Annotated in this window: 113 protein-coding genes (2 of these 113 only partly in view); 61 read left to right on the top strand and 52 right to left on the bottom strand. The window is 64.6% G+C overall.

From position 1 onward, the window contains the following. From NDO48_RS06365 to NDO48_RS06335, 7 genes are all read left to right on the top strand, one after another. Positions 1-206, top strand: the 3' portion of a protein-coding gene (locus NDO48_RS06365; RefSeq protein ID WP_267321139.1) for an amino acid ABC transporter permease. 718 nt of this gene lie to the left of the window's left edge; the window shows 206 of its 924 coding nt (coding positions 719-924); its start codon lies off the left edge, out of view; it ends in the stop codon at positions 204-206. Beyond that, positions 203-1006, top strand: coding sequence for an amino acid ABC transporter ATP-binding protein (locus tag NDO48_RS06360; protein WP_026227398.1), 804 nt, complete (start codon positions 203-205; stop codon positions 1004-1006). The genes NDO48_RS06365 and NDO48_RS06360 overlap by 4 nt, the downstream gene beginning before the upstream one ends. Positions 1007-1063: 57 nt before the next feature. Continuing rightward, positions 1064-2305, top strand: a complete 1242-nt coding sequence (locus NDO48_RS06355; protein ID WP_267321138.1) for a MalY/PatB family protein — start codon at positions 1064-1066, stop codon at positions 2303-2305. Beyond that, the gene (locus NDO48_RS06350; protein WP_026227397.1) at positions 2305-2772 is read left to right on the top strand and encodes a RidA family protein; all 468 of its coding nucleotides are present in this window, start codon (positions 2305-2307) and stop codon (positions 2770-2772) included. The genes NDO48_RS06355 and NDO48_RS06350 overlap by 1 nt, the downstream gene beginning before the upstream one ends. A gap of 489 nt (positions 2773-3261) precedes the next feature. Further along, positions 3262-3867, top strand: a complete 606-nt coding sequence (locus NDO48_RS06345) for a TetR family transcriptional regulator (RefSeq protein WP_018428979.1) — start codon at positions 3262-3264, stop codon at positions 3865-3867. A gap of 56 nt (positions 3868-3923) precedes the next feature. Then, on the top strand, positions 3924-5051 hold the full coding sequence (locus NDO48_RS06340) for an efflux RND transporter periplasmic adaptor subunit (RefSeq protein ID WP_267321137.1): 1128 nt from the start codon (positions 3924-3926) through the stop codon (positions 5049-5051). Positions 5052-5168: 117 nt separating this feature from the next. After that, positions 5169-8312 (top strand): efflux RND transporter permease subunit, encoded by a 3144-nt coding sequence (locus NDO48_RS06335; protein WP_267321136.1) that lies wholly within the window; start codon positions 5169-5171, stop codon positions 8310-8312. Positions 8313-8384: 72 nt separating this feature from the next. Here the strand turns inward: NDO48_RS06335 and NDO48_RS06330 are convergent, their stop codons facing one another. Together NDO48_RS06330 and NDO48_RS06325 are read right to left on the bottom strand one after the other, a co-directional pair. Further along, entirely contained in the window at positions 8385-9716 is a 1332-nt protein-coding gene (locus NDO48_RS06330) for a serine hydrolase (protein WP_267321135.1), read from the bottom strand. 151 nt (positions 9717-9867) lie between these two features. Then, a complete protein-coding gene (locus NDO48_RS06325; RefSeq protein ID WP_267321134.1) occupies positions 9868-11076 on the bottom strand; it encodes a diaminopropionate ammonia-lyase in 1209 nt (402 codons plus the stop codon). Between the two features lie 102 nt (positions 11077-11178). On the opposite strand from NDO48_RS06325, the gene NDO48_RS06320 reads away from it, so the two are divergent. Together NDO48_RS06320 and zigA are read left to right on the top strand one after the other, a co-directional pair. Beyond that, entirely contained in the window at positions 11179-11658 is a 480-nt protein-coding gene (locus NDO48_RS06320) for an Lrp/AsnC family transcriptional regulator (protein WP_416377184.1), read from the top strand. A 111-nt stretch (positions 11659-11769) separates the two neighbouring features. Then, positions 11770-12981 carry a zinc metallochaperone GTPase ZigA gene (zigA, locus tag NDO48_RS06315; protein WP_267321191.1) on the top strand — a complete coding sequence of 404 codons (1212 nt, stop codon included), beginning with the start codon at positions 11770-11772 and terminating at the stop codon, positions 12979-12981. 129 nt (positions 12982-13110) lie between these two features. Here the strand turns inward: zigA and NDO48_RS06310 are convergent, their stop codons facing one another. The 3 genes from NDO48_RS06310 to NDO48_RS06300 form a co-directional block, all read right to left on the bottom strand. Next, positions 13111-13359, bottom strand: coding sequence for a hypothetical protein (locus NDO48_RS06310; RefSeq protein ID WP_018428972.1), 249 nt, complete (start codon positions 13357-13359; stop codon positions 13111-13113). 119 nt (positions 13360-13478) lie between these two features. Beyond that, positions 13479-14435 carry a 4-hydroxy-tetrahydrodipicolinate synthase gene (gene dapA, locus NDO48_RS06305; RefSeq protein WP_018428971.1) on the bottom strand — a complete coding sequence of 319 codons (957 nt, stop codon included), beginning with the start codon at positions 14433-14435 and terminating at the stop codon, positions 13479-13481. Continuing rightward, complete coding sequence (locus NDO48_RS06300) at positions 14425-14856, bottom strand: hypothetical protein (protein ID WP_157632775.1); 432 nt, start codon at positions 14854-14856, stop codon at positions 14425-14427. Before NDO48_RS06300 ends, dapA begins: the two co-directional genes overlap by 11 nt. Before the next feature lie 188 nt (positions 14857-15044). Between NDO48_RS06300 and NDO48_RS06295 the strand changes: the two genes are divergently transcribed. After that, on the top strand, positions 15045-15662 hold the full coding sequence (locus NDO48_RS06295) for a glutathione S-transferase family protein (RefSeq protein WP_018428969.1): 618 nt from the start codon (positions 15045-15047) through the stop codon (positions 15660-15662). A gap of 40 nt (positions 15663-15702) precedes the next feature. Here NDO48_RS06295 and NDO48_RS06290 read toward each other — a convergent pair whose 3' ends face one another. After that, positions 15703-16131, bottom strand: coding sequence for a VOC family protein (locus NDO48_RS06290; protein ID WP_018428968.1), 429 nt, complete (start codon positions 16129-16131; stop codon positions 15703-15705). A gap of 198 nt (positions 16132-16329) precedes the next feature. Then, a complete protein-coding gene (locus NDO48_RS06285; protein WP_267321133.1) occupies positions 16330-17202 on the bottom strand; it encodes a LysR family transcriptional regulator in 873 nt (290 codons plus the stop codon). Positions 17203-17290: 88 nt separating this feature from the next. Here NDO48_RS06285 and NDO48_RS06280 point away from each other — a divergent pair, with 88 nt between their 5' ends. After that, complete coding sequence (locus NDO48_RS06280) at positions 17291-17521, top strand: DUF1127 domain-containing protein (protein WP_018428966.1); 231 nt, start codon at positions 17291-17293, stop codon at positions 17519-17521. Between the two features lie 37 nt (positions 17522-17558). Here the strand turns inward: NDO48_RS06280 and uvrB are convergent, their stop codons facing one another. Further along, complete coding sequence (gene uvrB / locus NDO48_RS06275) at positions 17559-20606, bottom strand: excinuclease ABC subunit UvrB (protein WP_018428965.1); 3048 nt, start codon at positions 20604-20606, stop codon at positions 17559-17561. Between the two features lie 109 nt (positions 20607-20715). Then, positions 20716-21150 carry an SH3 domain-containing protein gene (locus NDO48_RS06270; RefSeq protein WP_018428964.1) on the bottom strand — a complete coding sequence of 145 codons (435 nt, stop codon included), beginning with the start codon at positions 21148-21150 and terminating at the stop codon, positions 20716-20718. Positions 21151-21401: 251 nt separating this feature from the next. Here NDO48_RS06270 and NDO48_RS06265 point away from each other — a divergent pair, with 251 nt between their 5' ends. From NDO48_RS06265 to NDO48_RS06255, 3 genes are all read left to right on the top strand, one after another. Further along, a complete protein-coding gene (locus tag NDO48_RS06265; protein ID WP_018428963.1) occupies positions 21402-22499 on the top strand; it encodes a glycosyltransferase family 4 protein in 1098 nt (365 codons plus the stop codon). A 68-nt stretch (positions 22500-22567) separates the two neighbouring features. After that, entirely contained in the window at positions 22568-23611 is a 1044-nt protein-coding gene (locus tag NDO48_RS06260) for a CapA family protein (RefSeq protein ID WP_018428962.1), read from the top strand. 263 nt (positions 23612-23874) lie between these two features. Beyond that, positions 23875-24828: a DUF3137 domain-containing protein gene (locus NDO48_RS06255; RefSeq protein WP_018428961.1), complete on the top strand. Its 954-nt coding sequence runs from the start codon at positions 23875-23877 to the stop codon at positions 24826-24828. A 55-nt stretch (positions 24829-24883) separates the two neighbouring features. Here NDO48_RS06255 and NDO48_RS06250 read toward each other — a convergent pair whose 3' ends face one another. Further along, the gene (locus NDO48_RS06250; protein ID WP_040456868.1) at positions 24884-25141 is read right to left on the bottom strand and encodes a SemiSWEET transporter; all 258 of its coding nucleotides are present in this window, start codon (positions 25139-25141) and stop codon (positions 24884-24886) included. 455 nt (positions 25142-25596) lie between these two features. Here NDO48_RS06250 and NDO48_RS06245 point away from each other — a divergent pair, with 455 nt between their 5' ends. Beyond that, positions 25597-25839, top strand: coding sequence for a DUF1344 domain-containing protein (locus NDO48_RS06245; protein ID WP_018428959.1), 243 nt, complete (start codon positions 25597-25599; stop codon positions 25837-25839). A gap of 125 nt (positions 25840-25964) precedes the next feature. Here NDO48_RS06245 and NDO48_RS06240 read toward each other — a convergent pair whose 3' ends face one another. Further along, a complete protein-coding gene (locus NDO48_RS06240) occupies positions 25965-26384 on the bottom strand; it encodes a hypothetical protein (protein WP_018428958.1) in 420 nt (139 codons plus the stop codon). A 252-nt stretch (positions 26385-26636) separates the two neighbouring features. Between NDO48_RS06240 and NDO48_RS06235 the strand changes: the two genes are divergently transcribed. Beyond that, a complete protein-coding gene (locus tag NDO48_RS06235) occupies positions 26637-27575 on the top strand; it encodes a diacylglycerol/lipid kinase family protein (RefSeq protein WP_026227395.1) in 939 nt (312 codons plus the stop codon). A 190-nt stretch (positions 27576-27765) separates the two neighbouring features. On the opposite strand, the gene NDO48_RS06230 is transcribed toward NDO48_RS06235, so the two are convergent. The 4 genes from NDO48_RS06230 to NDO48_RS06215 form a co-directional block, all read right to left on the bottom strand. Further along, on the bottom strand, positions 27766-27987 hold the full coding sequence (locus tag NDO48_RS06230; RefSeq protein ID WP_018428956.1) for a DUF6500 family protein: 222 nt from the start codon (positions 27985-27987) through the stop codon (positions 27766-27768). Positions 27988-28063: 76 nt separating this feature from the next. Then, the gene (locus NDO48_RS06225; protein WP_267321132.1) at positions 28064-28981 is read right to left on the bottom strand and encodes an NAD(P)-dependent oxidoreductase; all 918 of its coding nucleotides are present in this window, start codon (positions 28979-28981) and stop codon (positions 28064-28066) included. Between the two features lie 7 nt (positions 28982-28988). Then, positions 28989-30200 carry a mandelate racemase/muconate lactonizing enzyme family protein gene (locus NDO48_RS06220; protein WP_267321131.1) on the bottom strand — a complete coding sequence of 404 codons (1212 nt, stop codon included), beginning with the start codon at positions 30198-30200 and terminating at the stop codon, positions 28989-28991. Positions 30201-30281: 81 nt separating this feature from the next. Further along, positions 30282-31898, bottom strand: a complete 1617-nt coding sequence (locus NDO48_RS06215) for a GMC family oxidoreductase (RefSeq protein WP_267321130.1) — start codon at positions 31896-31898, stop codon at positions 30282-30284. 181 nt (positions 31899-32079) lie between these two features. Between NDO48_RS06215 and NDO48_RS06210 the strand changes: the two genes are divergently transcribed. Beyond that, complete coding sequence (locus tag NDO48_RS06210; RefSeq protein ID WP_018428952.1) at positions 32080-32472, top strand: acyl-CoA thioesterase; 393 nt, start codon at positions 32080-32082, stop codon at positions 32470-32472. Between the two features lie 3 nt (positions 32473-32475). Here the strand turns inward: NDO48_RS06210 and NDO48_RS06205 are convergent, their stop codons facing one another. Next, entirely contained in the window at positions 32476-32790 is a 315-nt protein-coding gene (locus tag NDO48_RS06205) for a hypothetical protein (protein WP_157632774.1), read from the bottom strand. A 44-nt stretch (positions 32791-32834) separates the two neighbouring features. Further along, positions 32835-33203, bottom strand: coding sequence for a winged helix-turn-helix transcriptional regulator (locus tag NDO48_RS06200; protein WP_267321129.1), 369 nt, complete (start codon positions 33201-33203; stop codon positions 32835-32837). Positions 33204-33311: 108 nt separating this feature from the next. Here NDO48_RS06200 and NDO48_RS06195 point away from each other — a divergent pair, with 108 nt between their 5' ends. Continuing rightward, positions 33312-33917: an NADPH-dependent FMN reductase gene (locus NDO48_RS06195; protein ID WP_018428949.1), complete on the top strand. Its 606-nt coding sequence runs from the start codon at positions 33312-33314 to the stop codon at positions 33915-33917. Between the two features lie 138 nt (positions 33918-34055). Here NDO48_RS06195 and NDO48_RS06190 read toward each other — a convergent pair whose 3' ends face one another. The 5 genes from NDO48_RS06190 to NDO48_RS06170 form a co-directional block, all read right to left on the bottom strand. Beyond that, entirely contained in the window at positions 34056-35366 is a 1311-nt protein-coding gene (locus NDO48_RS06190; protein ID WP_018428948.1) for a hemolysin family protein, read from the bottom strand. An 82-nt stretch (positions 35367-35448) separates the two neighbouring features. Continuing rightward, complete coding sequence (locus NDO48_RS06185) at positions 35449-36147, bottom strand: LssY C-terminal domain-containing protein (protein WP_267321128.1); 699 nt, start codon at positions 36145-36147, stop codon at positions 35449-35451. A 109-nt stretch (positions 36148-36256) separates the two neighbouring features. After that, positions 36257-37264 carry an extensin family protein gene (locus NDO48_RS06180; RefSeq protein ID WP_267321127.1) on the bottom strand — a complete coding sequence of 336 codons (1008 nt, stop codon included), beginning with the start codon at positions 37262-37264 and terminating at the stop codon, positions 36257-36259. A 102-nt stretch (positions 37265-37366) separates the two neighbouring features. Further along, positions 37367-38218 (bottom strand): extensin family protein, encoded by an 852-nt coding sequence (locus tag NDO48_RS06175; protein WP_267321126.1) that lies wholly within the window; start codon positions 38216-38218, stop codon positions 37367-37369. Positions 38219-38319: 101 nt separating this feature from the next. After that, positions 38320-38745 carry a DUF3775 domain-containing protein gene (locus NDO48_RS06170; protein WP_267321190.1) on the bottom strand — a complete coding sequence of 142 codons (426 nt, stop codon included), beginning with the start codon at positions 38743-38745 and terminating at the stop codon, positions 38320-38322. A 269-nt stretch (positions 38746-39014) separates the two neighbouring features. On the opposite strand from NDO48_RS06170, the gene NDO48_RS06165 reads away from it, so the two are divergent. From NDO48_RS06165 to msrA, 4 genes are all read left to right on the top strand, one after another. After that, positions 39015-39365, top strand: coding sequence for a DMT family protein (locus tag NDO48_RS06165; RefSeq protein WP_018428943.1), 351 nt, complete (start codon positions 39015-39017; stop codon positions 39363-39365). A gap of 67 nt (positions 39366-39432) precedes the next feature. After that, positions 39433-40062, top strand: coding sequence for a tetratricopeptide repeat protein (locus NDO48_RS06160; RefSeq protein ID WP_267321125.1), 630 nt, complete (start codon positions 39433-39435; stop codon positions 40060-40062). 132 nt (positions 40063-40194) lie between these two features. Further along, positions 40195-40728, top strand: coding sequence for a tetratricopeptide repeat protein (locus tag NDO48_RS06155; protein ID WP_267321124.1), 534 nt, complete (start codon positions 40195-40197; stop codon positions 40726-40728). Positions 40729-40869: 141 nt separating this feature from the next. Further along, complete coding sequence (gene msrA, locus NDO48_RS06150) at positions 40870-41379, top strand: peptide-methionine (S)-S-oxide reductase MsrA (RefSeq protein WP_267321123.1); 510 nt, start codon at positions 40870-40872, stop codon at positions 41377-41379. A 112-nt stretch (positions 41380-41491) separates the two neighbouring features. Here msrA and NDO48_RS06145 read toward each other — a convergent pair whose 3' ends face one another. Next, complete coding sequence (locus NDO48_RS06145) at positions 41492-42625, bottom strand: PQQ-dependent sugar dehydrogenase (protein ID WP_267321122.1); 1134 nt, start codon at positions 42623-42625, stop codon at positions 41492-41494. A gap of 275 nt (positions 42626-42900) precedes the next feature. Here NDO48_RS06145 and greA point away from each other — a divergent pair, with 275 nt between their 5' ends. From greA to NDO48_RS06100, 9 genes are all read left to right on the top strand, one after another. After that, positions 42901-43374 carry a transcription elongation factor GreA gene (greA, locus tag NDO48_RS06140; RefSeq protein WP_018428938.1) on the top strand — a complete coding sequence of 158 codons (474 nt, stop codon included), beginning with the start codon at positions 42901-42903 and terminating at the stop codon, positions 43372-43374. Between the two features lie 43 nt (positions 43375-43417). Next, positions 43418-44503 (top strand): glycosyltransferase family 4 protein, encoded by a 1086-nt coding sequence (locus tag NDO48_RS06135; RefSeq protein ID WP_267321121.1) that lies wholly within the window; start codon positions 43418-43420, stop codon positions 44501-44503. Between the two features lie 394 nt (positions 44504-44897). Then, positions 44898-46007, top strand: a complete 1110-nt coding sequence (locus NDO48_RS06130) for a glycosyltransferase (protein ID WP_267321120.1) — start codon at positions 44898-44900, stop codon at positions 46005-46007. Between the two features lie 27 nt (positions 46008-46034). Beyond that, positions 46035-46799 (top strand): glycosyltransferase family 2 protein, encoded by a 765-nt coding sequence (locus NDO48_RS06125; protein WP_267321119.1) that lies wholly within the window; start codon positions 46035-46037, stop codon positions 46797-46799. Continuing rightward, positions 46796-47620 carry a glycosyltransferase family 2 protein gene (locus NDO48_RS06120; RefSeq protein ID WP_267321118.1) on the top strand — a complete coding sequence of 275 codons (825 nt, stop codon included), beginning with the start codon at positions 46796-46798 and terminating at the stop codon, positions 47618-47620. Before NDO48_RS06125 ends, NDO48_RS06120 begins: the two co-directional genes overlap by 4 nt. Beyond that, a complete protein-coding gene (locus tag NDO48_RS06115; RefSeq protein WP_267321117.1) occupies positions 47617-48465 on the top strand; it encodes a glycosyltransferase family 25 protein in 849 nt (282 codons plus the stop codon). Before NDO48_RS06120 ends, NDO48_RS06115 begins: the two co-directional genes overlap by 4 nt. Next, positions 48465-49235 (top strand): glycosyltransferase family 25 protein, encoded by a 771-nt coding sequence (locus NDO48_RS06110; RefSeq protein ID WP_157632773.1) that lies wholly within the window; start codon positions 48465-48467, stop codon positions 49233-49235. The genes NDO48_RS06115 and NDO48_RS06110 overlap by 1 nt, the downstream gene beginning before the upstream one ends. Beyond that, the gene (locus tag NDO48_RS06105) at positions 49232-49975 is read left to right on the top strand and encodes a hypothetical protein (protein WP_267321116.1); all 744 of its coding nucleotides are present in this window, start codon (positions 49232-49234) and stop codon (positions 49973-49975) included. The genes NDO48_RS06110 and NDO48_RS06105 overlap by 4 nt, the downstream gene beginning before the upstream one ends. 54 nt (positions 49976-50029) lie before the next feature. Beyond that, positions 50030-50878, top strand: coding sequence for a glycosyltransferase family 25 protein (locus NDO48_RS06100; RefSeq protein ID WP_267321115.1), 849 nt, complete (start codon positions 50030-50032; stop codon positions 50876-50878). 42 nt (positions 50879-50920) lie between these two features. On the opposite strand, the gene NDO48_RS06095 is transcribed toward NDO48_RS06100, so the two are convergent. The 4 genes from NDO48_RS06095 to NDO48_RS06080 form a co-directional block, all read right to left on the bottom strand. Next, a complete protein-coding gene (locus tag NDO48_RS06095; RefSeq protein WP_267321114.1) occupies positions 50921-51760 on the bottom strand; it encodes a polysaccharide pyruvyl transferase family protein in 840 nt (279 codons plus the stop codon). 9 nt (positions 51761-51769) lie between these two features. Beyond that, complete coding sequence (locus NDO48_RS06090) at positions 51770-52480, bottom strand: TylF/MycF/NovP-related O-methyltransferase (protein ID WP_267321113.1); 711 nt, start codon at positions 52478-52480, stop codon at positions 51770-51772. A gap of 281 nt (positions 52481-52761) precedes the next feature. Next, positions 52762-54348, bottom strand: coding sequence for a sulfatase-like hydrolase/transferase (locus NDO48_RS06085; protein WP_018428927.1), 1587 nt, complete (start codon positions 54346-54348; stop codon positions 52762-52764). A gap of 91 nt (positions 54349-54439) precedes the next feature. After that, entirely contained in the window at positions 54440-54910 is a 471-nt protein-coding gene (locus tag NDO48_RS06080) for an Lrp/AsnC family transcriptional regulator (RefSeq protein ID WP_018428926.1), read from the bottom strand. Between the two features lie 286 nt (positions 54911-55196). Here NDO48_RS06080 and trxB point away from each other — a divergent pair, with 286 nt between their 5' ends. Both trxB and NDO48_RS06070 read left to right on the top strand, forming a co-directional pair. After that, entirely contained in the window at positions 55197-56171 is a 975-nt protein-coding gene (gene trxB / locus NDO48_RS06075) for a thioredoxin-disulfide reductase (RefSeq protein ID WP_018428925.1), read from the top strand. A 33-nt stretch (positions 56172-56204) separates the two neighbouring features. Continuing rightward, positions 56205-57101: a LysR family transcriptional regulator gene (locus tag NDO48_RS06070; RefSeq protein WP_026227390.1), complete on the top strand. Its 897-nt coding sequence runs from the start codon at positions 56205-56207 to the stop codon at positions 57099-57101. 9 nt (positions 57102-57110) lie between these two features. Here NDO48_RS06070 and NDO48_RS06065 read toward each other — a convergent pair whose 3' ends face one another. The 3 genes from NDO48_RS06065 to NDO48_RS06055 all read right to left on the bottom strand — a co-directional run bounded on the left by NDO48_RS06065 (position 57111) and on the right by NDO48_RS06055 (position 62188). Beyond that, positions 57111-57608: a methyltransferase family protein gene (locus NDO48_RS06065; protein WP_026227389.1), complete on the bottom strand. Its 498-nt coding sequence runs from the start codon at positions 57606-57608 to the stop codon at positions 57111-57113. A gap of 1183 nt (positions 57609-58791) precedes the next feature. Then, positions 58792-59751 (bottom strand): protein-methionine-sulfoxide reductase catalytic subunit MsrP, encoded by a 960-nt coding sequence (gene msrP, locus NDO48_RS06060; protein WP_018428921.1) that lies wholly within the window; start codon positions 59749-59751, stop codon positions 58792-58794. Positions 59752-60139: 388 nt separating this feature from the next. Continuing rightward, entirely contained in the window at positions 60140-62188 is a 2049-nt protein-coding gene (locus tag NDO48_RS06055) for an elongation factor G (RefSeq protein ID WP_267321112.1), read from the bottom strand. Positions 62189-62580: 392 nt separating this feature from the next. On the opposite strand from NDO48_RS06055, the gene NDO48_RS06050 reads away from it, so the two are divergent. Then, the gene (locus NDO48_RS06050) at positions 62581-64170 is read left to right on the top strand and encodes an ABC transporter substrate-binding protein (RefSeq protein WP_018428919.1); all 1590 of its coding nucleotides are present in this window, start codon (positions 62581-62583) and stop codon (positions 64168-64170) included. A gap of 53 nt (positions 64171-64223) precedes the next feature. Here the strand turns inward: NDO48_RS06050 and NDO48_RS06045 are convergent, their stop codons facing one another. From NDO48_RS06045 to NDO48_RS06035, 3 genes are all read right to left on the bottom strand, one after another. Continuing rightward, the gene (locus tag NDO48_RS06045) at positions 64224-65138 is read right to left on the bottom strand and encodes a pyridoxal-phosphate dependent enzyme (protein WP_018428918.1); all 915 of its coding nucleotides are present in this window, start codon (positions 65136-65138) and stop codon (positions 64224-64226) included. Positions 65139-65258: 120 nt separating this feature from the next. Next, a complete protein-coding gene (locus NDO48_RS06040; protein WP_018428917.1) occupies positions 65259-65630 on the bottom strand; it encodes a DUF4180 domain-containing protein in 372 nt (123 codons plus the stop codon). Positions 65631-65678: 48 nt separating this feature from the next. Then, complete coding sequence (locus NDO48_RS06035) at positions 65679-67100, bottom strand: MFS transporter (RefSeq protein ID WP_026227388.1); 1422 nt, start codon at positions 67098-67100, stop codon at positions 65679-65681. 135 nt (positions 67101-67235) lie between these two features. Between NDO48_RS06035 and NDO48_RS06030 the strand changes: the two genes are divergently transcribed. Beyond that, positions 67236-68132, top strand: coding sequence for a LysR family transcriptional regulator (locus NDO48_RS06030; RefSeq protein ID WP_026227387.1), 897 nt, complete (start codon positions 67236-67238; stop codon positions 68130-68132). On the opposite strand, the gene NDO48_RS06025 is transcribed toward NDO48_RS06030, so the two are convergent. After that, positions 68129-68575 carry an Rrf2 family transcriptional regulator gene (locus tag NDO48_RS06025; RefSeq protein ID WP_267321111.1) on the bottom strand — a complete coding sequence of 149 codons (447 nt, stop codon included), beginning with the start codon at positions 68573-68575 and terminating at the stop codon, positions 68129-68131. The two genes, NDO48_RS06030 and NDO48_RS06025, sit on opposite strands and share 4 nt — an antisense overlap. Positions 68576-68776: 201 nt before the next feature. On the opposite strand from NDO48_RS06025, the gene NDO48_RS06020 reads away from it, so the two are divergent. Then, positions 68777-69670, top strand: coding sequence for an NAD(P)/FAD-dependent oxidoreductase (locus tag NDO48_RS06020; protein WP_018428913.1), 894 nt, complete (start codon positions 68777-68779; stop codon positions 69668-69670). A 70-nt stretch (positions 69671-69740) separates the two neighbouring features. On the opposite strand, the gene NDO48_RS06015 is transcribed toward NDO48_RS06020, so the two are convergent. The 4 genes from NDO48_RS06015 to NDO48_RS06000 form a co-directional block, all read right to left on the bottom strand. Next, positions 69741-71630: an MFS transporter gene (locus NDO48_RS06015; protein ID WP_026227385.1), complete on the bottom strand. Its 1890-nt coding sequence runs from the start codon at positions 71628-71630 to the stop codon at positions 69741-69743. A 298-nt stretch (positions 71631-71928) separates the two neighbouring features. Further along, complete coding sequence (locus NDO48_RS06010) at positions 71929-72099, bottom strand: hypothetical protein (protein ID WP_018428911.1); 171 nt, start codon at positions 72097-72099, stop codon at positions 71929-71931. 139 nt (positions 72100-72238) lie between these two features. Continuing rightward, positions 72239-72583, bottom strand: coding sequence for a hypothetical protein (locus NDO48_RS06005; protein WP_267321110.1), 345 nt, complete (start codon positions 72581-72583; stop codon positions 72239-72241). A 252-nt stretch (positions 72584-72835) separates the two neighbouring features. Next, a complete protein-coding gene (locus NDO48_RS06000) occupies positions 72836-74038 on the bottom strand; it encodes a pyridoxal phosphate-dependent aminotransferase (protein ID WP_267321109.1) in 1203 nt (400 codons plus the stop codon). Positions 74039-74325: 287 nt separating this feature from the next. Here NDO48_RS06000 and NDO48_RS05995 point away from each other — a divergent pair, with 287 nt between their 5' ends. Both NDO48_RS05995 and NDO48_RS05990 read left to right on the top strand, forming a co-directional pair. After that, complete coding sequence (locus NDO48_RS05995) at positions 74326-75225, top strand: EAL domain-containing protein (protein ID WP_018428908.1); 900 nt, start codon at positions 74326-74328, stop codon at positions 75223-75225. Next, entirely contained in the window at positions 75222-76061 is an 840-nt protein-coding gene (locus tag NDO48_RS05990) for an EAL domain-containing protein (protein WP_267321108.1), read from the top strand. The genes NDO48_RS05995 and NDO48_RS05990 overlap by 4 nt, the downstream gene beginning before the upstream one ends. A 615-nt stretch (positions 76062-76676) precedes the next feature. On the opposite strand, the gene NDO48_RS05985 is transcribed toward NDO48_RS05990, so the two are convergent. Next, positions 76677-76886, bottom strand: a complete 210-nt coding sequence (locus NDO48_RS05985) for a cold-shock protein (protein ID WP_018428906.1) — start codon at positions 76884-76886, stop codon at positions 76677-76679. Between the two features lie 285 nt (positions 76887-77171). Here NDO48_RS05985 and NDO48_RS05980 point away from each other — a divergent pair, with 285 nt between their 5' ends. Continuing rightward, positions 77172-77501: a hypothetical protein gene (locus tag NDO48_RS05980; protein WP_018428905.1), complete on the top strand. Its 330-nt coding sequence runs from the start codon at positions 77172-77174 to the stop codon at positions 77499-77501. A gap of 149 nt (positions 77502-77650) precedes the next feature. Here the strand turns inward: NDO48_RS05980 and NDO48_RS05975 are convergent, their stop codons facing one another. Further along, the gene (locus tag NDO48_RS05975) at positions 77651-78232 is read right to left on the bottom strand and encodes a methylated-DNA--[protein]-cysteine S-methyltransferase (RefSeq protein ID WP_267321107.1); all 582 of its coding nucleotides are present in this window, start codon (positions 78230-78232) and stop codon (positions 77651-77653) included. Between the two features lie 174 nt (positions 78233-78406). On the opposite strand from NDO48_RS05975, the gene NDO48_RS05970 reads away from it, so the two are divergent. Both NDO48_RS05970 and NDO48_RS05965 read left to right on the top strand, forming a co-directional pair. Then, positions 78407-79468, top strand: a complete 1062-nt coding sequence (locus NDO48_RS05970) for a lytic transglycosylase domain-containing protein (RefSeq protein WP_267321106.1) — start codon at positions 78407-78409, stop codon at positions 79466-79468. Positions 79469-79470: 2 nt separating this feature from the next. Further along, positions 79471-79959, top strand: coding sequence for a GNAT family N-acetyltransferase (locus NDO48_RS05965; RefSeq protein WP_416377183.1), 489 nt, complete (start codon positions 79471-79473; stop codon positions 79957-79959). 223 nt (positions 79960-80182) lie between these two features. Here the strand turns inward: NDO48_RS05965 and NDO48_RS05960 are convergent, their stop codons facing one another. The 6 genes from NDO48_RS05960 to NDO48_RS05935 form a co-directional block, all read right to left on the bottom strand. Beyond that, a complete protein-coding gene (locus NDO48_RS05960) occupies positions 80183-80548 on the bottom strand; it encodes a hypothetical protein (protein WP_267321104.1) in 366 nt (121 codons plus the stop codon). A gap of 354 nt (positions 80549-80902) precedes the next feature. After that, the gene (locus tag NDO48_RS05955) at positions 80903-81274 is read right to left on the bottom strand and encodes an endonuclease domain-containing protein (protein ID WP_267321103.1); all 372 of its coding nucleotides are present in this window, start codon (positions 81272-81274) and stop codon (positions 80903-80905) included. 351 nt (positions 81275-81625) lie between these two features. After that, on the bottom strand, positions 81626-82000 hold the full coding sequence (locus tag NDO48_RS05950) for a hypothetical protein (protein WP_018428899.1): 375 nt from the start codon (positions 81998-82000) through the stop codon (positions 81626-81628). A gap of 332 nt (positions 82001-82332) precedes the next feature. Continuing rightward, positions 82333-85827, bottom strand: a complete 3495-nt coding sequence (gene carB, locus NDO48_RS05945; protein ID WP_267321102.1) for a carbamoyl-phosphate synthase large subunit — start codon at positions 85825-85827, stop codon at positions 82333-82335. Between the two features lie 245 nt (positions 85828-86072). After that, a complete protein-coding gene (locus tag NDO48_RS05940; protein ID WP_267321101.1) occupies positions 86073-87074 on the bottom strand; it encodes an NAD(P)-dependent oxidoreductase in 1002 nt (333 codons plus the stop codon). A gap of 102 nt (positions 87075-87176) precedes the next feature. Next, positions 87177-88181 carry an NADP-dependent oxidoreductase gene (locus NDO48_RS05935; RefSeq protein ID WP_267321100.1) on the bottom strand — a complete coding sequence of 335 codons (1005 nt, stop codon included), beginning with the start codon at positions 88179-88181 and terminating at the stop codon, positions 87177-87179. A 130-nt stretch (positions 88182-88311) separates the two neighbouring features. Between NDO48_RS05935 and NDO48_RS05930 the strand changes: the two genes are divergently transcribed. Further along, the gene (locus tag NDO48_RS05930) at positions 88312-88908 is read left to right on the top strand and encodes a TetR/AcrR family transcriptional regulator (protein ID WP_018428895.1); all 597 of its coding nucleotides are present in this window, start codon (positions 88312-88314) and stop codon (positions 88906-88908) included. A 12-nt stretch (positions 88909-88920) separates the two neighbouring features. Here the strand turns inward: NDO48_RS05930 and NDO48_RS05925 are convergent, their stop codons facing one another. After that, the gene (locus tag NDO48_RS05925) at positions 88921-90072 is read right to left on the bottom strand and encodes an alpha-hydroxy acid oxidase (protein ID WP_267321099.1); all 1152 of its coding nucleotides are present in this window, start codon (positions 90070-90072) and stop codon (positions 88921-88923) included. 172 nt (positions 90073-90244) lie between these two features. On the opposite strand from NDO48_RS05925, the gene NDO48_RS05920 reads away from it, so the two are divergent. Beyond that, a complete protein-coding gene (locus NDO48_RS05920; protein WP_267321189.1) occupies positions 90245-90913 on the top strand; it encodes a TetR/AcrR family transcriptional regulator in 669 nt (222 codons plus the stop codon). Between the two features lie 264 nt (positions 90914-91177). Here the strand turns inward: NDO48_RS05920 and NDO48_RS05915 are convergent, their stop codons facing one another. After that, positions 91178-91519 (bottom strand): ArsR/SmtB family transcription factor, encoded by a 342-nt coding sequence (locus NDO48_RS05915; RefSeq protein WP_018428893.1) that lies wholly within the window; start codon positions 91517-91519, stop codon positions 91178-91180. Positions 91520-91659: 140 nt separating this feature from the next. Here NDO48_RS05915 and NDO48_RS05910 point away from each other — a divergent pair, with 140 nt between their 5' ends. Beyond that, positions 91660-92832 carry an MFS transporter gene (locus NDO48_RS05910; RefSeq protein ID WP_018428892.1) on the top strand — a complete coding sequence of 391 codons (1173 nt, stop codon included), beginning with the start codon at positions 91660-91662 and terminating at the stop codon, positions 92830-92832. Between the two features lie 75 nt (positions 92833-92907). Then, a complete protein-coding gene (locus NDO48_RS05905; protein WP_267321098.1) occupies positions 92908-93624 on the top strand; it encodes a class I SAM-dependent methyltransferase in 717 nt (238 codons plus the stop codon). Positions 93625-93633: 9 nt separating this feature from the next. Here NDO48_RS05905 and NDO48_RS05900 read toward each other — a convergent pair whose 3' ends face one another. Continuing rightward, positions 93634-94980: an Nramp family divalent metal transporter gene (locus NDO48_RS05900; protein ID WP_018428890.1), complete on the bottom strand. Its 1347-nt coding sequence runs from the start codon at positions 94978-94980 to the stop codon at positions 93634-93636. A 177-nt stretch (positions 94981-95157) separates the two neighbouring features. Here NDO48_RS05900 and NDO48_RS05895 point away from each other — a divergent pair, with 177 nt between their 5' ends. The 5 genes from NDO48_RS05895 (at position 95158) to gcvA (ending at position 100589) form a co-directional block, all read left to right on the top strand. Then, the gene (locus NDO48_RS05895; protein ID WP_267321097.1) at positions 95158-95757 is read left to right on the top strand and encodes a TetR/AcrR family transcriptional regulator; all 600 of its coding nucleotides are present in this window, start codon (positions 95158-95160) and stop codon (positions 95755-95757) included. Positions 95758-95828: 71 nt separating this feature from the next. Continuing rightward, entirely contained in the window at positions 95829-97031 is a 1203-nt protein-coding gene (locus tag NDO48_RS05890; RefSeq protein ID WP_267321096.1) for a DUF418 domain-containing protein, read from the top strand. A 116-nt stretch (positions 97032-97147) separates the two neighbouring features. Further along, positions 97148-98059 carry a neutral zinc metallopeptidase gene (locus tag NDO48_RS05885; RefSeq protein ID WP_018428886.1) on the top strand — a complete coding sequence of 304 codons (912 nt, stop codon included), beginning with the start codon at positions 97148-97150 and terminating at the stop codon, positions 98057-98059. Between the two features lie 126 nt (positions 98060-98185). Next, positions 98186-99103 (top strand): aldo/keto reductase, encoded by a 918-nt coding sequence (locus NDO48_RS05880; RefSeq protein ID WP_267321095.1) that lies wholly within the window; start codon positions 98186-98188, stop codon positions 99101-99103. Between the two features lie 481 nt (positions 99104-99584). Continuing rightward, on the top strand, positions 99585-100589 hold the full coding sequence (gcvA, locus tag NDO48_RS05875; protein WP_157632771.1) for a transcriptional regulator GcvA: 1005 nt from the start codon (positions 99585-99587) through the stop codon (positions 100587-100589). 206 nt (positions 100590-100795) lie between these two features. Here the strand turns inward: gcvA and NDO48_RS05870 are convergent, their stop codons facing one another. From NDO48_RS05870 to NDO48_RS05860, 3 genes are read right to left on the bottom strand one after another with little or no spacing between them, the layout of a single operon-like run. Beyond that, positions 100796-101650, bottom strand: coding sequence for an NADPH-dependent oxidoreductase (locus NDO48_RS05870; protein WP_267321094.1), 855 nt, complete (start codon positions 101648-101650; stop codon positions 100796-100798). 36 nt (positions 101651-101686) lie between these two features. Continuing rightward, on the bottom strand, positions 101687-102271 hold the full coding sequence (locus tag NDO48_RS05865) for an SCO family protein (RefSeq protein WP_267321093.1): 585 nt from the start codon (positions 102269-102271) through the stop codon (positions 101687-101689). Between the two features lie 14 nt (positions 102272-102285). Further along, positions 102286-103164 carry a transporter substrate-binding domain-containing protein gene (locus tag NDO48_RS05860; protein WP_267321092.1) on the bottom strand — a complete coding sequence of 293 codons (879 nt, stop codon included), beginning with the start codon at positions 103162-103164 and terminating at the stop codon, positions 102286-102288. Positions 103165-103510: 346 nt separating this feature from the next. Here NDO48_RS05860 and NDO48_RS05855 point away from each other — a divergent pair, with 346 nt between their 5' ends. The 11 genes from NDO48_RS05855 to NDO48_RS05805 form a co-directional block, all read left to right on the top strand. Beyond that, positions 103511-104593, top strand: a complete 1083-nt coding sequence (locus NDO48_RS05855) for an ABC transporter substrate-binding protein (protein ID WP_267321091.1) — start codon at positions 103511-103513, stop codon at positions 104591-104593. A 62-nt stretch (positions 104594-104655) separates the two neighbouring features. Next, positions 104656-105501, top strand: coding sequence for an ABC transporter permease (locus NDO48_RS05850; protein WP_018428878.1), 846 nt, complete (start codon positions 104656-104658; stop codon positions 105499-105501). A 48-nt stretch (positions 105502-105549) separates the two neighbouring features. Then, entirely contained in the window at positions 105550-106638 is a 1089-nt protein-coding gene (locus NDO48_RS05845) for an ABC transporter substrate-binding protein (protein ID WP_267321090.1), read from the top strand. 30 nt (positions 106639-106668) lie between these two features. Then, positions 106669-107736 carry an ABC transporter substrate-binding protein gene (locus NDO48_RS05840; RefSeq protein WP_018428876.1) on the top strand — a complete coding sequence of 356 codons (1068 nt, stop codon included), beginning with the start codon at positions 106669-106671 and terminating at the stop codon, positions 107734-107736. A gap of 80 nt (positions 107737-107816) precedes the next feature. Further along, on the top strand, positions 107817-108590 hold the full coding sequence (locus NDO48_RS05835; protein WP_267321089.1) for an ABC transporter ATP-binding protein: 774 nt from the start codon (positions 107817-107819) through the stop codon (positions 108588-108590). Further along, positions 108587-109063 (top strand): tetratricopeptide repeat protein, encoded by a 477-nt coding sequence (locus NDO48_RS05830; protein WP_267321088.1) that lies wholly within the window; start codon positions 108587-108589, stop codon positions 109061-109063. Before NDO48_RS05835 ends, NDO48_RS05830 begins: the two co-directional genes overlap by 4 nt. 22 nt (positions 109064-109085) lie before the next feature. Next, on the top strand, positions 109086-110024 hold the full coding sequence (locus NDO48_RS05825) for an amidohydrolase family protein (RefSeq protein ID WP_267321087.1): 939 nt from the start codon (positions 109086-109088) through the stop codon (positions 110022-110024). Positions 110025-110076: 52 nt separating this feature from the next. Continuing rightward, positions 110077-110298: a hypothetical protein gene (locus NDO48_RS05820; RefSeq protein ID WP_267321086.1), complete on the top strand. Its 222-nt coding sequence runs from the start codon at positions 110077-110079 to the stop codon at positions 110296-110298. 11 nt (positions 110299-110309) lie between these two features. Beyond that, positions 110310-110654: an ArsR/SmtB family transcription factor gene (locus tag NDO48_RS05815; RefSeq protein WP_018428871.1), complete on the top strand. Its 345-nt coding sequence runs from the start codon at positions 110310-110312 to the stop codon at positions 110652-110654. 27 nt (positions 110655-110681) lie between these two features. Continuing rightward, positions 110682-111167: an SRPBCC family protein gene (locus NDO48_RS05810; protein ID WP_267321085.1), complete on the top strand. Its 486-nt coding sequence runs from the start codon at positions 110682-110684 to the stop codon at positions 111165-111167. 113 nt (positions 111168-111280) lie between these two features. Beyond that, positions 111281-111866 carry the 5' portion of an alpha/beta fold hydrolase gene (locus NDO48_RS05805; protein WP_018428869.1) on the top strand. 269 nt of this gene lie beyond the right edge of the window, so 586 of the gene's 855 nt are visible here — the first part of the coding sequence; the start codon lies at positions 111281-111283; the stop codon falls past the right edge of the window.

Genomic DNA, 111866 nt, shown 5'->3' with positions numbered 1-111866 from the left:
AATCCATCTACGCCCGTACGTTCGAGACCATACCGCTGTTGCTGGTTGTAACCTTTTGGTACCTCGTAGTCGTGGCGATCATGTCGATCGGCCAGTTTTACCTGGAACGCCATTTCTCTCGGGACAAGGCCACACGGCAAGGCAAGGGCACGCTGAAAGCAACATTCAGCAATGCCTTCTCCGTTCGCAGGAGGGTCACACAATGACTGTTTCAAGAACACATCACGGCCGCTTTGGTATCGACCAGAATGTCATGGTCTATGCCGAAGGCGTCCGAAAATCCTTCGGTTCCCTCGAAGTGCTTAAAGACGTCAGCCTGAGCGTCCCGACAGGCAGCGTCGCCTGCATCATCGGGCCTTCGGGTTCGGGCAAGAGCACGTTCTTGCGATGCATCAACCATCTGGAGAAGATCGATGGCGGCCTGCTCCTCGTGGACGGGGACTTCATAGGGTATGAGCTTAGGCAAGACCGGCTCCATGAACTGCCAGACAGCGCAATCTGCCGCCGTCGTGCCGAGGTCGGTATGGTGTTCCAGCAGTTCAACCTTTTCGGCCATCTGACCGTCCTGCAGAACGTCATCGAGGCACCAGTCCATGTCCGGGGTGAATCGGTCAAATCTGCCACGGAGCGGGCGCTCCATCTGCTTGGCAAGGTTGGTCTGGCCGAGAAGTGCCACGCTTATCCGCGACAGCTCTCTGGCGGGCAGCAACAACGCGTGGCGATAGCTCGGGCGCTTGCCATGCGGCCCAAGGTCATTCTCTTCGACGAGCCTACTTCGGCGCTCGATCCCGAACTCGTTGGCGAGGTTCTTGCCGTCATGAAGGATTTGGCGCGGGACGGCATGACCATGGTGGTGGTTACACACGAAATCGGGTTCGCGTCAGAAGTCGCCGACCAACTCGTTTTCATGGACGGTGGCGTCGTTGTCGAGCGTGGCGTTCCAAAGGAAATGATTGCAAATCCGCAATCACAACGCCTCCGCGAGTTCCTGGCGCGCGTCAAGTAGCCCGATCCCACAAACAATCAGATGTCGACCTCGTGAATCCGCGGGGAAGGAGATCCCATGCCCACAAACACCGCTCGTTCTGTATCCCATCAGTCGCTCCATGACTTTAGCCAGGCAATAGATCGGACAGCTCTCAGCACCCTCAAATGGGAGATGGAAATCGACCGGCTGGGCGACCCGGACCTTCTCTCGTTTGGAACCGCTGATCTGGATTTCCGGTCGCCACCGGCCGTCGTTGAAGCGTTGCATCGTGCGGTCGATGCCGGCCATTTTGGTTATCCTCTGAGACGACCCGGCTACTACGACGCGGTCACGGGCTATCTGAGCAGACGTTTCGGATGGCAGGTGGAGAAAACGTGGATCGATTCCTGTGTCGCGATTTATCCATCGATGCACTCGATCATCATGGAACTGACCCAGGCCGGCGACGAGATCATCTACCAGCCACCCGTCCACCACGTTTTTGCGGAGATCGTGAAGGCCAACGACCGCGTGCCCGTCGCCAATCAACTGATCAATCGCGGCGGCACATACGAGATGGATTTTGCCGGGCTTGAGGCCTGCATTACTGACCGAACGAAGTTGTTGTTGCTCTGCAGCCCGCACAATCCGGTTGGCCGGGTCTGGACTCGCGACGAGCTGAAGGAACTGGCACGCATATGCTCCGAACGCGGAGTCATCGTGGTTTCCGACGAGGTCTACAGCGGGATGCTGTATGAGGGAACGGAATTCACACCCTTTGCGGCGGTTTCAGAATGGGCTGCGATGAATTCCTATTGCTTGCTCTCACCAAGCAAGCCCTTCAATCTTACCGGACTGAAGCATTCCATCGTTGTCACTCCGAGCCCGGTCCTGCGGGATGCCTTCCGGCGCGGCTTGCTGCGCGCCAATCTACAGTATGGTGGCAGCGTACTTGGATACGCTGCTGCCGAGGTGGCGTTCCGGGATTGTGACGATTGGAGCCACGCGCTGATGCGCCATGTTGCCGGCAATCACGCATATGTCACGGATTTGATCCGGTCATTCCTGCCCGAGGTCAGGGTTCCGGTAGCCGAAGCAGCATACTTCGCCTGGCTGGATCTCTCTGGGCTCAACACGCCGAAGGCTGTCTATGAGCCGCTGATTGAAAGGCAGGCGAAGCTCATCGTGACTTATGGCGAGCCGATGGGGCCTGGTGGAGAGAACCACATCCGCATCAACCTCGGCACTTCGAGATCGATCTTGGAGGCGGGCATGCGACGGCTGCTCTCGGTACTCGTTCCACTTACCGGACGTTCCTTTGATGAAAGCGCTCGCTGATGGCAAGCACAGCAGAGACGCGTCTCGCAGCCCTGGGCATTGAGTTGCCGGAACCTCCGACCGCAGTGGCGAATTACGTGGCGACGATGCGATCGTCGAATTTGCTTTTCGTGTCCGGGCAGCTTTGCCTTGACAGAGACGCCCTCGTTGCCAGCGGCAGTGTCGGCGGAAGCGTAACGGTGGCAGATGCCACCGTTGCGGCAAGAGCTTGCGCTATCAACATTCTTGCACAGTGCCGCAGCGCGTTGGGCGGCCTGGATCGTGTGCGCCAGGTCGTGCGGCTTGGTGGCTTCATCGCCAGCACCCCGGATTTCGAGGATCAGGCGAAAGTCATGAATGGCGCATCTGATCTAATGGTCGAAGTCTTCGGCGATGCCGGCAGGCATACGCGGTCCACCGTTGGCGTGATGTCGCTGCCAAAGGGCGCGGCGGTCGAAATCGAAGCCATATTCGAGGTCGAGCCTTGATATTGGCGGTGGAGCCTAATTGCACGGCAGGATTCGGTTCGCGACGGAATTAACTCGGACGGCTTCAAAGGGGTCGGCAGCCGAACGGCGGCTTTCTCACAGAGCTGTTCCGTCCAAGGTCCACCGTAAGCATCAGGTCTGGGTGAGCTGTGCAAATCCGCGGTCGGGGCCCATCAGCACCATCACTGCAACAAGCATGCATTTCACAGTTGGCGTTGGGCATGGTCACATTCGTGGCCTGTAGGCAGTGCGTCCGGCGGCGCAGGCGGGACCTTCCGGATTGATTCAGCGCGGGCGACCAAGTCCGTGTGACACAATGGTTTTCGTGCCTGAGGGCATTGCGACGCCTGGCTGCTCCACGCCAGCGTGGCCGTCGCCATGTGTCAGCATACAGGTGTTTTTTGCACTGCAGCGGATTGACGGTCGGCCAATTACGGATTACGAATGACGAAATATGAAAATCGTCAGTCGTAAAAAGAGCGACCCGAAATGAGCGAAGCAGCCGAAAGCACGGTGGATCTGGCCCGACAGGAAACGGTCGGGCGCATTCTCGATTCCGCCGACCGGCTGTTCCGGCACTATGGCTATGCCAAGACCAATGTCGCCGACATTGCCCGCGATCTCGGCATGTCGCCGGCCAACATCTACCGCTTCTTCGCCTCCAAGGTGGAAATCCACCAGGCGATCTGCGGCCGCATGCTGGCGGCGGTCTACCAGATGGCCTGCCAGATCCTCCGTGCGGAGGGCAGCGCCACCGAGCGGCTGCGCCGCTTCATCCATGCCCAGCATCGGCTGACCGTCGAGACCATGCTCGACCAGGAGAAGGTGCACGAGATGGTCATCGTCGCGCTGGAGCGCGACTGGCATGTCATCGAAAAGCATATCGACCGGCTGCATGACCTGATGGCGGAAGTCATCGCCGAGGGCATCGCATCGGGTGAGTTCGCCAAGCAGGATCCCCAGATTGCCGCGCGCTGTTTCGGTGCCGCGACTGCCACCCTTTGCCACCCGCAGATGGTGTCGCAATGCGTCAACAAGCCGAACCGTGCGACCTTCGAGGAACTTACGGAATACGCGCTGAAGGCGCTGAAGTAATCGGGCGGCCTCCGGGCCGCCATCCAGGATCAGTCAGACAACCAGGAGTGCGAACGATGTCTTCGTTCCAGACCTTCGCTGCGAAGGTGCGTCCTTTTGCGCGCGTCGTTTCCGTCGTCATGATCGGTGGGGCCATCGCGGCCTGCTCCGAGGCCAAGACCGAGACCGTGGAGGCGGTCAGGCCGGTCAAGGTGGTGGAGATCGCCAATACCAGCACGACGCGCGAACTCGACTATTCGGGCGCGGTGAGGGCGCGGACGGAGATGAATCTCGGCTTCCGCGTTGCCGGCAAGATCACCGAGCGCGTCGTCAATATCGGCGACAAGGTGAAGCCCGGCGACCTTCTGGCGCGTATCGATCCGACCGACTTCCAGTTGGCGGTGACGACGGCCGAGGCCAATCTCGCGGCGGCCGAAAAGCAGGTCGAGACCGCCAGGCTGGCCGACCAGCGCTCGGAACAGCTCTTCGCCAAGAAGTTTGCCTCCGAGGCCCAGCGCGAGCAGGCGGCCCTGGCCTACAGGCAGGCATCGTCACAGCGCGATGCCGCGGCATCCGCGCTCAGCCAGGCCAGGAACCAGGTCGGTTATGCCGAGCTGCGTTCGGACCAGAGCGGCATCGTCACCGCCATCAGCGCCGACACCGGCCAGGTGGTGGGCGCCGGGACGCCGGTGGCGTCGGTTGCCGTGGATGGCGAAAAGGAAGTGCAGATCGCGGTGCCGGAACTGGAGATCACCCAGTTCGCTCCCGGCCAGCCGGTGAAGGTGACCTTCTGGTCGTATGAGCAGATCCTGCTCGACGGCACGGTGCGCGAGGTGGCCGGCAGCGCCGACCAGCAGTCGCGGACGTTTTCGGTGCGCATCACCTTGCCAGACGACAAGCGCGTGCTGCTCGGCATGACGGCGCGGGTCGCGGCCAGTGTCGAAAGCGGGCAGAAGCTGGTGTCGATCCCGCTCAGCGCGCTCGCCAAGCAGGACGGCAAGAACATCGTCTGGGTGGTGAAGGACGGTACCGACACCGTGCATGCGCGCGGCATCAAGGTCGCCGACTTCGTCGCCGACGGGGTGCAGGTGGCCGAGGGGCTGCAGCCCGGCGACCTGGTGGTCGCGGCCGGCACCCAGTTCATGACCGAGAACCTGAAGGTCAAGCTGCCTGAGCAGCGCGCCGCCGACAACGCCACGAACTAGCCGACCCTTTCCATCGACCTGCCAGGCGGCCGAACCGGCCGTGTGGCGGCCAGGACATTGACCCTGCGCAGCGCCGCCGCGGAAGACGGCCGGCCTGCGCCATCCGGAACCACTGTTATGGACAGCTCCAGCCAGGACAAGCAGCCCTTCAACCTGTCGCGCTGGGCGATAGGCCATCCCAGCATCGCGCGCTTCCTGTTTGCGCTCATCATCATCACCGGCGCGCTCGGGCTGATGCGCATGGGCCAGAGCGAGGATCCCGATTTCACCTTCCGCGTCATGGTGGTGCAGGCGATCTGGCCGGGCGCCTCGATCGAGGAAATGCAGGATCAGGTCGTCAACAAGATCGAGCGCAAGCTGCAGGAGACACCGCATCTCGACTGGGTGAAGTCCTATACGCGCGCCGGCAGCGCCATCATCACGGTCCAGGTGAAGGGCAACACCAACCAGGCCGATGTGAAGGAGGCGTTCTACCAGGTGCGCAAGAAGGTCGGCGACATCGCCTCCGAGCTGCCGCAGGGCCTGATCGGACCGTTCTTCAACGACGAGTTCGGCGACACCTTCATCACGCTGCATTCGATATCGGGCAACGGCTACAGCTATCCCGAGCTGAAGGCGTTCGCGGTCAAGGCGCGCGACATGCTGCTGACGACGCCGGGCGTCGAAAAGGCCGTCATCCTGGGCGACCAGCCACAGCGCATCTATATCGACGTGGCGTCGAACGTGCTCGCCGGGCGCGGGCTGACCCTCAACGACCTGCGCAACGCCATTGCCGGGCAGAACAATGTCGATCCGGCCGGCACGGTCGACACCGGCACGCATTCGGTGCGCATCTCCGTCGAAGGCGACGTCAGCAAGGTCGAGGATATCAGGGAGCTGCGGCTGCGCGCCGGCACCCAGGTCACCCGTCTCGGCGACATCGCCACCGTCAGCAGCGGCCTCGAAGACCCCTATCAGCGCAAGTTCCGCTTCAATGGCCAGGACAGCGTCCAGCTCGGCGTGGTGATGGCCAAGGGTTTCAAGGTCACCGATGTCGGCAAGGCAGTCGAGGAGACCTACAAGCGCTTCGAGGAATCGTTGCCTTACGGGGTTTCGGTCGACCAGATCTCCAACCAGCCCGAGGTGGTGACGGAGGCCATCGGCGAGTTCATGAAGGCGCTGATCGAGGCGTTGCTGATCGTGCTGGTGGTGTCGTTCCTGTCGATCGGCTGGCGCTCGGGCCTGGTCATCGCCATCACCATTCCGCTGGTGCTGGCTGCGACCTTCGCCATCATGTACGAACTCGGCATCGATCTGCAGCGCATCTCGCTCGGCGCGCTCATCATCGCGCTCGGCCTGCTCGTCGACGACGCCATGATCGTGGTCGAGCTGATGGAGCGGAAGCTCGAGGAGGGACTGGTCAAGATCGAGGCGGCGTCCTTCGCCTATTCGTCGACGGCGTTCCCGATGCTGACCGGCACGCTGATCACCACGGCCGGCTTCATTCCCGTCGGCTTCGCCGAATCCACGGCCGGCGAATATGTGCGCTCGCTGTTCTTCGTCGTCGGCATCGCGCTGGTGACGTCGTGGTTCGTGGCTGTCTATTTCACGCCATGGCTGGGCTACATGATCCTCAAGCAGCGTAAGCATGCCGGCAGCCATCACGACGTGTTCGACACCAGCTTCTATCGCCGCCTGCGCTCGACCGTGACCTGGGCGGTGAGGCATCGCATCATCGTGCTTGCCATGACGCTGATGGCCTTCTTCGGCTCGCTGTTTGCCTTCCAGTTCATCCCGCAGAATTTCTTCCCGCAGTCGTCGCGACCGGAAATCCTCGTCGATCTCTGGCTGCCCGAGGGCACCAGCATCAAGGAAGTGGAGAAGCAGGCCGAGGCGCTGGAAGCCCGGATGATGGACGATCCGGACAAGAAGTTCATCGCCACCTTCATCGGCGAGGGCGCGCCGCGCTTCTTCCTGCCGCTAGACCAGCAGCTGCGCAACCCGAACTACGCCCAGCTGCTTGTCATGGCCAATGACGAGCCGGCGCGCGAGCGGCTGATCGTCAAGCTGCGCACCATCCTGGCCGAAGACTTCCCCTCGATCCGCGGCAAGGTCGACCGCCTGTTCCTCGGACCGCCCACGGGCTGGCCGGTGCAGATGCGTGTCATGGGCCCCGACCGCACGGAGGTGCGCCGCATCGCCGACCAGGTGAAGGCCAAGTTCGCCGAGAACCCCGAGCTCAGCGCCATTCATGACGACTGGCTGGAGCAGGTGCCGGCGATGAAGCTGGTGGTGGACCAGGACAGGGCGAGGGCGCTCGGCGTTTCCTCGCAGCGCATCCGCCAGATGCTGCAGGCAACCATGTCGGGCGCGCCGCTGGACAATTTCCGCGACGGCGAGGAGACGGTGTCGATCGTCGCCCGCGAGCCGGAGGCCAACAGGCAGCTGCTGTCGGCGGTCAACTCGGTCTACATTCCGACCGACTTCGGCAGTTTCGTGCCGTTGTCGCAGGTGGCCAAGGTCGTGCCCGTGATGGAGCAGGGCATCGAATGGCGTCGCGACCGCCTGCCGACGATCACGGTGCGTGCGACGCTGCCCGACGGCGTTCAGCCCAACGACGTTGCCATGAAGCTGTACAGCGACCTGAAGCCGCTGCGCGACGGCCTCGCGCCCGGCTACAAGGTCGAGATCCAGGGCGGCGCCGAGGATGCGGCCGAGAGCCAGATGTCGATTGCCGCCAAGGCGCCGATCATGCTTTTGGTCATCGTGCTGCTGCTGATGGTGCAGCTGCAGCATTTCGGCAAGGCGATGCTGGTGCTGGCGACCGGTCCGCTCGGCATCATCGGTGCCGCCGCGGCACTGCTGATATCGGGCGCGCCCTTCGGCTTCGTCGCCATCCTCGGCGTGATCGCGCTGCTCGGCATCATCATCCGCAACTCGATCATCCTCGTCGACCAGATCGACCAGGACATCGCCGCGGGCATGGAGCGCTCCGAAGCAATCGTCGGGGCCGCGGTGCGCCGCTTCCGCCCGATCACGCTGACGGCGATGACGGCGGTGCTGGCGCTGATCCCGATCTCGCGCGGCGTGTTCTGGGGGCCGCTCGCCTATGCGATGATGGGCGGCATCCTGGTGGCGACGGTGCTGACCATCCTGGTGCTGCCGGCGGGTTATGCCCTGTTCTTCGGGCGCGAGCCCAAGAAGAAGCAGGTCGAGCCGGAAGCGGAAGATCATGGCAATGTCGCCGACATCCCCCATGTTCCGGCACTGGCGGCCGAATAGGCCTGCCGTTGGCCCCAAAAGAAAAGCCGCCCTTCGGGGCGGCTTTTTCGTTCGTGCGCGGAACTGAAGCTCCTACACTCGCGGCCCCAGCGTGTTGCGGCCGTTCTGGTGGAGGGTCAGGGCGGTGGCGCGGCCGTCGGGCCCGATGTCGAAGCTGATCTGGGCGTCGACGATCTTGAGAAAGAACTGCCTGTCGTTCTCCGGAAAAATCTCGTGGCGGCCCTGGCCGGTCGCCTGGGCGAAGAGGCCTTCGGCATCGCGGGTGATTGCGATCTCGAAGCTCGGGGCGAGCCTGTAGATGCCGACATAGCGGTCATGGAGGTTCGGATCGATCCTGGCGACGACGCGTTTGCGCGGCGCCGGCAAAAGCGGGTTGTCGCGATCGAGGATGTGGGCGCAGATGTCGTTGACGCCGATTTCGGTCGCCGTGTTGGACAGGCCGACGACGCCGATGCGCTTCGCCGGCATGATGGCGAGGAAGGAGCGGTAGCCGCCGGTGCCGCCGTCATGCAGGATCGCCTGGTTGTCGCCGTCGCCGGAGACGAGCCAGCCAAGTGCGGTCTCTGGGCCGGAATCGTCGGTCGGGCGGCGGATCGACAGTGTGGTCTCGAGCGCCCTGGCAAGCTGCGATGGGCGGCCTTCCAGCACCATCTCGATCAGCTTGAACAGGTCGTCGACCGTCGATTTCAGTGCGCCGGCGCCGGCCAGCGTCGGCAGGTCCCAATTGGCGACAGGCATCAGGTCGGCGTCGTGGCCCAGCGCCAGACGCGCCTGCATCTCGGGCGTGGCGTCGATTGCCGTCGAGGTCATGCGCAGCGGCGCCAGAACGCGCTGGTGCAGCAGGGTGGCGAACTCCATGCCGGCGGCGCGGGCGAGCGCGTGGCCGAGCAGGCCCATGCCGAGGTTGGAATATTCATAGTGGTCGCCGATGTCGCGCGGCAATTGGTAGGCCGACAGGAAATCGTACATCTGCTCGACCGTGTAGTCGGCATAGGGATTCTCGTCGTCATCAGGGGCGAAATTGTCGGGCAGGCGCGGCAGGCCGGAGGTGTGGGTGGCCAGGTCGGTCAGCGTGATCTGGCGGCCGGCGCGCGTCGGTACCGTCACCGATGCGGGCAGGTATCTTGCCAGGGGATCGTCAAGCGCCACTTCGCCGCGGCCGACCATCTCGCCGAGCAGCAGCGTGGTGAAGACCTTGGTGATCGAGCCGATCTCGAACACGGTGTCGCCATCGACAGGCCGCGTGTGGAATGCGCCGAAGCGCCCATGGGCGACGACCTGCCGGCCGGCTGGACCGAACGTGCCTATGACCATGCCGACGCCCTGTTGCTGCCGGTCGATGCGCTCGACCAGGATCTGGCTGATCTCGGCTTCGGACGGGAAAAGCGAGGCGTGTGCGGTCATGGCAAGGTTCATCGGCGACGGCTCTCTATTGCGGATGGAGAAAAGAGCTAGCCGGCGCAGATTACAACAGCATGGCGGGAAGGGCAGGCGTTTCGAATGGGGTTCAAACGCCTGATCCCTTCCCTCCCCACAAGGGGGATTCTGCTACGGCTTATTTCGCCGCGACTGCCTGGCCGGCGGCAAGATCGGCCGGTGTCAGCCCGACCAGCTCGCGGTAGCGGTCGGGATCGGTGGCGCCCTCGGTGACGATGAGCAGCACGCGCGAATGGGCATCGACGCCGATGGACTTGCGCATCTCGGGGTCGCGGGCGGCGCGGAACAGCCCGGCCATGCCGGCAGCGCCGCTTTCGCCGGCAACGACGACAGGATCGTGGCCGAGCGGACGCGCCAGCCGGTTCATCGCCTCGACCGCATCCTCGTCCTCGACGGTCATGAAGGCGTCGGCCTTGCGGGCCAGGATGCGCCAGGCGAGCAGCGAGGGTTCGTAGCATTCGAGCATCGCCATGACAGTCGGCTCGCCATGATTGAGCTTGACCGGCTTGCCGGCGCGCGCCGTCTCGAAGATGCAGGCGGCGCGGGCCGGGTCGACCACGATGAAGGTCGGGCGTTCGTCGCCGAGGCGGGCGTCGAGATAGGCGGCCATGGCGGCGGCGATGCCGCCGACGCCTGCCTGGACGAAGACATGGGTCGGCGGCTGCGGCAGCTTTGCCAGCGCCTCGCGCATGATCGCCGTGTAACCCTGCATGACCAGGCCCGGGATGCGCTCGTAGCCGGGCCATGACGTATCGGAGACGACGGTCCAGCCCTTGGCTTCGCAGACCCGTGCGGCTTCGGCGACCGAGTCGTCATAGGTGCCGGCGACGCGCACCATCTCGGCGCCGTAGCGGGCAATGGCCTCGACCCTGTTGTCGCTGACGCCGCCATGGACGAAGATCACCGAACGTGCGCCGACAAGCTGGGCGCCTTGCGCGACCGAGCGGCCATGGTTGCCATCGGTGGCGCAGCCGAAGGTCATGGACGCGGCGATCCTGGCGACGTCAGGGGAGAGCAGCTCGTCGATGCCGACCGGCCGGCCGAGCCTGGCCTCGGCCGTTTCGAGCACCAGGCGGATGACTGCATAGGCGCCGCCGAGCGCCTTGAAGCTGCCGAGGCCCAGCCGATAACCCTCGTCCTTGAGGTGGATCGCGCCGACGCCGAGATCGTGGGCGAGGGCGGGCAAAGCACGCAGCGGGGTGGCGCGGTGATTGGGCCGATGCTCGAGGAAGCGCGCGACGGCTTCACCCGCCTCGACACCGAGGGTTTCGGCATCCCCAGATGCAAGCGGCTTGCGATAATCAGGGTGCTGGTTGCGGATGAGCATGCGTTTGAATCTCCTGCCTCGATGCATTGATATTGCAAGCGGAGTGAGAAAGGCGCTCTAATGTGGCCTGATTTGTGCAAGTTTGTTTCGTTAGGGTGTCTCTTGATCCGATCCGCTTTGCCCGAACTTGACGAGTTCGACCTCAAGATCCTCGACATCCTGCAGCGCGACAACGCGACGCCGCAACGCGAGATCGGCGAGGCGGTGAACCTGTCTGCGCCGGCCGTGCAGCGCCGTATCAAGCGCCTGGAGGAAACAGGCGTGATCTCGGCCAATGTCGCCGTCATCGACCCCGGCAAGGTCGGCCGGCCGATCACCATCGTCGTCGAGATCGCAGTCGAGAGCGAGAAGATAGACCTGCTCGACGCCGTCAAGGCGAGCTTTGCCGCCGCACCCGAAGTGCAGCAATGCTACTATGTCACCGGCGAGGCCGACTTCGTGCTGATCGTGACGGTGACGTCGATGGCTGAATATGAGGCGCTGACCCGGCGGCTGTTCTTCGCCAATCCCAACATCAAGCGCTTCCGCACGCTGGTCGCGATGGACCGGGTCAAGGCCGGCCTGACCGTGCCGCTCGGCTAACGGGCGGAGTTGCTCAGCCGGGCTTTCTTCGCACCAAAGATCGCTTGACGTCTGTAATGGTATAACATTATTGATACCGCATCGAAATGCAGCAAGGAGAGCATCGTGCCGGTGCGAACAGCAAGACGCCTGCCCGTGACGGTCCTGTCGGGCTTCCTGGGGGCGGGGAAGACGACGCTTCTCAACCACGTTCTCAACAACAGGGATGGCCGCAAGGTCGCGGTCATCGTCAACGACATGAGCGAGGTCAACATCGATGCGGCGCTGCTGCGCGATGGCGGCGCCAACCTGTCGCGGACCGAGGAAAAGCTGGTCGAGCTCAGCAATGGCTGCATCTGCTGCACGCTGCGCGACGACCTGCTCAAGAGCGTCAGGGAACTGGCCGAACAGGGGCGCTTCGACTACCTGCTGATCGAATCGAGCGGCATTTCCGAGCCGCTGCCTGTGGCCTCGACCTTCGAGTTCCGTGACGAGCATGGCGAAAGCCTGTCCGACGTGGCGCGGCTCGACACGATGGTGACGGTGGTCGACGCGGCGAACCTGCTTAAGGACTATGCCTCGTCGGAGTTCCTGCGCGACAGGGGCCAGTCGCTCGGCGCGGGTGACGAACGCACTTTGGTCGACCTGCTGGTCGAGCAGATCGAGTTTGCCGACGTGGTGGTGCTCAACAAGGTGTCGGCGGCAAGTCGTGACGACATCGAGGCGGCGCGCAGGATCATCCGGGCGCTGAACCCCGATGCCCATGTGGTCGAGGTCGATTTTGGCGCGGTGCCGCTGGCGGAGGTGCTCGACACCGGCCGCTTCGACTTCGACCGGGCCGAGCAGCATCCGCTGTGGTTCAAGGAGTTGCACGGTTTCGCAGATCATGTGCCGGAGACGCAGGAATATGGCATCAGCTCCTTCGTCTACCGCGCCCGTCGACCGTTCGACCCGGTAAAACTCAAGGCATTCATATCGCGGGAATGGCCAGGCGTGATCCGCGCCAAAGGCTTCTTCTGGCTGGCGACGCGGCCGCACCATGTCGGCGAACTCAGCCAGGCCGGCGCCCTGGTGCGCACCGCCAGGCGGGGCCTGTGGTGGGCCGCGGTGCCGAGGTCGCGCTGGCCCGACCATGCCGAATGGCAGGCGGCGATGCAGCCTTATCTCGATCCCGTCTGGGGCGATCGGCGGCAGGAGATCGTCTTTATCGGCTGCCACCCGATGAACGAGGTGCGCATCCGCGCCGAACTCGACAGCTGCCTTGTCGACGCGGAAGGTTTTGCCCCCGAACTCTGGCGCAATCTCGCCGATCCGTTTCCGGACTGGGAGAAGGCAGCGGCATGACGCTTGCCAGGACGCTGCTCACGCTGTGGCGGGGCTCGCATACGGATTGCGCGTGTCATCCTCCCAGGACCAGCGCCTTCCGTGCCGAGGAGGTGCCTCGGGCCGATAAGCCCGAGGCACGCCAGCGCGTCAGTTGCGACGAGGCTCCGGAAAGACCGGATCGAGGCTCAGGGTGATTTCGGCGGGGGCGCAGAACACCGCGCCGGGCACATGATCGCTTTCGGCCAGCGCAAACCGCACCGCCGATTCCCTGTCGGCGAAGATGCCGCCGACCATGGCCTTTTCGTCGCTGACCACCCAGTGGCCGGAGGCGTCGCGGCCGACCATGAAGCGATGGCTGTGGAGTGCCGGATGGATGTCGTGAGCAGCGCTGCCCATGATTTTTGCCTTTCCTGAAGTTCTTTCAAAGCGATGCGGTCGAACCGCGTCTGCACTGATGATGCGAGGCCTTCGCCATAGGGTTTCGATTGAGGGCGAAGGACAAGGACATCGGGATTTCACAGGTGCCGCCTGATGAAGCCGGGCCCCGGGCGTGCGGGGCGGGCGGCGCGCAGGCGCGGCTGCGGTTCGAAAGCGGTCAAGGCAGTGCGGATCGCTGCCGCCGTCTCCGGCTCGGCCTCGAGCAAAGGCAGGCGCATATCGGGCTGGATCCTGCCCATGGCGTGCAGCGCATATTTCACCGGCACCGGATTGGTCTCGCGTTCGAGCGCCGCAATCAGCGGGCGCAGGCGCTGCTGAATGGCGCGGGCGGTGTGGGTGTCGCCCCGCCGGCAGGCGTCGTGCATGTCGACGCACAGGCGCGGGACGACATTGGCGACGACCGAGATGGTACCGCTGCCGCCCATGGTGTTGAAGCCGAAGGCAGTGGCGTCATGCCCCGACAGGGCGACGAAGCGGCTGCCGAAACGCTGGGACTGGGCCATCTGGCGCGACAGGTCGCCGGTGGCGTCCTTGAAGCCGACGATCGAAGGGATGTCGGCGAGCCGCGCCATGGTTTCGGGCGCAAGGTCGACGCCGGTGCGGGAAGGCACGTTGTAGACGATGATGGGGATGTCGACCTTTGCCGCGACCGTCTCGAAATGCCTGACGATGCCGCTCTGCGTCGGCCTGTTGTAATAGGGCGTGACGATTAGGACCGCATCGGCGCCGAAGTCGCGCGAGGCCGCCGTGAAGGCCACGGTCGCATCGGTGCTGTTGCTGCCGGTTCCGGCAATGACAGGCACGCGCCCGGCAGAGACCGCGACGCAGGTGCGGATGACGGCGATGCGCTCGTGCCAGGCAAGCGTCGGCGCTTCCCCTGTCGTGCCGCAGGGCACCAGGCCGTTGATGCCTTCGCTGATCTGCCATTCCGTCAGCGCGGCAAGTGCGGCGAGGTCGACCTCGCCACCCCGGAAGGGGGTGACGAGCGCCGACATGGCGCCGAACAGGCGCCGGCGAAGCTGGTCAGTGGTCATGGAAAAAACTCCTGTTGGGCTGGAGAGGGGACGCCGGCCTTGGGCCGCGTCGGGATCGCTGCGGAAAGGTCCTGAGCAGAGCCATCAGCACGGCTGCGGCGAGATCGGCATGTTCGGCCTTGCGCAGCCGTGCCGACGATCCGGCGCGCATGGCGCACTGCCAGCGGCCGTCGTGCAGGGTAAGCGTTTCGATGGCGCGCGGCGGCTCGGCGCTTTGGGCAAGCAGCGTCACGGCGTCGAGCAGCGCATCGGCTGCCATCAGCGACTGGAAGCGCCGGCGTGTGGTCAACGCACGATCCTCGATCGCCGCGAAGCTCGCTGCCACCGCCCAGACATGATGCTCGCGCAGGATTCTTGCAGCGGCGATGCGGTCGGCCAATGTCGGGTCGGGCTTCATGGTGGAACAGAGATAGGGCTGCACCGCGTGAAGGTTCGAGACGCAGCGGCAGGGAGATTTATAGGGAAAGCATAAAGATCGGCGGGGCCGCTCGCGGCGGGGCGGTCCGGCGAAACAAACTTGCAGCGCGGCGGCCGCAACAGAGCGCAATTCTCGCCCGCCTTGCCCTATGAATTGCCGCTTACGACAACGGCCAGACGGTGCGACAGCAGATGATCCTCTATTACCAGACCCATTCGCCCTTTGCCCGCAAGGCGCTGGTGTTCGCCCACGAGGCGGGCCTCGCCGACCGGCTCGAGGTCATCCACCAGGAAACCAGCCCGACGCTGCGCAATGATCGCGTCTATGCCGAAAACCCGCTGGGGAAAGTGCCTGTCCTGATGCAGGCGGACGGCGAGCCGATCCTCGATTCCGATGTCATCTGCGCCTATCTCGACACGCTGCATGACGGGCGGAAGCTGATCCCTGGAGAAGGCGAGGTCCGTTGGCAGGCGCTGCGGCTGCAGGCGGTGGCGCAAGGGCTGGCGCAGACCGGCATCGGCTTGCGCTGGGAAACCGAAAGGCGGCCCGAGCAACTGCGCTACGAGGCGCTTGCCGAGGGTTACCGGGACAAGATCGAGGCGACCTATGACTGGCTCGAAGCCGCCGTGGATGCCGACGCGCCCCTGCATGTCGGGCATATCGCGCTGGCGACCGCGCTGTCGTGGATGGCGTTTCGCGACCTGCCGTCGTTTCGCGGGCGGCAGCGGCTGACGCGCTGGTTCGACGCATTCGAGCAACGGCCGTCGATGCTGGCGACGCCGCTGTCGGGCGAGACGCACGACCGCTGAGGTGCTGCGCGCCTTCAGGCGCGCAGCGGCTAGCCTTGGATCAGGCCGGCTTGACCGGCGCGTTCATCGCCCAGGCGACGCCGAAGGGATCGCGGAGCCGGCCCCAGCGGTCGCCCCAGAACATGACGTCGAGCGGCACCTCAACCTCGCAGCCGGCATCCACAGCGCGCTTCCACCAGGCGTCGATGTCGTCGCCGAGGATGAGCTGCATGGTATAGCCCTGCGCCTTTTCGTGCGCATGGCCGTGCTCGGGAAAGGCATCGCTCAGCATCATCGACGAGCCGTTGACGTAGAGATGGACATGCATGGTCCGTCCCTTTTCGTCCGCCGGGACCGCAAAAATGGTCTCGGCGCCGAAGGCACGCTTGTAGAACTCGGCCGCCTTCAGGGCGCCGTCGACCTGCAGATAGGCGACCAGGCCGCCAAGAACCTTCGGTGCGGGGTAGTCGATCTTCTGTGCTTCAGACATTTCAGTCTCCGTTCCTCGTTACGAGCCAATCACCGCCTTTTGCGGCGTCTGTTGCAGGCATCGTTGGCCGCCTTCGGCCGATGCCTCGCCACTAGGACGAACGAAGTCCGCCCAGGTCGACATGGCCGACGACATTTTTTCCACCGCAGCCGAGGCGGGCCGAAGGCGCGCGGTTCTGTGCTGAAACAGCGAGCTGGATCAGGCAAGAACTTGCGAACGGGCGCCGACCACGTCGCGTATGTGCAATGCCAGTTCCTGGGAAAGGCGCGTCGGGCCTGCATGCGGCTGATAGAGATTGATCCAGAAGCTCGGCAAGGACGGCAGCCCATGCCGCTCGCCCAGGATTTCAAAGCCCGGCGGTACGGTCGAAGCGAGCAGCGGCGCCACCGCAATATCGGCGTCGAGTGTCGCCAGGATGGGATCGAAATTGCTGTCTTCGCAGACCCAGCGCCAGACCCGTCCCTGGTCTGCCAGTGCCTTGAGCGCAAAGGGTCGCAGCATGCAGGTTTCGTCATCAGTCGATATGGGCAGCGGATCGCGCTCATAGGCCTGGCCACCCTTGGCGCCGACCCAGACCAACGGGTCGGACAGCAGCGTCTCGCCATTGTGGCCGCATTTTTTCTCCACCGCGAAGGTCAGGTCGACCTCGCCGCCATCGAGCTTTTCAAGCAGGCGCTGGGTTGTGTCGCAAATGAGTGACACGCGCACGCGCGGCCAGGCCTGGTCGAATTGCTTGAGGATGGGAGCGCCGAAGCAACGGACGAAATCGGAAGGAATGCCGAGGCGGATTTCTCCCTCGAATTCGGCTTCGTTCATCGCCGACCAGACCTCGTCATTGTTGCGGACGAGGCGGCGCGCCTGGACGACAAGGCGCTCGCCCGTTGGCGTCAGTTTCAGGCCCTTGCGGTCGCGCTCGAAGAGGGCGCAGCCGAAACTGTCCTCGAGCCGCTTGACCTGCTGGCTGACGGCCGCCTGTGTGAGGTTGAGCACTTTGGCCGAACTGGTCATCCCGCCGGTGTCGACCACGGCCAGGAATGCCCTCAGCAACGCGATATCGATGTTGTATGGCATAAGGACCTCTTATCGAGGTCATAATATACATTCGTTTCCATTATGCCAGTCGGGTCGTTAGCCTGTTCCCATTCCCTGGAGACCGGCCATGACGACCATGATCGAAAATCAAGGCAGGACCGCACGTCGCGGCAGGCTCGCCCGCGCCATGCTTGTAACAGTCGGTTCGGCGGCGTCGGCCATTCGCCAATGGGGTGCCGCACGGAGACTGTCGCGCCTGGACGATGCCGCATTGAAGGATCTCTGCATCTCGCGCGGCAACATCGAGTGGGCGGTGCGGCAGACGCAAGGGTCGCAGGACAATCAAGGGCCGTGCTAGCGATCGCTCCTTGCCGCTCTCAGTGAAGCTGCTTTGCTTATTTCCCCGGCCGTCCTGATTTGCCCGGCCGCCGCTTTTCGCGCGCGGCTTCGGCCGGGTCCTCGTAGGAGCCGGCGCCGATCTTGGCGCGCTTGATCGGCTTGACGCCTTCGACCGGCTTTTCGGTGCGGCGGACGGTCATCTCGTCGAGGTTGTTCTTCTTGAACAGCGACTTGCCGTCGTCGGGAACGCCATAGTCGGAGCCGTGGGCTTCTGCCGCCGATTGTTTCTTGAACAGCGAGCGCGACACGGCGCCGGCTGGCGTCGTCATGTCGGTGCCCGGGCCCATGTCGTCGATATGAGGCTTGGCAAACAGCGACTTGCCCGACGGCCTTGTGCCGTCGGCGCCCATTTCATCGAGTTCGGGCTTGCGGAACATGTTGGGGCGCGCGGCCTTGGCGGCCTCCTCGGCGGCGCGCGCCTCGTCGAGCTTGCGGAAACGCTCCTGCTCCTCGGCGGTGCGGTGCTTGGCGACGCCCTTGTTGTGCTTGCCCTTCTCGCGGCCCGAGGACGGGCTCTGACCCTCGACCTCGCGGGCCAGCGGATCGTCGGAGATGGCGAGCTCCATCTCGCGCAGGCGCTTGATCTCGTCGCGGATGCGGGCCGCTTTCTCGAAGTCGAGGTCGGTGGCGGCGTTGCGCATCTGCTTGTCGAGGGCTTCGAGATGGGCCTTGAGGTTGTTGCCCATCATCGAACCGGCATCGTCGGTGAACTGCGAGATGTCGGCGCGGACGTGGTCCTTCTCGTAGACCGAATCGAGGATGTCGGAGATGCGCGACTTGACGCTCTCCGGCGTGATGCCGTTGGCCTCGTTCCACACCATCTGCTTTTCGCGGCGGCGCGTGGTCTCGGCCATCGCGCGCTCCATCGAGCCGGTGATCTGGTCGGCGTAGAGGATGACCTTGCCGTCGACGTTACGCGCCGCGCGGCCGATGGTCTGGATCAGCGAGGTTTCGGAACGCAGGAAGCCTTCCTTGTCGGCGTCGAGGATGGCGACGAAACCGCATTCGGGAATGTCGAGGCCTTCGCGCAGCAGGTTGATGCCGACCAGCACGTCGAAGGCGCCGAGGCGCAGGTCGCGCAGAATCTCGATGCGCTCCAGCGTGTCGATGTCGGAGTGCATGTAGCGGACGCGGACGCCGTTTTCGTGCAGGTATTCGGTCAGGTCCTCGGCCATGCGCTTGGTCAGCACCGTCACCAGCGTGCGGTAGCCGGCCCTGGTCGTCTCCCGGATTTCGCCGACGACATCGTCGACCTGGTTCTTGGCGGGGCGCACCTCGACCGGCGGGTCGATCAGACCGGTCGGGCGGATGACCTGCTCGGCGAACACGCCGCCGGCCTCTTCCATTTCCCACTGTCCCGGCGTGGCCGAGACGCCGATGGTGAGCGGGCGCATGGCGTCCCATTCCTCGAAGCGCAGCGGACGGTTGTCCATGCAGGACGGCAGGCGGAAGCCGTATTCGGCCAGCGTCGCCTTACGACGGAAGTCGCCCCTGTACATGCCGCCGATCTGGGGCACGGTGACGTGGCTTTCGTCGATGAAGACGAGCGCGTTGTCGGGGATGTATTCGAACAGGGTCGGCGGCGGATCGCCGGGGCGGCGGCCGGTGAGATAGCGCGAATAGTTTTCGATGCCGGCGCAGGAGCCGGTGGCCTCGAGCATCTCGAGGTCGAAGCGGGTGCGCTGTTCCAGACGCTGGGCCTCGAGCAGGCGGCCAGCCTTTTCAAGCTCTTGCAGGCGGTGCTGCAGCTCTTCCTTGATCGACTTGATGGCCTGATTCAAGGTCGGGCGCGGCGTCACATAGTGCGAGTTGGCGTAGATCTTGACCGACTTGAGGTCGCCGGTCTTCTGCCCGGTGAGCGGGTCGAACTCGGTGATCTGCTCGATTTCGTCGCCGAACAGCGAGATGCGCCAGGCCGAGTCTTCAAGGTGGGCGGGGAAGATCTCGATGGTGTCGCCGCGCACGCGGAACGAGCCGCGCACGAAGTTGATGTCCTGGCGCTTGTATTGCTGGGCGACGAGGTCGGCGAGCAGCTGGCGCTGGTCGAGCCGGTCGCCGACCTGCATCTGGAAGGTCATCGCCGTATAGGTTTCGACCGAGCCGATACCGTAGATGCAGGACACCGAGGCGACGATGATGACGTCGTCGCGTTCGAGCAGCGATCGCGTCGCCGAGTGGCGCATGCGGTCGATCTGCTCGTTGATGGTCGATTCCTTCTCGATATAGGTGTCGGTGCGCGGGACGTAGGCCTCGGGCTGGTAGTAGTCGTAATAGGAGACGAAATACTCGACCGCGTTGTCGGGGAAGAACTTCTTGAACTCGGCATAGAGCTGGGCGGCCAGCGTCTTGTTGGGCGCGAGGATCAGCGCCGGGCGCTGCGTCTGCTCGATCACCTTGGCCATGGTGAAGGTCTTGCCCGAGCCGGTGACGCCGAGCAGCACCTGGGTACGGTCGGCATTGCCGACGCCCTCGACGAGGTCCTTGATGGCGGTGGGCTGGTCGCCGGCCGGCTCGAACTCCGACTGCATGACGATCTGGATGCCGCCTTCGGATTTTTCCGGCCGGGCGGGGCGGTGGGGAACCCAGATCTCGCCGTTTTTGTGCAGCGGGTTGCCGCTCTCGATGAGCGCCGAAAGCGCGGCCACCGTGGCGGTGACGCCTGAATTGGACAGCGACGCCGCGTCCTCAAGCGAAATGTCGAGGCCGGCGACCGGGTTGAGGCCGGCGGCCGCGCGTTCCTTGGCGGAGGCAGCGCCACCCATCGAGGTGCCGCGCGCCGAACGGGTCGGCGCCGAGCTCTTCTCGGGGATCTTTTTGGCCTTGGGCTGGGGCTTTTCCGCTTCCCGCGCGATCTCGTCGGCCCAGTCGGAGATCGACCCGGACAAGGGGGCTCCCGTGAACTCAGCCTGAGGCACCTCGCCGAAACCATCGCGATGCAGCGGTTCGGACGCGTCGAGATAGGCGGTCACGCCATTGCCGCCGCGCTTGTTCGCAGCACGTCCAGAGATCGCCGAAGGCGATTTTTTGTCGGGAGATTTGGCCATGAGCGGAATATGGGCGGTATCGGTCCAAATGGAAAGGGCGCGGCGCCGGAAAGCCGGCGCACGCGCCCATGCCTGTTCTTGCTGCTGACAACAGGCTGTCAGGAAGTGCCTACCGCGGGCAGGGGAAGCCGGGCGCTATCTTGCAGTGCGCGCCGGGCGGACGCGGCCTGGGTGGCCGTGGCTTGGGCGGGCGATTCCAGTTCGGAGGCCGGTTCCAGTGCGGCGGACGATAATGCGGCGGACGCACGACGATGGTCGGCGCCACGATCACTGCCGGCGGGCGGCCGACATAGTCGGAGAGAAAGTTGGCCGAGACCCATCCCCTCAGCCTCGGGCCGTAGACATTGCACCAGTTGCCTTCGCAGCCGCGCAGGTCGACGGGCGTGCCCTCACGCAGCATTCCGACCTTGGCATAGCCGGTGCCGGGGCCGCTGCGGACGTTGACATTGCCGGTGGTGAAGGCGTCGGCCGCCATGGCTATCGCCGGCAGTACCATCGTCCCGGCCAGCACCGCTGCGGTGACGGCAAGTTTTCGAAACATCATGGGCAGTTCTCCGAGCCGAAGTTCATGTCGAACCATGACAAGCTAACGCTCCTTGTCATTCTGGCCAGTGGCCTGATGTCGTTATGCTTTATACCTGTGTAACGATGCGATTGTTGCCGTGCCGCAGGCTTTTGCCATATTTAAGCCACGGCTAATGGCTTCTGGTCGCGCACCATCTGTCGGACCGGTCGCAAGCACGTGATCCCAGCGCAATCGTCGTTTGAACATCTGCCGGCCGATGCGAGGGGCGCATGAAGATCGTGCATCTGGTCGGCCATGGCGGGCTGAATGGCGTGGCAACGAGTTCCAGGATGCTGATCCAGGCCCAGCTCGACGCCGGCCACGACATCATGCTCGTCCAGATGAAAGGCTCGTGGATCGAAGGCCAGCCGTTCAATGGCCCGATCCGGACGGTCACGTCCGACCTGTTCTCCAAGCCGGACGAACTTCGCCGCGTCGGCTATGCCATTCGCGACTGGGGCGAGGACGTCGTCCACGCCCATGGCAGCCGGGCCAACAAGTTCGGGCTCGTGTTCCGCTGTGCCGCCGGCACGCCCGTCGTCATGACGGCGCATGCGCGGCAGTTCCAGCTGCCCTGGCTGTTTGCGCATGAGGTCATCGCGCCGAGCAAATGGACCGCGGATTATTATGCCAGGCACATGCTGGTTTCGCGCCGCCGCCTCCATCTCATTCCGAACATGTTCGACACCGGCAGCATCGCGCCCGCAACCGCCGAACGCAGGCGCGCGGCGCGCCGCGCCCTGGGCATCCGGGAAGAGGCATTCCTGATCGGCTCGATCGGGCACCTGTCTCAGCGCAAGAACCAGCTCGACATGGTCGGTGTGCTGCGCGGGTTGCTGGCCGGCGGTGTCGATGCGGAGCTGCTGGTGATCGGCGCAGATATCGACGGGGTCGAGCCGATGCCCGGCTGGAACGCCGCCTTGGCCGGTTCCGAGGTTGAGGGCAGAGTCCATCTGCCGGGGCAGCGCAAAGATGCTCTGAATCTGCTGCCGGCCTTCGACCTGTTTCTGATGACGTCGCGCGACGAGCAGGCGCCGATCGCACCGCTGGAGGCCATGGCGGCTGAAATAGCTGTGTTGTCGACGCGCGTCGGCAACATGGTGGACCTGTTGCCGGAGGAGCGCCTGTTTGCCGTCGGCGATGTCGAGGGCATGACGGCTGCCGCGTTGAGGCTCCGGGACAATGCGTTGCGTGCCACGCTGGGCGCGCAGGACAGGCAGACACTTGTGCGAAAGCTTGCCCCGCAGCGGATCGTCAGCGAGATCGACGGGGTCTATCGCCTGGCAATGGAACGGGCCGGCCGGCGTCCAAGACGACGCGCTGCATAAGTATAGCCGGGCCACCTTCGCACAATGTTTTGCTGGTAAGGTGGGTTGGGTGACAATTCAGGCGCAGCGTGTCCAACTATCCTCTCTCCTACAAGCTTTCCTGGCCGCTTCGCTTCCTGAAGCCGTCGTTGGGCGGGAACGTTCCGGGCTTCCTGCCGGCGCAGGGCGAATTCTTGCCGCCACCGCAGCGCAGTGCGCGGCTGGCCTTCGTCGGCGACATCTCCGCCGTGGCCAATCGCCGGCCGCCCGAATGCGATGCCGGTTTGCGGCAGCTGCTGGCATCGGCAGATCTGGTGATCGGCAATTGCGAGAGCCCGGTCGTCGAGCGGCCAACAGCCCGGCTGGGCATGCTGGTCGGTTCGCATCACGCCATGTCGGCACAGTTCCTCGAGGGCGCGCTGGGATCCGTGGGCATCAGCCATGACAGGCTGGTGCTGTCGCTTGCCAACAATCATGTGCTCGACCAGGGCATTGGCGGTTATGACGAGACGCTGGCGGCGCTGGCGAAGCTCGGCATCGCCACAACAGGCACCGATGTTGCGGCACGCAAGGTGGCGGTCGGTCCGCTGACGCTGGCGCTGGTCGCCTTCACGCAATGGCGCAACGCCGATGCCCAGGAATTTGCCGGTCGCGTCGGCATGGCCGAGGATTTTTTCGCGGGCTGCAAATCAGTGATACCAGGCTGCGAAGGTGTGGATCTCATTTGCGCCGTGCCGCACTGGGACTGGGAGTTCCGCCATTTTCCGCGGCCGCAGACGCGCGCCTGGGCCGAGCGCCTGGCCGAGCTCGGCGTCGGGCTCGCGGTCGGGCACCACGCCCATGTGGTGCAGCCGGTCGAGCGGATCGGCGACACACTGGTGGCTTATGGCGTCGGCGATTTTTTCGGCACCGCCTTTGCCAGGCAGCCCTGGCCGGGCCGGATCGGGGCGATCATGGTGGCCGAGATCAGCGCCGACGACGAGACGCGCGGGCAGGTGGCGTCGTATCGCATGGTGCCGTTTGCCCGGCTGCGCGCCGGCGACCGCGAACGGCTGCTACAGCTTGAAGCGGTGCCCGGCGCGGCGGGAGAGAGGATGCGGCAGCGTTGGGATGCGATTTTCGCCGGCGGCTAAGCAATTCCAGGAAAAGTGCGCAGCGGTTTTCGGTCAGGAATTGCGTAAGAACAAAAAGAGAGAGGGTTTTCCGCATTTCGAAGAAAAGCGGAAACCCTCCAGGAACCTGCTGATGCTCGCGACCTGATTCCGCATCCTGCTCCATGTCGTTGTTTCCGCATGATTTGCGCCGACCGGCCTTGCGAAAGACGCGGGCGACTTTTTCGCGGAATTGATTATCATCCGGCGGGGCTTGCCGGCCATGCCGGCATCTGGGGGACAGAATGAGCGCATCCGGTTTCATGCCCGACGAAGCAGTCATCGCCGGGATAAGACGAGACATCGAGGCCTATGAGGCGCAGCGCAAGGCGGCAATCCGGTCGGTGCGCTGGCGGGTGCCGGTCTATCTCGGCCTGCTGGTCGTCGTGGTCATCGGATTGGCCATGGTGCTCAATCTTGGCGCCGACCCTTACGAGCTCTGGTTCTCGACGCTGCATATCTATCTCTATCTGGCCGCCTTCCTCGCCTCCTTCGCCGTCTATGTGCTGGCGGCCAGCACCGGCGGCAACCTGCAGGCCTCGCTGCGCGACAAGCTGCTGCCGATCGCCTTCGGTTTTGTCCAGGACATCAGGCTCGCCAAGAACGTGACGCCGAAGAGCTTCGCCAGGCTGCCGCGCGAGACCATCGGCGACTTCGACGGCAGCCAGTTCGACGACGTCATCTCGGGCAGCTATGACGGCTTTTCATTCGAGCTCTACGAGGCGTCGCTGTGGCAGCGCTCCGGCAAGGCCGATGTCGAGCTGTTCGATGGCGTCGTCGTCGCCTTCGACATGGTCAAGCCGTTCGACGGCGTGCTGGTGGCAACGGTGAAGACCACTGCCGTCATGGGCTTTTTCCGGGAGATGTTCGGCGGCCGGCTGACGGAGATCAAGTCGGGCCTTGCCGATATCGACGCGGCCTATGATTTCCGCACCGACACTCCTGATGCCGCGCAGCCGCTGGTTTCGGGGCAGATGGCGCAGGCGCTCGGCTGGCTGAACGAGGTCTGGCCTGGCGCGCCGGCACGCATCGCCATCAATGGCAGCGACGGCTTCCTGCTCCTGCCCGACAAGAGGGACTTCTTCGAGCTTCCGCCCGATGCGGTCACTGTCGACTACAAGACCCATGTCGAGCCGATGATCGCCGATATCGCCACCATGCTGGCGACAGCGTCATTGGTGCGCAAGATCGGCACCTGACGCTCCTGGGCCTTGAAGCGTTTCGGAAACCGATCCCGGTCTGCGGGCCGATGCGTCAGCCGTAGCGCAGCTTGAGCCCGAGAATGGCGAGGATGAAGAGCAGCGTGACCGAGTTCGACAGGATGACGGGCAGCGAGCCGAGCGCCACGCCGTAGACGATCCAGAGCGAGATGCCGGTGGCAAGGGCCGCGTTGGTGCCGAGCGAGATGTCGCTCGTCTTGCGCTCGCGCAGGATCTTCAGGATCTGCGGAAGCCACGCAAGCGTGGTCAGGACAGCGGCGACGGAGCCGACGATTTCGAACAGGGGGTGCAAGGCGGGAGCTTTCAAATGAGCACGCTTTGTGCAGGCCAAGATATGCCAGAATCCGCGGGTGCTGTGAAGCGGCGCGCCTCGGCTGGACCAACGGAACAGTGGTGCAAAACGTCGCGGGGGCAGGCGGCAAACCCATGCTGGTCGTCGCCTGTTTCAGGTCTTTCGTGATCGGCGATCTCGAAATCCGGCACCGGAATGGCCGTGAGGTGACCGGCATATGACGGCGCCGAGACCTTGCCTGATATAGCTTTCGACGCTGCACAAGAGCAGCGAAGCAGGTTGCAAAGGCTTGTCCTGCCTTCGAATGTGGCAGAATTAAGCTTATGATTCTGTTCGATAATTTCACTCAACGTGATTTGCGGTGCGGCGTGGCGGCGGGCATTCTCCAGGTCGTTCGGCGGGCCTTGCTACGAGGGCAGGGCCAGCCCGGACAGACCAGAACGGGAGTACCAGACATGAACAAGATCCTTGCAACGGCCGTCGCTTCGCTTGCCTTCATTGGTGCCGCCTATGCGGCCGATCTCGAAGGCACCGTCGCCTCGGTCGATCCGGCAACGCGGTCGATCACGCTGGAAGACGGCAAGACCTATGTCGTGCCTGAGAGCATTTCGGTCGAAGGCCTCGCGGCCGGAGCCAAGGTGAAGGTGACCGTCGACGACACGACAGGTGCGGTGACGGCCATCGAAAAAGCCTCCTAGAACCCAAGGTTTCGCTGACGGCGCCCGGCCGGCATTCTCCCCGGCCGGGCGCCGAAGCGTTCCATCGGCGCCCTTCCAAGCTGCCGACGCCGGCCCTTCGGGGCCGGCAATCTTTTGTCCCCAGTCTAGAAGCCGGGGGCGAGGTTCTGGGCGAGCCAGGACGACGAGCGCCTGGCCGCATCAAGCGTTCCGGCGGCGGCGTTGCCGAAGCCATCGCGCACCAGCGCGTAGCCATTGGCGGTGCGATAGAGCACGGAGCGGCCGCCCTCGACGATGCCGGCCACCGTCGTCCGCTCGGCCGGCTTGGCCTCAATGACCTCAGATGGCGCCGATGCCAGTTGCGGCTCGGCAAAAACAGTGGTGCGGCAGATGCCGGTGACCAGCGGATAGTCGTGGTTGCCCTGATGCAGGATGCGGCTCTTCATCGCCGCCTCGCAGTCGGCGACCGAGGTCCATTGTGCCGGCGTCTCGCCGATATATTCACACAGCTTGGCATCGCAGTCGCAGCCGACAATGGTCATGGCGACAAGTGCTGACTTGATCACGGTCCGAATCCCCAGGGAAAGTTAACACTGCGATTTCTCTGCTGCGATCGCGGCGCCAGTTGGCCGCAATCATGGCATGATGGTGGCTTCGGCTTTCGCGGCAACGTTGTGGCGCACCGGAGCCGGTTCCGGCCTTGGCGGCTTGTGCTGCGAGTTGATGTGAACTTCCCAACCTTTTCCTTGCGCAATTGCCTCGGCGGCTAACAATGGGCGCGGAGGCGGCGGCCATTGACTGCCGGGAGGGTCTGGTTGGTGAAGATCGGCGTCATCAGGAATCCGGTGGCAGGCGGCGGGCGGCTCGACGCCCATTGGGCCGATGTCGTTGCGACGCTTTCGCAGCGCTTTTCCGACCTCGAGATCCGCGAAACCGAAGAGCCCGGCGACGGCGCGGTGCTGGCGCGCGATCTCGTCGCGCTCGGCTGCGAGATCGTCGTGGCCGCCGGTGGCGACGGCACGATCAGCGAGGTGGCCGACGGGCTTTTGCAGATGCAGGCCGAAACCGGCAGCACGGCGGCGCTCGGCATCCTGCCTTGCGGCACCGGCCTCGACTTCGCCCGCGGCTTGGGCATTCCGGTCGATGCCGCTGCGGCGGTCGAGCGCATCGCCAGCGGCACCGACCGGCTGATCGACGCCGGCCGCATTTCCTTCATCGAGGATCATGGCCGGCTGGCGAGCCGCCATTTCGTCAACATCGCCAGTCTGGGCATGTCGGGGGCGACGGTGCGCGCCGTCAATGCCGACAGGCGCAAGGGGCGCGGCTCGGCCAAGGCGCTGTTTTTCTGGCGCACTGTCGTCGAGTTCCTGCGCTACCGCTTCCAGGACGTGCGCATCACCGTCGACGATGGCGAACCGGTCGAGGCCAGGGTGGCGCTGGTGGCGGTGGCCAACGAAAAGTTCTTCGGCAGCGGCATGATGATCGCACCCGACGCCGTGCCCGACGACGGGCTGTTCGACATCGTCATCCTGCGCGCGGCAAGCAAGTTCAAGCTCATCTTCGACATCCGCCTGCTCTATGGCGGCCGCCACCGCAACCACCCGGCCATCACGATCATGCGCGGGCGCAAGGTGGTGGTCGAGCCGCTGGGCGATCCGCTGGCGAATGCGGCGCTGGTCGACATCGACGGCGAGTCGCCGGGGCACATTCCCGCGACCTACGAGATGGTGGCGAAGGTGCTGAAGGTGAGGTGTTGATTCAAGCAGGTCGGGAAGAGAGTCGGGAAATCAGCCTATGTGACTGATTTCCTTGCGCTGCCCTCATCCGCCTGCCGGCATCTTGTCCCCGGAAACAGGGAGCTGCGGCAACGTTTGCACCACGCTCTCGCCGTTCTTCGCAGGGAAAGGGTGAGGGCAGATTCGCAAGGGCAGTTTCCTGGCCGTCCGATCAGGCGTCCATGGACCTGACCATCGCCTCGATCTTCGTCGCCTTTTCGAAATGGTCGAGCTCGTGAGTGCGGATCCACCATTCGGCGGCCTCCATCAGAAGCTCCGGGTCGTCATTTCGGTTGGCGAAAAACGCATAGAACGACAGCCCGACATCGGGGCCCTTGGCGGCGATCTTGCGCGCGCACACGTCGAGTATTTTCGCCCTCAGGCTCGGCCTCACCGGAGATTCCCTTTCCGTCAAACGCGCGAGAGCTATCCCTCGGGCGTGGGAGGATGTCAAAGGCCGGCGCGCCCTGTCAGAGTTTCGCCGGGAAACCGGGTGCGCGCAGGTCGGCGCCGGTCGCATCCTCCAGCAGCCTGACGATCATCGTCGACCAGGCGTCGCCGCCATAGATTTCCTTGCCCTGCCGGAAGATGGCGTTGACGCGGTCGGCGAGGTCCAGCGGCACGCCGCCTTCGCGCGCCATGGAAAGCGCAAAACCCAGATCCTTCAGCGCCAGGTCCATGGTGAAGCCGATGTCGTAGGAGCCGTTGAGGACAAGCTGGCTCTCGGTCTCGTGGACGAAGCTGTTGCCCGAGGAGGCAACGATGGCGTGGTAGGCCTGGGCGAGATCGAGACCGCCCTTTTTCGCCAGCATCAACGCCTCGCCGGCGGCGACCAGGTGGATGAAGGCCAGCATGTTGGTGATGACTTTTATCACTGCCGCCGAGCCGATCGGTCCCATCAGGAAGGCGCGCGCGCACATGGCTTCGATCGCCTGATGGTGGCGGTCGTAGAGGGCTGCGTCGCCGCCGATCAGGGCCGTGATCCGGCCGTCGGCGGCGAGGTGGACGCCGCCGGTAACAGGACATTCGAGGGTTTCGACGCCGCCGGCTTTGGCCAGCGCCGCCAGCCGCACGACCTCGTCGCGGCCGTTGGTCGACATTTCGATCCAGGTCGCGCCCTTGGGCAGTCCGGCCAGCAACCCGTCGGGGCCGGTCAGCACCGCTTCGCTGATCTTGGGCGAGGGCAGGCAGGTGATGGCGTTGCCGGCGCGGGCGGCGGCGTCGGCCGGGCTTGTGGCGGCGCTTGCGCCCAGTGCTACGAGGCGCTCGATGGCTTCGGGGTTGCGGTCGTAGACGACGACCTCGAAGCCGCCACGCACAAGGCATGCCGCCAGATTGGCGCCGAGATGGCCGAGGCCGATGAAGGCGTAGGCGAGGGGCCGGGTCACACGCGCCTCATGGCATCAGTGGCGTCTGCATCATCTGCAAATGCAGATGCGAGCCGTCATAAGGATTGGCCTCGCACACCGCCTCGTCGAGCTCGACGCCGAGGCCGGGTTCCTTCGACGGAATGACGTTGCCGTCCTGCCATTCGATCTTCTTCTTCAGCAGCCTGGCGTGGAAGCCGTCCCACTGCTTGAGCGATTCCAGGATGAGGAAGTTGGGCAGGGTGACGGCGAGCTGGATGTTGGCGGCGCCGACGATCGGGCCGCAATAGCAGTGGGGCGCAATCTGGATGTGGTAGGCCTCGGCCATGGCGGCGATCTTCTTGGTTTCGAGGATGCCGCCGGAGCGGCCGAGATCCGGCTGGAGGATGGTGGCCGCCCGGTTTTCGATAACGCGGGCGAACTCGAATTTGGTCGTCAGCCGCTCGCCGGTCGCAATCGGGATCGAGGTGCCGCGTGCGACCTCGGCCATGACCTCCGGCATGTCAGGCGGCACCGGCTCCTCGAACCACAGGGGATCGTAGGGCTCTATGGCGCGCGCCATGCGCAGCGCGCCGGAGGCGGTGAACTGGCCATGCGTGCCGAACAATATGTCGGCGCGGGTGCCGACCGCCTCGCGGATCGCCTTGACCATGCGGGCCGACAAATCGATGTCGACGAGCCGGGGCTGGTGGCCGTCGAAGGCGGTGTAGGGGCCGGCCGGGTCGAGCTTCACGGCGGTGAAACCCTGGTCGATATAGAGGGCGGCGCATTCGGCCGCCATGTCGGGATCGTTGTAGACGTTTTTCGGCGCGACGTCCTCGGTGTGGACGCTGCCGGTGTGGGGGTAGAGATAGGTGTAGCTGCGCAGCGTCTCGTGCACCTGGCCGCCGAGCAGCTTGTAGACCGGCTTGCCGGCCTCCTTGCCGATGATGTCCCAGCAGGCCATCTCCAGCGCCGAGAAGCAGCCCATGGCCGAGACGTCGGGGCGCTGGGTGAAGCCGGAGGAATAGCAGCGGCGGAACAGGTTCTCGATGTCGTGCGGATCCTGTCCGACAAGATAGCGCTCGGCCATGTCCTCGATCATCCGCGCCGTCACATGGGCGGAGAAGGTGGCGTTGTAGGCCTCGCCGTAGCCGACGACGCCGCCGTCCGTTGTGAGCCTGACAAAGATGAAATACTTGCCGCCGATGCCGGGCGGCGGGTTGTTGACCACGAAGGTCTTGACGTCGGTGATCTTCATCGGTGGTCCTCCCGGTCGCGTGAAATCCTGGGCCTTAGACGCTGGCCCTCATCCGTCTGCAGCGTGAGTTCTCAAGGCTATTCACCCCGCATCCTCCAGCACCAGTTCGGCGCCCTTCCAGCCGGTCATGATCGAGGCGGCATTGGTGTTGCCGGTGATGTTGTCGGGGAAGATCGAGGCATCGATGACGCGCAGGCCGGAAATGCCGTGGACGCGCAGGCGCGGATCGACCACCGAGGTCGCCGGGTCCGGGCCCATGCGGCAGGTCGACACCGGATGGTAGACGGTGCCCGAGCGCTTGCGGAAATCCTGAATCAAGTCGGCGTCGGAAGCGATTGACGGACCTGGCAAAACCTCTTCCGCGATGATGTCCGCGATGGGCGACTGCGCGGCGAGCCTGCGCAGGAACTTGACCGCGTCGAGCATCTCGGCGACGTCGCTGTTGGTGGAAAACGCATTGGGCGTGATGCGCGGGTGGACGGTCGGATCGGCGGAGCGGATCATGATCTCGCCGCGGCTCGACGGGCGGCAATTGGACAGGCCGATGGAAAAGCCGGGGAAGGGATCGGGCGTCAGGATCGGGCGCTCGCCGGCCTTGGGCAGCACGGTGGAGAACACCTGGAAATAGAGCTGCATGTTGGGGCGGGCGCGGCTCATGTCGGTGCGGAAGAAGCCGCCGCCCTGGTTCATGCTCATCGACAGCGGGCCGGAGCGGAGCAACAGATATTGCATGCCGGCCAGCGCCTTGCCCCACCAGGGACGCAGGAGCTGGTTGAGCGTCGGCACCTTGGCCTTCCAGGTGTAGTTGATGCCCTGATGGTCCTGAAGGTTGCGGCCGACATGTTCGTTGGCGTGCAACACGTCAATGCCGAGATCGCCGCGCAGGGCCGCGGGGCCGATGCCCGAGAGCTGCAAGAGCTGGGGCGTGTTGATCGAACCGCCAGACAGGATCACCTCGCGTCCGGCGCGGGCGGTCTTCTTCACGCCATTCTGCAGATATTCGACGCCGACGGCGCGCTTGCCCTCGAACAGCACTTTCGTCACCAGCGCCTTCGTCTCGACGCGGACATTGGGACGCTTCATCGCCGGGCGCAGGAAGGCGCGCGCCGCCGACATGCGGCGACCGTCCCTGGTGGTGATTTGATAAATGCCCGCACCCTCCTGGGCCTCGCCGTTAAAGTCCTGATTCAACGGCAGGCCGGCTGCCTGGGCTGCGGCCAGGAAGCGGTGGGTCAGCGGGTGAACGTTCTTGCGGTTGTCGGTGACATGCACCGGTCCGCCCGTGCCGCGCAGGTCGGTCGCGCCTGCCTGGTTGTCCTCGATCGCCTTGAAGGCGGGCAAAAGGTCGTCGAACCCCCAGCCGGGATTGCCGGCGTCGCGCCAGGCGTCGAAATCCTCAGGCGCCCCCCGGATCCACACCATTGCGTTGATCGAACTCGACCCGCCCAGGATTTTCCCGCGCGGCCAATGATCCCGGTTGCCGGCAAGGCCCGGGTCGGCCTCGGCGGCGTAGTTCCAGTTCACTTCAGGGTCGAAGAAGGTCTTGCCGTAGCCGAGCGGCATCTGGACGAAGAAGCGGCGGTCGGTGCCGCCGGCCTCCAGCACCAGCACCGAGAAGCGTCTGCCGGCCGACAGCCGCTCGGCCACCACCGAACCGGCGGACCCTGAGCCGACTATGATGAAATCGAACGTCTGCATGCTGGTTGCGGCCTGTCGGAATTCCACGATGCGGCCAGACTATCGCCTCGGCAAAAGGCTTCGGCGTCGGTTACGGCATGGCCTGTGAAAAATACGACCGGGCAATGCCAGATATGCGGCGTTGACGCGGCTGCGGCAGCAAAGATACGGGTGAGGACGGGAACGATTCAGGGGGAAGACGATGGTCCACTATGCCGATGGCCAGCCGCGCGGCGAACTCACGCTGAGGACGCTTGCCATGCCGGCCGACGCCAATGCCGCCGGCGACATCTTCGGCGGCTGGGTCATGGCGCAGATGGATCTTGCCTGCGGCATCCGCGCCGCCGAGCGCGCCCGCGGCCGCGTGGTGACGGCGGCGGTCAAGGAAATGGCCTTTGCCAAGCCGATGAAGATCGGCGACACGCTGTGCATCTACACCCATGTCGAGCGCGTCGGCCGCACCTCGATGACGCTCAAGGTCGAGGCCTGGGCGCAGCGTTATCTCTCCGACATGATGGAAAAGGTGACCGACGCCGATTTCGTCATGGTCGCGCTCGACACGCAGGGCCGGCCGAAGCCGGTGCCGGCGGAGTAAGTTTCAGCCCGCTGGTCGGGCACAGGCCGAAGCAAGCAGTTCGTCCAGCTTTTCCGGGAAGGGCTGGCCGGGTTCATGTGCAAACTCGAAGATATCGGTCCTGCCCTCATATATTCGGTAGAGTTCGTATGTGTCGTCGAACACCTCTACCGATATCTGAGGTGAGCCGTCCCACCCCAGCAGGAGCGTTGGCCAATATCCCGGGCCGACATGCCCGGGCGGCGCCAGGCGCGCGCTCGTATGCTCGATGAAATCTTCGGCATTTCTGATCGTCTGCGGCGAGAATTCGCGCTCCTGCGACGACAGCAGCAGGCCCACGGCCTCTACGACTTCGGTCCAGTCCGGGCGCATCGAAATCCGGTCTACCCCGTCACCGCATCGAACTTCGTCCGCGCCTCGGCGACGCGACGCTGGTTGAGGCGGGCCCATTCGCCGAGCGCAAAGACCGGAACCAGAAGCTCGCGACCGAGATCGGTCAGCTCGTAGTCGACGCGCGGCGGGATCATCGGGAACACGGTACGGGTGATGAAGCCGTCACGCTCCAGCCCGCGCAGCGTCGTGGTCAGCATCTTCTGCGAAATGCCGCCGATGGCGTGGCGAAGCTCGTTGAAGCGCATCGGGCCGTCGCCGAGCTTGCCGACGACAAGCACGGTCCATTTGTCGCCGACACGCTGCAGGATATCGCTGACGGCGCGACAGTCTTCGGTGCGGTGCGGGTGCCTCGGTTTCAAAAAGGTGCCTCCTTGTGCAGGCGTTTCTCGGTCACCAATATAGTGTCGGTATCGAACAGATACCAATTCCGCCCGAGATACCGAGTAACCTACAGAGAGGTTCCTGCCATGTCCAAGCCCAAGATCGCCATCGTCGTCGGCTCGACGCGCGCCGCCCGCTTCGCCGACGTGCCCGTGGAGTGGTTCGCCAAGATCGCCAAGGCCCATTCCGACATCGAGGTCGAGATCGTCGACCTCAGAGATTTCCCGCTGCCGTTCTTCGACGAGGTCGCGTCCTCGGCGTGGGCGCCGTCCCAGAACGAAGTCGCCCAGCGCTGGCAGAAGAAGGTCGCCGAATTCGACGGCTTCGTCTTCACCGCCGCCGAATACAATCACGGCCCGACCGCCGTGCTCAAGAACGCGCTCGATTACGCCGCCAGGGAATGGAACAAGAAGCCGGCAGGTTTCATCGGCTATGGCGGCGTCGGTGGCGCGCGTGCCGTCGAGCAGTTGCGCATGCATGCCGTCGAGCTGCAGATGGCGCCGACCAAGGCTGCCGTTCACATCGTCTGGGCCGATTTCCTGGCCGTGCGCCAGGGCGAAAAGAAGCTGTCGGATTTCGAGCATCTCAACCAGTCCGCCAATGCGCTGGTCGATGAGATCGCGTGGTGGGCGAGGGCGCTCAAGATCGCGCGTGAGGCCGACGTGCTTGCCGAAGAAGCCAAGGCTGCCTGAGCAGCAATCCCAGGTTCCTCCCCCAGGGTTCCTTCCAAGAAAAAAGGGGTGGCGCGAGCCACCCCTTTTTCTTTTGTCCATTTGGGTTCGAGTGAATTGGCCCTCACCCGCCAGGTGAGGGCTGTTCGATAAATCGCGTCAGCGTGCCGGTTCGCGCTGCGCGCCGGGCAGGCGGGCGGCCAGCACCTTGTCGATGCGGCGGCCGTCGAGGTCGACGACCTCGAAACGCCAGCCCTGCGCATCGACGCATTCGCCGGTCGAAGGCAGGTGATGCATGTGCGACAGCACGTAACCGGCAACCGTTTCGTAGTCGCGGTTTTCGGGCAGGTCGATGCCGAGCAGGTCGGCCATCTCGTCGGCCTGCATGTAGCCGGCGAGCAGCCATGAGCCGTCCTCGCGCTGGACGGCGAATTCTTCCTCGTCCTCGTCGAGGTCGGAGCGGAAGACGCCGGTGATGGCTTCCAATATGTCGGCGGGCGTGACGATGCCTTCGAAATGGCCGTATTCGTCATGGACCAGCGCCATCGGCACGTCGGACTGCTTGAGGGTTGCAAGCACGTCGAGCGCATCGGCCTGGTCGTGGACGATGGGAGCCGGGCGGATGTGCTGGCGCGGGTCGAACGGACGGCCGGCGAGCAGGGCCGCCAGCAGTTCGCGGGTCTGGAGCACGCCGACCATGGCGTCGTCGGAGCCTTCGCCGGCCGGCAGGCGCGAATGCTGGGTTTCCATGAGAAGCTTGCGGACGGCCGCCTCGTCGGCCTGAAGGTTGATCCAGTCGACATCGGTGCGCGGGGTCATGACAGCGCGCACGGCGCGGTCGCCGAGACGCATGACGCCGGCGATCATGCGGCGCTCATCCGATTCGATGGTGCCGTGATGCTCGGCCTCCGCGACCAGCATCTTGATCTCCTCGTCGGTGACCTTTTCCTCGCTCTCGCCGCGCTGGCCGAGCAGCCAGAGGACGGCGCGGCCGGAGATGTCGAGCAGCCAGACGACTGGCAGCGCCACCTTGGCGAGCAGCGACATGGCAGGCGCGACGCGGGATGCGACGCCTTCGGGGTCGCGCAGCGCGATCTGCTTGGGCACGAGCTCGCCGATGATCAGCGAGGCATAGGTGATGACGGCGACGACGATGCCGACGCCGAGCGCGTTGGCGGCACCGACACTCATGCCGACACCGGCGAGATAGGCGGCGAGACGCTCGCCGAGGGTGGCGCCGGAGAAGGCGCCAGACAGCACGCCGACAAGCGTGATGCCGATCTGCACCGACGACAGGAACTTGCCTGGGTTGGAGCCGAGTTCGAGAGCGCGCGCCGCACCACTGACATTGCGGTCAATCATGGCCTTGAGGCGCGCGGGACGGGAAGAGACGATGGCAAGTTCGGACATTGCCAGAAGGCCGTTCACACAGATGAGGACGACCACGATACCGATTTCAGCGTAAAGCATAGCCGCCGCTCAATAGCATCTCGACTGCCGTTTCGGAAAGGTGGTCGCTGAAACTCTTTCGAAAGCCGCCACCGTGCCGCCGCTACTTGGCCTCGACCAGCACGGCCATGACGATCTTGCCGTCGGTGTAATAGGGGTTGCCCTGGGCATTGCGGCTCGCTGCGATGAAGCCGACGCCTGCTTCGGCCCTAGTGGATTGCAGGCAACCGACGGCATCGAGGCTGGCGATCACATAGTTGCGGGCGGCATCCAGGTCGGCTGCGATGCCATGGCTCTCGCTGCCGCCGAAATCGGAGTGTTCGTCGAGGGTGGCGCTTCCGTACCAGGTGGGGCGGCGTCCGTCGCCGCTGGCGAAGCTGTGCCAGAGACGCAGGCGATGGCGCTCCTTGCGACCGGCATCCGCCATGCGCTCGAACGCCATATCCTCTGTTTTGCCGTTCAGCAGCAGGATGCCCGATGGCAGGTTGTCTTCCTCGAAGTCGGGCAGGGAGGACGGGTTGTTTTCGTCGGCAAAGACGGGGCTCTTCTTGTCGGCCGGGCTCCAGCCGGCGGTCGCCATGGCGCTGACCACGTCGTGTTCGCTGCCGACCAGCCCGACATTTATTGGCTCGCCGTCGGCGCCGTCAGGCGTTTGCGTCATGTAGGATCCGGGCTCGAGCGCGCCGTCGAGCAGGCGCGACGACCAGAAGGCCGATGTCATGACATAGGCGAGCAGGAGGTATGTCGCGCAGATGGCGACGAACCAATAGGTCGCCTGTCGAAACAGATTTCCTCGTGCCATTTGACGCCGTCGCTCGCCAAACCGAACCAAGAATAAGCACAGACTAAAGAAATAGGCAATTGAACGTGTACAGGCTGATGAAAACGACTAACGGTTGCTTTTCCTCACATCAGCGGCAGGCGCGATAGCCGTTGCGGCGCTGCTTGATGTCGAAGTGGAAGTGGTTGCGGTGATCGTAGTTGTAGCCGGGACCGAGCACCGTGTTGAAGTAGCTGCAGCCATCGGCGCGGATGGTGTTGAGGAAGCCGCGGGTGCGGAAGGCGAACAGGCCGGGCTTTTCGACGTCGATGTCGCGGCCGCTGTTGAGCTCGATGCGCATGATGTCGAGCGCATTGCCCTTGCCATGCTCCGACAGCGTGCGGGTGCCGGCGATCTTGCGGCACGAATAGCTCGAGCCCTGGTGAATGGTCTTCACGCCCGAGAAGTAGCGCAGGCGGGCGGCGGGAACGAGGTCGCGCTTGGTCCAGGCGGCGAAGCTGGCCGCCATCTGGCAGGTCACGGTTGCCGCCGGCTTCATCTGCACCGAGCCGATGGCCGAAACCTTCACCGGATAGTCGATGCCGCAGGTCGGGCCGTCCTGGATCGACGGCAGGTCCTGGTATTGCACGCCGAGCTTCTTCAGATCGGAACGGCAGTCGACCTCGTCGGCCGGCATCACCGCAGGCACGCGCTGCGGCACCGTCCGCTGCAGCGTCGAGGGGTCCTCGGGCTTGGGATAGGCGACCATATAGGGATTGGACGGCACCAGCGTCTGCATGCCGCGGCCCTGGGCCGGGGCGAGCGAGGCGGTCTGCACCGGCTGGGGCATCTGCGGCTCGATCTGGCCGAGCTGTTCGGCCTGGGCGTCGAATGTCGGTTCGATCGGGGCGGAAGCCATCGTCTGCGACCCGGGCACCATGATCGGCGCGGGTTCCGCCTGCTGCGCGATTGCGGCACGGGGCAGGGAGGCCGTCTGCGAACCGACATCGACAGCCGGCTGCAGTGCGAAGACGTCGCCCGTGGTGCAGGCGCTGACGCCAAGGCCCGTGGCTGCGAGCGCAGCGGCAAGCCACAGCAGCCGCTGGCGCGGCAGGCTGGCTGGTCTGACTGTGATTTTGGCGCGCGAATGTGCGGCCATGCGCAGGCTCCTGTCCCTTAACGGAACGAGCCTAGCCGTTAACCGTAAAGGAAAGGTCAGCGCCGGGATTCATGGCTGCGGCGGAAATGCGGCCGGGACCGGCTATTGGCAAAACGTGCCGCCGTTCCTGCGTGGCGCCAGGTCGAAATGGAAATGGCGTGAATGATCGGCGTCGCTGCCGGGGCCGAGCACCGTCTTGAACGGACCGCAGGCGGCCTTGCGGACAGCGGCGAGAAATTTCGCCTCGGCTTGCGGCGGGGCCGGTTCGACCTCGATCTCCTTGCCCTTGGACAGCCTGAAGCCCGAGATGTCGAGGGCATTGCCGAAGGCATGCTCGGACAGCTTTCTTGTGCCGTTGCGCGGCCGGCAGACATAGCCGGAGGCCTGGTTGATCGACGCCAGCTCGTCGCCAAACTCCGCCTTCGCCGCCGGTGCGATCACATCGGCGGCGAATCGCACCGAGGCCTCGGCAGTGGCGCAGTTGACCACTGCGTCGGGCTCGAGGTCGACCGAGCGCGACAGGCGCTTGAGCTTGAGCGGAAAGGGCAGCGCACAGCCGTCGGCGGCACTTTGCGCCGGGCTTTCGTCGAACTCGGCGCCGAGCAGCTTCAAGCGCGCCCGGCAGGCCGTCTCCTCAGCGGGCATGGTGGCAGGTCTTTGCGCATGGGAGCGGGCGTCGGGCAGCATTTGCGGGGCGGGCGGGCCGAACATCTCGCCCGGCGCGGCCCGTGGCGCGCTTCGGTCGTCCGGGCGCGGCTGCGGTATCGGGATCGCGGCCTGCTCGGCGGGGCGTTCGTCCGGATTCGGGCGCGGCGTGTCGGTCAGCGGCGACAGCTGGGGTATCGGCGCCTGTGCCGGCAAATCGGGCTGCCTGGCCGATGCCTGAAGTGACGAGGCGGCCAGAAGGGCAGGGACAAGAAGCAGGAATGCGGTGTGGCGCGGGTCCAAATGCATCGCCGTCAACGGTCGATGCCATCGGCGGTTGCGTTTTCGGGCGCCGTCGAGGCATCACTTTCGGTGACGCCGGTGTCACCGAAACGCCTGAGGCCATACGGTCAGGCGCCCAGCACCTCGAGCCCTTCCTCGAGCCAGTCGCCCAGCATGGGCATGCCGAGCAGGTATTTCGCGGTGCGGCGGTTGCCGCGTTGGCGGGCTTCGGCCACGGCATCCTGCCATTCGGACGCGTCGTAGTCGCCGCGTCCGACCCAGGCGAGCGCCACCAGTTCGGCGGCTTCATCGACGTTGAGGTCGCCGATCAGTTCGCGCAGCTCGCGGGCGGTGAGGTCCTCGGTCTCTTCCTCGGCAAGCCCGTCGTGGTGATGGTTGTCCCTGGCGTCGCCGTCGAACTCGACCTCGTGCTCGGCGCCATCCTCGTAGTCTTCGTTGACGCCAGCACTGATCGCCTTGGCCTTGAGGATGAACAGGCGAACCGTGTCCGGGCCGATGGACAGGTCCCAATCCTTGTCACGCCGTTGCTGCACGATCGCGCTCCGGTCCTGCACCTTGGGCGTCGGCTCGAAAACCGGGATCGATTTTCGCAACGCGTGGTGCATAGGTCTAAAATCCTGGAGCATCCTTGGTGTCCGTCCGGACGCAGAGCGCTCCAGGCCAAGCCTCCCGCCCTGATGATACCGCATTTGGCGGCGACGTCATCAACTCGTTGTTTCGGCAGCCCGCTTCCGGTTGACATGACGCCGCGTCGGGCTGAAAGAAAGCCGAATTCCCCTCCCTCCATACACGGTTTCCCGCCATGGCAATGCTCCTGTCGCCGAAGATACTTCCGGTGCTGATGCTGATCGCATCCAACGTGTTCATGACTTTTGCCTGGTACGGGCACCTCAAGTTCAAGGCGGCGCCCCTTTACGCCGCCGTCATCTTCAGCTGGCTGATCGCCTTCTTCGAGTACTGGCTGGCGGTTCCGGCCAACCGCATCGGCCACGAGGTCTATTCGGCCGCCGAGCTCAAGACGATGCAGGAGGTGATCACGCTCACCGTCTTCGTCATCTTTTCGGTCTTCTATCTCAAGGAAGGCATCACCTGGAACCACGCGCTCGGCTTCATGCTGATCGGCGGCGGGGCCGCGCTCATCTTTCGCGGCTGATGCCGGACGAAATGCCGCCGTCCATGCGTTGACCTCGCCGAGGGGACGCAATGGTGGAGGTCAAGCCATGCAAACCCGATATCTCAAACTCCTGGCAAGCGTGCTCGTTTCATTGCCGCTGTTTGCGGCACCCGTGCTTTCGTCCGGTGGCGGCGGAGGGGGCGGCGGTGGCGGTGGTGGCGGTGGTGGAGGCGGCGGCATGTCCGGTGGCGGCATGTCCGGCAGCGGCGGCGGCAGCGGCAGTGGCAGTGGCAGTGGCGGCACCCAGATCAAGTGCCGTCCTGGTCTCATCTACAGCATCAGAAGCAAGAAGTGCGAGCATGCCAAGGCGGGCATGATCGATGACGAAAGCCTGTTCCTGGCGGGTCGTGCGCTGGCCATAGACGGCAAATATGACGATGCCATCAAGGTGCTGACGCTTGCTGCCGACAAGACCGACGCGCGTATCCTGAATTATCTCGGCTATTCGCACCGCAAGGCCGGGCGAATGCTTGTCGGCCTGGGCTACTACCAGGAGGCGATCCGCAACGACCCCAACTACATGCCTGTGCGGGAATATCTCGGCGAAGCGCACCTGACCTTCGGCGACATAGCGGGCGCCCGGGCGCAGCTTACCGAAATTGCCAGTCGCTGCGGCACGAGCTGCCGCGAGTATGGCTTCTTGTCGGAGCAGATCCACGGCTACGTCAAAAGCTAGGCAGCTATCCGGTGTGGCCTTTCGCTGCCGAGCCCGAAGGGCCGCCGGACGTTCGGTGTTTTCAGCGCTCGGCCGGATGAAACATCGCCTGAAATGCGTTAGCTTCCGTATGGGCAATCTCAGGAGGTGGCAATGCAGTCCCGATATCTGATGCTTGTGGCCGGTGCCGTGGTGGCGCTGCCATTGTTTGGGGCGCCGCTGTTTGCGGCGGGCGATGGCGGCAGCTCTGAACAGCAGCCCAAATGTACCGGTGGGCAGATCTACAACGGCAAGACCAAGAAATGCGAAGCGCCCAAGGCGGGCATGATCGACGACGACAGCATCTACAAGGCCGGCCGGGCGCTGGCCATGGACGGCAAATATGACGATGCCATCAAGGTGCTGACGCTTGCCGCCGACAAGACGGACCCGCGTATCCTGAACTACCTCGGCTACTCGCATCGCAAGGCCGGCCGCGTGCTCGTCGGCCTCGGTTATTACCAGGAAGCGCTGCGCAACAATCCGGACTACACGCTGGTGCGCGAATATATGGGCGAGGCCCATCTGATGCTTGGCGACGTCGCTGCCGCACGCGTGCAGCTGTCCGAGATCGAAAAGCGCTGCGGCAAGGGGTGCCGCGAATACGGCATGCTCGAAGAGCAGATCGAGAGCTATTTGAGGGGGTAAGCGAATAGTGAGTGGTGAGTAGTGAGGGGGCGGCGCTGGCTGCGACCGCTCTACTCACTATTGCCTGTTAACTCCCTTGCCGCTCGCAAATCCGGCCTCCCGACACTATCTGATAGCCATCACCAACAAGGGAGAAGCCGCATGACGACCGAGCAGGCAATTCTGGCTGGCGGGTGTTTCTGGGGAATGCAGGATCTGATCCGGCGTCTTCCCGGCGTCCTTTCCACGCGCGTCGGCTATTCCGGCGGCGATGTGCGGAATGCGACCTACCGCAACCATGGCAGCCATGCCGAGGCCATCGAAATCGTCTTCGACACGTCGAAGACGGATTTCCGCAACATCCTGGAGTTCTTCTTCCAGATCCACGACCCGACGACCCTGAACCGGCAGGGCAACGACCGCGGAACGAGCTATCGCTCGGCGATCTTCTACACCTCCGATGCGCAGAAGCAGGTTGCCGAGGAGACGATCAAGGACGTCGATGCGTCGGGCTTGTGGCCGGGCAAGGTGGTGACCGAACTGGCCGCCGCCGGCGACTTCTGGGAAGCCGAGCCGGAGCATCAGGACTATCTCGAGCGCTATCCGCATGGCTACACCTGCCATTTCGTCCGCCCAGGCTGGAAGCTGCCGCGCCGCTCGAGCGCTGCCTGACAGCGCTGCCTGGTATCGGCGTGGCCGTGCAGCCGCGTCGCCATCTGGCCACCGCATAGGCAAGGGGATCGGGCCAACGCCCGGTCCCTTTTTGTTGCTGGACGGATTGTTCCTAATCTGCCCTCGACAGCCTGATCACTGTCCCGTCATCCTCGTCCGTCAGCAGCCAGATCGCACCATCGGGTGCCTCGACCACGTCGCGGATGCGGCCGAAGCTGTCCTGCAGCATGCGCTCCTCCGACAGGATCTTTCCGCTGGCGTCGCGGTGCAGGCGGACCAGCATCTGGTACTTCAGCGCGCCCACGAGAAGGTCGCCCTGCCATTCGGGAAACATCTTGCCCCGGTAGCTGACCAGTCCTGACGGCGCGATCGAGGGGTCCCAGTAGTAGAGCGGCTGCTCGTAGCCGGGGGCGGCCGTTCCGATGCCGATCTTTGAGCCGTCATAGTCGGTGCCGTAGGTGATGACAGGCCAGCCATAATTCTTGCCGGCTTCGGGGTGGTTGATCTCGTCGCCGCCCTTGGCGCCGTGCTCGACCGTCATCAGCCCGCCCATGACGGGGTCGAGCGACGCGCCCTGGATGTTGCGGTGGCCCTTGGACCAGATCTCAGGCGCCATCTTCCTGCCGTCGGGCGAGGGGTTGTCGGAGGGAATCGATCCATCTGTCTTGATGCGTACGACGGCGCCCGCGGCGTCGTGCATGTCCTGTGAGCGCATGCGCTGGCCGAGGTCGCCTGTCGTGATGAACAGCGTGCCGTCGTCATTGACGATGATGCGCGCGCCAAAATGGACCCGTGCTTGGGACTTCTTGTCGGTTGCGAAGATGACCTTGAGGTCTTCGAGGCGTGGGGCAGAGCCGTCACGCACCAGCCTGGCGCGAGCCACCGTCGTGCCGATGCCACCGGGCCCGGCTTCCGAATAGGCGAAGAAGATCGTGCCGGATGTCTCGAAGTCCCTTGAAACAGCGATGTCGAGCAGCCCGCCTTCGCCGCCGACGGCAACCTTGGGCACCCCGGCGACGGGCTTGGACAGGCTGGAATCGGTGAGGATGCGGATACGGCCGGGGCGCTCGGTGACGATGGCCCCGCCGCCGGGCAGGAAGGCGAGGCCCCAGGGATGCTCGAGGTTGTCTGTGACGACGTCGGCACGCAGCCTGACCTTGTCGGTGGCAAAGCTCAGGCTCTCGGCCTGTGCGCCCTGCAAGGACAGCGTCAATGTCATGGCAAGCAGTGAAGTCCTGAAAATCATCGCCCGTCAGTTTCCGTTGCGTCGTTGCCGGCATTGCAACGCGCCGAAGCCCTGCAAATCCAATCACAAGGGGGTGACCGCAAGCGTCTCCTCAGGCGGCTTGCCAACAGGCCGATGGCAGCCGCGTCATTTTTTGACGTGAATTCTGCTGGAGTATTGCTATATTGAGGGGACATCGATGTGAGACGGTTCCGTTGGCGAGGCCACCGGACCGTTTTCTTTTTTGTGCCTCGCGGCAGCAAAGTGCGCGGGGCAAAGGCCAGGAGAGGTCGACTATGAACAAGGTTCCGATGACGGCGGGTGGATTCGTCGCGCTGAAGGAAGAGCTGCGCTGGCGCCAGCAGGAAGAACGTCCGCGCATCATCGAGGCCATTGCCGAGGCTCGCTCGCATGGCGACCTTTCGGAAAACGCCGAATATCACGCGGCCAAGGAATCGCAGAGCCTCAACGAGGGACGTGTCAACGAACTCGAGGACCTGATCGCGCGCGCCGAGGTGATCGACGTCACCAAGCTCAATGGCGACAAGATCAAGTTCGGCGCCACGGTGGTTCTGGTCGACGAGGACACCGAAGAAGAGAAGACCTACCAGATCGTCGGCGACCAGGAAGCCGATGTGAAGCTCGGCCGTATCTCGATCTCGTCGCCGATCGCGCGTGCGCTGATCGGCAAGGAAGTGGGCGACGCCATCGAGGTCAACGCGCCGGGCGGCGCCCGCGGCTACGAGATCGTCCAGGTCCAGTTCATCTGAGGCGAGGCACGGCTTGGCAGTCGCGCTGCCGGATCAGGCAAAGATGACCGAAACGAAAGCCCGCGCCGGAAACCCCGGCGCGGTCGACATGGCGCGCATCGAGGTGGTGGCGCCCAATCTCAAGAAGCGTCTTTCTGGCGTCACCAGCACCATCGTGCAGTTGGTGCCGGTGCAGGCTCGCGACCTCGGCATCGCCGTGGTCGGGCCGGGCCTGCCGGACAGCCTGCCGAAGATGCGCTGGTGGCAGCTGCCGTTGCTGCTGAAGCGGCCATCCTCCGGGCGGCCGCGCATCTGGCACGCCCGGCGCAATGTCGAGATGCTGGCCGGGCTGGTGCTGCGCCACGTCTTCCGTACGCCGCTCAGGCTTGTGTTCACCTCTGCCGCCCAGCGCGATCACAGGCCGTTCACCAAGTGGCTGATCCGCCGGATGGACGGCGTGATTGCGACCAGCCGTCTTTCGGGGGGCTTCCTCGAAGTGCCGCACAAGGTCGTCATGCACGGTGTCGACCTCGAAAAATTCCATCCCGCGCGCGGACCTGAAGATGAGTTCGCCGCAGCTCGCCTGCCCGGCAGATATGCCATCGGCTGCTTCGGTCGTGTCCGCCACCAGAAGGGCACCGACCTTTTTGTCGACGCCATGATTTCGCTGCTGCCCCATCACCCCGAATGGACGGCGGTCATCACCGGCCGTGTCACCGCAGAGCACAAGGGCTTTGCCGACGAGCTTGCGCAGCGCATCGCTGCCGCCGGTCTTTCGGACCGCATCCTGTTCCTCGGCGAAGTGCCCGACGTCGCGGTCTGGTATCGACGCGTCACCGTCTATGTCGCGCCTTCCCGCAACGAGGGTTTCGGTCTGACGCCGCTCGAAGCCATGGCCTCGCGCACGGCCGTGGTGGCGAGCACCGCCGGTTCCTATCAGGAGATCGTCACGCCGGGCGTCACCGGCGCCGTCGTGCCTGCGGGCGATGGCGGTGCGTTGCGCGAGGCGATCAGGCCTTATCTCGACGATCCGGCGCTGGCGGTGATGCATGGCTCCGCAGGGCTCGAGGATGTGACAAAGCGCTTCCGCCTCGAAAACGAGGCGACCGGCCTGCGCGAAGTCTACGAGCGGGTATGGGCGCAGGGCTGAAGCAACCGCCGACGCTGGGGAAAGTCACGGCCGATCAATTGCGTCAGGTTGTATTCTGGATTCGACTCAACTTCTCGCCTGGGTTGCTTGCCCGTTTTTGGGGAAATACACAGATTTCCCCACATCCTGACGGAATTCCTGATAGAGACAGGAGCTTGTAAAGCCGTCTGCTCCCGGCTTGCCGCAGGCTGACGTTTGCCGTATTGCCGCATCGGGTTCGGGGGCACGATTATGCGAGATCGTGCTTGAAAACATATTCTATCAACCTCGATGGGCTGGGCAGCCTGTCCGGGCAATGGCCAGATGCAGACGTGGTCGGCGTTGTGGCGACCGCTCATGTCATGTCCGCCTATGTCATGTCTGGTGAAGCCTGTCAGCGCCTCGGGAGAGGCAGTTGAACGGCCGTTCTTTGACTTTCGGGCGCGTCGAGGATACGCACGGCGAGACGCATGGCGTCGCGCCGGTGGCTACAATGGATGCGATCGACGAGGGATCCGCGAGGTCTGCCCGCTCCGGCGGGTTGCTCGACTATTTGTTTGTCGCGCGCGACAACAATTATGGCCTCACACGCGACGTCAAATTGCTGGTGGAGGCAATCGGCGAGGCCGGCGGACGGTCGGGCTTTGCAGCCAGCCGCGGGCGCAGGCTGCTGGACTGGCTGCTGCGCCGGCGAGCGGCCTCGGCCATCATCCATATCGAGCGTGCATTTCCCGCCTGGTTTTCCGCCGGGGTGCGGAATTTCCTCATCCCCAATCAGGAGCGCTTTCCACGTCGGCATATCGCGAGACTTCGCAGAATCGATCGTGTCCTTGCCAAGACCAGGCATGCCGAGACCGTCTTCTCGGCGCTTGGCGTGCCGACGACCTATATCGGTTTCACCTCGGAGGATCGTCTCGACGCCAGCGTCGAAAAGGACTGGAGCCTGTTCCTTCATCTGGCTGGGGGCAGCACGCTGAAGGGCACGGAGGATGTGATGGCGCTGTGGCGCGCGCATCCCGAATGGCCAAGGCTGATCCTGGTGCAGAAGGCCGAAAACGCGCCTGACAGCGTGCCTGACAACGTGACGCTGCTTTCCGGTCATATCGATGATGCCGAGCTGAAGCGGCTGCAGAATGCCTGCGGCATTCACCTGTGCCCGTCACGGGCTGAAGGGTGGGGCCATCACATCGTCGAGGCAATGTCGGCGGGGGCCGTGGTGGTCACCACCGACGCGCCGCCGATGAACGAGCATATCGACGCGAGCTGCGGCGTCCTGGTGGATGTCGCGCGCTCCGAGCCACGGCATCTCGGCGAGAGTTTTTATGTCGACCGCAAGGCGCTGGAGGCGGCCATCGCGCGCCTGCTGATCATGCCGGCGGCCGAGAAGTCCGTGCTTGGGACGTCGGCACGCAGTCGCTATCAGGAGATCGATGCCTCCTTCCGCGCGCAGGTGGCGCGGCATCTGGGTGACGTGTCGGCCGTCGCGCCGCAAAAGCCGGATATTGCGGCAATCCGACATCCATGACCGGGAAAGCTTAGGAGAGGCGGGGATATGGGGCTTTCGGTCATCATCATCACGCAGGACGAAGAACAGAATATCGGCCCGTGCCTGGAAAGCGTCGGCTTTGCCGACGAGGTTGTCGTTCTCGATGGCGGAAGCTCCGACAGGACGCGGGAAATGGCCGCCGAAATGGGCGCCAGGGTGCATGTCGCCAGCAACTGGCAGGGTTTTGGAGTCCAGAAGAACAGGGTCCTGGCGCTGGCGCAGGAGCAGTGGGTGCTGTCGCTGGATGCGGACGAGCGTGTTTCGCCTGAATTGGCCGACGCGATCAAGGCGGTCGTTGCGGGGCAGTCGTCGAGCGATGCCTACGAGATGTCGCGCATGACCTGGTATTGCGGCAAGTTCCTGCGCTACTCCGGTACCAGTCCCGACTATGTGCTGCGCCTGTTCCGGCGCGGCACTGCGCGCTTCAGCGATGCGCTGGTGCATGAGCGGCTGGTGCCGGATGGAGCCGTCGCACGGCTGCCGGGGAAGCTTCTGCATTACAGTTTCCGCAACTTCTCCGATGTCCTGAAGAAGACCGACGCCTATACGGAAGCTTCGGCAAGGCAGGCGCTGGAGGCGGGGCGCACATCCTCGGTCGGCAAGGCCGTATCGCGCGGCATGTGGATGTTCTTCAGGACCTATGTCCTCAAGTGCGGCTTCCTCGACGGCGGACACGGTCTTGCCAACGCCGTCTCGGCAGCACAGGGAACCTATTATCGCTACCTGAAGATATGGAACGGTCAGCAGGCCGGCCCGAAGGCGCCGAAATGACTGGAGGTCCCGGCGTTCCGTCGATCACAGTCATCGTCAATACCTACAACTGGGTTCCGGCGCTCAACCTGTCGTTCCGCTCGCTGATGGCGCAGACCGATCGCGACTTCGAGATCGTGGTCGCCGACGACGGATCGGGAGACGAAACCAGGCAATTGGTGCAAAAGCTCGCTGCCGCGACCGATATTGCCGTCAACCATGTCTGGCACGAGGATATCGGGTTCCGGCGTACGCAGATCCTCAACAAGGCCATCGAGGCGTCGCGCGGCGACTACCTGATTTTCCTCGATGGCGACTGCATCACCCAGCCGGACTTCATCCGTCAGCATCGGCGCCTGGCCAAACCTGGTTATCTGGTGACGGGAAGTCGCATCATGATGGGCCCCGACCTCAGCGCCGAACTCTGCGCGCGCGGTGACGTCGATTTCAGTGCCCTGAAACGCCATGCGCTGCGATACCGGGCGGGGGGGCAGCTGGCCAAGGTCATCCCGCTGTTTGCCCGCCTTCCCGATGCCGGCTTCCGCGACTACCACAAATTCACCTGGCGGCGCGTCAAAGGCTGCAACATCGGAAGCTGGAAACGCGACGTCGTCAGGATCGGCGGTTATGACGAAGGCCTGACGGGCTGGGGGCATGAGGATGTCGATTTCGTCTTCCGCATGTATGAGGCGGGCATCGAGCGGCGTTCCGGCACGTGGGCAACCGAAGTCCTCCACATCTGGCACAAGATGGCCGACCGCAGCAAAGCCGAGGGCAATTGGCAGACCGTGATGAGCCGAATACAGGCCTCGTCGCGCATCGCAGGCGGAAAAGTAAAATGAAGGTCTATCTGATCAATCTCGACCGTTCGCCCGAACGGCTCGAATGGTTCATGGGCCAAGTGGAGGGCAAGGGCGTCGACGTCGTCAGGGTGCCTGCCGTCGATGCCCGGCAGCTGCCGAACGACGAGTTCGAACGCCTGCTGAAGCGCGCATCTGGCCATAACTCCATGTCGCCGGCGGAGATGGGCTGCCTGCTCAGCCACCGCAAAGCGTGGCAACTGGTCGTGGATGGCGCCGACGAATGGGCATTTGTCGCCGAGGACGACATTCACCTGTCCGCGGCCGCCCCGCTTTTTCTGCGCGATGACGGCTGGATACCGCAGGGCGCCGAAATCGTCAGAGCCGAGACCGACACCCAGAAGAGAGAGTTGTCCTACAGGGTCTGGTCGAAGCCGTTTGACCATGATCTCAGGCGCCTGAAATCGAAGAATTTTGGCTCCGGCGGCTATTTCATCTCTCGAGGGGCTGCGGCCAGGCTCGTCGAACACACTGGGCGCAAGATCGAGCCCGCGGATGTCATATTGTTTTCGCCGACGGAAGGCATGCTGCACGAGCTTGTTTCATTGCAGATCGTGCCGGCCATCTGTGTCCAGGATGTCTGGATAACGCCCGAAACGAGCGTGAACGCGCTTGCGAGCGAGATTGCGGGGAACCGTCACGCGTTTCACAGAACGGACACGCGATCGGCTCGGCGGCGTGGCATTGCAAAACTCAGGCATGAGGTGGTGCGCGTGGGGCGTCAAATCGCGGGCCTGATGTACAAGGCGCAGGCTGTCGGACTGAAAACATCCATCTTCCTGAGAGTTCCTGTTGGGACCGGTGTCTCCGCAGGCGGGCAGAAGTGATGAAGCTGCTGCTCATCAACCTGGATCGCTCGTCCGATCGGCTCACGCGCATGGCGCCGATTTTCGAGGAAGCCGGCGTCGATTTCAGCCGCGTATCGGCTGTAGACGGAAACACCTTGCCCGAAGCCTCCCTTCGTCGCCCAATCGGCAAGTTCTACCAGCTGAGGCGAGGTGAGATCGCTTGTTTTCTCAGTCATCGCCAATGCTGGCAAATTGCCGCTTCCGGGCACTCCAGACATACCGCAATCTTTGAAGACGATGTTCACTTCGGTCAGGACATCGGGCAGTTCTTGCGCGACGACATGTGGATTCCTGAAGACGCAGACATCGTTAAGCTGGAGACGACTTTCGTTCGCACCGTGTTGGATCGGCCGCATGCTGTCCATTTCGGTCGATCGCTTCGTCGCATGCGGGCCACTCATGCAGGTGGGGCGGGCTATATCGTGTCCAGCGCGGCTGCCCGAAAGCTGCTGGACTGGAGCGCCGAGTTCGTCGATCCGGTAGACCAGTTCCTGTTCAACGCCGACTGCGTCCCCTCGCAGCAGTTGCGGATCTATCAGGTTGACCCCGCGATCTGCATCCAGGACATGTTCATCGCCGAAGGTCGAGCAGAGTTGCCAAGTACGCTCGAAAGGGATCGTCCCGAGGCGAAGGCCGTGCACGGAGTTGCGAAACTGACAAGGGAACTGACGAGGCCGTTGAAGCGGGCCTGGTACTTTTGCTCGGCGTCAGTTCGGGGCGGAGATTGGAAAAGAGTCAAATTTCGATGACCGAGAAAATGTCGCGCAGAATTTTTGTTTTCTGGCCAGGCGCAAATCCCATGAGCGACAACAGGATGCGCTGTCTGGAGACGATGGGCAGCAGCGAATGCGACATCATCCTTGTCGATCGCAGCGAATTGCCTAAGTGGGTCCTGCAAGATCATCCATTGCACCCGGCATTTCAGTATCTCAGTCCAATTCACCAGTCGGACTATCTTCGCGCCTATTTCATGCATTTTCACGGCGGCGGCTATTCCGACATCAAGAGGACAACGGCGTCGTGGGCTGAAAGCCTCGAGCGGATGGAGGCCGATGGCTCTCTGGGAGTGGGATATGCCGAACTCAGGGACGGGGTTGCTCTGGTAAACAAGTCGCACATCGATGGCGTCTATTATTACCTTGGAAGGCGCTCGTTCTATATCTTCAACAAGATCGCATATCTCCATCTCAGGAGAAATCACGCGCAACTTATCGGCAACTGCGCCTTCGCATTCCGACCGCGAACCGAGTTTACGGAGCAATGGCTTGATATCGTTGAACGAAGGCTCGACGCGTTGCTGCCGCACCTGATCCAGAATCCGGCGCGGCATCCCAAGGAGCGGCGTGGGGTCGACTACGGCGACGGACCGTCACGATATCCTCTTGCGTGGAGCTTCCTGCTTGGTGATGTGCTTGCGCCATTGAGCTATCGCTATCGCTCCCGGCTGGGCCGCCATTTGCCGCCTCCGGACTTCCGCGACTACGAATAGCCCCGCGTCTTTCCGCTTGCGCGGCTTCTGCCATCCCGAGACCTGGAGTGTTGCTTGATCAGGGCCTATGTTATCAACCTCGACCGGTCCCCGGAGCGCATGCTGCAAATGCGCGACATGCTGCAGCAATTGGATCTCCCGTTCCAGCGGATATCGGCCGTGGACGGAAACGCGCTGTCGCCGGAACTCATCGACGAGGTCACAAGGCTCGCACCCGGCCAAAAATCCCCCACCGCAGGCCAGGTCGGCTGCTTTCTCAGTCACAGACTTGCCTGGGAGCAGATCGCCGGGGGACAGGATGACTACGGGCTGGTCCTTGAAGACGATGTGATCTTTGCCTCCAACTTCAAGCGGGTCGTGACCGACCATCAGCTCTACAAGGCAGGTGCAGACATCATACGGCTGGAAGGCTGGCCTGAGCGTGCCTGGATTTCAGCAAATGGACGGAAGGTTTGCGATGGCTACAGGGCGCATCGCCTGAGCTGGGATACATATGGAACCTGCGGATACCTGATATCCAGGCGCTGCGCGCGCAAGCTTGTCGAGGCGGCCAGACTCTACACGGCGCCCATCGACCACATGATGTTCACCACGCGTGGCGATGTGTTCAAGATGGCCGATATCGAGGCGCTGGTGCCTGCCGCCTGCTTTCAGCACCTGTTCTACCATGGGCGCGCCGACGGTCCGATGGCCTCGACCATAACATTGGCCATCACGCCGGCCATCAAGCGCGCCAAGGGCAACTTTCCGACCCGGGTGGCGCGGGAGTTCGCACGTCTGGCCGACAAGCTGGCGAGGCTTCTCCGCGGCGAGCGTCGCAAGGCGGTCCTGTTGCATCCTACCGGGCCGCTCGCTCTCGCCGGTGACGGCAAGGCCGAGGACGCCGGTCGTCTTCTGCAATAGGCCGCTCGCGAGGGCGAGAGAGGCAAGAGCCTCCCGCTGTTGTCATGGCCTCCAAGGGGCGAGGGGAACACCCGCCAGGTCCAGTCGCTTCCTGAGGTCGGCCGCAATGGCCTGCTTTCTTTCTTTATAGCTCGGCGCCCTAAATGGCAGCGCCTTCACTTTCATTCGCCTGAACTTCGAGAAGGCGTAGCTGGGGATTCCGATGTCATTGATCAGTGCGGTGCGGTACTCGACGATCCCGCTGTAGACCGTCGGAATTCCCATTGCAAAACAGGGCATGGCGCAATGAATGCGCGATGTGACGACTGTGCCAGCCTCGCTGCGATACAGTTCGAGGAGAGCCTTCGCCGTATCGATCTTGGCATCTTGAGAGAGATGCGACCAATGGGCGGGCATTATGTGGCTTTCGTAGACGAAATTCGCTCGCTCTCCTCGATCGAAGTGCTGTCGGGGGACGTCGACCAGGACCACCTTGGGGTTCGCAGGCGCCTCCGGTCGCTCGGAAAACGTCATCGTCGCGCAGCCGCTGACATATGCCTCCACACCCCAGCCACGAATGATCTCGGCAGTTCCGAGATCACGGCACCCGATGGGCTGAAATCTGCGAAAGTACTCCTTGTGCTCGCAGTAGAAGGCTGCCGCCTGGGGGGTCATGTGGAAGCCGAAGAAGATCGGAGTGATCTTGGGCGACGGCGGCCAGTTCTGCGGTTCGTGCGAGAACCAGCCATTCATCACGACGGCGCATTCCTCGCCATCGTAGCTGTTCATGTGATCGCGTTCAATAAATCCGTCATGTTCTTGAATGTGTTGAGCGACCGCAAGTGTCTGTACTACGTCTCCGATGTTGTCGGTATTGTCGTATTTCAGAAGAAGAATTTTCATTATTTTTCTTTATATCTTGCGGAGTACAGCGTGCGGCCTGACGCGGTCCAGTTTCAAGGTCTTGTCCTCGCGGAGCGCGCGATCAACGGCAAGTCGACATCCTTCGTAGTCGCTGTAGTCGTCGATCAAGACTGCGGCTCCAGAACTCAACTGAGGTGAAAGCGTCTTCAAGCAAAAGTACACCGGGTCGTGCCAGTCGCAATCGATGTGGACAAGGCTGTAGCGCTTGTGCGGATGTGGGTGAAGCGTGTCCTGGAACAGGCCTTTTTTCAGGGCGATACTGACGTCATCAACATCAAGGCCGTGCCTTGCGAATGCTGCCACGACGTCACCATACAGGTCTTTTCTGTAGCCGTAGTATTCCTCTCCAGCGAGGCCTTGAGACAGCCCATTTCGAATTACTTCATATCTGCTATGTGCATCCGACCTGTCGGACGAGCCTGGTTCCGGGATTTGCCCAAATACATCGTATCCCTCGAAGCTTCGGCTCTCTCTCAGGCTTGCAATGACAATCGCCGAGCCACCAAGGGCGATGCCGAACTCCGCAAAATCACCGGCGACATTGGACTTTTTGACGGCTTCGATCTCGCTCAGCAGCGACTGCATGCGCTCAATCGAAAGATAGGTGAGATGTTCGGCCATCACGCTCTTGGCGATGCCGGGCAACTCCCTGTAAGGGTGCGCTCGCCCCGTCAGGCGCCGAATGAGTCCGTTGAGCATTTGGAGTCCCTGGGATTGTCAGGCGCCTATTGCCACTAATCCTGACGCCATTCAACCGCCCGCGGCCAAGGACTCAAAGCGCGAGCTTTTCCCACCTCAGGCGCTTCATCACGTTTGAAACAAACCTTCCCAGGCCTCTGTTTTGTTCCGCGCTCTTTTCGAAAAGATCCGAAATCAGTCTTCTGTTGATGGAGGTGTTTCCGGCATTTTCAGAGAGGGTCGCTGAAAAATAGGTAGTGTCCCGATCGTGGGCAAATGTTGCTTCCGGGATTTTGATGGTGTCAACTCGCCTGGATCGAGTAGTTGCCGGGCCTGAGTTTTCCGCTCTCGACGAGGCTGGCAATCAATCCTTGGTATTGGGGGCTGTCAAAGCAGGCGTTCTGGGGGTCGGACTCAAGCAGCACCTGCTTGGCCTGCAAAAAGCCATCCAACGGCAGGCCCGCTGCCCGGGCAAGCAGGACGTCGACGAAAAAGATCGGGAGGCTCCCGGCTGCGCAGACTTGCGAGCCCTCAGGCGACTGCCCGATCCAGTCCACTGTCAGATAGGTCTTGAAGAGTTGTTCGGGGGAGGCGCCCTGAATGTCCGCGCAGAATGTCGGCTGATGGTCGCCGTAGTGAACAATCAGGAAGGTCTGATTGGGGTGGTTGGCGGCCAGTTTCGTCTTGAAATCATTGTAATCGTCCACCGAGGCGCGCAGTCGGCCATACCATTCGGCGGCTTGATGCAGGAGCGGGCGGTTCAAGGATCTGCAGGTGTCTGCAAACCAGTCCCTGGAGCTTACTTCGCGAGCTTCATTGGTCAGCGTCTTGGTATGCGGGCCGTGGTTGCGCATCGTCTCGACGATGGTGCAGGTTCTGCCCCGTTCCATGCGAGAGCCCAGGTCTGCGAGCGCGGCGGCGTAGACGGATGAGTCTCTCGCATACATCGTATCGACGCCATCGGCAGTCATGTAGTCGGATGCTTCGAAGACGCTGTCGATCCCGATCGTCTCGTATAAACCTCCGATGCCCATCCAGTCGCGTTGGCCAGATAGCAAGGCCGTGACGGAGTAGCCGTGAGACTTCAGGAAGAAGGGTAGGGAGACCCCGATGCGATCCCGCCAGAAGCGAGGAGCGTAGGCGCGATTCTCACCAAAAAGCAGCGTCGAGAGGCCGGTCAGGCAGCTTGTATGCGACAGGATGGTCTGGCCGCCGAAGATTTCCACCTTCAACTCGCGGAGCCCTTCCTTACCGTCGAAGAACCGGGCGATGTCAGGTTCTTCAGGGAGCTCGAAAAGCCTTGGTGGAAAGGTCGACTCTCCTCCGATCAGAATGATGTGCGGAGCTTCGTCTACCTGGCTTGCGGGTTTTCCGATATTGGCGGACGAGGGAGGCGCGCTGATTGTCAGGCGTGTCATGTCTGCCGGCCTGAAACGTTGCGCGAGCATGGTCGCAAGGAACGTCGAAATGTGCCGGCCGTCCCAGTTTGCACGCCGATATTCATTCATCGCGTAAGGCACCAGAAGCCAGGCTCCGGTCGCGCTGATCACCAATGACGAATAGACGACTGCGGGGTGGTTGTTGCTGTCTCCCGCGAAGAACAGAACCACGACGAACAGTGCAGCCAAAACGACAATCAATGCCGTGGCTGCGAATGCATCTTTTCCGTAGGTTCTGAATATGTCTCTGTAAACCTTTCTGTCGAATCCAAATATATCATTGTAGACGAGAGCAAATCTCGTGTATTTGTATTTCAATTTCGACAGGATGAACAGGCTGACGATAAAGGACACGGAAAGGCCGATCGCAACCCATCTATTTGATGTTGCGATCTCGAAGATGCCGGCAATCACCAGAAACATAAAGACCGAGAAATATCCGGTCCGCATGTTGTTTTCGGCATAGTAGATTGCGCCGCAGCAGGCGCCGGCAGCGGCAAAAATGCGATGTGCGAAATTAATTCCGGTTCCAGGAGTTGGTTCAAATCCCCACCAGTCCCTCGTCCTTCACCTGCCTGATCGTCAGCGCCGTGCGCACGGTGTCGACGTTGGGCGAGGATGTCAGTTCCTCGATGACGAAGGTCTGGAAGGTGCCGAGGTCGGGGGCGACGCAGTGGAGCATGAAGTCGGATTCGCCCGACACCATCCAGGCGCTGCGCACGATCGGCCAGCCGCGGGTGCGGTCGGCGAAGGATTTCAGGTCGACTTCCGACTGGCGGTTGAGGCCGACGAGGCAGAAGGCGACGACGTCCATGCCGAGCGCCGGTGCGTTGAGCAAAGCGCGGTAGCGCTGGATGATGCCCTCGTCCTCGAGGCGCTTGACGCGGCGCAGGCAGGGCGGGGCGGAGATGCCGACCCGGCGCGACAGCTCGACATTGGTCATGCGCCCGTCATCCTGCAGTTCGCGCAGGATCTTCCAGTCGATGGCGTCGAGATCGGCCTTGATGGGCATGGGTGCTCCGGAAAGTTTGCGCAAGAATCTTACGCTTTCTTGTAATTAAACTACTCGGGTGGACTTGGGGAAGCTCGGCCAGGCAAAATGCCCGCTTTGTTGCCCCGCTTTGTTGCATGACGAAACGGCAGGCCGAACTGTGCAGGCCGGGCGGAGCTGCGACAAAGCTTTCGGGGGAGGAACATCTTGTCGCCTTGCGCGGCAAGGGGGGGAACACCTAGATTAGGGGCTGTTGGCGCCCTGTTTTCGGGCGCTGCCCGTTTCCATTGACTGTGAAGGCTTCCAGATGACCGCCAAACATGCGCCAGTCCTCATCATCGGTTCAGGTCCGGCCGGCTATACGGCCGCGATCTATGCTGCGCGCGCGATGCTGAAGCCGATGCTCGTCGCCGGCATCCAGCAGGGTGGCCAGCTCATGATCACCACCGAGGTCGAGAACTATCCCGGCTTCGCCGAGCCGATCCAGGGCCCGTGGCTGATGGAGCAGATGCGTCTCCAGGCCGAGCATGTCGGCACCGAGATGATCCACGACATCATCACCGAGGTCGATCTCGACGTGCGGCCGTTCCGCGCCAAGGGCGATTCCGGCACGCTCTACACGGCCGACGCGCTGATCATCGCCACCGGCGCCCAGGCCAAGTGGCTCGGCCTGCCCTCCGAACAGGTGTTCCAGGGCTTTGGCGTGTCGGCCTGCGCCACCTGCGACGGCTTCTTCTACCGCGGCAAGGACGTGGTGGTGGTCGGCGGCGGCAATTCGGCCGTCGAGGAAGCGCTTTACCTCTCCAACCTCGCCAAGACGGTGACGGTCGTCCATCGCCGCGACCACTTCCGCGCCGAGCGCATCCTGCAGGAGCGGCTGTTTGCCAAGGACAACATCAAGGTGGTCTGGGATCATGCCGTCGACGAGATCGTGGGCGCACCGGCGCAGAAGCCGCTGCCGCCGTCGGTCAATGCGGTGAGGCTCAGGAACGTCAACACCGGCGCCATCACCGAAATGGCGACCGACGGCGTGTTCGTGGCGATCGGCCATGCGCCGGCGGTCGAGCTGTTCGTCGGCAAGCTCAAGCAGAAGCCGAACGGCTATCTGTGGACCGAGGCGAACTCGACGCGCACCAACGTGCCGGGCGTGTTTGCCGCCGGCGACGTGACCGACGACATCTACCGCCAGGCGGTGACGGCCGCCGGGCTCGGCTGCATGGCCGCGCTCGAAGCCGAAAAGTACCTGGCCGGCATAGAAGTGCATCGCGAAGCGGCCGAATAGGCCGACCAAACGCCTTATAAACGAGGGGAAAAAATGGCGTTGGATTGGGACAAGTTGCGCGTGTTTCACGCCGCGGCGGAGGCTGGCTCGTTCACACATGCGGCGGAGACGCTGCGTCTGTCGCAATCGGCCATCTCGCGCCAGGTCAGCGCGCTCGAACACGACATCGGCGTGCCGCTGTTCCATCGCCATGCGCGCGGCCTGGTGCTGACCGAGCAGGGCGAGATGCTGTTCCGCACAGCCCATGACGTGCTGGTCAAGCTCGAGACCATTAAGTCGCGGCTGACCGAGACCAAGGACCGGCCGTCGGGCGTGCTGCGCGTGACCACCACCGTCGGCCTCGGCGCCGGCTGGCTGACCGAGCGCATCCAGGAATTCCTCGAGCTTTATCCGGAAATCCAGCTGCAGCTGATCCTCGCCAATGAGGAGCTGGACCTGACCATGCGCCAGGCCGACTGCGCCATTCGCCTGCGCCAGCCACAGCAGCCCGATCTGATCCAGCGCCGGCTGTTCACCGTGCATTTCCATCTCTACGCGTCGCCCGGCTACATCGCCAAATATGGCAAGCCGGCCTCCATCGCCGATCTCAAGAACCATCGCATCGTCACCTTCGGCGTGCCGGTGCCGACACATCTGAGCGAACTCAACTGGCTGGAGACGGTGGGCGATTTCGAGAGCGGACAGCGCGTGCCGACATTGCAGATCAACGACATCCTGTCGATCAAGCGGGCCGTGCAGACCGGCGCCGGCATCGCCATGCTGCCCGATTATGTGGTGGGCAAGGATGCGGGGCTGGTGCAACTCCTGCCGGAGACCGAAGTGCCGTCCTTCGACACTTATTTCGCCTATCCCGACACGATGAAGGAGCAGGCCAAGCTGCATGCCTTCCGTGATTTCGTCATCTCCAAGGCGCGCAGCTGGGCCTTCTGAGACCTGATGTCAGTCGCCGCGCCACGGCGTGAGGCGCGGCAGCCAGCCCGGCACCGCTCGGCGGTAGCGCTCGTAGTCGAGGCCGTAGCGACGGGTGAGGACAGGCTCCTCATAGGCGCGCACGAAAGCCGCCATGGTCATGCCGGCCAGCACGGCGTAGGCCGCAACCAGCCAGCTCGAAAACAAAAGCGCCTGGCCGACGATGATGGCAATCACCGCCACATACATCGGGTTGCGGACGTGGCGGTAGGCGCCGCCGACCACCAGCCGTTCCGTCGGTGCGATCGGGGCAGGGGTGCCCGCGCCTTCGCGAACGAAGCGGCCAAAGGCGTGGAGCAGGACGGCCAGTCCGCCGGCGACGAGCACCGCGCCCGCGGCCGCCAGCGGCCAGGGCGCCAGTTGCCGGGCATAACCGCCAAGCAGCAGCCAGGGCAGGACGCCGGCCACCATGACCGGTGCTGCGATGAAGAAGGCGGTGCTGCCGAGGACTGCCGATGCCTTGCGCATGCCGTGCACTCCCATTCATCCGGATGCCGCCAGTTTGCCCATGGATCGATTTCTGCCGCAACAATGGACGTGGCGTGCCTGAAACGTCGTCATTGCAGTGCAGCATGAATTTCGGCCTGATATTGCCGGCAAGACGCCATGCGAATGTGCAGTGCTGCAGCAAAAATCGTCGCTTTTCAGCGAAAATTCTGGTCCTATCGCCATTCTAACAATGTTGGACCACAGCCCGCGTCTTTTTGCATGCGTGCGTTGCAAAATAGATGCTTGTTTCTTGGGCAAGGAAAGCACATATAACGATCATCTCCAGGGCGCGTTCCTCCTCCCATTAGCGCCCTCGAGTGTTCCCCTCTGGAGGTTAGCCTTAATCGGCACTTCCAAACAAACTCAGCCGGATCTTCTTGGATCCGGCTTTTTTGTTGCCTGAATTCAGACTTTTTCCCTCATCGGCCTCGATCGAACGCGCTGCTTTACGCACCATCTTGCGGCGCAGGGCGGCAGCCAAAATCCACCGATCGATCTTCCACTGCTCGGCCTCGGCTCGAGGGTGTCGGGTGGCCGCCAGGTCCCGAGATGTATCTGCGCTATCAGGCCTTGGAGCACCGATGTCGTGGACGATGGATGCCCGGACCAGGGCCGTGTTGAAGTTTGCGTTGGCGTTTCGACGACGCTCGGCGTGAGCCCGTCGAACCACGTAGTGCCGGGCATGGAGCCGGGAGGGGAGGCGGCCCTTCCCAGGGTGCTGCGTGCGGCCCGGCTGCCGCACGGCACGAGCACCGTCATTTCCGGTCGGCCGTCAGGGCATGCGCAACCACTGGTCAGAATGCCCCGCCGCACGCATTTTCGTTTCCGGTTCTGGAGGCGACGGCGCCGGCCGACATGGGGTTAACGCCCGGTAAAGCTGCATGGCCGCTCCGCGTAACAGTGACATGTAACATCGGGTAACGTTCCCCGAACCCACTGATGCGCCTAGCTTTTACTTGGACGCGGTGATGGCGCGCCGGGAGATGGGGGCATCACCCGAACGTGCCGGGCTTAGGCAACGCGCCGCGTCCAGCAGATTGCCGATGGATCAAACGTCGGCCACGAAGCGGCGGACCTGCCGTCCCGCCTCCCGCGGAACGGTCCGCAAAAAGCGGTGTCCAGGGATTTCCTTGGACGCCGCTTTTCTTTTGCCCCTCCAAGATCACATATAGAGCGTTGCCGGATCCTTGCCGGCATAGATCTGGCCGACCTCTTGGGCATAGCCGTTGAACAGCTGCGTCGGCACCAGTTCGCCCGTATGCAGCACGCGTTCCTTGGCCTGGCTCCAGCGCGGATGCGGCACCTCGGGATTCACATTCGCCCAGAAGCCATACTCGCTCGGCTGGATCGCCTCCCACAGCCCTTGCGGCTGCTCGGCGACGAAGTCGATCTTGCGGATCGACTTGATCGACTTGAAACCGTATTTCCACGGCAGCGCCAGCCGGATCGGCGCGCCGAACTGCTTTGCCAGCGGCTTGTCGTAGGCGCCGGTGACGAGGAAGGGCAGGTCGAGCGCCGCCTCCTCGATGGTGACGCCTTCGATGTAGGGCCAGGGATAGACGAAGTCGTTCTGACCCGGCGCCATCTTGGGATCGAGGAAGGTTTCGAAGCGGATGAATTTTGCGTCTGCCTTGGGGTTCGCCATGGCGACCAGCGCCTTCAGCGGAAAGCCCGTCCACGGGATGGTCATCGACCAGGCCTCGACGCAACGGTGGCGATAGAGCCGGGTTTCCAGCGGGAACTTGCGGATCAGCTCGTCGATGCCGAGCGTCAGCGGCTTGTCGACCAGCCCGCCGATCTCGATCTCCCAGGGCCGCGTCTTCAGCATCTGGGCGCTCGCCGCGATCTCCTTGTAGGTCCCGTATTCATAGAAGTTGTTGTAGTTGGCGTTGATCTCCTCTGGTGTCAGCGAGCGGTCGAGCTTGTAGGCCGCGTTCGGCCTGGCCGGGTAGAGATCGGCTGTCGGGTCGGCGTCCTCGGCGCGGGCAGGGCGGGGCATGGCCGCGGTCGCCAGCCCAAGCCCCATGCCGGCGAGAATGGTACGGCGGTTGAGGAAGATATGCTCAGGCGTGGCCTGCGCTTCCGATATCGCCCATGTCGGACGACGATGTATCACTGCCATTCGTGTGCTCCTGTCGGCCGCAAGGTTTGCCCTGCGCGGCGGCGAAATCAATCTCTGCCTGTTCACATACGCGTGCGGGATGCCAGGTGTTTCGTCGCGAGGGCAGTGGTCACGGGAGTTTGATAGTGCGTGAGGCGTTCGCTTGCGTGGTCCGGGAAGACGAGATGGCGGTCCGCAGGCATCCTCGCCTCCCGAGGCGCGACCCGCTCGTCCTGTCTCTGCGGGCGCCCGGGGCAACGGTTCTGGACTGTGGCAGCAGGCGACCGCTGGCAGCCGACATCGACGAAGACACCGGCCTGTCTCTGGCGGCGCCAGGCCGGCACGAACCGGGTCGAGGCGGCACGCCAGTTGATGCCGGGCGACCCCGATGGATCGCCCGGCATGGCTGTCACGCGGCCTTGCCGGCCTGCTGCATGGCCTCGTCGGCGAGGCGGCCGGTGAGTTCGGCCATATGATCGAACTCGGCGCGGTAGGTGGCGACGCCTGCGGTGGCCGAGCGCAACTCGATGATGAGGTCGCCGATCTCCGATTGCGGCATGGTCGCCTCGACCACGTCCCAGCCGGGCCAGCCGTCGCGGGCATCGTAGCCGAGGATCTGGCCGCGGCGCTGCGGCACCAGTGCGATGATGCGGGCGGTGGCGTCGGACGGGGTGACGATCGAGACCTTCATGATCGGCTCGAGCAGCACCGGCGAGCAGGCCGCCATGCCTTCCTTCATGGCGATCTTGGCCGCCATCTGGAAGGCCATGTCGGAGGAATCGACCGTGTGGAACGATCCGTCGGACAGGTTGACCGCGACGTCGACCACGGGGAAGCCGAGCGGGCCGGTCTTGAGGAAGTCGCGCGCGCCGGCCTCGACCGACTGGATGTACTGCTTGGGCACCACGCCGCCGGTGATGGTGTCGGTGAACTCGAAGCCCGAGCCGCGCGGCAGCGGCTTGATCTCGATGACGACGTCGCCGAACTGGCCGTGGCCGCCCGACTGCTTCTTGTGGCGGCCACGCTGCTGCACGCCTTTGCGGATCGTCTCGCGATAGGGCACGGCGGGCGCATGGCCCTCGACGGCGATCTGGTTGCGGCCTTCGAGGCGTTCGCGCACGACCCGCAGATGCATCTCGCCATGGCCAGACAGCACCGTCTCTGCCGAATCCTGGTTGTGGTGCAGGGTCAGCGAGGGGTCCTCCTCGGCAAGGCGCTGGATTGCCGCCGACATCTTGACGTCGTCCTTGCGCTCCTTGGGGCGCAGCGCGAAGGCATAGACGGGCTTGGGCGGTTCTAGGGTTGCCAGCTGCCTGGTGCCACCCTTGGCAGTCGTCAGCGTCTGGCCGGTCGCGACATTGTCGAGTTTGCCGAGCGCCACGGTGTCGCCGGCGGCGGCACCCGATTGTTTTGCCTGGTCTTTCCCGAGCATACGGTAGATGCCGGACACTTTGGCGGTGTCGGTGGCGTTGAGCCAGAGTTCGGCGCCGTCGGAGACGCTGCCGGACAGGATGCGCGACACCGACAGCTTGCCGCCATGGGAGGTGTGGATCGTCTTCATCACCTGCACGATCGTGCCGCCGTCGGGCGCGCCGAGCCGCTTGCGCGTCGCCTCGACATCGGGTGCGTCGTGGCGGATGGCCTTGAGCAGGCGCAGTGCGCCATTGCCCTTTTCAGCCGAGCCGATCAGCACCGGCGTGACCGAACCGTCGCGCAGGTCGGCAGCAAGGTCGTCGAAGATCGCGTCCTTGGGCGGCTCGATCTCCTCGAGCAACTGCTCCATCAGCTGGTCGTCATGGTCGGCCAGCGTCTCCAGCATGGCGAAACGGGCCTCGAGCTCACGGGCCTTCTCGTCGCCGGGAATGTCGGCGATCTCGCTCTCGGCATATTCGCGGTAGATGTAGGCGCGCTCGAGCGCCAGGTCGATCGAGCCGACGATGACGCCGTCCTTGCGCAGCGGGATCTGGCGCAGCAAAAGCGGCGTGCGGCTGACGGGCTGCAGCAGCTTGAGCGTGTCGCGAATGCCGGCGGATGCCTTGTCGATCTTGTTGAGGAACAGGATGCGCGGCACGCCCATTTCATCAAGCTTGCGCATGATCAGCTGCAGTGCCGGAAATTTCTTCTCGTCGGGCTCGGCAACCACGACTGCGAGGTCGCAGGCCGTGAGCACCGGTTCGGCCTCGAAGGCAAATTCGACCGAGCCGGGACAATCGATGAAGGTGATGCTCTCGCCCATGAACTGGGTCGTGGCGAAGACGGCCTCGACGCTCATGGCGTGGGCCTTGGCCTCGGGGGAGTGGTCGGAGATCGTGTTGCCGGAGGCGACCGGCTGCTGCTTGGGGATGGCGCCCGTGCGGGCGAGAAGGGCTTCAAAGAGAGTGGTTTTACCGCTGGCGTAGGGACCGACGATGGCGATGCATTTCGGTCCCGTACGCCTTCCTCCGGCGCGATTACCCATGACGAGCTGACCTCCACTCAGGCATCTTTCCCTGAAGCGGCGGCCGGCCTGTTCGGCCGTCGCGGGCACTCAAACTCTGTTCAGACCTCCTCGCGCAACGGCCCGGAAATCGGCAGGTCCGATGCACAGTTTCAACAAGCGGGAGCCTCCTTGGCACGTCCACAGGGACGCCGGCAACTCCAGGATTCAGCCTATCGTCACACGGCTTTGCGGGTTGGGCAAGGGGGAGAACGCGGTCGGGCGCACCGGTCACGGACATTTGCCGGCTGTGCCGGAATGCGGCGGAAAATGTCGCATCCAGAGCCCTTACGCTGGGGCATGCCCAATCACTATTCCGGAGGGAGCAGCAACGACGGCGATCATGCCGCGCATAACCGGAGGATTTCTCTCGCATGTCGAACGAACTCGATCACCTGAGCCACCTCGTCGCCAGCGGACGGCTGTCGCGCCGCGATTTTCTCGGCCGCGCGGCTGCGCTTGGCGTGACGGCGCTGACGGCCAACAGCCTGATTGCAGGCGCAGCCAGGGCGCAGGCGCCGGCCAAGGGCGGCATCCTGCGCGCCGGCATGGTCGGCGGTGCGGCCACCGACAGCCTCGACCCGGCCAGCTGGGCCAGCCAGGTGCCCTATACGCTCGGCCGCAGCTGGGGCGAACAGATGCTCGAGGTGTCGCCGGCGGGCGAGATCGAGCCCCGGCTGGCGGAGTCCTACGAGGCTTCCGACGACGCCAAGACCTGGCATTTCAAGATCCGCAAGGGCGTGACCTTTCACAATGGCAAGGACCTGACGCCCGCCGATGTGGTGGCGACGCTGGAGCGCCATAGCGACGAGAACTCGAAATCGGCCGCGCTCGCCTTCGTCAGCCAGTTCGACAGCGTCAAGACGGACGGCGACTATGTCGTCATCACGCTCAAGGAGCCGAACGCCGACCTGCCTTACGTGGTCAGCGACTATCACCTGATGATCCAGCCCAATGGCGGCAAGGACAACCCGACCGCCGGCATCGGCACCGGCCCCTACAAGGTCGCCGTCAACGAGCCCGGCGTGCGCCATGTCGGCGAGCTGCACAAGGGCTATTGGGGCTCCGACAAGCGCGGCCATGCCGACCAGATCGAGATCGTCGTCATCAACGACGCCACCGCCCGCACCGCAGCGCTCCAGGGCGGCCAGGTAGACCTGATCAATCGCGTCGAGCCGAAGATCGTCGACCTCATCAAGCGCGTGCCGGGCGTCGAGATCCGCAACGTGCCGGGCAAGGGTCATTATGTCTTCATCGCCCATTGCAACACCGCGCCCTTCGACAACAACGATCTGAGGCTGGCGCTCAAATACGCCGTCGACCGCGAGGAGATGGTCAAGAAGGTTTTGAGCGGCTACGGCTCGATCGGCAACGACATGCCGGTGACCAAGGCCTATGCGCTGTTTTCCGACGACATCGAGCAGCGTGCCTACGATCCCGACAAGGCAGCGTTCCACTACAAGAAGTCGGGTCATTCCGGCCCGGTGCTGCTGCGCACCTCCGACGTCGCGTTCCCCGGCGCGGTCGATGCCGCCCAGCTCTACCAGCAAAGTGCGGCCAAGGCCGGCATCACGCTCGAGGTCAAGCGCGAGCCCGGCGACGGCTACTGGTCGGAGGTGTGGAACAAGCAGCCTTTCTCCATGTCCTACTGGACCGGCCGGCCGACGCAGGACCAGGTCTATTCCATCGCCTATCTCTCAAAGGCCGAATGGAACGACACGCGCTTCTTCCGCGACGATTTCGACAAGCTGATCCTGTCGGCGCGCGGCGAGCTCGATCAAGTCAAGCGCAAGGAACTCTATCGCCAGGCGGCGCTGATCCTGCGCGACGAGGGCGGCGTCATCGTGCCGATGTTCAACAACTACATCGACGCCTCCGGCCCCAAGCTCGGCGGCTGGGTGGACGACCCCAATGGGGAGCTGATGGGCGGCCACGCGCTGACCAAGTGCTGGATCAACGCCTGATCTTTTTGTCCTTGCCCTTTTCCCGTTCGCGGGAAGAGGGCCTGCAGGACCCTTCAGGCGACCTGCCAGGCCTGAAGCTGAGCGAGCGAGGCCGTTGCCCCGCCGCAGGCGATCATCAGCACGCGGTCGAAGCGCGCCAGCGAGGCCGAATGCGTATAGGCAAGCGCAAGCGTCGCGCCGCAGGCCGGCTCGACCAGCACGCGGTGATCGTCGAGAAAGCGCAGGCACGCGTCGACGGCGGTGCGGTCGCTGACGACCACGCTGTCGATGGGCCGGCTTTGCGTCAGCTCGAAAGCGTGCGCGCTGACCATGCGGGCGCCGAGAGAGGTGGCGATGCTGGTGATGGCGGGCAGCTGCACCCGTTGTCCGGCCCTCATCGCAGCGGCCAGGGAGGCTGCGCCTTCGGTCTCGACGGCGACGATGGGGATATGTTCGAGACCGTTGCGCGCGAGGCCCTCGACGATGCCCGACATGAGCCCGCCGCCGCCGACCGACACGGCGACGGCGTCGAAGGAGACGCCCTCGGCGACCACCTCGTCGATCATCGTCGCATGGCCGGTCCACAGCAGCGGATCGTCGAAGGGGTGGATGAAGGCGGCATCAGCGTCGAGCGCCGACAGGGCGCGCTCGTTGGCCTCCTGCCAGGACGCGCCATGGACGATGACCTCGGCGCCCTCCTGCCGGATCAGGGCCTTTGCCTTGTCGGTCGTCGTCTCGGGAACGAAGACCGAGACGGGGAGCGACAGCCTGCGTCCGGCATAGGCGACAGCGATGCCGGCATTGCCGCCCGAGGACGAGACGAAGCGGCTCTTGCCCGCCTTGGCGTGATGCTCGCAGGCCGCGCCGATGCCGCGGATCTTGAACGAGCCGGAAGGCTGGAGCGCGTCCATCTTCAGCCAGATCGAACGCCCCGCCGTCAGGCTCAGGGGGCGGGATTCGAGCAGCGGCGTGTTGAGATGCAGGGCCATTGTTGTCGACCTCAAGGAAAATGGGTTCGGTGCTTATGGGCCAATTCTTCGGACGGCGCCAGCGCGCCGCATCGGCCGACGCCGGAGGGCGTGTTTGCCTCGCCCGGCCCAGCCTGCTGCTCAGGCCGCCTTGCCGGCGAGCCTGTCGCGAAGGCCGTCCATGTCGGGCACGAACCAGATCGAGTTGCCCGCGTTGGTTTCGCGGACGAAGTCGCGCAGCGCCTTGCTGTTATCGAGCTTGGCTGTGATGTCGCCGACAATGGCGCAGCGCAGGCGGTAGTTGACGAATTTCTGGAACACCTCGCCGGCGACGCCGGTGCCGAGCTTCAGGAAATCCGGCCCGAGCCGCGCCAGCGGAATGGCCAGCATGTCGGCCTGGTGCGCCCATGCGTCGCCGATGAAGTCGTTGGCATCGCCCGCCACGCGGATGACTTTTTCGTCGCCGGCAAAGCTGAGGACACGCAGGGTCCCGATTTCGATCAACTGGGTCATGCCGCATGAGTAGCTTCGGCTGCGCGGCCGGGCAAGGGGCACCGGGATTCAGCGCCTCGCCCTGTCGGCCGAAACCGCCATCGCCATAGCCAACGCTGCGACGACAAGGACCAGGGCCGCGCCGAATGTCGCCCGCATGCCGCTGGCCGCGGCTGTGGCCGATATCTCGGCAGCTCCCGATGTCGCGGATGCAAATGCGAACACCGCGCCCATCACCGCGGCCCCGGTGACCAGTCCGAGATTGCGCGCGAGGTTGAGCATGCCGGAAACGACGCCGCGCCGATCGGCACTGACGTCGGCCATGACGGCCGTGTTGTTGGCCGTCTGGAACAGCGCATAGCCTGTCGTCGTGACGATGATGGGCACGACATAGCCGGCGACACCTGCCGCCAGAGGCATCAGCGCGAGAGCCAGCGTTCCCATGGCCATGCCGGCAAGGCCGGCAATCGTCATGCGCCGGGCGCCGAAGCGGTCGGCGATGCGGCCTGCCGGGATGCTGGTCAGCGCCGTGACCACGGGGCCGGCCGAGAGCGTGAGGCCGACGAGTGCGGCGTCAAGCCCGAGACCACGCGACAGGTAAAATGGCCCGACTACAAGCGTTGCCATCATCACGGTGGAGACGAGCCCGCTCATGGCCAGGCTCGCGCCAAAGGCGGGCTCCCGGAGCAGGGAGAGCCTGACCAGTGGCGCTGCGGCTCGCGTCTCGACCCGCAGGAAGAGTGCGACACCAATGCCGGCGGCGACCATCAGGCCAAGGTTCAGCAGGCCGAATTGCCCACGGCCAAGCGTCATCGACAGGGCATAGGCGGCAAGCGTCACGGCCAGCAGCGCCGTGCCCGCAATGTCGAAGCGAGGCCGTTCTGCCGTCGCCTTGTCCGCCGGCAGGTGACGGTATGCCAGCAGCAGGGCGATCAGGCCGAGCGGCACATTGACCAGGAAGATCATGCGCCAACCCGGCCCCGCTATGAGCAGGCCGCCGAGCGAAGGGCCAAGTGCGGTGCCGATTGCCGACATGGCGCCGAGCAGCCCCATGGCGCTGGCGGTGCGCGCCTTGGGCACGGTGTCGCCGACGAACGCCATGGCAAGCGCCATCATCGCGGCGGCGCCCAGTCCCTGCACGGCGCGGGCGGCGACCAGAACCCGCAGACTGGGTGCCGCCGCTGACAGCGCCGAAGCCAGGATGAACAGGGCGATGCCGGCGATCAGCAGACGCCTGCGGCCGATCAGGTCGCCCAGTCGGCCGACGCCGACGACCAGCGTGGTGACCGCCAGCAGATAGGCGAGCACCACCCATTGGACCTGCTGGAACGATGCATTGAAGGCCTGTGCCAATGTCGGCAGCCCGACATTGGCAATGCTGGTGCCGAGGGACGAGAGCAGGATGGACAGCGACAGGCTGGCCAGTATCCAGCGGGTCGCTGCCGACTGCCCGCTTCCCGTCTGCTCGTATTCCGCCGTCGCCGAGTTCATCGCGCTCTCCATCCAGGTCGCTCCCCGGGGGAGCAGTGGAAAGATAGCTTCCGACCTGACATGGCGGAACACGCAGCATTTGCACTTCATCAGTGCGTTTGACGCCATGTCATGGCCATGCCTATGCTCGGCGTCATGCCCATGCCCGACCTCAACCTGCTGGTGACCCTCGATGTCCTTCTCGCCGAAGGCAGCGTTGCCCGCGCCGCCAGGCGGCTGCAGCTCAGCCCCTCGGCGATGAGCCGCGCGCTGGCGCGGCTGCGCGAAACGACAGGCGATCCGCTGCTGGTCAGGGCAGGGCGCGGACTGGTGCCGACGCCGCGTGCGCTCGAACTGCGCCAGCGGGTCGCACAACTCGTCGAGGAAGCCGAGGCGGTGCTGCGTCCGGCCGAGGACCTGGATCTGGCGCGGCTTGCCCGGACCTTCACGATCAGGACGCGCGAGGGCTTCGTCGAGAATTTCGGCCCCGCCCTTGTCGACCGCATCGCCCGCCAGGCCCCCGGCGTGCGGGTGCGCTTCATGCCCAAGCCCGACAGGGGCAGCGAGCCGCTGCGCGACGGCAGCGTCGACCTGGAAACAGGCGTGGTCGGCAAGGCGACCGGCCCGGAAGTGCGCGCGCAGGCGCTGTTCCGCGATCGTTTCGTCGGTGTCGCGCGATCAGGCCATTCCATCAGCGAAGGCGAGGTCACGCTCGCGCGTTATGCCGCCTGCGGGCACATCGCGATTTCGCGCCAGGCGCCCGACCGTGGTTTCGTCGACGAGGCGGTGGAACAGCAGGGCTTCGAACGGGAGACCGCCGTGGTGGTGGCAGGTTTTTCCGCCGCCCTGGCGCTGGCGCGCGGCAGCGATCTCGTCGCCACCGTTCCCGAACGCCACACCGGCAATCTGCGCGCCGGCATGTTCACCTTTGCGCTGCCGTTCCATCTGCCCGAGATCACCGTTTCGCTGCTCTGGCATCCGCGCCTGGATGCCGACGCCGCCCATTGCTGGCTGCGCGGTTGCGTCAAGGATGTCTGCGCCCAAGCAGCCTAGAAATGCTCCATGGTGAGCTTGCCGCTGGAGGCTTTTGCAGCACCCTCGGCGAGTTCGGCCAGCGTCACCTTGCCGAAGCGGGCAAGCAGGATCGCCTCGGCCTCGTCCATCGCCTCGGCGAGCGAGACGTTGACCGCCTGCTCGACGACGCAGTTGGGGTTGTCGCCGGCAAGGCCGATGGCGAAGAGCTGCGGCGCGCCGAGCGCCTTGTGGATGTCGAGCAGCGTTATCTCCTCCAGTGGGCGCGCCAGAACCCAGCCGCCGCCATGGCCTTTCTCGGAGCGGACATAACCCTGGTCGCGCAGGCCGGCCATGGTCCGGCGCACGACGACGGGGTTGGTGCCGAGCATGGTGGCGATGGCGTCGGAGGTGGCGGTGCCCTCGTGGTGCTGCATGTGGATCAGCACATGCAGCATGCGGGAAAGGCGGGTGTCGGGTCTCATTGAACTGCTCTCTGGCGCTGGTCTTTTGGGCGCGGCCTTAGCCGCCCCGGCGTTGGAACAGGCCTAGCAGAGGCGCGCTTACGCAACAACAGGAGTTGCGTGAAACTTGACGATCGATATCACGTAACATAATAAGTGTCGTGATATCCCGAAAGGCCTGCGGGGCCGTCGGGCAGACGCAACGCAGCAAAGGATTTTGTCATGAACCACGACGTGATCATCGTCGGCGGCAGCTATGCGGGGATTTCCGCCGGTTTGCAGCTGGCCCGGGCCAGGCAGAAGGTGCTGGTGGTCGATGCCGGTGAACGCCGCAACCGCTTTGCCGCCAGGTCGCACGGCTTTCTCGGCCGCGACGGCGTCGATCCCGGCGCGATCGCGGCGGAGGCGCGTGCGCAGCTCGAGCTGTACCCGACGGTCCGCTGGATCGAGGGCAGGGCGGAGGGTGCAAGGCGGATCGCCGGCGGTTTTGCCGTCGATCTCGGCAACGGCGCGACGGAGACGGCGCGGCGGCTGGTTCTCGCGGGCGGCGTTTCCGACAGCCTGCCCGACATAACCGGCCTCAGGGAGCGCTGGGGCCGCTCGGTGTTCCATTGCCCCTATTGCCACGGCTACGAACTGAACCAGGGCCGGGTCGGCGTGCTCGCCGTGTCGGAGCATTCCATGCATCACGCGCTGATGCTGCCCGACTGGGGCAAGACCACGCTGTTCACCAACGGCGCCCTTTTTCCCGACGCGGGGCAGTTGCGGCAGCTCGAGGCGCGCGGCACAGCGGTCGAGACAACGCCTGTCCGCGAGGTCAGGGGCGAGCGGGCCGACGTCGTTTTGGAAGATGGCCGCGTGATAGCGCTCGACGGGCTGTTCACCATGCCGAAGACATCGCTGCAGATCCCCTGGGTCGAACAGCTGGGCTGCGAGCTGGAGGTGGGGCCGATGGGCAGCTTTATCAGGACGGACGCGATGAAGCAGACGAGCGCGAAAGGCGTGTTCGCCTGCGGCGACATTGCGCGTGCGGCCGGCTCGGTGGCGCTGTCGGTCGGCGACGGCGCCATGGCCGGTGCGGCCACGCACCGCTCGCTGATGTTCGAGGCCGACTGAGCGCGAATGTTCCAAAAGAAAAGCCCGGCAGGCTCGCGCCTGCCGGGCTCTCGCTTGGGATGGACCGAGATCAGTCCTTGGCGTTGAGGTCGGTGCCGAGCGTGTCCTTGACGAAGATCACACCGATGATCAGCGTCATGGCGGCAATCGCGATCGGGTACCAGAGGCCGTAATAGATGTCGCCGGCCGCGGCACTCATGGCGAAGGCGGTTGCCGGCAGCAGGCCGCCGAACCAGCCGTTGCCGATGTGATAAGGCAGCGACATGCCGGTGTAGCGGATGCGGGTCGGGAACATCTCGACCAGGATCGCGGCGATCGGGCCATACACCATCGTCACGTAGACGACGAGGATGAACAGGATGCCGATGACCATCGGCTTGTTCACGCCTGCCGGGTCGGCGACCATCGAGAAAGCGCCGCCGCCTGCGATCGAGAAGACGCTGATGTCGGTGGCGCTGCCTGCCTCTTCAGCCGTCAGCAGCTTGTCCTTGATTGCCTGTGCGACCGGAACGGTGGCCTTTTCGCCGCCGCGGATGGCTGCAGCATCGAGCTTCAGCTCCGGATTGGCTGCCACGAAGGCGTCGAGCTTCTGGTCGGCAACCTTGGCTGCGCCACGGACCAGCGGGTAGCCGCCGTCATGGAGCGCGATGTTGACTGCCTTGACGAAGGCCGCGTCCTTGGCCTTGGCCTGATCGCCGGCTGCAATGGCGTCGTAGGATTCGACGGTCTCGTTGCCGATCTTGACCGTGGCTGCGGTGCCGGGTGCTGCCGTGGTGACGACGTCATAAGGAACCGAGTTGCGGGTCAGGAACGAGGTGGCGATATCGCAGGACGTGGTGAACTTCGCGGTGCCCACCGGGTTGAACTGGAAGCGGCAATCGCCGGGTGCTGCGGTGACGGTGGCGCGAACGTTCTGCTGTGCGGTGGCGAGTGCCGGGTTTGCGGCCCAGGTCAGCGCCTTGAACAGCGGGAAGTAGGTGACGATGGCGAGCGCCAGGCCGGCCATGATGATCGGCTTGCGGCCGATCTTGTCGGAAAGCCAGCCGAACAGCACGAAAAAGCCGGTGCCCAGGATCAGGGCGATGGCGATCATGATGTTGACCGACTGGCCGTCGACCTTGAGCACGTTCTGCAGGAAGAACAGGGCGTAGAACTGGCCGGTGTACCAGACCACGGCCTGGCCGGCGGTGAGGCCGAGCAGCGCCAGCAGCGCGATCCTGGCGTTCTTCCACTGGCCGAAGGCTTCCGACAGCGGCGCCTTGGAGCCCTTGCCCTCTTCCTTCATGCGCTGGAAGGTCGGCGATTCGTTCAGCGACAGGCGAATCCAGACCGAGATGCCGAGCAGGACGAAGGAGAGCAGGAACGGCACGCGCCAGCCCCAGGCGGCGAAGTCTTCCTTGCCGAGCCAGCTCTGCACGATCAGGATCACCACCAGCGACAGAAACAGGCCGAGAGTTGCCGTCGTCTGGATCCACGAGGTGTAATAGCCGCGGCGATCGTCGGGCGCATGCTCGGCGACATAGGTCGCGGCACCGCCATACTCACCGCCGAGCGCCAGGCCCTGCAGCATGCGCAGCACGATCAGGATGATCGGGGCGGCGATGCCGATGGTGGCCGAGCCGGGCAGCAGGCCGACCAGGAAGGTCGACACGCCCATGATCAGAATGGTGATGAGGAAGGTGTATTTGCGGCCGACGAGATCGCCGAGACGGCCGAAGACCAGCGCACCGAACGGGCGCACCAGGAAGCCGGCGGCGAAGGCGAGCAGGGCGAAGATGTTGCGGGTGGCCTCGGGGTAGGAGGCAAAGAAGGTCGCGCCGATGAAGGCTGCGAGTGAACCGTAGAGATAGAAATCGTACCATTCGAAAACGGTACCGAGCGACGAAGCGAAGATGACCTTCTTCTCTTCGCGCGACATGCCTCGCCCGCGTCGGGCGTCGGCGGTTGCCGAGATTGCCATATATGTCTCCTCCCAGAGTGCCGGCGGTCAGGGCCTGGAGACCTGTCTCCGGGAATCCGCCGAACCTTACGACGGACGAAGTGATAACGCCGGGAGGCGGCCGTTATCCATCGCTGCTTTGGGATTATGACCTTAGTCGTATAAGCAGTCCAGCGGCGTGTTTTCAGCCGCTGGAGCCGGTTTCCGGCCTGCCTGGCAGGGCGCCTCTTGTCCGGTCGGACCTGGTCGGGCGCCCCGCGGGTTCATGAGGACGCATGGCGTCCCCGGCGAGAGCCCGGACGGCTCTCGCGGCAGCCGGTCAGGCCGCCCTCTCTTCCTTCTCGACGAGATAGCCGCGGTCGCGCAGCCAGCGTGCGATGATGATTTCCACCATCGACGACACCGAGCGGTGGTCGTCCTTGGCGGCCTTGACCAGGGCTTCCTTGAGATCGCGTTCGATACGGAATCCGAGTGGGTGTGTCTTGGACATTGGTACTTCCTGGGACTGTTTCGGGACGCATTCGTCCCTGTGAGGAGGACCGGCTGGCGACAGATCAATTTGGGGCGACAGATCGCCTGGGGTGTCGCGCGATGCCGGTCAGGCGGCGCAGGTGGGGCGCGTTGCGCCGTCAGGTCTGCGCCGGAGGCGCGCGCGGGGCCTTGGTCCTGTGGCGCAGGAAGCTGAAAAGCGGGCCGGCAGGGGACGTGGCGGCATCAATGACCGCAGCGGGCATGCTGTGCCGCGCCGGGACCACCGGACTGTCGTCGCCGCCTTCACATTCGGCAAGCACGAGGCGCTTGTCGTCCTCGGCAAAGAGCACCAGCAACTGGTCGTCGGAAGTAGGCCCGCCATTGCTGGCCATGCGGACGTGTACGTCGCCAATGGCTTGATGCGGCTGGGCGAGAGCAACCGAAGTCGCCTGGGCAGCAAAAACCGAAAACAGCACCAGCAACAGACGCGCGAGCACGTACATGCTCCTTCGCTCCTGCTGATTCTGTCTAGGTTGATACAATTGATGCCTCTGAATACGTCCGTCCATTCCGACGGATATAGTTTGGTCAGAGTAGCAGCATTCGGGCCGGAACAGCAATATGCAATTCTATAACAGCGTATGAGAATCAAAGATTCTCGTCGGCTCCAGCGATCACTTTTTGCCCGTTTGCGGACGCCGGCAAAGAAAAAACCCGGCCGAAGCCGGGTTTCTCAACACTTGAAGCGCAGGCGCTCAGGCGAGCGACGCGGTGAAGCGCTGGATGCGGGTGCAGGCCTCTTCCAGCAGCGCCTCGGAGGTGGCGTAGGAGATGCGGAAGTTCGGGCCAAGGCCGAAGGCCGATCCGAAGACCACGGCCACGCCCTCGGCTTCGAGCAGTTCGGAGCAGAAGGTCTCGTCAGTGTCGATGACCTTGCCGCCTTGCGTCTTCTTGCCGATCAGCCCGGCGCAGGACGGATAGACGTAGAAGGCGCCTTCCGGCGACGGGCAGGTGATGCCGCGCGCCTGGTTCAGCATCGACACGACGAGGTCGCGGCGGGCCTGGAAGATCGCCTTGTTCTTGAGGATGAAGTCCTGCGGACCATTGAGCGCTTCGACCGACGCCCACTGGGCGATGGTGCAGGCGCCCGAGGTCTGCTGGCCCTGGATCATGTCCATCGCCTTGATCAGCTGGATCGGGCCGGCGGCGTAGCCGATGCGCCAGCCGGTCATGGCATAGGCCTTCGACACGCCGTTCATGGTCAGCGTGCGGTCATAGAGCTTGGGTTCGACCTCGGCGATGGTCTTGAAGACGAAGTCGCCATAGGTCAGGTGCTCGTACATGTCGTCGGTCAGCGTCCAGACATGCGGATGCTTGAGCAGGACGTCGGCGATGGCGCGCAGCTCGGCCTCCGTATAGGCGGCGCCCGACGGGTTCGACGGCGAGTTCATCAAAAGCCACTTGGTCTTCGGCGTGATCGCCTTTTCCAGCACTTCCGCCGTCAGCTTGAAGCCGTTGTCGATCGAGGTGTCGGCAAACACCGAGGTGCCGCCGCAGATCGCCACCATCTCGGGGTAGCTGACCCAGTAGGGGCGGGGGATGATGACCTCGTCGCCGGGGTTCAGCGTCGCCATGAAGGCGTTGAACAGGATCTGCTTGCCGCCGGTGCCGACAATGGTCTGCTCGGGCTTGTAGTCGAGATTGTTCTCGCGCTTGAACTTCCTGGCGATGGCCTCGCGCAGCGGCACGATGCCCGAAACCGGCGGGTACTTGGTTTCGCCGCGGCGGATCGCATCGATCGCCGCATTCTTGATATTGTCGGGCGTGTCGAAATCGGGCTCGCCGGCGCCGAGGCCGATGATGTCACGGCCGGCATTTTTCAGCTCGCGCGCTTTCTGCGTGACCGCGATGGTCGCGGAAGGCTTAACGCGGGAAAGGGCATCGGCAAGAAAGGCCATGACTTCAAGTCTCCGGTTCGGAAAATGACGCGGTCCGCGACCGCGGGGCTCTTGGTGCGCGTCCGATGGGGCGCGCGGCGCTGTAATGTCGCATGACGCAGGGAATCGCAAGCGGATTGAGGCTTTCGGGGCCTCTCACTTGCTGGTCCAGTCGGCTCGCCTTCTGTGCATAACGTCGGCGTGCCGGCCGGCTGGCTCAAGTTTGAGGCATCTCGTTAACCGGCGGTCAAACCTTCGATGTGATTTTGGCTCGGCAATTTCGCCAGCATTCCGGAATAGGACGGACCGTGTCGAAGAGCATCGGGCTCGCCCAATCAATCCGGCACGACGACGGTTCCGTGACCGGCGTATGGGGGGCGTTTGCCCTGCGCAGCGCCTTTCAGCCGATATTCTCGTTCCAGGGCAGCAGGCTTCTGGCCAGCGCTTATGAGGGGCTGATCCGGCCCTTTCGTGACGACGAGCCGGTGCCGCCGGGCGTCTTTTTCGGCGCCATCAGCGGTATCGAGCGGCTGCAGGTGGAAACGCTGACGCGCACGCTGCACCTCAGGAATGCGGCGGTGTTCCTGCCGCAGGATGCCGCGATCTTCATCAATTTCGATCCGTCCGTCTTCATCGACCGTTCGATCTCGGAGCACGCCCTGCACGACATGCGGCAGGTGCTCAACGAGGCCGGCGTCGACCCGCGCCGCATCGTCTGCGAAGTGACGGAGAAGAAGGCCGCCTCGGAGCAGGCGCTGTTCGACTTCGTCGATGCGCTGAAAGCCAATGGCTTCCGCATCGCGGTCGACGATTTCGGATCCGACGAGTCCGACATCAAGCGGATCCGCGACATCAAGCCCGACATCGTCAAGTTCGACGCGCACTGGATCAGCCGGCTGATGGAATCGGGCGCTGGTCTTGCCCTGCTCAAGGAGATGGTGGCGAATTTCGAGGACAAGGGCATTCGCACGGTCTTCGAGGGGCTAGAGGAAAGCTGGCAGCTGGAGCTGGCGGAGCGGTCCGGCGCCTCGATGGTGCAGGGCTTTGCGCTCGCATTGCCTGAAATCGTGCCGGCCCGCTTCGACCAGTTCGACACAGCCATGCCGGGAGCAGCCCATCGCGCGGCCGTCCCGGCGACCGGCGAGCCGGCATTGGCCGGCCGTACGCAGAGATCAGGCCGAAGCTTCGGCAAAAGGACATTTTCATGACTGACGAGTTTTTCGGATTCGGCGCGCTGCCCCAGGCTGTTGCAGGAAAGATCGTGGCCGACGAGGTCGGGCTGGAATACGGCATCCATGGCGACTATCGCCTGCGCTGCACCGTCCAGCCGATCTTCAGGCATGAGGACGGCCAGCTCACGCCCATCGCCGTTTCCGGCCAGACGGTGCCGCATCTCCGCAACGTGCCGGTCGCCCTGTCGGAGTTCCTGGCGGGTGTCGCGGCCGAGGATCGCGGCCTCGTCGCGCGCGTCTGCGCGGTGCTGCCGCTCGCCAACGTTCACAACATCGGCGTCGACGACGTCTCGCTGATGTTCCGGCACGATGCCGCCGCCGGCACGGGGGCTGTCGAGGACCTGCGTTTCATGGTCGAGCGGCTCGGTGGCGAGGGCTTCGAGCCGTCCCGGCTGATCTGCGAGGTCCCCGGCGGTGACCATGCGCTTGCCGCCGAATTGAAGGCGCTCGGGCTTCACGTCGCTTTGGGCGTCTACGGCGCCGGGCTGCCCGATGTCGATGTCGTCAAGCGGATGGATGCCGATATCGTGCGTCTCGACCGTGGCTCGTTCGAGCGCTTCTGCGCCGATGTCGCAACGGGCCGGCTGCTACGGCCGGTGGTCTCGGAGCTCAAGGCGCAGGGCGTGCTGGTGCTGGTCGAGGGCATCGACAGCGAAAGCCGGCTCGAAATCGCGCTTGCCGCCGGCATCGACCTTCTGCAGGGTGATCTGCTCGAACCGGCAATGCTGGTCGGCAGCCTGTTCGAAGAGCAGCCGCGCGAGGCTGCCGACTTCCGCCACGGCGACTGCGTCGTCATTCCGCTGTTCGGCTGACGTCAGCAGGCCTTGGTTCAGCTGACAGCGGCCCGCCCGCGTTCGGCTGACAGCTGCCCTGTCCGCAGTCGCGACCGCCATGTCGCAGTGCTGCGCTCCTGTCGCCTGTTCTGAAAGAGTTGCGCAGGCAGCGCCTGTGCGGGCGGCATCGTTGCGCGAGGCGGTATGGGCGTGCAGCTGACCAGAACGGCGTTTCTGGCGGCAATATGATCATTGTCGCTGACATTACGCGCAATGCCTGCGCGCATGAACGCGATGCCTGCACGCATGAATAGGCGGCGGTCGCTGCGATATGGGAGCGGTGGTGCCTTGCCGCGCGGGCAAGGGCCGAACCGGCCATGTGCCGATGAGCGGGGTCGGCAGGCCTGTCTTTTGGGGGGGGCCTGTGGGGCAGGGGCCGTGGTCCCGGAAAACAAAAAAGGCCCGGAAAAACAAAAAGGCGGGGTGAAACCCCGCCTTCCGTTCGGCAACTGATTCTGGATCCTCAAACCTGTGGCTCACGGCAATCTGCCGTATCGTCCTTTCAGGTCCCGGTCCCGGCGCGCTTAAAGCGCAGCCGCCAGTGCATCCGTGACTTGCAGCGCAATCGGAGCTTCCGCTCCTGCGCGCCCTAAATCAGATTGCCTGCAGAGCACCGGCAGACGACCGGCCGGTACGGCGGTCCTGCTCGATCTCGTAGCTGATCTTCTGGCCGTCGGCCAGCGAGGTGAGGCCCGAACGCTGCACAGCGGAGATGTGGACGAAAATGTCCGCGCCGCCTGCGTCAGGCTGAATGAAGCCGAAGCCCTTGGTTGCGTTGAACCACTTAACGGTGCCAGTTGCCATTGCGATAATCCTTGTCGTCTGCAGTTGGTCTTGATCGAGCTAAAATGCCAGACCTGTGGTATCGAAATTTTGGAGATAGACGTCTGCAAACGCGATGGTGTCGCGGGGCACGGATCTGTCGGCCGAAATATCAACGATGCCGATATAGGCGAGCTCGTCCGATTTTGCAAGTACTTGGCAGATGCTGCTGCCGTTACGGCATCGCGCCGGCCCTGCTCGTCGTGCAACGTCAAGCCAGAAGGGTGCTATAGTGCGATGCTGCTGTGCCGTTTGAAGGAGGTCCCCATGAAAGCTGTCCTTATCGCCGCCTGCCTGACGCTGGTCGCAGCGGAGGCGCAGGCCATCTCGCGCTACAATTCGATGAGCATGAGCTGCACGCAGGCGCAGGCTGCGGTGCGTAACCAGGGTGCGGTGATCCTGCGCTGGACGTCGCCGAGGTCGGGTGTGCCGATCTACGACCGCTATGTCCGCAACGATCGTTTCTGCCCGTCCGGCCAGGAAGCGCGGCGCGCCTTCGTGCCGACCGCCGATGCCAGCTCCTGCCCTGTCTACAACTGCAAGCAGATCGAGCGCGATCGCTTCTTTTTCAAGCGCCGCCTGTTCGCGCCGAACTGAGCTTTGCCTGCGTCGGTCATTGCGACAGGCATAGGCATGGCGACCAGGCATGGCGACGGAGATTGGGGGGATGCGCCGGCGTTTGAGGCTGCGCATCCTGTTCCTGCGGAGGCCCTATCCTGATTTTCGGGCCGGGCGCCCGTCGCGCGTCAGAAGCTGAACGACGCCTGGGTCGATGGCGGCGGGCTGACGCGCACGCCCTCGAGTTCCAGCATCCTCTCCTTGGTGACCGAACCGCCGGTGGCCGAGAAGCCGCCGATCTTGCCGCCGGCGGCGAGGATGCGATGGCAGGGAATCACCAGCGGCACCGGATTGGCGCCGAGTGCAGCACCAGTCTCGCGGAACAGCCCCTTGTGACCGGATTTTTCGGCCAGGCCGCCATAGGTGGTCGTCTCGCCGTAGCGCAGCGCGCGCGCCGCGGCATAGATGTCGAGCCGGAAATCGTCAACGCCGCTGAGATCGACCGGAACCGAGGTGAAGTCGACGTCCTCGCCCGCGGCATAGCGGCGGATGTCGGCGATGAGCAAAGCCACCCACTCCGGCACGACGCGGCCGCCCGAAACGTCGACCTCGCCTGCGAGCCGCAAAAGGCGGCGTTCTGCCGCAGCATGGGTTTTCTCCGGCAGGCAGAGACGTTTCAACCCCGTCTCGCTCCAGGCCAGCGCCATGAAGCCGAGGGCCGTTTCGAAGACGGCATGACCGGGAAGAGGCAGGGAAATGGCGGTGTCCATGATTGCTCCTCTCATGCACGGCTGTCGCGACAAATCGGTACAAATCAGGAACATTTTCGCATGTTCCGCGGGCGCCTGCCACCCGAAAAGCGTGTTCGCCTGTGGATTGCCCGGAGCACGTTCCTTGTTGTAAGGAGGGACGGGCGGGACGACAACCATAACCAGAGCGTGGATTTGCCGGCAATCAAGACCCATCTGCTGATCTCGGCGGCATTCTCCGTGGCCCTGCTTTCGGGCTGCCAGACCAATACGGCCGCACTCAGCACCGATCTTTCGACCGGCGCCGACGTTGCGCTGAGCACTGACGCGAGCCTGGCGCCATCCTCCACGGAAGCCGATATTGCGCTGCCCGAGACGGTGGCCATGGTGCCGACGTCGTTCGCCGGAACCGAGGCCTCGCCGGCCACAGCCATTCTCGCTGCCGCAGCCGAAGTGCCGGCCGCACCAGCCGCCCCGACCTCCGAAAGCCAGCCCGCCGTGGCCGCTGCTTCTCCGGCCGCTCCTGCACAGGACGCCGGCCAGGCTGTTGCCTCGGCCGAGGTTGTGCCGGTTCCCCAGGCGGCTCCGGCAGCGCCTGCAGCCGCTGCGTCGGTCGCCGCCGCGAAGACATCGGTCCCTGCAAAGCCGACGACGCCCGTCGATCCCGCTTTCGTGCCGATGGCCGGCGGCGATGTTATTGCTGCCGCCGATGCACCCAAGCTGGCCGGCGCCTTCCCGCCGGCGCCGATCATTCCCGACTATGCCCTGCCGGCGAGCGCGCCGGTGCCCGGCAGTTTCCAGGTCGCCTCGCTCGGCAATGTCGCGCCCGAAAGCTTCGCCACCTCGTCCTACGCCGCGCCCGATACGCCGGCACTTGCCTCGCGCGGCAAGATCGATGAGCTGATTACCAAATATGCGGCGCTCTACGAGGTGCCGGAACGGCTGGTGCGCCGCGTGGTCAACCGCGAAAGCACCTTCAATCCGATGGCCTACAACAGGGGTCATTGGGGGCTGATGCAGATCAAGCACGCAACCGCACGCGGCATGGGCTATGACGGTCCGGCCAACGGCCTGTTCGACGCCGAGACCAACCTCAAATTCGCCATCAAATATCTGCGCGGCGCCTGGCTGGTGGCCGACGGCGACGAGGACCAGGCCGACAAGCTCTACCAGAGCGGCTATTATTACCACGCCAAGCGCAAGGGCCTGCTCGACGAGACGGGCCTGGGACGCGACCGCGTCCGCCACCGCGGCTGAGCTTGCCGATGCCCGCGCCGCAGGGGGAGAACGACGTCCGCCTGCGCCGGGTCCTGCCGGGCGAGCTCAGGCCGCCGCATTGGCCCGACGGCTTTGCGATGCGGACGTTTCAGGCCACGGATGCGCCTGTTCTCCACGACCTTCTGGAACTCGTCTTCGACGACGGCATGAACGGGCCGTTCGACCAGTGGTGGTCGCGACTGGCTGGCGATTCCGAATTCGATCCCGAACTTTGCTTCCTGGTTTTCGACAGGGACGGTCGGCTGGCCGGGGCTGCCCTGTCGTGGACCTCCGGTTTCCTCAAGGACCTTGCCGTCCATCCCGACTGTCGCGGCAGGGGCATTGCCGAAGCTCTTCTGTGGCACGTCTTTGCCACTTTCGCCGCGCGCGGCGCGAGCCATGTCGACCTCAAGACCAACCTGTTCGCCAACGCCGCCGCAGTTAGGCTGTATCGCCGGCTCGGCATGGTCGAGGTGGACTGGGAAGGGTAGTGCTCACGCCATTGTCGTCCGGCCGCCTCGGCGCGTCGGGAGCTGTCGGCCAGTCATCGCCGGCGACGTACACCGGCTTTGTCAAACACGCCGCCCATGAGTTCAGGCCTGGCCGCGCCAGCCGGGGGCTAGGGAGGAAGGGAAGGCGGTCGTGCGATTGATGTTTCGTGCGGTCCCGAGGCCTGTTCGCCCGTGATGCAGACATAATCCCTGCAGAGCGGCGTCAGGGGACGGCGTTTATTCGCCCCTTCATCTCCAGCGCCCATGCGCGCCCTTCGTCGCCACCCCAGAGCAGCCAGGCGATGTGGCCGGCTGAGGGGTTCTGCTCATTGCCAAAATTCCTGCCGCGCTTGTCGACTTCGTGGCGGGCGAAGTAGCTGACCATGCGCTTGATGGTGTGGGGCGTAAGTTCCGTGCGGGCGACAAGCTCCTCGGCACGGCCGACGCCGATCTCTGTGCCGCCCCGACCGAATTTTTTTCTCAGCGCAAGACCCCTGGCAGCGTTGTCGGCCACCACCTGCGGCGGGATCAGGCTCGTGCCCGATGCCTCGCGGCGAATCTCGTCGAACGGGTCGTAGGCGTGGGGCATGCGGCGATTCCTGACTGACGGGGCAGGGTAGCCCGATGGGGGCGGGATGACGAGGGTGCGAGGCGGTGATGCCTTCTCCCTTGTTGGGAGGGCCAGGAAAAGCCACGCCCGGAGCCTTGGCGGAGGCCGGGGCGTTCCCTTCTCCCCTTGTGGGAGAAGGTGCCCCGAAGGGGCGGATAAGGGGTGTTGGAAGACGCGCTGCGTTTCAGGAGAGGCGCGCCAGCTTTGGTCCGCCTCACTCCCTCCAGCATCCCTCATCCGTCTCGGCGCTGCGCGCCGATCCACTTTCTCCTACAGGGGGAGAAGGGGCCTTTAGGCCGGTCCTTCGAAGAGGAGAAGGTTTGGCTGCCTGCTTCAGCGCCAGGGCTGCAAGCCGGTATCCCTGACATAGGCGAGGATGGTGGCGCAGACGCTGCGCATGTCACGGAGGGCGTCGTTGTTCCAGAAACGGAGGGCGCGGAAGCCGAGCCGGTTGAGTTCGGCGGTGCGCTTGTCGTCTCGCATGGACCCTGCATGTTGGCTGCCGTCGACTTCGACGATCAGCATGGCATCAGAGCAGAGGAAATCGGCGACGAAACGGCCGACGGGCACCTGTCGGCGAAACTTGATGCCGTCGAGGCGTCGGCCGCGTAGTTCTTGCCACAGCCTGTCCTCGGCCTCCGTCGCCTCGCGGCGCAGGGTCCTGGCGAAGGCGCGTCTGCGGGCAGGGACGGATTGGTGCGGCATGTGCCTTGAGCGAGCGGCGATGGGAAGGAAGGGGGCGAGGCGGCGATCCCTTCTCCCCTTGTGGGAGAAGGTGGATCGGCACGCAGCGCCGAGACGGCGCTGGACGGAGTGCGCCGGACCAAGAGCCGGCGCCTCTCCTGAAGCGCCGCGTTTCTTCCAACACCCCTCATCCGCCCCTTCGGGGCACCTTCTCCCACAAGGGGAGAAGGGAAGACGGGGCACTCCCGGCCCTCCGCCGGGGCTCCGCGCGTTCGTCGTTGGGAAAGCCAAACCGTTGGCTTTTCCTGGCTTTTGGCCATCACTCATCACCCCGCAAGGGGAAAACGTATCAATGCCGGAACGCCGCGCCTCTTACTTCGAAGCGTAGATGGCGCAGTTGCCGGTCGTTTTCATCTTGTACTTCTTGCCGACCGAGTTGCAGCGTTCCAGCGCCTGCTTTTCGGCTGCTGCCTGGGACGGCGCGTTGAGGGACGCGCCGCAGTAAAAGGCTTCGACGGCGCCCAGATGCGTCTGGGCATAGGCCGAGTGACCCGCTGCTGCAACATACTTCTTGTAGCCGTCCTGGCACGACCCCTTGGTCTGCTGGAACTGCAGCGGATAGCGCTTGTTGCCTTCCTGGCCGGCCAGCGAGCCCTTGTCCTTGGCCATCGCCGCGCCGGGCACGGCTGCAACCAGAAGTCCTGCCAGCACAGATGCCAGTGCCAGCCGCACAGTGTTCAACTTCATTGTCGAGTACTCCCCACCTGATGGTGAAGAATTATCTGCAATTAATGCGAGTGAAAAGGTGGAGGCCAAGAAAATCGTGCGACTTCGTTAAGACGAGGCCTTGGCATATTAGATTTTGCTTTTGCAATTTGCCGGGCGCGGGGGCTGCTGCGGCCCTTCTTCCGGGCTGTTGTGGTGTCTGCCGGGCGAGGGGGCGAGCGCTGGCGTTGCCCTCATGCGCCTGCCGACATTGGATGCCCGAAAGCCAGGCAGCTGGCGTCTCATTCGCTGCGCGGCCGCATCTCACCTCGCCGTAGAACGGCAAGGTGAGATTTTGTGGCGATGTGCTGCCTTTACTTGAAGTAGTCCTGCAGCGGACGCACCTCGAGCGAGCCGGCCTTGAGCGCGGCGATGGCTTCGGCGACGGCGGCGGCACCTGACAGGGTGGTGTAGTAAGGCACCTTCTGCATCAGGGTGGCGCGGCGGATCGACTTGGAGTCCGACACAGCCTTCTGGCCGTCGGTGGTGTTGAAGACGATCTGGATCTGGCGGTTGCGGATGGCGTCCTCGATGTGAGGGCGGCCTTCGAGCACCTTGTTGATCTTTTCCGCCGGCACGCCGTTTTCAACGAGGAAGCGCGCGGTGCCCGACGTTGCCAGCACCTTGAAGCCGAGGCCGGACAGGCGCTGGACGGCACCCAGGATGCCGGCCTTGTCTTCGTCGCGGACCGAGACGAACAGCGTGCCCGAGCGCGGCAGGTCGACGCCGGCGCCGAGCTGGGCCTTGGCGAAGGCGAGCGCGTAGTCGCGGTCGAGGCCCATGACCTCGCCGGTCGACTTCATTTCCGGTCCGAGCAGGATGTCGACGCCGGGGAAGCGGGCAAACGGGAACACTGCTTCCTTGACGGCGATGTGGCCGGGATTGCGGGCATCGGGCTTGGCGCCGTAATGGGCGAAGGCCGCGTCGAGGCTCTCGCCCGACATGATGCGGGCGGCGATCTTGGCGATGGGCTTGCCGACGGTCTTGGCGACGAAGGGCACCGTGCGCGAGGCGCGCGGGTTCACTTCCAGCACGTAGATTACGCCATCCTTGATGGCGTATTGCACGTTCATCAGGCCGCCGACATTGAGGGCGCGCGCCATGGCCGAGGTCTGGCGCTCGAGCTCGTCGACGAGCTCGGTCGACAGCGAGTGAACCGGCAGCGAGCAGGCGCTGTCGCCCGAGTGGATGCCGGCTTCCTCGATGTGCTCCATGATGCCGGAGACGAAGGTCTCCTTGCCGTCGCAGAGGCAGTCGACGTCGACCTCGATGGCGCCCGACAGGTAGGTGTCGAACAGAAGCGGGTTCTTGCCGAGCAGGGTGTTGATCTGGCCGGTCTTGTCGTTGGGGTACTTCTGCTTGATGTCCTCGGGCACCAGGCCCGGCACGGTGTCGAGCAGGTAGGACTGCAGCATGCCCTCATTGTGGATGATCTGCATGGCGCGGCCGCCGAGCACGTAGGACGGGCGCACGACCAGCGGGAAGCCGAGTTCGCCGGCCACGGTGCGGGCCTGCTCGACGGAATAGGCGATGCCGTTCTTGGGCTGCTTGAGGTCGAGCTTGTGCAGCAGCTTCTGGAAGCGGTCGCGGTCCTCGGCGAGGTCGATCGCGTCGGGCGAGGTGCCGAGGATCGGGATGCCGGCCTTTTCGAGCGCGTCGGCGAGTTTCAGCGGGGTCTGGCCGCCGAACTGGACGATGACGCCGTGCAGCGTGCCTGCCGCCTGCTCGGCGCGCAGGATTTCCAGCACGTCTTCCGCCGTCAACGGCTCGAAATAGAGCCGATCCGAGGTGTCGTAGTCGGTCGACACGGTCTCGGGGTTGCAGTTGACCATGATCGATTCATAACCGGCCTCGCGCAGCGCATAGGCGGCATGCACGCAGCAATAGTCGAACTCGATGCCCTGGCCGATGCGGTTGGGGCCTCCGCCGAGGATGACCACCTTCTTCCTGTCGGAGATCTGGGCCTCGTCGGCGAGCGCGCCGGCAAAGGGGACCTCGTAGGTCGAATACATGTAGGCGGTGGGCGAGGCGAACTCGGCAGCGCAGGTGTCGATGCGCTTGTAGACCGGGTGGACGCCGAGCTTTTGACGAGTCTTTTGAACGGCTTCGGCCTCGGACTTGGTGAGCGAGGCGAGACGCGCATCGGAGAAGCCCATCGACTTCAGCATGCGCAGGTTTTCGGCATCCTGAGGCAGGCCGTGCTCGCGCACGCGGGCTTCCATCGAGATGATGCCCGCGATCTGCTCGAGGAACCACGGGTCGATCTTGCACATGGCGTGCACGTCTTCGAGCGAGGTGCCCATGCGGATCGCCTGGGCGACCATGCGCAGGCGGTCGGGCGTCGGCGTGCCCAAGGCGGCGCGGATGGCGTTGCGGTCGTCGCCGCTGTCGCCGTCGGCGCCGATGCCGGGAATCTCGATCTCGTCGAGGCCGGTGAGGCCCGTTTCCAGTCCACGCAGCGCCTTCTGCAGCGATTCCTGGAAGGTGCGGCCGATGGCCATGACCTCGCCAACCGACTTCATGGCGGTGGTGAGCACGGGCGAGGCGCCGGGGAACTTTTCGAAGGCAAAGCGCGGGATCTTGGTGACGACATAGTCGATCGACGGCTCGAAGGAGGCAGGCGTCGCGCCGCCGGTGATGTCGTTCTCGAGCTCGTCGAGCGTGTAGCCGACGGCGAGCTTGGCGGCGATCTTGGCGATCGGGAAGCCGGTGGCCTTGGAGGCGAGTGCCGAGGAGCGCGAGACGCGCGGGTTCATCTCGATGACGACGAGACGGCCGTCGGCCGGATTGACGGCGAACTGGACGTTGGAGCCGCCCGTCTCGACGCCGATCTCGCGCAGCACCGCGATCGAGGCGTTGCGCATGATCTGGTATTCTTTGTCCGTCAGCGTCAGCGCCGGGGCGACGGTGATCGAGTCGCCGGTGTGGACGCCCATCGGGTCGATGTTTTCGATCGAGCAGATGATGATGCAGTTGTCGGCGCGGTCGCGCACGACCTCCATCTCGTACTCCTTCCAGCCGAGCACCGATTCCTCGATGAGGACTTCGGTGGTGGGGGAGGCGTCGAGACCCGACTGGACGATGTCGAAGAATTCCTGGCGGTTGAAGGCGATGCCGCCGCCGGTGCCGCCCATGGTGAAGGACGGGCGGATGATGGCGGGCAGGCCGACATGGTCGAGCGCCTGGGCGCCGATGGCCATGCCGTGGTTGATGTAGCGCTGCTTGCGGTCGCCTTCGCCGAGGTTCCACTGGGTTTCGAGCGCGTCGAGCGCTGCGTCGAGATTTTCAGGGTTCTCGGCCTTCAGCGCGGCGCGCTCGGCCTCGTGGCGCTTGCGGTCGGCGTCCTTGACGTCGGAGGCGTTGGCCAGCATCGAGCGCGGCGTTTCCAGCCCGATCTTGGCCATTGCCTCGCGGAACAGCGAGCGGTCCTCGGCCTTGTCGATGGCGTGCGCGTCGGCGCCGATCATCTCGACATTGTAGCGCTCGAGCACGCCCATGCGGCGCAGCGAAAGTGCTGTGTTGAGCGCGGTCTGGCCGCCCATGGTCGGCAGCAGCGCGTCGGGGCGTTCCTTGGCGATGATCTTGGCGACGACCTCGGGCGTGATCGGCTCGATATAGGTGGCGTCGGCGAGCTCCGGGTCGGTCATGATGGTCGCCGGGTTGGAGTTGACCAGGATGACCCGGTACCCCTCTTCCTTCAGCGCCTTGCAGGCCTGGGTGCCGGAGTAGTCGAACTCGCAGGCCTGGCCGATGACAATGGGACCGGCGCCGATGATCAGGATGGACTTGATGTCGGTGCGTCTTGGCATGGCGTGCGTCCGTAAGTAGGCCTGCGCGAAGAACCGGGACGGGGCGTTCCCCGGCCGGTGCGCAAGTGAGATTCGAGTATCAGGCTAGGCGCGCCTTATAGGGGAAGGATGGGGAGGGGGGAACCCCGAAAAATGCTTTTCCTGTGCCGGGACGCGGGTTTGGCGCGCGTCGGACGGTCGCGCGGCAATCCGACAGGCTGGAGGCAGCCACCGTTTGCGGCGGCTGCCTGCGGATCGGGTTCGATTTAGGAGGCTTGCGCGATGCGGGCGCCAAACGCTTTGAAACGCTCGACGGCATGGTCCGCCTCGATCAGGCTTTCGGCAAAGTAGAGGCCGGGTGCGGCAGGCGCCTTACCGTCGAGGCCGAGCAGCCGTTCGACCGCCAGCGCCACAGACAGCGCCGTGACAGGCGCCTGGCCTTCGGGATGGACGAATTCGTAGCGGCTGCGGCCCGAGGTGCCGTCTCTCCTTCTGCCGGAGATGGCGATGGTGATCTCGGTGGAGAAGGGCTCGCCGCGATGGCGGCTTGTGGTTTCGCCGAGCGCGAAATCGAACCGCACGGTCCTGGCGCCCGTGGTGACCGGCAGGCTGAAGACGTCGAATGGTGAATAGGTCATGCCGGGGACCTGCCTGCCGTCGATGCTGGTCACGGTGCGGCCCTGCTCGCCCGTTGCGGTCCAGTGCCATTTGCCGTCGGCGAGCGCCATGGTGTTGGGCACCATGGTCAGGCGGTTGAAGTCGGCCTCGGCGGCGGGGCCGCCCATGTCGTGCTCGTCGAGCAGGGCCGCGATCTCGATCGATTCCACCGTCTCGAAATGCCTGGCGAAATGGACGATGGCGAGGCTTGCCGCACCGCCGAGCCAGCTGCTGCCCATCAGGAACGGCGCGCTTGCCTTGTGGGCATAGATCGCAACCTCCGGCCCGATCTCATGGATGCCGGTGGAGAGGCTGAGATAGGGAACGGCATTGTCCTGGGCGTAGTGCAGGGCATTGAGCGTGTTGTCGTAGACGAACATGGCGATGGCGCTGAAGGCCTTGCCGGCGGAGAGGCCCAGATCCCGGCGGGTTAGGTCGATGACGACGGCTTCGGCGTTGCCGATCTCGCTGGCGATCGCTTCGGCCTTCTCGAGGTTGCGTCCGCCGATGGCGATGGGAACGGCGGGGTGAAGCTTGCGCAGGGTGCGGGCGGCGTAGGCGCCGACAAAACCTGAGCCGCCGATGATGAGGACGGGCTTGTGCTGTGACATTTGGGCATGACTCCTCTGTGGCCGCGCGAGGGCGGCGCAATCTTTTTTGACTTCAAAGAAGGGCAGGAGGGCAGGCGGCGGCGTCTGTCGTCGCCGCCGCAATCAGGCGAGCTTGACCAGCATCTTGCCGAGGTTTTCGCCGGAGAAGAGACCGATGAAGGCCTGCGGCGCGTTTTCGAGGCCCGAAACGATGGTGTCGCGGGAGGTGACGCGACCGTCGGCGAGCCAGCCGGTCATATCGGCGATGAACTCAGGCAGGATGTCGAAATGATCGAGCACCAGAAAACCGCGCATGCTGATGCTCTTGGTGACGATGGCCGCGAGATTGTCGGGGCCGGGAACGGGCTTCTCGTCATTGTAGCCGGAGATCATGCCGCAGATGGCGAAGCGGGCGCGCGGCTTGGCGACTTCGAGCGCCGCCCTGAGATGGTCGCCGCCGACATTGTCGAAATAGACGTCGATGCCTTCGGGCGCCGCTTGTCTCAGCGCTTCGGTCAGGTCGGGGGCCGTGCGGTAGTTGATGACGGCGTCGGCGCCAAGTTCCTTGACCCAGCGGGCCTTCTCTTCCGAGCCGACTGAGGCGACCACCCTGGCGCCCTTGAGCCTGGCGATCTGCACGACCATCGAGCCGACGGCGCCGGCGGCAGCCGAGACGAAGACGGTTTCGCCGGCCTTGAGCCCGGCGATCCTGGTCAGGCCGACATAGGCGGTGTGGCCGGGGATGCCCAACGGCCCGAGCCAGGCTTCGGCCGGAGCCTTGGCGGCGTCGATCCTGGTTGCGGTCGCGGCGTCGACAAGCACGCGGTCGCGCCAGCCGGAGAAGTGGCTGACCAGATCGCCGGCCTTGAAGTCGGGATGGGCTGAGAGCTCGACGATGCCGACGGCGGAGCCTTCAAGCGGCTGGCCGATCTCGAAGGGGGCGATGTAGCTCGGCCGGTCGATCATGCGGCCGCGCATGTAGGGGTCGACCGACATGAACAGCGTCTTGACCAGCAACTGGCCGGCGGCGGGGGCCGGCAGGCTGCGTTCGACAAGCTGGAAATTGTCGGTCGCCGGCAAACCTGCCGGGCGGCTCTTCAGGTGGATTTCGCGGGCTGCAATGGACATTGAATTCCCCTATATGTGTGGTCATCTACCACGCGTAGCTTACTACCTGTAAGTTACTGATGGTAACATATGTGACGCGCGGCGATGTTCAAGCCGCGGGCCGAAAAATTTCAGACCGGATGCGAAGGCCATGACGACTGCTAGCTCGACGAAAAAACTGCCCAAGGCCGAACGGCGCGCGCAGTTGCTGGAGGCCGCGCAGGAGTTGGTGCGCGAGGAAGGCACCGATGCGCTGACGCTCGCCCGGGTGGCCGAGCGGGCGGGGGTGAGCAAGCCGATCGCCTACGAGCATTTCGGCACCAGGGCGGGGCTGCTGATGGCGCTGTTCTCGTCCTACAATGACATGCAGTTCAAGACGCGGCGCGAGGCGCTTGCCAGTTGCGGCAAGACGCTGCGCGATGTCGCCGGCATCCTGGGCGAAGCCCATGTGCTCTGCGCCAGCCGGACCGGGCCCGAAGCCGGCGCGGTGTTTTCAGCGCTTTCGGGCACGGAGGAGATGGACGAGTTTCGCCAGACGCTGCGCGACGGCTATCTCGCCGAGTATCGGGACGCTGTTTCGCGCTTCGTCGATCTGCCCGCCGATATTGGCGAGACTGTGCTGTCGGGGCTCCTCGGGGCGGCGGAGGCCGTGTCGCGGGATGCGGCGGCGGGCCGTATTTCATATGACGATGCGGTTGCCGGCCTGGCCGAGCTGTTCACCGCGACGCTGGAGCGCTTCAAGCGCTGACGGCCGTCGCCGTCAGCGGTAGCGGAGATTGTCGCGCGACAGCTGGTCGAGGCGGCTGACGCCCATCAGCTTCATGTCGCGCTCGATCTCGCCGCGCAGATTGCCGAGCGCCTTTTCGACGCCCGTCTGGCCGCCGGCGGCCAGCGCATAGAGATAGAAATGGCCGCCGGAGCAGGCGGTGGCGCCGGCGGAAATGGCTTTCAGGACATGGCTGCCACGGCGGATGCCGCCATCGCAGATGATGTCGATGCGGCCGCCGACGGCGTCCGCTATCTCGGAGATCTGGTCGAAGGGCGCGCGCGAGCCGTCGAGCTGGCGGCCGGCATGGTTGGAGACCATGATGGCGCCGGCGCCGATGTCGACGGCGCGCCTGGCGTCGGCGACGCTCATGATGCCCTTGAGGCAGAACGGGCCGCCCCAGCGCTTGCGCACCTCCTCGGCGTCGCTCCAGTCCATCGACTGGTCGAGCATCCTGGTGAAATAGTCGCCGATGGAAATGGCGATGTCGGTGCCTTCGCTGACATGGCCTTCGAGCTGCGGCAGGCTGAATTTTTCGCGCAGCAGATAGTTCAAGGTCCATGACGGGTGCAGGGCGAAGCTGGCGAGACTGGCCAGCGTCAGCTGCGGCGGGGAGGTGAAGCCGGTGCGCAGGTCGCGTTCGCGGTTTCCGCCGGTGATGGAATCGACCGTCAGGGTGAGCACCTCGAACTTCGCCTCGCGGCAGCGTTCGACCATGCTCCAGTTCAGGCCCTGGTCCTTGTGGAAATAGAGCTGGAACATCTTGGGCGCCGAAATGGTGCGGCCGATCTCCTCGATGCCGACTGTGCCGAGTGCCGAGACGGCGAACATGGTGCCGAATTTCTGTGCTGCCCGGCCGACCGCACGCTCGCCGTCATGGTGAAACAGCCGCTGCAGGGCGGCGGGCGCGCAAAACAGGGGCATCGCCAGCTTCTGACCCATCACGGTGACCGACATGTCGACGTCCTTGACGCCGGCGAGCACGTTGGGCACGAGGTCGCAGGACTGGAAGGCCTCGGTGTTGCGGCGGTAGCTGGTTTCGTCCTCGGCCGCGCCGTCGATGTAGTGGAACACAGGCGAGGGCAGGTGGCTTTTGGCGAGGGCGCGGAAGTCCTCGACATTGCGGCAGCGATCGATGCGCGACATCAGCTGTCCCCCATCAGCTCTGTTGGCTCCCAGGCTGGGGCCAGAAAGCGAGATTAGGCCAAGTCGGCGCCGGCAAACAGCCGGTGCGGCGCGATCGTGCTTGTAGGGAACTGGACCGACCAGTACGTATTGTACGATCAGGTGGCTTGCGGGACAGGGCCGGATGGCGAAGATGACTTCATCGGGGCAGGGCACGTCGGGTCAGGGCACCGGTGTGAAACAAGACGGCCGTTCGGCGCGCAAGCGCCGCGCCATTCTGGCGGCCGCGACCGAAGTGTTCCTGCGCAGCGGCTATCTCGGCACCAATATGGACGAGATCGCAGCCCTGTCGGAGGTGTCGAAGCAGACCGTCTACAAGCACTTTTCCAGCAAGGAGGCGCTGTTCATCGAGATCGTGATGAGCATGACCAACCGCGCCGGCGACATGGTGCATGACGAAGCGCCGCGACTGCCGGAACGCGGCGAGGTCGAGGCCTATCTCTTCGACTACGCCCTGCGCCAGCTGACCGTGGTGGTGACGCCGCGCATCATGCAGCTGAGGCGGCTGGTCATCGGCGAGGTCTCGCGATTCCCCGACCTGGCGCGGGTGCTCTACGAACGCGGACCGGCACGCGCGCTCGGCATGCTCGCCGGCATCTTCAGGCAGCTGGACGAAAAGGGTGTGCTCGACGTCGACGACCCCGAGACGGCGGCAACCCATTTCAACTGGCTGGTGATGTCGGCGCCGCTCAACCAGGCGATGCTCTTGGGCGACAGCGCCATCCCCGGCCCGGACGACATGCGGCGCCATGCGAGAGAAGGCGTGCGCGTGTTTCTCGCCGCCTATGGCAGGAAGGACTGAACGGCGAGGCTGGAGCGTTTCCGCTTTTCTTCGAAACGCGGGCGCAAACTTTCCTTCTCCCCTTGTGGGAGAAGGTGGATCGGCGCGTTGCGCCGAGACGGATGAGGGGTGTTGGACGAAGTGCGACCGGGCAGAGGCTGGTGCCCTCCTGAAGCGCCGCGTTCCGTCCAACACCCCTCATCCGCCCCTTCGGGGCACCTTCTCCCACAAGGGGAGAAGGAAAGGTCGCGCCGCCCGGCTCTCCGCTATGGCTGCGGAATTGCTCTAGCCTTCGTCCTTGAGGCGTTCGAGCTGCGGAAGCTCCTGGGCGGCGGTGATGATCGAATCGAGCAGGCCGGGAAAACGGCCGTCGAGCTCGCCGCGCCGCAGCGTGATCAGCCGGCTGGTGCCGGAGACTTCCGTGCTGGTGATGCCGGCCTCGCGCAGCTTGGCCAGATGGTAGCTGAGATTGGTCTTGGAGCCGAATTCGAGGAACTGGCCGCAGCTCATCGCCACGCCTTCGTTGCGTGCCAGATAGCCGACGATGGCAAGGCGCGTCTGGTCGCCGAGCACCGAGAGCACGTTGGCGAGGCTGATCTGGTCGGGGTTGGGGTGCGGCAGTGACATGATCCGAAGGTAGACGTGGCAAGGACGGGCTTCAAGCGGCCCGTGCTGACATGAGGCTGGCAGGAGCCGACGAAAGCCACATTGACATGTCGTCGGGTTAAGTTCAATAGTTCAACGAATTTTGAACTAAGGACAGCGTCATGGACAAGCGCCTTATCTGGCTGGCGGTCGGCTCATTCGCCATGAGCACCGTCGGCTTCGTGTTTTCGAGCCTGCTTCCGGCGATTGCCGGCGACGCGCATGTCTCCATACCCTTTGCGGGTTACCTGATCATGGCGTTCTCGCTCGCCTATGCCATCGGCGCGCCGGTGCTGTCGGCGCTGGCCGGCGAGATCGACCGCCGGCGCATCCTGGCCGCCACCATGCTGGTTTTCGTCGCCGGCAACCTGGTGGCGGCGTCGAGCTCGTCGTTTTCAGGGCTGCTGCTGGCACAGATCATGATGGGCATGTCGGCCGGCCTCTACGCCGCCACCGCCCAGGCGACGGCGGTGTCGCTGGCCGGGCCCGAGCATCGGGCGCGCGCCATTGCCGTTGTCGTCGGCGGCACGACATTCGCCGTGGCGCTGGGCGCGCCGGTCGGTTCGCTGATCGCCACCATGTGGGGCTGGCGCGGCACATTCGTCGCCATCGCCTTCCTGGCGCTGGTCTGCGCCGCCATCCTGTGGGTGCGGCTGCCCCGGGGATCGCGCGGCATCAAGCTGACGCTCGGTGAGCGCTTCACCGCCGTTGCCCGGCCGGGCATCCTGCCGTCGCTTCTGGTGACGCTGCTCTATCTCGCCGGCGGCTTCACCGTCATTTCCTACATCGCGCCGCTGGCGCTGGAAGGGGCGGGCCTGCCCGTCATCGCCCTGCCGGGCATGCTGCTTGCCTTTGGCGCAGGGGCGGTCATCGGCAACCTGTCGAGCGGCTATCTCGCCGACCGGATCGGGGCGACGCGCATGGTGGTGATCTCGCTTCTGATGTCGTCGGGCTTCTGCATCGCCATTGCGCTGACGCTGAAGCTTCTGCCGCATCATCTGGCCGGGCCGGTGCTGATCGGCCTGATGGTGCCGTGGGGCATCATCGGCTGGGCCTTCCCGCCGGCGCAGGCGAGCCGCATCGTCGGTTTCGCGCCCGAGCTTGCACATCTGACCCTGTCGCTGAACGCCTCGGCACTCTATTTCGGCATCGCCTTCGGCACGGTCATCGGCGGGCGCGTGCTGGAATTCGCCCGGCCGTCCGATCTCGGCCTTGTGGCGGCGGCGTTCCCGCTGGTGGCGCTGGCGGTGCTGGCACTGTCGCGCCGGTCGGCGCGCGTTGCGGTGGCACGCTGATTTCCGTTGCCGTGGCCGTGGGGGAGATCGGACCTCGATGGCATAAGCCTCGCTTTGGAAATGCGCGAGGCGGCCATGCAGCAGGACGAGAAACACTGGAGCGACGTCGCCGCGCAATGGATCGCCTGGGCGCGTGCGCCGGGACATGACGCCTTCTGGGCCTATCGCAAGGGGCTCGTCGATTTTATCGGCGAGGGATCCGGCCGGGCGCTGGAGGTCGGCTGCGGCGAGGGCCGCGTGTCCCGCGAACTCAAGGCGCTCGGCTACCATGTGACGGCGACAGACGCCGTGGCGGCCATGGTCGAGGCGGCGCGTGAAGCCAGCTCGGCCGACGACTATCATGTCGCCGGCCTCAGTGACCTGCCTTTCGACGATGCCTCGTTCGACCTGGTCATGGCCTACAACGTGCTGATGGATGTCGAGGACGTGCCAAGTGCTGCGCACGAGATCCGCCGCGTCCTGAAGCCTGAAGGCACGCTGTTCGTCTCGCTGGTCCACCCGTTCCGCGACCGCGGCCGCTTTGCCGGGCGCGCACCCGATGCGCCGTTCGTGATCGACGGCAGCTATTATGGCCGCGACTATTTCGAGGGCGAGGAGGCCCGGGACGGGCTGACGATGCACTTCGCCGGCTGGTCGCAGCCGCTCGAGGACTATATGGCGGCGTTCGAGGCGGCGGGGCTGGCGATCACGGGCCTGCGCGAACCCATTCCCGACACTGCCGACACGGACCAGCTGCGTCAGTGGTCGCGCATCCCGCTGTTCCTGTGGCTGAAGGCGCGGATCCTCGCCTGAGGACCGGCGTCAAACCAGGACGAAATCGAGCAGCAGCTTGACGTTGAGGGCGGCGATCACGACCGCGATCAGCATGGCGATGGATACCAGCCAGCGCGGGGCGACGAGGTCGCCCATCTTCTTCCTGTTGGCGGTGAACAGCACCAGCGGGAAGACGGCGAAGGACAGCTGCAGGCTGAGCACCACCTGGGTGAGGATCAGGAGCTTGGCCGTGCCGACTTCGCCGAACCACAGCGTGACGGCTGCGGCCGGCACGATGGCGATGGCGCGGGTGACGAGGCGGCGCAGCCATGGCGGCAGCTTGATGCGGAGAAAACCCTCCATCACGATCTGCCCGGCAAGGGTGGCGGTGACGGTCGAATTGATGCCGCAGCAGAGCAGGGCGATGCCGAACAGCGTCGGCGCGATGGCGATGCCGAGCAGCGGCGCGAGCAGCGCGTGGGCTTCGCCGATCTCGATCACGTCGGTGCGTCCCTGGGCGTAGAAGGTGGCCGCGGCCAGGATCAGGATCGAGGCGTTGATGAGCAGGGCGAACATCAGCGCGATGGTCGAATCCCACGTCGCGTAGCGCAGCGCCTGGCGCTTTTCGACCAGCGTTTCGCCATAGGCGCGCGTCTGCACGATGCCGGAATGCAAATAGAGATTGTGCGGCATGACGGTGGCGCCGAGAATGCCGAGCGCGAGATAGAGCATCTCGGGATTGGTGACGATCTCGGTCGTCGGCGCAAAGCCGGTGACGACGGCGCCCCAGTTCGGGTCGGCAAGCGCCACCTGGATGGCGAAGCAGACGGCGATGACGCCCAACAGCGTGATGATCAGCGCCTCGACCCAGCGGAAGCCGAGCTTCTGCAGATAGAGGATCAGGAACACGTCGAGGGCGGTGATGATCACGCCGAGTTCGAGCGGAATGCCGAAGATGAGGTTGAGGCCGATGGCCGTGCCGATGACCTCGGCGATGTCGGTGGCGATGATGGCGACTTCGGCCATGAACCACAGCACGAAGGCGACCGGGCGCGGGAAGGCATCGCGGCAGGCCTGGGCGAGGTCGCGGCCGGAGCCGATGGCGAGGCGGGCGCAGAGCGCCTGCAGGACGATCGCCATGACGTTGGAGACGAGCGCCACGAACAAGAGCGTGTAGCCGAATTTCGAACCGCCGGCGATCGACGTCGCCCAGTTGCCCGGGTCCATGTAGCCGACGGCGACGAGATAGCCGGGGCCGATGAAGGCGGCGGCCTTGCGCCAGGTCGGGCCGTCGCTGCGGACGGCGACCGAACGGTGGACATCGGAGAGCGACCCTTCGCCTCGCGCCGTCCGCCAACCTTCAGTGTCTTCGGCCGGCCGGGTGTAGGAGTCCACCTGAGTTTCCTAGTCGCAGTTGCAATTCATTTGCAAGAATACCGGAAGGCCGCGTTTTGGCAAGCCCCCGGCCGCGGGGATTCGAACGGGCCGGTCTCCGGCGCGGCCGCGCCGTTGACTCCGTTCGTCGTGCCAATTAATAGATCGACTAGTCTATTAATTGATGATGGAAAAAAGATGCGGAAGGTCGATCCCGAAAAGCACGCGGCGAGGCGGCAAGCTATCCTCGGCGCGGCCAAGGCGTGTTTTGCCAAGAAGGGCTTTCACCAGACGAGCACGGCCGAGATCTGCGCCGCCGTCGGCATGAGCCCGGGCAACCTGTTCCACTATTTTCCCAACAAGCAGGCGATCATCGGCGCCATCGTCGACCAGGAAGGGGAGGAGACGGCGGCCTTCTTCCGCGATCTCGGCGCGCGCGACGATCTTTATGGTGCGCTGGTCGAGTTCATGGATGTGGTGCTGGAACTGGCTGGCGACGTCGATTTCGCGTCACTGGCGCTGGAGATCTCGGCCGAGGCCGGCCGCGAGCCGGCGATCGCCGCCCGGGTCGGACGCAACGACCGCGAGCTGAGGGCGGCACTGGAACAGCTTTTGACCGACGCTGCTGCGCGCGGCCAGGTCGATCCGACGCTCGACATGGCCGACACCGCGACCTGGATCGCGGCCCTTGTCGACGGCGTGTTCAACCGCGTCGCCGTCGATCCCGACTTCAAGCCTGAGAACCACCACAAGACCATGCGGACCTTGCTTGGCCGCTACCTGAGGCCACAGGCCTAGACCAAGAGCCCGAGGCCGCAGGCCGAGACCGAGAACATGCGGCCGCAGGCCGAGACGGAGAGCACCAAATCATGAGTACGCTTGCCCTGAAGCCGACCAGGCAGGAGCGCATCGTCAATGTCGATGCGCTGCGCGGCTTCGCCTTGTTCGGCATTCTCGTCGTCAACATCACCGCATTCTCCTCGCCCTTCTACGGGCTGGGCGTGGCCGATCCCGCCTTTTCCGCACCGCTCGACAAAATGGTGCAGTTCGTGATCGCCTTGCTGTTCGAGACCAAGTTCTACCTGCTGTTCTCGTTCCTGTTCGGCTACAGCTTTACCTTGCAGATGCAGTCGGCCGAGCGCGCCGGCGAGGCCTTCGTGCCGAGGCTGCTGCGGCGGCAGGCCGGACTGTGGGCCATCGGGCTTTTGCATGCCATCCTGCTGTTCCACGGCGACATCCTGACCACCTATGCCGTGCTCGGCATGGTGCTGCTGGTGCTGCGCGATATCGAGGAGCGGACGGCGCTCAGGCTCGCCTTCTGGCTGGTCGCGGTGACGGCGCTGGCCTGGGCGGCGCTGAGCACGCTGGCAGCGCTCGATCCGGTGGCGATCGATCTGGCGTCCGCGCGGGCAGAAGGCGAAGCGGCAATGGCTGCCTATCTCGGCTCGCCGTCGACAGTCGTCGGCCAGCATCTCCAGGAGCTCGGCACCGTCTGGGTGGTGATCGGGCTGATGCAGGGACCATGCGCGCTGGCGATGTTTTTGGTTGGGCTGGTGGCCGGCAAGCGCGAGCTGTTCGTCAGGCTCGACGACTACAGGCCGTTGATGCGGCGGCTTATGGTTGCCGGGCTGCTCGTCGGCCTGCCAGGTGCCGCCGCCTATGCCTTCTGCTCGATCTATAGGGTCGGCACCTTCTGGGAGCTGCCGGGGCTGGCGATCGGGCTTGCCACCGCGCCGCTGCTGACCGGCGCCTATGTGGCGCTGGCGATGCTTGTGTTCGAGCGCTGCAAGGGCGTGCCGCGGCTCCTGGCGCCGGCCGGGCGCATGGCGCTGTCCAACTATCTGCTGCAGTCGCTGGTCTGTTCGGTGCTGTTTTACGCCTATGGCTTCAGGCTGATGGGCGAGGTGTCGCCGCTGGGCGGCGCGGCGGTTGCGGTTGCGCTGTTCGGTTGCCAGCTGGTGCTGAGCCGCTGGTGGATGGGGCGCTTCGCCTATGGGCCGCTGGAATGGCTTTTGAGGGCCATCACCATCGCCGCATGGCCCAGATGGCGCAAGCCGGCGATGGCTTCGTGACGGCTGTCGGCCTGGGTCAGAAATCCTGTGACTTGCTGCAACCGTTGCGATAATCCTTGGGAACCGGAAGCACATTGCCGTCGTTTCCGCCGCAACGAAGCATCGAGGGATTGCCTATGCGCTGGAGAGGCCGCCGCCAGAGCGACAACATCGAAGACGTGCGCGGCCAGGATGGCGGCGGCGGCATGGGCGGCGGGTTCGGCGGGGGCGGCGGACGCCTGCCGATCGGCCCGCGCGTCGGCGGCGGCGGACTGTCGGGCATCATCATCCTGGTGATCCTGTTCTTTGCGCTGCGCGCCTGCGGCATCGATCCGATGCAGGTGCTTGACGGCGGCGACGGCTCGATGTCGGGCGGCGGCGGCCAGGTCAGCCAGGGCGGCGCGCCTGCCAATGACGAGATGACCCAGTTCGTGCGCACCGTGCTGGCCGAGACCGAAGACACCTGGAACGGCATCTTCCAGGCCGAGGGCCTGAAATACCAGGAGCCCAGGCTGGTGCTGTTCTCCGGCCAGGTGCGGTCGGCCTGCGGCTTCGCCTCGGCGGCGTCGGGCCCGTTCTATTGCCCCGGCGACCAGAAGGTCTATCTCGACACCTCCTTCTTCAACCAGCTGGCCAAGCAGTTCGGCGCCGCCGGCGATTTCGCCCAGGCCTATGTGATTGCCCACGAGGTTGGCCACCACGTCCAGAACCTCACCGGCATCCTGCCCAAGTTCAACCAGATGCGGCAGCGCATGAGCGAGGCCGACGCCAACGCCATGTCGGTGCGCGTCGAGCTGCAGGCGGACTGCTTCGCCGGCGTCTGGGGCCATTTCACCGACCAGAAGGGCCTGCTCGAACAGGGCGACGTCGAAGAGGCTCTGAACGCCGCCCAGCAGATCGGCGACGACACGCTGCAGAAGCGCATGCAGGGCTATGTCGTGCCCGAGAGCTTCAACCACGGCACCTCGGCCCAGCGCCAGCGCTGGTTCGCCCGCGGTTTCCAGAGCGGCAAGCTGTCGGACTGCGACACGTTCAACAATCCGATCTGAGGCCGATCTGAGGCCCAAAGGCCCTGATTGCGACGACGTTGCGACGCCCCGGCCAACCGGGGCGTCATTTTCTTGGAAGAGGGGACGGCCCTTGGAAAAGGGGACGGCCATTGGAGGAGGGGACGGATGGCTATTGCACGACAGATCGAACTCGCGGCCGGCGGACCCGTGCTGTCGCGGCTGGTCTTTGGCGCGTGGCGGCTGCTCGACGAGGGCAAGCCGTCGGCCGAGGACGTGGCCCGGCTGATCGGCACGGCAGCCGACCTCGGCCTCACCAGCTTCGACCATGCCGATATCTACGGCAATTACGAGGTGGAGGCCGCCTTCGGTGCCGGCCTGGCGCGCTGGAGCGGTCGCCGCGACGACATCCAGCTGATCAGCAAATGCGACATCATGCTGAAATCGGCCAACCGGCCGGACAACCGGCTGAAATTCTACGACACAAGCGCTGCTCACATCGTCGCTTCCGCCGAACGCTCGCTGAAGAACCTCGGCACCGACTATCTCGACCTTCTTTTGATCCACAGGCCGGATCCGCTGATGGATGCGGACGAGACGGCGGCAGCCCTTGAGAAGCTGGTGGCGGTGGGCAAGGTGCGCGCCGTCGGCGTTTCCAATTTTTCGCCCTCGCAGTTCGACCTCCTGGCCTCGCGCCTGTCCATTCCTCTTGTCACCAACCAGATCGAGCATTCGGTGCTGGAGACCTCAGCGTTGACCGACGGCCGCCTCGACCATGCGCAAAGGCTGCGTTATCAGCCAATGATCTGGTCGCCGCTGGGAGGCGGCTCGCTGTTTTCAGGCGACGGCGCGCGCGAGCACAAGGTGCGGGCGGCGCTGACCCAGGTTGCCGCCGAGACCGGCGCCAACGACATCGGGGCTGTCGCCATCGCCTGGCTGCTGCGCCATCCGGCGCGGCTGGTGCCGGTGCTCGGCACGATGAAGCCTGCCCGGCTGGCGGCGCTCACCCGCGCCCTCGACGTGACGCTCGACCGCCAGCAATGGTTTGCGATCCTCGAGGCCAGCGAGGGCAGGGCGGTGCCGTAACGCACCGCCTTCGCGAGATCGCCGGCAGTTGGGATTTCGGCACGGGCCCGACGCGGCAGGGTGATATCAGGGTGATGGGCGACCTGCAGCACGCCCGCACCCTGAACCGGCTATGGAGGTGCTGATCTCGGCGGTTGGACCGGCCTCCCTTACATGATCCCGAGCTATCTCGTCGGCCAGGTGCCCACGCTCGCCGGGGCCAGGCTCGTTCGCCTCGACGTGCTCGATGGCGACACATGATGTATTTCCGCTTCGATCAGCGCGTCGCCCTGAAGGAGGCGCCAGCCGCGCTCTACAAGGCCGGACGATGACCCGCCCGCCGCCACAGGCACCGGTTTTCGGCAAAACATTCCACCTCGGCCGGTGCACGGAGGATGACGTTGCTTCGGTGCGGCCGGCCGCTCTGCTTTAATATACAAAATTAGTAGACATTAGAGTGCAGCCAGGGGCGGCAAGCGGGACAGCAGCGGAAGGCGGGTTATTGAGCGGGAATTTGCGGCGTTCGTCGAAGCTGCCGACGCTGGCGCGGATGCCGCCGCTGACGTCGCTGCGCGCCTTCGTGGTGGCGGCGCGCTATCTCAGCTTTACCCGGGCGGCGGAGGAGCTGCATGTCAGCTCCGCCGCCATCGGCCAGCAGGTTCGCCTGCTCGAGGAGCATCTCGGCCAGCAGCTGTTCGTACGCAGCAACCGCCAGATGACCCTGACGACGGCGGGCAAGGCGTTGGAACCGGGGCTGACCGACGCCTTCGAGGCGATGCTGGAATCGATCGCGCGTCTTTCCGGCGGCGACGAGAAGGCGACGATCCGCATATCGGTGCCGCCGTCCTTCGCCACCAAGTGGCTGATCCCCAGGCTGGAGGGTTTCCGACAGGCGGTTCCGGGCGTCGAGATCGAGGTCAAGGCGACCAGCGAGATCGCCGATGTCGAACGCGACGAGACCGACTGCGCCATCCGCTTCGGTCGGGGCGCCTATCCCGGCCTGTTCGTGGTGACGCTGTTTCCCGAGGCGGTGGTGCCGGTGTGCAGTCCGGATTTCGCCGACGACTACGATCTCGGGCCGCGCACGCGTTCGCTGCAGGGGCTGCCGCTGCTGCACGAGGAGGGGGCCGAGTACGACCCTGATCATTCGGGCTGGAGCAGCTGGCTGCGTTCGCAGGGCATTCCCGTGCGCTATTCCGAGCGCGGGCTGAAACTCAACCTGTCGTCGATGGTGCTCGATGCCGCTGTCGCCGGGCAGGGGCTGGCGCTGGCGAAACTGCGCCTGGCCGAGGCCGACCTGCGTGCCGGGCGGCTGGTGGCGCCGCTGGGCAAGCCACAGCAATTGGAGCTCGCCTATCATTTCGTCGCCGCCGCCCATAAGGCGCGCCAGCCCAGGATCGAACTGCTGCTCGACTGGCTGCGTCGGGAAAGTGCGGAACTGCGCGGCGGCCTCGCCGCCAGCGCCATTCCCGGCGTGGCAGGCGAATTTCCCGAGTTTTCAGGCTAGAGCTCGCGGGTGCTGACCGCGTGCCTGAAGCGGGGCCGCCACAGCCGGGCGTCCAGTTCGCCGATCGATCCAGCGACGGGCCGACCGTCAGGTCCGTGATCTGCGTAAGTGTCAGCCCCGCGTCGAACAGGGCAAAGCCCGCGGCGAACGCCAGTTTTCGCCTGCTGCCTTTCGTCCGACCCGGGGCTATGAGGGCGCTGGAGCGCCTATTTCAGCTTGAAGCCGAGCTGCAGCAGCGCGGCGCGGATGTTCTCGCGGTTCTTCAACGCCTTTGCCGTGCCGATGCGCCGGCTGACCAGTTCGGTCCAGTCGATCAGCGGCAGCGACTGCTCCTGCTGGAAGCCGCGCATCGTCGCGTCATAGGCGGCGAGGTCGCCGGCATTGGCGGCATTGTAGCGTCCACGATGCAGCACGGTGCGGCGTGGCAGGCGCGGCTTGATGTCGGTGGCGACCTTCGGATCGGGATAGCCGACTGTCATGCCGAACACCGGCAGCACCTCTGGCGGCAGGCCGAGCAGTTCAGCGACCTGTTCGGGGTGGTTGCGGATGGCGCCGATGTAGCAGGTGCCGAAGCCGAGCGATTCGAATGCCGTCAGCGCGTTCTGGGCGGCAAGGGCGGTGTCGATCACGCCCAGCAGCAGGCTTTCGGTATAGTCGAGCCCTTCGGAGGGGCGGCTGCGTTCGGTGGTCAGGCTGCGGATGCGGGCGAGATCAGCCAGCCAGACGAGCAGCAGGGGGGCCGCCTCGACATGCCGCTGGTCGCCGGAAATCGCGTTGAGCCGGGACTTGAGCCCGGGATCCTCGACGGCGATCACGCTCCAGGCCTGCAGGTTCGACGAGGTCGGCGCCGACTGCGCCGCGGTGACGGCGAGGTCGACCACCGACGCGGGCACGGCGGTCGGCAGATAGGACCGCACGCTCCGGTGCGACAGCAGCGTCTCGACGGTCTCGTTCCAGTGCGCCGTACCCAGGTCCTGGTCCTGGCGGTAGCGCGCCTCGGCCAGCCTCGCCGCCTGGTTGGCGGTCTGGTCGTTCGCGGCGATGGACAGGGGGAAGGGCATGGGTGGTTCTCCTGATGGGCGGGCAGGCCCGCAATCTTACTTGCCGGCGCCGAGCAGGCGCTTGAGCTTTTCGACCTGCACCTCGTGGGGGGCGAGATATTCGATCCTGTCGACGTAACGGCCCTCGGCGTCCATCAGATAGACGATCGCCGTGTGGTCCATGGTGTAGTCGTCGCCTTCCAGCGGCACCTTGCGATAGGTGGCTTTGAAGGCCCGCGCCACCGTCGCAATCTCGTCGGGCGTACCGCGCAGGCCGATGAAGCGCTGGTCGAAGGTGCCGAGATAGGAGGCCAGATATTCCGCCGTGTCGCGTTCGGGATCGACGGTGACGAACACGACGTTGAGGCCGTCGGCGGCGGGGCCGATTTCGGCGACCGCGCCGGCCAACTCGAACAGCGTCGTCGGACAGACTTCCGGGCAATGGGTGAAGCCGAAGAACAGCGCGTAAGGCTTGCCGCGAAGATCGGCGTCCGACAGGCGCGTCCCTTTCTGGGTGGTCAGCGCGAACGGGCCTCCAAGGGCGAGATCGGTCGACGCCTGCGCCGCACTTACGGCATGCGGCCATGTCGCCTGCGCCACGGCTGTGAGCAGGCCAAGGGTGAGGTAGAGGGATTTCAGCATGGGTGTCCGGGCTTTCAATGGCAGTCGGGGGCGTCCTGGTCGAGATAGACCTCGAAGGCGACGTTCTCGGCCCATTTGCGGCCGAGGCCGGGCCAGTTGGGGGATGTAACCGTTCGGGCAAGGGTCGACACCGCCTCGTCGCTCAGGCGGGGCTGGTCGGTGGCAAGCAGGGCCACCAGTTCCGTCTCCTCGAGCGGGGGAAGCGTGGCAGAGAACTTCTGCCAGCCGGTCTCACCGAACAGCGACCGGAGCAGCACCTCGTCGTGGATGGCGGCGTCGCAGCCGCCGGTCCTGACCTGCACGAGGCCGCGCGCGGGCGCTTCGGTGAGGCGGATGTTGGCGTGGTAGGCTTCGGCCAGCCGCACGCCTTCCGCATTGCCGCGCGAGATGCACACGGTGCGGCCGGCAAGGTCGTCCCAGCCGTGGATGGTGGTGTCGGTGCGCATTGCCACCGTCGCAGCCGAGCGGAAGCCGCTCCTGATGATGCGGGTTTTCTCGGGCTGTGCGTCGTTGTCGCCGCGGCGGGCCAGCACGACATCGACCGCACCTGCGGCCAGCGCGTCGTCCTCGTTGGCATCGACTTCGACGAGCTCCAGCGGCCGATCCAGAGCCGCGGCGATCTTGCGGGCCAGAAGCACGTCGAAACCCTCGGGCGTATAGAGCCTGATGTCGCTCGGTCCGGGCGGCGGCGGGATATGGGTGACACCGATGCGCAAAGCGCCGTCGCCGGCGCTCGCCACCGTCTGCGGCACCGTCGCCATCGCGGCAAGCGCCATGACGCAGCCCAGGGCGGTGCGGACAAGTGCTGTGCGGGCACCTGCCTTGCCTGTGGGCGAAATGCGGATCTTCCGCCGGTCGGCGGGCGCGTCGGAGATGCCGGCAGGGTGAGGCATGGTCGCCACCTTCATGCAGCGGTTGATGATCTTCGATGCTGTTCTAGCCCAGGCTCTTTCCTGCTTTTGGAAACAATAGCTTCTCCGGCTGCAATAAATTCTTTAATGGTTATGTAAATTCCGCGATCTAATACGCAAAACGTATCGCATCTAGAATTCTTCAACGTGTTGATGCCGTGATAATGCGCTGAGTTTTCAAAATTCTCCGGATATTTGAAATGATTTTGCTTATCCTGTCGCCTCCCTGTGGTCAGATTGACTGAAATCGACAGCAAAATAGTCTCGCAATCACAGATTTCGGGCGGCCCCATCCGGGTTCGCCGGCTGGTGAAAAATGGAGACGACAATGCGTATTCGATCGAAACTGTTGGGGCTGGCGGGCGCGCTTGCCTTTACCGTGGCAGGCGCCCTGACCTTCCAGGCCGGCACGCAGCCGGCGCAGGCCAAGGAGACGCTCGACTTCATCAACCTGCCCAAGGCGGCGTGGACGGTGGTCGGCCTGAAGAAGGGCTTCATCCAGGAAGAGTTCGCCAAGATCGGCATCAAGGACATCAACCTGATCAATCCGGGCACGGCTGAACTGTCGGGCGCGGAGGCGGCGTTGCTCGACCGCGGCGGCCTCGCCATCGCCCAGCGCATGATGTACCCGGCGACCGTGCACAAGGCCAACGGCATCGATGCCGTCATCGTCTGGCAGTCGACGGCTTCCGACAAGTTCCGCACCCCGGTCCTGGCCAAGGCGGACGCGGCGATCAATACGGTCGCCGACCTCAAGGACAAGAAGTTTGGCGGCAGCCGCGTCGGCTGCGGCTGGACCTCGCCGACCGAGATCCTGCAAAAGGCCGGCGTGCCGCTCGACACCCGCATCCGCAAGGGCGCGGTGCGCTACGAGACCATCACCAACAGCGCCGCCACCTCGGCCGCCCTGCTGAGCGGGGCGATCGACGCCACCGCCACCCACATCGCCCTGCCGGCCTCGGCGGCATTGTGGCTGTCGGGCGAGGTCAAGGTGATCGGCCGCAGCCCCGACGACGGCGTCTATGTCAATTCCGCCGGCCGGGTGTCCTATTTCGCCATGAAGCCTTTCGTCGAGGCCTATCCGGAGGCCATCCAGGCATTCCTCGTTGCCCATGAGCGCACCAAGGCCTGGATCCAGGAGCATGTCGACGAGTCGGCCGACATCATCGCCGAGGAACTGCGCGTGCCGGTCAACATCGCCAAGTTCCAGATCACCGATCCGTCGTCCTTCGAATTCATGCACGGCGAGGAATCGGCCGACAACGCCCGCGAGGCGATCCGCAAGTTCCAGAAGTTCTACATCGATGCGGGCGACGAAATCCTCGCCGAGCGCCACCTCTCCGACGAGACGATCAACCAGTTCGTCGACGCGCGTTTCTTCAAGGGCGGTCAGTACTCCGTCTACAACTGATCCTCTTGCCTCGTCGGCCCCGAGCGGGCCGACGCCCTTCCTGAAATGACTGGAGAACCACCATGAGCGTCACCACCGTGAACGCACGGCCGGAGGCTGCGCGCGCCAGGCCGGCGGAAAAACGCCTCGAAGCAGGCGCGGCCCCCAACCGGCTGCGCAACATCGGCATCGGCCTGATCATTCCCCTTGCGGTGCTGGCGTTGTGGCAACTGGCCTCGCAGCGCGCATGGGTGTCGCCGATCTTCCTGCCGCTGCCGTCCACCACCTTGCTGTCGTTCTTCGACATGGTGAACAAGCAGAGCTTCCACCTCGATTTCCTGGCCAGCATCAACATCGTCACCCAGGCCTTCGTCTATGGCTCGGTGCTGGGCATCGGCCTCGGCATTGCCGCCGGCCTGTCGCGCACGGTCGAAAAGGTGCTCGGGCCGACGCTCGACGGCATCCGCCACATTCCCGGCATCGCCTGGCTGCCGCTGATCGTGCTGTGGGTCGGCATCGGCCCGGCGGCCAAGATCGTGGTCATCACCAAGACGGTGTTCTTCCCCGTCTTCCTCAACACGCTGCAGGGCATTCGCGGCGTCGAGAAGAACTACATCGAACTCGCCAACGTGCTGACGCTGACGCGCTGGCAGCTCATCCGCAAGGTCATCATTCCCGGCGCCATGCCCTCCATCCTGGTCGGCGTGCGCTACGGCGCCAGCCTTGCCTGGGCGCTGGTGGTGGTGGCCGAGGGCCTGAGCGGCATGGAAGGCGTCGGCTACCTGATCTTCCGCGCCCAGTCGCTGCTCATGACCGACCAGCTGCTGGTCTGCATGGTGGTGATCGGTGTCGTCGGCTTCTTCATCGACCGCTCCATGGCGCTTCTGCAACGCCACCTCCTGCGCTGGAAGCAGGGCTTCGACGGCTGACCGGCAGCAGCGCCGCGCCAACACCACTCAATCATCGAGGAGACTGACATGGGAACCAACTTCAAGCCGTCCGCGACCGACGTCGCCAACGCCGCCTCGCGCGAACTGCTCTACACCATCTGTCCGGTTCTGGTGGCGTCGAACGTGGCCCTCGAACTCGGCTGGATCGACGACGAGCTGGCAAGGGTAGGGGCATCCGCCACCTATCTCCGGTCGCTCGCCGACGAGGACGCCTGGAAGCCGCATTACGACCATTCCTCCGACAGGCTGATCCGCGATGGCGGCAACAGCCCGGCGGTGTGGGCCCAGGCCGATCTCAGGCCCACCGTGCTGATCGGCCTGACCCAGGCCCAGCCGGCCGGCAAGATCATCGTCAGGGCCGATGCCGACATCTATCGCGTCGCCGATCTCAAGGGCCGCGCCTTCGGCATCTACAAGAGCCTGCGTACCGAGAAGATCGATCACCGCCGCGCCACGTCAGAGCACGGCATCCTGGCGGCGCTGGCGCTGCACGGCCTTGGCCGCGCCGATGTGCAATGGGTCGATATCGAGGACCGCGACAGCCACAAGGAGGTACCGGCGCGCACGCCGGCCGGCATCTGGGCCCAGCGCCACACCGATCTCGACGCGCTGGTTTCGGGAACCCACAGCCGCGAGGCGCGCGCCCTGCTCGAAGGCCGGATCGACGCGATCTACGACTATTCGGTCGGCAACGCCAAGCGGCTGGAGGCCAGCGGCCGGTTCAAGGTCATCGACGATCTCGACCTTTATCCCGACTGGACGCTGAAGATCGCCAACGCGCCGCGCACCATCACCATCTCCAAGGAGTTCGCCGACACCCACCGGGACGTCGTCGTGGCCTTCCTGCGCGCCGCCATCCGTGCCGGGCGCTGGATCAACGCCAATCCGGATGCCGCAGCCGAGGTGTTCCAGCGCACCACGATCTACCCCGACGCCTCCGAGATCGCCCGTGCCTTGCGCGCCTACGATCTGGTGCCGAACCTGTCGGCGCAGAACCTCGCCGGCCTCACCATCGAGAAGAACTTCCTGAAGGCCCACGGCTACATCCGCAACGACTTCGATGTCGCCGAATGGGCCGATGCATCCTTCCTCGAGGAAGCGCTGGCGTCTCTCTGATCCCCCATCAACCAAGCGAAAGGACAAACCATGGTCGAAGTTCTGGAACGAAATCCCGCAACCAAGAGCGTCGAGGTCGACGCCCGCGAGGCCTACTACACCATCTGCCCGACATTCGTGGCCTCCAACGTGGCCCAGGAGCTGGGCTGGATCGAGGAAGAGTTTCGCAAGGTCGGCGCCAAGCTATCCTACCTCCGCGCCCTGCCGCCGGAGCTGGGCTATCTCCCTCATTTCGGCCACCAGCTGGATCATCTCTTCCGCGACGGCGGCAATATTCCGTCGATCTGGGCCAAGGCCGATGTGACCGACACGACGCTGCTGGGCCTGACCGCCTCGCATCACGGCGGCCAGATCCTGGTCCGCGCGGATGCCGACATCGCGTCGGTCGCCGACCTCAAGGGCCGTCGCTTCGGCATCTCCAAGAGCCTGAACACGGGCAAGGTCGACTGGTGGCGCGCCACCTCCGAGCGCGGCATCCTGGTTGCGCTGCGGCTGGCCGGGCTCAGCCGCGCCGACGTCGAGCTGATCGACGTCACCCATGAGGACAAGGGCTTCGGCCACGCCAGCCGGCCTTCGGAGCTGTGGGCCCAGCGCCGCACCGACCTGTTCTACACGCCTGAGGTCAATGCGCTGAAGGAAGGCAAGGTCGATGCGGTCTACACCAGCCATGGCCGGGGCCAGGCGCTGGAACGCTCTGGCGCCTTCAAGGCCATCGAGGACTTCTCGCGTTATCCCGACTGGACGCTGCAGGTTGCCAACAGCCCCTATGCGCTGACCGTCAACACCGACTTCGCCAGGGAAAACCGCGACATCGTGGTGGCCTTCCTGCGCGCGGCGATCCGCGCGGCGCGCTGGATCAACCAGAACCGCGAGGCGGCGGCCGAGATCCTCAACCGGGTGACCTACCACCAGACGGTGGCCGACACGGCGGCAGCCATCTCGGGCACCGACTTCCTTTTGTCGCTGTCGCCGCAGAACCTGGCCGGCCTCGACATTCAGAAGAAGTTCCTGGTCGAGCACGGCTATGTCGAGAAGGATTTCGACAGCCGCAAATGGGCCGACAACAGCTACCTCGAAGAGGCGCTGCGGTCGTTCTGATCGTCTTCCAAGACCAACATCCAACGATCCGGCCGTCGCCATTGCGGCGGCCGGATCGGACACAGCAATCGAGGTTCATCATGACTGAGCGCGGCAGCCTGGAACTCAGGGACGTCTCCAAATCCTACGTGGTCGACAACCAGGAACTGAAGGTTCTCGACCACGTCAATCTCAAGGTCTCGCCGGGCGAGTTCATCAGCATCGTCGGCCCCAGCGGCTGCGGAAAATCGACACTGCTCAGGCTGGTCGTCGGCCTCGACGGCGACTACCAGGGCCAGATCCTGCTCGACGGCGAGCGCATCGCCGGCACCAGCCTGGGGCGTGGCATCGTCTTCCAGGACCACCGCCTGCTGCCGTGGCTGACGCTGGAACAGAATGTCGACCTGGCGCTGGAGAATTCCGGCTGGCCGGCCGAGCAGCGGCGCCAGTCGGTGCGCGAGCATATCGAACTGGTCGGGCTGAAGGGCTTCGAGACGGTCTATCCGCACCAGCTCTCGGGCGGCATGTCGCAACGCGCGGCCATTGCCCGCGGGCTCGTCTACCGGCCCGAGGTGCTGCTGCTCGACGAGCCTCTCGGCGCGCTCGATGCGCTGACCAGGCTGCGCCTGCAGGAAGAGCTCCTGCGCATCTGGAAGGCCGAGAAGGTGACCATGCTTCTGGTGACGCACGACGTCGAGGAGGCGATCTATCTCTCCGACCGCATCATCGTCATGCATTCCGGCCCCGGCCGCATCGCCTCCGACATCCGCGTCGACCTGCCCTGGCCGCGCGACCGTGCCAGCCACGCCTTCGCCGACGTGCGCCGCCAGATCCTGCTCGACATGGACGCCTATGCCATGGAGAAAGCGGCGTGACGGGGTCGTGGCCGGGACTTCCTCTGGCTGCAATCGCGCTGGCGCTGGTGTTCCTGTCGCCGGCCGGTGCGGCCGACACGCCGCCTGCGAGCGAGCTGCCCGACCTCACCGCCATCCGCCGCGAGATCTACACCGAGCGCTACGATGCGGCGATCGCGGAGCTGACGACCTTGGTCGAGACGCACCAGCACGCCGATCTCTACAACCTTCTGGCCTTCAGCCTGCGCCATGTCGGCCGCACCGACGAGGCCGAGAAATGGTACCGCCAGGCGCTGTACTACGACCCCGACCACAAGGGCGCGCTCGAATATCAGGGCGAGCTGTTTCTCGCCCTGGGCAAGCTCGACCGGGCTCGCGCCAATCTCGACAAGCTCGCCTATCTCTGCCCCGACGGCTGCGACGAAGCCCGGGCGCTGGAATTCGCCATCGCCGAGGCCGAGGGCAAGGTCCAGGCGGCGGCGCCCAGACAATGACTGTTTTCCAGAAAGCTGAACCATGACCCTTGCCGCGCCTGAAATCATCGACTTCCACAGCCACTATGTCGACCCAAGCTGGGAGCTCACCAACACCAGCGGGCTGAGCGGTCCAAGGCTCGCCCAATGGCAGCGGATCAACAGCCTGATCGTCGACGAGCGCGCGCTGCTGCAGGAGATCGAGGCCGGCGATCTCGCGGGCAGGGTGGTCAATACGCCGGCGACCTTCCTCGCCGGTCCCGACGGCACGGTGCCCCATGACAGCTTCAGGCGCATCAACGACCAGCTGGCGGCGCTGGTCGCGCGCCATCCCGGCAAGCTGCATGGGCTGGCGAGCGTCGACGCTTATGATGGTGAGCGCGGTGCGGTCGAACTGGTCCGCGCCGTCAGACAACTCGGGCTGCGCGGCGTCTTCGTCGAAAGCGCCAAGGGCGACCTGCTGATCGATGCGCCGCAGGCGCGGCCGACGCTTGCCGCCGCCGCCGAACTCGGCGTGCCGGTGTTCCTGCATCCGGTCAATCCCCAGCCGCTGACCAGCCAGCTTGCGCCGCTCGGCCGCGCCGGCACGCTTCTGGCGCGCGGCACCATCAACTCGGCAGCACTTGCCGCGCTGGTCCGCTCGGGCGTGCTGCGCGAACTGCCTGGGCTCAAGGTGGTGGTGACGGCATTGGCCATCGGCGGCATCCTGCTGCTTTCGGGCTTCGGGGCTGAAGAAGACGAAGACGTTGCCGCGCTGCTGCGCCGCAACGTCTTCGTCGACACGATGGGCTTCGACCCTGCCATCATCCGCGCCGCCGTCGACGTGTTGGGCGTCGACAACGTGCTGGCCGGCAGCGACTGGCCGATCGTCAACGAGGGACCGGTGCGCCAGATCTTCGCCGCGGCGATCGAGCGCGCCGGGTTGGGGCAGGCGGCGGCCGCACAGATCGGCAGCCTGAATCTGCTGCGGCTGATCGGCTGACAGGCATCCGTGCCTGGGGGCGGGGCACCGCCCCAAATGACCCGGCAGCCCGGTGCATTTTGCCGCCGCCCCTTATGTGCTGGGCGGCATCTTCATCGCCATGGCGTTGGCGGTGTTCGTGTTCAGGGTCGAGCGCTCGCCCGCAACGACTGAAGGCGCTGAGGCCGGGCCGGCACAACAGAGCCGCATTCGGCTAGACCCCCGAATTTTATTCAACCAATTGGTTGACATCCGTTTCGACGTTTTGTATTCAACCCATAAGTTGATAACTTAGGAGTTGAATGAATGGCAACGGATGCCCTGTCCCTCACTTTCGCCGCCCTGGCCGATCCGACGCGGCGCGCCATCCTGGCGCGTCTCGCCCAGGGGCAGACCAGCGTCGGCGAGCTCGCCGCGCCGCATCAGATGAGCCTGGCGGCGGTGTCGAAGCACATCAAGGTGCTGGAGAATGCCGGCCTGATCGCCCGCGAGAAGGACGCGCAGTACCGCTACTGCAAGCTTCAGGCCGGCCCGCTTCAGGACATCGACGGCTGGGTCGGCGCCTATCGCGGGCTGTGGCGCGACAATCTCGACCAGCTCGATGCCTATCTCGCCGACATGCAGCGCGGCGACGACACCAAAAAGCAGTGATTTCACGAGACACGAAAGGGAAGTGACATGAACAAGATGCTTGTCGAGACGCCGGAAGGCGAACCCACCATCCGCATGAGCCGCACCTTCGATGCGCCGCGGACGCTGGTGTGGCGGGCCTGGACCCGGCCCGAACATGTGGCGCGCTGGTGGGGCTCGCGCGCCATGGGCGCGACCAGAGTGATCAAGCTCGACGTCCGCCCCGGCGGCGAATGGCGCTTCGAGCAGACCACGCCAGATGGCACCGTCTTTGCCTTCATCGGCAAATATATCGAGGTCGACGAGCCGGAGAAGCTGGTCAACACCTTCGCGCTCGAGGGTATGTTCGAAGACAAGACTGTCATCGAGACCCATCGTTTCGAGGAGAAGGACGGCAAGACCCACTACAGCGGCGTCACCCGCTTCGACAGCATCGAGGACCGCGACGGCATGGTCGCCTCGGGCATGGAAGCCGGCGCGCAGGAAAGCATGAACCAGCTCGAAGAGCTGCTCGGCGAGCTCGTCTCCGCCTGATCTTCGCCGGCTCCGGCCGGCATTCCCCTATCGCAATCGTGACCCAGCCGGCCGTTTGGCGGCCGGACGGGATCGCTCATCCCCAAGACACTATTCCCAGGACAGGAACCACAATGAACACAACGCTGGCACGTGCGGGCGCGGCCCTGCTCGCCCTTTTTTCCACCATGGCACCGGCAACGCTTTCGGCCCAGCAGGCAGCGCCGCTCGAACTGCATCATCAGATCCAGGGGGAGGGGCCGCCGCTGGTGCTGCTCCATGGCGCCTTCATGACCATCGAGACCAACTGGTCGAGCAGCCTCGGTGAACTCGCCAGGTCGAACAAGGTCATCGCCGTCGAGCTGCAGGGCCATGGCCGCACCGCCGACCGCGACAGCGGGCTCAGCTATGAGACGATGGCCGACGACGTTGCCGGCCTGCTCGACAGGCTCGGCGTGCAGAAGGCGTCGGTCATGGGCTATTCGATGGGCGGCAACGTCGCCCTGCAGATGGCGCTGCGCCATCCCGACCGCGTCGAGCGCATCGTCGCGGTGTCGGCGGCTGCCAGCGACAAGGGGCTGGCTGCGGGGCACAAGGAGATGGTGCAGCATCTGAGCGCCGACATGTTCACTGGCGCGCCTGTGGTGGCGGAGTACCAGAAGCTGTCGCCCAGGCCGGACTTTCCAGCCCTGGTCGACAAGGTCAAGCAGCTGGAGCTGA

The organism is Aminobacter sp. MET-1 (assembly GCF_026521175.1).
Lineage (GTDB): Bacteria > Pseudomonadota > Alphaproteobacteria > Rhizobiales > Rhizobiaceae > Aminobacter.
The sequence above is the reverse complement of the archived record's forward strand: the minus strand, read 5'-3'. Positions and strand labels throughout refer to the sequence as shown.

Excerpts from the sequence above, each read along its gene's own strand:
- NDO48_RS06190 (WP_018428948.1), bottom strand. The coding sequence starts at position 35,366 with ATGCTTTACGCTGAAATCGGTATCGTGGTCGTCCTCATCTGTGTGAAC.
- NDO48_RS05935 (WP_267321100.1), bottom strand. The coding sequence starts at position 88,181 with ATGTCCATTGCAGCCCGCGAAATCCACCTGAAGAGCCGCCCGGCAGGT.
- NDO48_RS06070 (WP_026227390.1), top strand. The coding sequence starts at position 56,205 with ATGGCGTTGGATTGGGACAAGTTGCGCGTGTTTCACGCCGCGGCGGAG.
- NDO48_RS05985 (WP_018428906.1), bottom strand. The coding sequence starts at position 76,886 with ATGGCAACTGGCACCGTTAAGTGGTTCAACGCAACCAAGGGCTTCGGC.
- NDO48_RS05855 (WP_267321091.1), top strand. The coding sequence starts at position 103,511 with ATGCGTATTCGATCGAAACTGTTGGGGCTGGCGGGCGCGCTTGCCTTT.
- NDO48_RS06255 (WP_018428961.1), top strand. The coding sequence starts at position 23,875 with ATGAGCGCATCCGGTTTCATGCCCGACGAAGCAGTCATCGCCGGGATA.
- NDO48_RS05925 (WP_267321099.1), bottom strand. The coding sequence starts at position 90,072 with ATGTCGCGCATCGATCGCTGCCGCAATGTCGAGGACTTCCGCGCCCTC.
- NDO48_RS06245 (WP_018428959.1), top strand. The coding sequence starts at position 25,597 with ATGAACAAGATCCTTGCAACGGCCGTCGCTTCGCTTGCCTTCATTGGT.
- NDO48_RS06105 (WP_267321116.1), top strand. The coding sequence starts at position 49,232 with ATGACCGAGAAAATGTCGCGCAGAATTTTTGTTTTCTGGCCAGGCGCA.
- NDO48_RS06015 (WP_026227385.1), bottom strand. The coding sequence starts at position 71,630 with ATGGCAATCTCGGCAACCGCCGACGCCCGACGCGGGCGAGGCATGTCG.
- NDO48_RS05960 (WP_267321104.1), bottom strand. The coding sequence starts at position 80,548 with ATGCCCCACGCCTACGACCCGTTCGACGAGATTCGCCGCGAGGCATCG.
- NDO48_RS06055 (WP_267321112.1), bottom strand. The coding sequence starts at position 62,188 with ATGGGTAATCGCGCCGGAGGAAGGCGTACGGGACCGAAATGCATCGCC.
- carB (WP_267321102.1), bottom strand. The coding sequence starts at position 85,827 with ATGCCAAGACGCACCGACATCAAGTCCATCCTGATCATCGGCGCCGGT.
- NDO48_RS06090 (WP_267321113.1), bottom strand. The coding sequence starts at position 52,480 with ATGCTCAACGGACTCATTCGGCGCCTGACGGGGCGAGCGCACCCTTAC.
- NDO48_RS05950 (WP_018428899.1), bottom strand. The coding sequence starts at position 82,000 with ATGAAGTTGAACACTGTGCGGCTGGCACTGGCATCTGTGCTGGCAGGA.
- NDO48_RS06355 (WP_267321138.1), top strand. The coding sequence starts at position 1,064 with ATGCCCACAAACACCGCTCGTTCTGTATCCCATCAGTCGCTCCATGAC.
- NDO48_RS06210 (WP_018428952.1), top strand. The coding sequence starts at position 32,080 with ATGGTCCACTATGCCGATGGCCAGCCGCGCGGCGAACTCACGCTGAGG.
- NDO48_RS06360 (WP_026227398.1), top strand. The coding sequence starts at position 203 with ATGACTGTTTCAAGAACACATCACGGCCGCTTTGGTATCGACCAGAAT.
- NDO48_RS05880 (WP_267321095.1), top strand. The coding sequence starts at position 98,186 with ATGGCTATTGCACGACAGATCGAACTCGCGGCCGGCGGACCCGTGCTG.
- NDO48_RS05835 (WP_267321089.1), top strand. The coding sequence starts at position 107,817 with ATGACTGAGCGCGGCAGCCTGGAACTCAGGGACGTCTCCAAATCCTAC.
- NDO48_RS06195 (WP_018428949.1), top strand. The coding sequence starts at position 33,312 with ATGTCCAAGCCCAAGATCGCCATCGTCGTCGGCTCGACGCGCGCCGCC.
- NDO48_RS05905 (WP_267321098.1), top strand. The coding sequence starts at position 92,908 with ATGCAGCAGGACGAGAAACACTGGAGCGACGTCGCCGCGCAATGGATC.
- NDO48_RS05980 (WP_018428905.1), top strand. The coding sequence starts at position 77,172 with ATGAAAGCTGTCCTTATCGCCGCCTGCCTGACGCTGGTCGCAGCGGAG.
- NDO48_RS05975 (WP_267321107.1), bottom strand. The coding sequence starts at position 78,232 with ATGGACACCGCCATTTCCCTGCCTCTTCCCGGTCATGCCGTCTTCGAA.
- NDO48_RS06270 (WP_018428964.1), bottom strand. The coding sequence starts at position 21,150 with ATGATGTTTCGAAAACTTGCCGTCACCGCAGCGGTGCTGGCCGGGACG.
- NDO48_RS06080 (WP_018428926.1), bottom strand. The coding sequence starts at position 54,910 with ATGCCCATCAAGGCCGATCTCGACGCCATCGACTGGAAGATCCTGCGC.
- NDO48_RS06050 (WP_018428919.1), top strand. The coding sequence starts at position 62,581 with ATGTCGAACGAACTCGATCACCTGAGCCACCTCGTCGCCAGCGGACGG.
- NDO48_RS06220 (WP_267321131.1), bottom strand. The coding sequence starts at position 30,200 with ATGAAGATCACCGACGTCAAGACCTTCGTGGTCAACAACCCGCCGCCC.
- greA (WP_018428938.1), top strand. The coding sequence starts at position 42,901 with ATGAACAAGGTTCCGATGACGGCGGGTGGATTCGTCGCGCTGAAGGAA.
- NDO48_RS05845 (WP_267321090.1), top strand. The coding sequence starts at position 105,550 with ATGGGAACCAACTTCAAGCCGTCCGCGACCGACGTCGCCAACGCCGCC.
- NDO48_RS05910 (WP_018428892.1), top strand. The coding sequence starts at position 91,660 with ATGGACAAGCGCCTTATCTGGCTGGCGGTCGGCTCATTCGCCATGAGC.
- NDO48_RS06185 (WP_267321128.1), bottom strand. The coding sequence starts at position 36,147 with ATGGCACGAGGAAATCTGTTTCGACAGGCGACCTATTGGTTCGTCGCC.
- NDO48_RS05815 (WP_018428871.1), top strand. The coding sequence starts at position 110,310 with ATGGCAACGGATGCCCTGTCCCTCACTTTCGCCGCCCTGGCCGATCCG.
- NDO48_RS06310 (WP_018428972.1), bottom strand. The coding sequence starts at position 13,359 with ATGGGCAGCGCTGCTCACGACATCCATCCGGCACTCCACAGCCATCGC.
- NDO48_RS06125 (WP_267321119.1), top strand. The coding sequence starts at position 46,035 with ATGGGGCTTTCGGTCATCATCATCACGCAGGACGAAGAACAGAATATC.
- NDO48_RS06295 (WP_018428969.1), top strand. The coding sequence starts at position 15,045 with ATGATCCTCTATTACCAGACCCATTCGCCCTTTGCCCGCAAGGCGCTG.
- NDO48_RS06000 (WP_267321109.1), bottom strand. The coding sequence starts at position 74,038 with ATGGCCTTTCTTGCCGATGCCCTTTCCCGCGTTAAGCCTTCCGCGACC.
- NDO48_RS06325 (WP_267321134.1), bottom strand. The coding sequence starts at position 11,076 with ATGCTCATCCGCAACCAGCACCCTGATTATCGCAAGCCGCTTGCATCT.
- NDO48_RS06035 (WP_026227388.1), bottom strand. The coding sequence starts at position 67,100 with ATGAACTCGGCGACGGCGGAATACGAGCAGACGGGAAGCGGGCAGTCG.
- NDO48_RS06045 (WP_018428918.1), bottom strand. The coding sequence starts at position 65,138 with ATGGCCCTGCATCTCAACACGCCGCTGCTCGAATCCCGCCCCCTGAGC.
- NDO48_RS06215 (WP_267321130.1), bottom strand. The coding sequence starts at position 31,898 with ATGCAGACGTTCGATTTCATCATAGTCGGCTCAGGGTCCGCCGGTTCG.
- NDO48_RS06160 (WP_267321125.1), top strand. The coding sequence starts at position 39,433 with ATGCAAACCCGATATCTCAAACTCCTGGCAAGCGTGCTCGTTTCATTG.
- uvrB (WP_018428965.1), bottom strand. The coding sequence starts at position 20,606 with ATGGCCAAATCTCCCGACAAAAAATCGCCTTCGGCGATCTCTGGACGT.
- NDO48_RS06005 (WP_267321110.1), bottom strand. The coding sequence starts at position 72,583 with ATGTACGTGCTCGCGCGTCTGTTGCTGGTGCTGTTTTCGGTTTTTGCT.
- NDO48_RS06265 (WP_018428963.1), top strand. The coding sequence starts at position 21,402 with ATGAAGATCGTGCATCTGGTCGGCCATGGCGGGCTGAATGGCGTGGCA.
- NDO48_RS05885 (WP_018428886.1), top strand. The coding sequence starts at position 97,148 with ATGCGCTGGAGAGGCCGCCGCCAGAGCGACAACATCGAAGACGTGCGC.
- NDO48_RS06290 (WP_018428968.1), bottom strand. The coding sequence starts at position 16,131 with ATGTCTGAAGCACAGAAGATCGACTACCCCGCACCGAAGGTTCTTGGC.
- NDO48_RS06340 (WP_267321137.1), top strand. The coding sequence starts at position 3,924 with ATGTCTTCGTTCCAGACCTTCGCTGCGAAGGTGCGTCCTTTTGCGCGC.
- NDO48_RS06180 (WP_267321127.1), bottom strand. The coding sequence starts at position 37,264 with ATGGCCGCACATTCGCGCGCCAAAATCACAGTCAGACCAGCCAGCCTG.
- NDO48_RS05930 (WP_018428895.1), top strand. The coding sequence starts at position 88,312 with ATGACGACTGCTAGCTCGACGAAAAAACTGCCCAAGGCCGAACGGCGC.
- NDO48_RS05895 (WP_267321097.1), top strand. The coding sequence starts at position 95,158 with ATGCGGAAGGTCGATCCCGAAAAGCACGCGGCGAGGCGGCAAGCTATC.
- NDO48_RS06110 (WP_157632773.1), top strand. The coding sequence starts at position 48,465 with ATGAAGCTGCTGCTCATCAACCTGGATCGCTCGTCCGATCGGCTCACG.
- NDO48_RS05940 (WP_267321101.1), bottom strand. The coding sequence starts at position 87,074 with ATGTCACAGCACAAGCCCGTCCTCATCATCGGCGGCTCAGGTTTTGTC.
- NDO48_RS06120 (WP_267321118.1), top strand. The coding sequence starts at position 46,796 with ATGACTGGAGGTCCCGGCGTTCCGTCGATCACAGTCATCGTCAATACC.
- NDO48_RS06285 (WP_267321133.1), bottom strand. The coding sequence starts at position 17,202 with ATGCCATACAACATCGATATCGCGTTGCTGAGGGCATTCCTGGCCGTG.
- NDO48_RS06065 (WP_026227389.1), bottom strand. The coding sequence starts at position 57,608 with ATGCGCAAGGCATCGGCAGTCCTCGGCAGCACCGCCTTCTTCATCGCA.
- NDO48_RS05840 (WP_018428876.1), top strand. The coding sequence starts at position 106,669 with ATGGTCGAAGTTCTGGAACGAAATCCCGCAACCAAGAGCGTCGAGGTC.
- NDO48_RS06345 (WP_018428979.1), top strand. The coding sequence starts at position 3,262 with ATGAGCGAAGCAGCCGAAAGCACGGTGGATCTGGCCCGACAGGAAACG.
- NDO48_RS06335 (WP_267321136.1), top strand. The coding sequence starts at position 5,169 with ATGGACAGCTCCAGCCAGGACAAGCAGCCCTTCAACCTGTCGCGCTGG.
- NDO48_RS06135 (WP_267321121.1), top strand. The coding sequence starts at position 43,418 with ATGACCGAAACGAAAGCCCGCGCCGGAAACCCCGGCGCGGTCGACATG.
- NDO48_RS06350 (WP_026227397.1), top strand. The coding sequence starts at position 2,305 with ATGGCAAGCACAGCAGAGACGCGTCTCGCAGCCCTGGGCATTGAGTTG.
- NDO48_RS05915 (WP_018428893.1), bottom strand. The coding sequence starts at position 91,519 with ATGTCACTGCCGCACCCCAACCCCGACCAGATCAGCCTCGCCAACGTG.
- NDO48_RS05890 (WP_267321096.1), top strand. The coding sequence starts at position 95,829 with ATGAGTACGCTTGCCCTGAAGCCGACCAGGCAGGAGCGCATCGTCAAT.
- NDO48_RS06040 (WP_018428917.1), bottom strand. The coding sequence starts at position 65,630 with ATGACCCAGTTGATCGAAATCGGGACCCTGCGTGTCCTCAGCTTTGCC.
- NDO48_RS05990 (WP_267321108.1), top strand. The coding sequence starts at position 75,222 with ATGACTGACGAGTTTTTCGGATTCGGCGCGCTGCCCCAGGCTGTTGCA.
- NDO48_RS06280 (WP_018428966.1), top strand. The coding sequence starts at position 17,291 with ATGACGACCATGATCGAAAATCAAGGCAGGACCGCACGTCGCGGCAGG.
- NDO48_RS05810 (WP_267321085.1), top strand. The coding sequence starts at position 110,682 with ATGAACAAGATGCTTGTCGAGACGCCGGAAGGCGAACCCACCATCCGC.
- dapA (WP_018428971.1), bottom strand. The coding sequence starts at position 14,435 with ATGACCACTGACCAGCTTCGCCGGCGCCTGTTCGGCGCCATGTCGGCG.
- NDO48_RS06155 (WP_267321124.1), top strand. The coding sequence starts at position 40,195 with ATGCAGTCCCGATATCTGATGCTTGTGGCCGGTGCCGTGGTGGCGCTG.
- NDO48_RS06330 (WP_267321135.1), bottom strand. The coding sequence starts at position 9,716 with ATGACCGCACACGCCTCGCTTTTCCCGTCCGAAGCCGAGATCAGCCAG.
- NDO48_RS05850 (WP_018428878.1), top strand. The coding sequence starts at position 104,656 with ATGAGCGTCACCACCGTGAACGCACGGCCGGAGGCTGCGCGCGCCAGG.
- NDO48_RS05865 (WP_267321093.1), bottom strand. The coding sequence starts at position 102,271 with ATGCTGAAATCCCTCTACCTCACCCTTGGCCTGCTCACAGCCGTGGCG.
- NDO48_RS06115 (WP_267321117.1), top strand. The coding sequence starts at position 47,617 with ATGAAGGTCTATCTGATCAATCTCGACCGTTCGCCCGAACGGCTCGAA.
- NDO48_RS06175 (WP_267321126.1), bottom strand. The coding sequence starts at position 38,218 with ATGCATTTGGACCCGCGCCACACCGCATTCCTGCTTCTTGTCCCTGCC.
- NDO48_RS06010 (WP_018428911.1), bottom strand. The coding sequence starts at position 72,099 with ATGTCCAAGACACACCCACTCGGATTCCGTATCGAACGCGATCTCAAG.
- NDO48_RS05870 (WP_267321094.1), bottom strand. The coding sequence starts at position 101,650 with ATGCCCTTCCCCCTGTCCATCGCCGCGAACGACCAGACCGCCAACCAG.
- NDO48_RS06020 (WP_018428913.1), top strand. The coding sequence starts at position 68,777 with ATGAACCACGACGTGATCATCGTCGGCGGCAGCTATGCGGGGATTTCC.
- msrP (WP_018428921.1), bottom strand. The coding sequence starts at position 59,751 with ATGGCAGTGATACATCGTCGTCCGACATGGGCGATATCGGAAGCGCAG.
- NDO48_RS06165 (WP_018428943.1), top strand. The coding sequence starts at position 39,015 with ATGGCAATGCTCCTGTCGCCGAAGATACTTCCGGTGCTGATGCTGATC.
- NDO48_RS06095 (WP_267321114.1), bottom strand. The coding sequence starts at position 51,760 with ATGAAAATTCTTCTTCTGAAATACGACAATACCGACAACATCGGAGAC.
- NDO48_RS05825 (WP_267321087.1), top strand. The coding sequence starts at position 109,086 with ATGACCCTTGCCGCGCCTGAAATCATCGACTTCCACAGCCACTATGTC.
- NDO48_RS06025 (WP_267321111.1), bottom strand. The coding sequence starts at position 68,575 with ATGAGACCCGACACCCGCCTTTCCCGCATGCTGCATGTGCTGATCCAC.
- NDO48_RS05920 (WP_267321189.1), top strand. The coding sequence starts at position 90,245 with ATGACTTCATCGGGGCAGGGCACGTCGGGTCAGGGCACCGGTGTGAAA.
- NDO48_RS06030 (WP_026227387.1), top strand. The coding sequence starts at position 67,236 with ATGCCCATGCCCGACCTCAACCTGCTGGTGACCCTCGATGTCCTTCTC.
- NDO48_RS05955 (WP_267321103.1), bottom strand. The coding sequence starts at position 81,274 with ATGCCGCACCAATCCGTCCCTGCCCGCAGACGCGCCTTCGCCAGGACC.
- NDO48_RS05860 (WP_267321092.1), bottom strand. The coding sequence starts at position 103,164 with ATGCCTCACCCTGCCGGCATCTCCGACGCGCCCGCCGACCGGCGGAAG.
- trxB (WP_018428925.1), top strand. The coding sequence starts at position 55,197 with ATGACCGCCAAACATGCGCCAGTCCTCATCATCGGTTCAGGTCCGGCC.
- msrA (WP_267321123.1), top strand. The coding sequence starts at position 40,870 with ATGACGACCGAGCAGGCAATTCTGGCTGGCGGGTGTTTCTGGGGAATG.
- NDO48_RS06085 (WP_018428927.1), bottom strand. The coding sequence starts at position 54,348 with ATGCGGACCGGATATTTCTCGGTCTTTATGTTTCTGGTGATTGCCGGC.
- NDO48_RS06145 (WP_267321122.1), bottom strand. The coding sequence starts at position 42,625 with ATGATTTTCAGGACTTCACTGCTTGCCATGACATTGACGCTGTCCTTG.